Below are 112,108 nucleotides of genomic sequence, written 5' to 3'. Positions count from 1 at the left end.
CCGGTGACAGATGTCTTCCGGGATAAGCCCTGCTGGAATAAGGCGCGGCGGCGCATCGCGGCTCAGCACCTCTGCCTCGGAAAACCACAGTGAAGATCCGCCCGCCAGGGGCACCGCTCCTTCGGGGCGGAGGTCTCCGTGCTGCACCAGCGGGCGGTAATACATCACAGTGTGGTTTGCTCCATATCGACGGCGCGCAAGGGCACCTGCGGATCGGCCGGCAGGTCCGCACCGATCACGATCATCTCTCCTGCTTCGAATGTTGCCGCAAACCAGGAGGCAAGCGCAACCGCTTCGGCAGGGGCCGCGGAAGGACCATCGACGGCATCCAGAACGATCTTGGACGGGGCCCAGACGCAGATCTGGCCGTTTTTCATCGCCCAGTCCAATTCAGTCCGGGTCGCCACCACAACGCAGCGGTGATCCTTGGCCGCCAGGCGCCAGGCGTTCTGCTCGATCGCCAGCAGGTCGATCCGGCGCTGGGTCATCTTGTGGCCGGTCTGCGGCACCGCAAGGGGATGCGCGCCGACACAGAGGATCAGCGGCCGTTGGCGGCACTCCATCTGATCGATCCAGCCGGTCAGGTTGTCGCTGTCGATGGCCTCATTGGACAGGTACATCAGGCGCGGATGCGGGACTTCGCCTTCGTCCACCGTGTGCGTGACCTGATCCTTGGAGCGGACGATTTCCACCCCCAGCGCCCCCGGCCCACGGTCCAGTTTCTCCACCCGCACGAAACAGCGGATCGCCTGCGGTTCCAGCAGGACCCGTTCGGCCACGCGTTCGGCCAGAGTTTCAAGGAGGTTCAGCCGCTCGGCGGCCAGCTCATAGGCGATTGCCTCGGTCACCTTGTCATAGGACAGGATGCGGTCGACATCATCATCCAGATCCGCGGGCAGCGGCGCCACTTCGACCACCACATTGAAACAGATTCTCTGTGTAGTGCCGCGCTCGGCCTGAAAGGCGCCGATTTCCACTTCGACCAGGTGATCCCGCAGCGAGATCCGGTCCAGAGGACCACCGCTGGCGGTCGCAATCGACCGTTCCGAAGGGTGTTCAAATGCGAGACGGATTTCTGAGGGCATGGCTGCGGGCCTTTGTCTGGCGGTATCAAAACGTACGGTGTCCACCGTACATCTGTCTCCCCGTCCATAGCAGGCCCGCATGCGCCGTACCAGCGACCGAAACCGCCTTTACGGCGATCCGGTCGGTGCAATCACCCTTGCGGACCGATCACTCGCTGGAAGCGGTGCGGAACCGGTCGTCACGGTAGAACTGGTGTACGCCAATCCGTGCGGTTTTGGTGAAATGGCTGCTCCAGCGCGGGCGCACTGCGGTGGTGTGGTAATAGGTGGCGCCCTTGGTCAGGCCGGTATCAACACCGTCAAGCACCAGACGAGCCACCTTGGCCACGCGTTCAAAGGCGCGTTTTTCGCGAATGACCTCTTTGTGGCCATCGCAGGTATAGGTGAACTGGCACTGGTAGCGGCGGCCGGTTCCCTGATTGATCACGCCACAGAAACTGCCGGGGAATTGGCTGCTTTCGACCCGGTTGCGGATCACCTCGGCGACAGCGAACTGGCCTTTGACGGTTTCACCGCGCGCCTCGAAATATAGCGCCTCTGCGAGGCAAGCAAAGTTTTCGCCGCCAGTCGCCTTGGGTTGTTCGTCGAGCCATGCACGGGTGAACCGCAGGTCCTTTACATCCGGCTTGGATGGGGTACGCTTGAACCCGAAAAATCCGTTCAGGCGGCGTGTGGGCACGGCGTTCAGGGTGGACTGTTCGCGTTCGAACAGAGACTTCAGGCCAGTCTCGGCATGGGCCATGGGTGACGTGACCGTCAGGGCCGCCAGAGTGGCAGCCAGCGTCAGGAGTTTCATCTACAGATCCTCGTTTGTCAGCTCGCGCACGGCCTCCCCAGGTTGCGCGGTGGCAGGCTCTAAACGAATATCCGCAGATCGTCCACCTATACGAATGGTCAGGTCCCTGTGCGCCCAGTAGGGAACCGCCCAGATGGACCCAGCCAAAGCTGTCTGAAATCGAATTTTATTAAGTCTTTACGTAGGTTGGGGCGGCCTTGCCGATCTTCTCTCCAATCGCCAGCTGCGCCGCAGCCAGACGCACCACCGGAACGCGGAACGGAGAGCAAGACACGTAATCAAAGCCCGCCTCACGGCAAAAGGCAATCGATTCGGGGTTGCCGCCGTGTTCACCGCAGATTGACAGGGTGATATCTGCGCGCCCCGTGCGCCCCCGCTGCGCGCCAAGTTTCAGCAATTCTCCCACCCCGTCCACGTCCAGAACGTGGAACGGATCCTCTGGGAAGACGCCCTGCTGCACGTAGTTCGACATGAAACGGCCCGCATCATCGCGCGACAGACCATAGGCCATCTGCGTCAGGTCGTTGGTTCCGAAGCTGAGAAACGCCGTATGCGGCGCGATCTCTTCAGCGCGCAAGGCAGCGCGCGGCGTTTCGACCATGACGCCCAGACGGTAATCGAACTTCTGACCGCGCTCGGCGCTGACGGCCGAGGCCACCGCATCGATGCGCGCCTTGACCAGTTCCACCTCGCGCTTGGCCGAGACCAGCGGGATCATGATTTCCGGCACCACGGGCGCGCCGTCCTTGGAAGCCTCAAGCGTGGCCTCAAAAATGGCGCGGGCCTGCATATCGTAGATTTCCGGCACCGTGACCCCCAGCCGTACACCGCGCAGACCCAGCATCGGATTGTACTCGTGCAGTTCCTCCACCCGCCGGGTGACATCGCTGACGGGAATGCCCAGCGCCTCGGACAGCTCACGCTGACCGGACAGCGATGTGGGCAGGAATTCGTGCAAGGGCGGATCGAACAGCCGGATACAGACCGGCAGCCCCTCCATAATCCGGAACAGCTCGCGGAAATCGTCCCGCTGCATCGGCAGCAGTCGCGCCAGAACCGCCGCCCGCCCCGAAGAGGTCTCGGCAAAGATCATCTCGCGCATCACGGTCAGCCGACCGGGATCAAAGAACATATGCTCGGTCCGGCACAGCCCGATGCCTTCGGCCTTGAAGTTGCGCGCCGTCTGGGCGTCGGCAGGCGTATCCGCATTTGCGCGAATTCCCATGTCGCGCGCCTCGTCCGCCCAAGTCAGAAGGGTCTGGAAGGCATCGTCCTGCGCCGCTTCCAGCATTTCCGGCTCACCGGCCAAAACCTGACCGTTGCTACCATCGATGGTGACGGTGTCACCGGCCTTGAAGACCCGGCCGTCCGTGGCCACCAACTGTTTTTGCTTGGTCAGGAACTTCATGTTCGAGGCGCCAACGATACACGGCACCCCCAGCCCCCGGCCGATCACCGCTGCGTGGCTGGTCATGCCGCCCCGCTCGGTCAGCACTGCGACGGCCGCATGCATGCCGCGTACGTCCTCGGGCGAGGTTTCCCGCCGCACCAGAATACATGGCTCACCGCGGGCGGCACTGGCCTGTGCTTCGGCCGCCGTGAACACGAGCCTGCCTGTCGCAGCGCCTGGACTGGCCGCGATCCCGGCACCAATCACATCCCGTTCGGCCGTTGGCAGCACCTGCCGGTGCAAAAGCTCGTTCAGAGCATGGGCGTCGACCCGCATCACCGCCTCGTGCGGGGGAATAATACCATCCTGCGCCAGCGCTACCGCGATCCGCACCGCCGCCTGCGCCGAGCGTGCCACCCGCACCCCGTCCAGAATATGCACGTCGTCGTCCTGAATGACGAATTCCACCTGCATTTCTTCGCGCAGCCGACGCCGCATCAATCCGGCATAGGATTTCAGATCGGCAAAGGCCGTGGGCGCCAGTTCCTCAAGCGAGGGCCCCCGGGCGTCCTTTTCCAGGAACAGCGCGCGCGCCCCGGCGCCCAGCGCCTCGCGGCCCTGCGACTGGCTCAGGTAACGGCCGGTGAGCTGCGGCTTACCGGTGCGGCTGTCGACCAGCTGCAACACGCCAGAGCCGCATTCCCCCTGTCCCAGCCCCGGAATCATCTCCTGCACCACAAGACCCAGTCCGGCATCCGCCGGAGCGCCCTTGGCCTGACGCAACAGCCGTGCCGAGGTGCCTTCCCAGGCGCGCGCCATTGAGCGCAAAACGGCCGCCAGTTGCTCAGCCGGATCCTGCGGGAAGGGCTCATCCGTCTCCGCCTCATAGGCCATCAGCGTTTCGCGCAGCGCATCCGGGCCGCCGTCCTCGACATCGTCAAAGGCGTCCGGGTCCAGCCGCGCCACATGCACCGCATAGGATTGCACGAACCGCAAATACAGACCCGCTGCTGCCTCTTCTCCAAGCCGATTGCACAGCCCTTTGCAGCGGTCCTCGTTCATACCGATGTTGAGGATCGCCCCCGGCCCACCCCAATCCGGATCTTCGGATGAGGGCCGTACGCAGAGCAGCGCATCGGTTGGAAACTCCGACAGGATGGCGCTGATATCCGGCATATCTCCCGCGGCGATTTCGTGCACCGCATCAAAAGACAGGGCAACGGTGCGCGGCACCGGCAGATCCAGCCGGACCAAGCGCTGCAGACATTTGGCGCGCCCGCCATGGCTGGAGGTCGCAATTGGGGCTGTCTGGGTGATCAGCGTGGCCAGGGGCGCATCGGGCATTGTCTATCCTGAACTTTCTGCACTGCGGCACTCACAGTTTCCTAGCAGCATAAGCCGCCTTTGCGCTCCTGCAAGAGGAGAACAGAAGAGAAGCCCATGCAACGCCATATTTTCCTGACGTTATCCACGCCGAGCCGGGTGCCCTGCGAAGGCCCTGCCGCGTCCAACGAAAAACGCCGCGCAATCAGCGCGGCGTTTACTATGGTTTTATCCGGGCCTGAAGCTCGGGATGCCGTTCAGCCTTCCAGGCGGGTCAGGTCAGCCACCTGGCCACAGACCGCGCGGATCTGGTGCAGCAGGTTCAGCCGGTTACGGCGCACGATTTCCTTGTCCGAATTGACCTGCACCGCCTCGAAGAAGGCGTCGATCGGTGCCCGCAGCGCCGCCATGCCGCCCATGGCGGCCGCGAAATCTTCGGCCTCGATGGCCGAGGAGATCGCCCCCTCGCCCAGTTCAAGCGCATCAAACAAGGCAATCTCGCTGTCGTCCTCGGCGAATTTCTTGTCAGCGCCAAAGGAGTATTCGACCCCGTCCTTCTCTTCGGCCTGGGACAGGATGTTATTGGCGCGTTTGAAGCCCTGCAGCAGGTTCTCGCCATCCTCGGTCTTGAGGAAGGCTTCCAGCGCCCGGGCGCGTTTCACCAGCAGTGTCAGATCGTCGTTGCCGTCCATGGCAATACAGGCATCGATCACATCGTGGCGGATACCCTGATCGCGCAGGAACACCTTCAGCCGGTCATGGAAGAACGTCAGCAGATCGCGCGACACATCCGGAAGGCTGTCCTTCAGCTCTTCCATATGCTTGGGCAGATCGCCATCAAAGGCATCCAGAACCGTGCGCACCGCGGAGCCGAAGACGCCATGTTCGGCGATTTCCTTGATCATGTCGCGCATCAGCCCGGCCGATACAGCGTCATCGCCATTCTGTTCCAGCTCGTGGCGCAGCAGATGGGTGTCGATATGTTGGTCCAGCGGCGTGCGGATGTCATTTTCCAGCACCAGCCGGATGACGCCCAGCGCCGCGCGGCGCAAAGCGAAGGGGTCTTTTGACCCGGTAGGTTTTGCATCGATCGCCCAGAAACCGGTCAGCGTGTCCAGCTTGTCCGCCAGCGCGACCGCGACCGAGATCTTCTCACTCGGCACATCATCCGACGGGCCAAGCGGAGAATAGTGCTGTTCGCAGGCATTGGCCACTTCTTGCGGCAGACCCGCGGCCTCGGCGTAATAGCGGCCCATCAGGCCCTGAAGCTCAGGGAATTCATAGACCATTTCCGACGACAGATCCGCCTTGGCCACGCGAGCCGCCTGTTCGGCCAGATCCGCGTCGGCGCACAGCACCGGTGCCAGCTCGCGGGCAAGCGCGGCAATCCGCTCAATCCGCTCGGCCTGGGTGCCCAGCTTGTTGTGGAAGGTCACGTTCGACAGCGCCTCGGTCCAGGAGGACATACCCTCTTTGGCCACGCGCAGATCGTTCTCCCAGAAGAATTTCGCATCGGCCAGACGCGCCGACAGAACCTTCTGATTGCCCGCCAGAATAGTAGCGCCGTGATCGGCGGTTTCGCGGTTGGCAACGGTGACAAAGCCTTCGATCCGGCCCGTCTTTGGATTGCGGACCGAGAAGAACTTCTGGTGCTCCTTCATCGAGGTCTGCAGCACCTCGGGCGGCAGCTCCAGAAAATCGTCGTCGATCTTGCCCATCAGGACCACTGGCCATTCCACAAGACCCGCGACTTCGGTCAACAGCCCCTTGTCCTCGACCACCTCAAGACCACCAGCGAAGGCTTGGTTGGTAGCATCATGCCAGATCGCGGCCTCGCGTTCTGCCGGGTGCAAGATCACGTAAGCGCGCTTGAGCTTGGCGGAATAGTCCTCAAAACCGGTGACGGTAAAGCTGTCCGGCGCCATGAAGCGGTGGCCCCGGGTGCTGTCGCCCGCCTTCAGGCCTTCGATTTCAAACGGCACCACCTCGGCGCCGCCCTCATCCGACAGGATGCAGAGGATCGATTGCAGCGGACGCACCCAGCGCAAGGAACCAGCGCCCCAGCGCATGGATTTCGGCCAGGGGAAGTTGCGGATCGTCGTCTCCAGCACCTCGGCGATGATCTCTGCCGCCGGGCGACCGGGTTTTTCGATAGTGGCGAAATAGACGGCGCCCTTTGGCGTCTCGCGCTCTTCCAGCTGATCACGGGAAATTCCGGCGCCGCGCAGGAAGCCTTCGACGGCCTTGTCCGGCGCGCCGACCTTGGGGCCCTTGCGCTCTTCGCGCAGGGTGGGGCTTTCGGCCAGCAGACCATCGACAGCAAGGGTCAGACGGCGCGGTGTCGACAGGGCGTGGGCGGCGGCATAGGTCAGACCGGCCTCGACCAGACCGTCGGTCATCCGTTTTTTCAGATCCGCCGCCGCACGCGCCTGCATACGGGCCGGGATTTCTTCGGAAAACAGTTCAATCAGCAGATCGGGCATTCCAGGTCCTCGGGGGTAGATGCGCCGGTGGCGCGAAAAATCTTCAGTCAGTACAGCAGCCCCGGATGGGCTGACAGATGGTTTACTCGTCCCGCTCCGGGCAGGCGCCCTCCACCACAGAGGTGCCATCATAGGTCTGTTTGCCGCAATCGTTCATATCGTGCCAGACAAAGCCCTGTCCCTGATCGGTGATCGCCACGATGCGATCGACACCATAGGAAATGTTCTTCACTGAAACGAAAGCGGTGGCAGTACCTTCCTCAAGCGCGGTGCCCAGCGCTTCGGCGTCGAAACAGTCGAACCAGCCCGGCGCATTGCGCGGCACGGTCTGCTTGGAAGGGGTGAATTCCGCTGCCAGATCCTGCCGCGTCAAATCGGTCGTGAAGCAGGCCCGGTAGCGGATCGGAGAGCTGTCCGCGTCGATCGCCTGGAAATCATCATAGGCGATCGGGCGCGGCTCGCTGCCATCCAGTGGCAACAGCACCACGTCGCGGCCCGGTTGCGGCGCGACCTCTTCATAGAAGCCATAGACCTGAAGATAGTACATGGCGCCGCCCGCGACGAGCGCGGACAATCCAAGAATGATCGCAAGAACCTTGCCTAGCATGGCGTCTGTCCCCTTCAGGCGGCCTGTCCGCCAGCGGCTGTCTGCACAAAGGCATCGGCGCATTGCTTGGCCAGCGCCCGAACCCGGCCGATATAGGCCTGACGTTCGGTAACCGAAATCACCCCGCGCGCATCCAGCAGGTTAAAGATATGGCTCGCCTTGATGCATTGATCATAGGCCGGATGCGCCATGATGATGCGCTTGCCGGTCTTGGGGTCGTCATGCGCCTGCGACAGGATCGTGTTGCACTCCGCCTCGGCCTCTTCGAAATGGCGCAGCAGAACCTCGGTGTTGGCCACGTCGAAGTTCCAGCGGGCGTATTCCTCTTCGGTCTGCTTGAACACATCGCCATAGGTCAGCGGGATCGGCGCATTCGGATCATTGAAAGGCATGTCCATCACGTGGTCGATACCCAGAACATACATCGCCAGACGCTCCAGACCGTATGTCAGCTCACCCGACACCGGCGCGCAATCATGGCCGCCGACCTGCTGAAAATAGGTGAACTGGCTGACTTCCATGCCATCGCACCAAACTTCCCAGCCAAGTCCCCAGGCACCCAGGGTCGGGCTTTCCCAGTCGTCCTCGACGAAACGGATGTCGTGCAACTCCATGTCGATGCCGATCGCCTCAAGGCTGCCGAGATAGAGCTCCTGCAGGTTCGGCGGGCTGGGTTTGATCAGCACCTGATACTGGTAGTAATGCTGCAGACGGTTGGGGTTCTCACCATAGCGGCCATCGGTGGGACGACGTGAAGGCTGCACATAGGCCGCAGCCCAGGGCGCCGAGCCTAGCGAGCGCAGCGTCGTGGCCGGATGGAAGGTGCCGGCGCCGACCTCCATGTCATAGGGCTGCATGATGGCGCAGCCCTTGGATGCCCAGTAGGCCTGCAGCCGCAGGATGATTTCCTGAAACGAGCGCGGCGCGTCGGTGGAGGCAGTGGTGGCGGCGGCGCCGCTGGTGGTCTGGGTCATATCAGATCCCTCTCTGGGACATCTCAATAGGGCAGCAAATGCGGGGTTCTTCCTATGCAAGCCCCCGCCGGGGGTCAACGGCTAGTCGCCTTTGAACGGCAAGGTAAGGGATGCTTTGCGCCTCTGGCTGCGGCAAAGGTGATGGTTTGCTGCATCAAGGCACGAATTCCCCCTTCTGCAGGAGTTTTCTTTACCCCATCAAAATGCTTATCTGCGCAACAACAAATTGCCCCATCGGGATAGAGGTCCTGTAATGAAAAGAATAGTCACCGCCCTGCTGCTGGCGCTCAATATGTTTGCATTTGCTCTGGCTGGCCCAGCACAGGCGCAACAAGCCGGACAGGAGACCGTCTGGATCCAGATCGCGGCCCGCCCGTCTCTGGCTGATGCCCAGCAGGAAGCGCAAAGCTATGCCGCGCGACTGCCCGATGTGGCCGGTTTCACCCTTGGCGCAGGTTGGTACGGCATCGTTCTTGGCCCCTATACCCGCCAGGATGCCGAACGGGTCCTGCAGGTCTACCGCAGCGAGGGGCAGATCCCCCGCGACAGCTTCATCGCCTTCCAGGCCAACCTACGCAATCAGTTCTATCCGGTCGGCGCACAGGATCAGGCCACCGCGACGGCTCCGACCACGGCTCCGGCCGTGCCGCAGGTGTCCGAACCTGTTGTTGAATCGCAGCCGCAAATCACCCTGCCCGATGAAACCCCGGCCGAGGCCCGCCGCAGCGAACGCCTGCTGACCCGAGAAGAGCGCGAGGAGCTTCAGATCGCCCTGAAAGCCGCCGGTTTCTATGCTGCTGCGATCGACGGCGCCTTTGGCCGCGGCACGCGCCGGTCCATGTCGGACTGGCAGTCCTTCAAGGGTTTTGAGCCCACCGGCGTTCTGACCACCGCACAGCGTCAGGTTCTGCTGGATGATTACAACGCGCCGCTGATTTCCGTCGGCATGGCCAATGTCATCGATACCGGCGCCGGGATCTCGATGGATATTCCCGCTGGTGAAGTCGCCTTCTCCCGCTATGAATCGCCCTTTGCCCATTACGACAGCCGCGGCTCTTTGGGCGTGCGCGTGCTGATGATCAGCCAGCGCGGCGACAAGAACACGCTGTTCGGTCTTTATGACATCATGCAGACGCTTGAGATCGTCCCTCTGGACGGCCCCCGGCAGCGCGGCAACGACAGTTTCACCATCGAAGGCAGCAACGGGCAGATCGTCTCTCATACCGAGGCCAGACTGCAGAATGGTGAGATCAAGGGCTTCACCCTGATCTGGCCGACCGGGGATGAGGACCGCCGTGCCCGGGTGCTGGCCGCCATGCAGAACAGTTTCCAGCGGCTTGACGGGGTGCTGGACGCCGCCGCAGGCAGCGACGTGCGCCAGAGCGTCGATCTGGTGTCCGGTCTGGAAGTGCGCAAGCCCCGCCTGTCCCGGACCGGTTTCTTTGTCGACCAGAACGGCGCCGTGGTGACGACCTCAGATGTGGTTGCAGGCTGCAGCCGGATCACGCTGGACCATGGCTATCAGGCAACCGTCGCCGCGAACAATGCCGAGGATGGCCTCGCGATCCTGCAGCCTGTCCAGAACCTGGCCCCGATGGCCGTTGCTGGGTTCACCACCCAGACGCCGCGCCTGCAATCCGAAATCGCCGTGTCGGGTTTCTCCTACGAGGGCATTCTGGGCGCTCCCAGCCTGACCTTCGGCACCCTGGCCGATATCAAAAGCCTTGATGGCAACAACGGCGTGATACGCTTGGATCTCGCAGCCCAGCCCGGCGATGCGGGTGGTCCGGTGCTGGATGCCTCTGGTGCGGTTCTGGGCATGCTGCTGCCGCGCGAAATCAAGGGCCGCCAACTGCCCGAGGGCGTCAGCTTTGGTATCAATGCCACGGCGCTGCGCAATGCGATTACGGCTGCAGGGATCGCCAGCGCCGATCAATCCGCCGGTGCCGCGCCCCTGTCGAACGAGGCACTGGTACGCCACGCCAGCGGCATGACCGTTCTGGTCAGCTGCTGGGAGTAACGACGTAGAAAAGACCTGCACATAAAGCAAAACGCCAGAGCCTGCCGCTCTGGCGTTTTCATTTGGCGGCACGCGTTGGTTCGGCTCAGAAGGCGTGGATACGGCCATCCCAGGTGTGAAAGCAGCCCGTCGTCTGCAGTGTCAGCACGTCGAATTCATGCATCAACCCAGCCGCCGATTCCTGGACCGAGATATCCCCTTCGCTGCCGCCCATATCGGTGCGCACCCAGCCGGGATGATAGATCCCGACCGAAATACCTTCAGGTTTCAAATCCGTCGCCAGATTGCGCCCGATGTTCAGCGCCGCCGCCTTTGAGGCGCGATAGGCATAGCTGCCCCCCGGGGCGCGGGCATGGCTGGCCATCTGGGAAGAAATGATCGCGATTTTCGGGTTATCCGACAGGCGCAGGTTCGGCAGCAACGCCTGCACAGTCAGGAACACGCCGGTGACATTCACCGCCAGGGACTTGCTCCAGACCTCGGTGGTGTAATCCTCCAGCGCCATGCCCTTGTCGATATAGACACCAGCGTTGCAGACCAGAAGATCAACCGGTTTATCGCCCAGGTGGGCGGCAAATCGCGCCTGCTGGCCGGAATCGCAGACATCAAGCCGCACCCCCGAGGAATGATCCCGCGAGGTGCCTGTCACCTCGTGCCCGGCCTCTGTGAGCTGCTTTACCAGCTCCCGGCCAATGCCCCGGCTCGCCCCGGTCACAACTGCGTGCATATGCCTGTCCCTTTAATTCGTTTTTCGCGTCGGACCGAAAGGCAGCGGCAAAACCGGCACCCCGTCCTCAATCAATGCCTTTGCCTCGTCCAGCCGCGCCTCGCCGTGAATGGCCCGTTCGGGCGCATCGCCCAAATGCATGGCACGCGCTTCCGAAACGAAATCCTTTCCGACGTAGTCCGAGTTCTCCTCGACCTGGCGCCGCAGCTCGCGGAGGGCCTTTTCCTGCTCGCTGGCAGGAGCGCTGAGGGCACCTGGCGCCCCTTCCGGCACCTGGGCAGGAACAGAAGCCTGCGGCGAAGCTCCGCCTGCCTGCGCGGACGCGGTGGCGGTATCGGGGTCAGTTGAGGGGGAAACAGACTTGCGACCGGGACGCACATGCGGCGCCATAATGGCCTTCTCCACCTTTTGCGAACCGCAGATGGCGCAGGACACCATCCCGGCGGCGGCCAGTTTGTCAAAGGCAGCAGCCGACTGGAACCAGCTGTCAAAGCTGTGACCCTCGGCGCATTTCAGACTATACTGTATCATCTCGTTTCTCGCAGCGGATACTGCCCATTACGCGTTCCCCTCACCTCACTTCAAGAGTTGAAAAGTTCAGAGCCGATCCCATCAGGATCAAACCGGGTAAGAATTTTCTTCAGCGCCTTTTCCTGCACCAGCCCAGCAGCCTTGCGCGGGGATGTCCACGCCCGCTGGCGCTGATGCCGTTCGGGGAACTCATCCTGCAAGGCCGTCACGATGACGGGATAGACCCGCACGACACAGGGCACAGGTGATAATTCGCTGCGCCATTTGTCATAGGTAAACTCGCCCAGGCAGCTGTCCACCGGAACGCCCCGCACGCCCGCTTCCTCCCAGGCTTCAATAGCTGCGGATTCGGCCAGGCTGCGCCCCGGGATCGGCCAGCCTTTCGGCAGGATCCAGCGCCCGGTTCCTCGCGACGTGATCATCAGAATCCGCGGCTTGCCGGTCTTAGTGATGCGAAAACACAGCGCCGCGACCTGGGTTGCGGTCCCCGTCCCCGACTTTGAAATGGCAGACAGAGCGGATCTGTTCAATGTGGCACCACCTGGGCTTGCAGGGTTTCTGTGGATACAGCCCCTATCCTCCTTTCACGATAGCAGAGAAAAGGCCCCCAGTTGAAGCGGGATCGACCGCTTAATCCTGCGTGCGGGTCCAGCGGGTCACATCTCCGTCAACACCGTCCCAGGCATCCGCGATCAGCGCCAGCCCCAGCACCCGGTCGGGGTTGGTGGGCGGCGGCATCAACACGCCCTCAAGCTTCTCGAAGCCAAACCGGCGGTAATAGGGCGCATCGCCCACCAGCATGACGCGCGCCCAGCCAGAATCGGCGGCCCGCGCAAGGCTGTCCCGGATCAGAGACCCGCCCAGCCCCTCCCCCTGGTGGGTCGGGTGTACCGCCACCGGGCCCAGCAACAGCGCATCCGCCGTACCCACATGCACCGGCCAGAACCGGATCGCACCGGCCAGAATGCCCTGTTCATCCCGCGCCACTAGGCTGAGGCCCGAAACCGGCGGAATCCCGTCGCGCAACCGATAGGACGACAGCGCCTCACGCCCCGGCGCAAAGCACAGATCATAAAGCGCCTCCACTTCCCAGCGGTCGTCCGGCTGCTCCGGTTTCAGTTCGATCACGCCACTCACGCCTCCGCGAAATCACCCGTAAAGGGGTGGAATTCGCCCTAGCACGGGCCTAAGCATTGAGCAAACAATTGGAGATGCGCATGTTCTACCGCCCCGAAGACGGCCACGGCCTGCCCCATAACCCGTTCAACGCCGTGATCACGCCGCGCCCGATCGGCTGGATCTCGTCCCGCTCGGCTGACGGGGTCAACAACTTGGCGCCCTATTCCTTTTTCAACGGCGTCGCCTATACGCCGCCGCAGGTGATGTTTGCCTCCACCGGCAGCAAGGAAGACCAGGACAACACCAAGGACAGCATGGCCAATATCGAGGAGACCGGCGTCTTCTGCGTCAATATCGTCTCCTACGCCATGCGCGATGCGATGAATGCCAGCTCGCAGACCTTGGGCAAAGAGGTCGATGAATTCGCCCATGCGGGTCTTACCGCCGAGGACTGCCAGACCATCAATTGCGCCCGCATTGCCGGTGCCCCCGCCGCGCTGGAGTGCAAGCTGACCAAGATCGTGACGCTACCCGGAGTCTCCAACCGCGTCGCCTTTGGCGAAGTGACCGGCGTGCACCTGCGCGATGACTGCATGAAGGACGGCATGTTCGACGTCACCACATTTGAACCGCTGGCCCGCCTTGGTTACCGCGATTATTCCCGTGTGACCGAGGTCTTCTCGCTGGCCCGCCCCGACGACTGAGCCCCATCATGCCCCTTCCCGATCCCGGCCTGCGCCACCCGATCATCCTGCCAGACGGCACGCCCCATGCGGGCACCGTGATGCTGTCGCGCGCGGTGGACCATCCCAATTTCCAGGTTGGCGATTACAGCTATGCCTCGGATTTCGATCCGCCAAAGGACTGGGCGTCGCATCTGGCGCCCTACCTGTTCCCCGGTGCCCGCGAAAGGCTGGTGATCGGACGCTTTTGCCAGATCGCCCATGGCGCGCGTTTCATCACCGCCTCGGCCAACCACGGGCAGGACGGGCTCAGCTGCTACCCCTTCCCGGTCTTCGACCCCGCGCAGATGGCAGGTTTTCAGCCCGACACCCGCGATACCGTGATCGGTAATGACGTCTGGATCGGCTATGGCGCAATAATCCTGCCCGGTGCGCGCATCGGCGATGGCGCCATCATCGGCGCAGGCGCTGTGGTGCGCGGCTCGGTTCCGGCCTATGGCATCGTCACCGGCAATCCCGGACGCGCCGAGCGCTTTCGCTTTTCAAAACCCCAGATCGCGCGGCTTCTGGCCCTCAAATGGTGGGACTGGCCTGTCGATCTGATCCTGCGCGCCGAGCCTGCGCTGCTGTCCGGCGATCTCGATATGCTCGAAAGCCTCGCGCCCGACTGACACCTGCCCAAGCTGCTGCTTCGGAGCCGCCCTCGACGCAAGCCTGCGGGCACGAAGCCGGACCAAGTGCAAGCCAAATTGCCGAGGTTCCGCGCCCCAAACAGGGGCGTGGATACGGCCATTTTGCTTGTCGCGCGGGACAGGGTTCGTGACAGACAGGCCGCGCGTGGGCGGATCCGGGGCTGCTGCTTTGGTGAGCCCGAGACTTCTTCCTTAATACCCTACACACATCAAAAAGGGGCCTCCGCATCCGGAGGCCCCATTCAATTTTCCAGACTTAACCTAGACGGTCAGTGGCCGCCCAGAACCCCGGTCTTCACCGAGTAATCCACCGCCAGCGCGTATTCCGGGTCATCGTCGCTGTCGACCATCAAGTGGCCGGCCTTGGAAAGGAGCTGGTGGCAATCACGGCTGAGGTGACGCAGCACGATGGTCTTGCCCTCCTCCTCGTACTTTCCGGCCAGCGCCTCGATCGCCTGCAGAGCAGACTGGTCCACCACCCGGCTGTTGGCAAAATCGACGATCACACGCTCGGGATCGCCTGCCACGTCGAAGAGCTCGATGAAACCATCGGTGGAGCCAAAGAACAGCGGACCTTCGATTTCATAAACCTTGGCCCCCTTGTCGCTGGCGGATTCGCGGGTGCGGGCGTGAATGCGGCGCGCGTTGTTCCAGGCATAGGCCAGCGCCGAGACGATCACCCCGACCACCACGGCGATGGCAAGGTCGGTCATCACCGTCACCACCGTCACCAGCACGATCACAAAGGCATCCATCAGCGGCACCTTGGTCATGATCTTGAGACTGTTCCAGGCGAAGGTGCCGATCACCACCATGAACATCACCCCCACCAGCGCCGCCAGCGGGATCTGTTCGATCAGCGGCGAAGCCACGACGATAAAGGTCAACAGGAACAGCGCCGCCGCAATACCGGCGATCCGGGTGCGGCCACCCGACTTCACGTTAATCATCGACTGACCGATCATGGCGCAGCCGCCCATGCCGCCAAAGAAACCGGTGACGATATTCGAGGTGCCCTGTGCGATGCACTCCTGGCTGGCACCGCCGCGCTTGCCGGTGATTTCGCCCACCAAGTTCAGCGTCAGCAGGCTTTCGATCAGACCAATGGCGGCCAGGATCACCGCATAGGGCAGGATGATCTCAAGGGTTTCCAGATTGAACGGCGCCAGCGCAGTCCCATAAAGGCCAATGCCATCACCAAAGGGATTGTGAAAGGCCGGAAAGCCGCCTTCGATCGAGGCCAGATCGCCGACCCGCGGCACATCAAGGCCCAGTGCGATCACGAGGATTGCCACGATGCCAATGCCCGCCAGCGGCGCCGGGATCACCGAGGTGATCTTGGGCGTGCCCCAGATAATCGCCATGGTCAGGGCCACCAGCCCCAGCATCATATAAAGCGACAGGCCGGACAACCACTCGGTGCCACCGCTGCCGGGGACCTTGAACTGGGTGAGCTGCGCCAGGAAAATAACGATGGCCAGACCGTTCACAAAGCCCAGCATCACCGGATGCGGCACCAGACGGATGAATTTACCCCAATGCATCACCCCGGCGATCACCTGCAGGATGCCCATCAGCACCACGGTTGCAAAAAGATACTCGACGCCGTGTTCCGCCACCAGCGCCACCATGACCACCGCAAGCGCCCCCGTCGCCCCCGAGATCATGCCGGGCCGTCCGCCGATCAGCGCCGTGATCAACCCCACCATAAAGGCCGCATAAAGGCCCACCAGCGGGTGCACCCCGGCGACAAAGGCAAAAGCCACCGCCTCGGGGACCAGCGCCAACGCCACGGTCAGCCCCGACAACAGCTCAGTGCGCACGCGGCCCACGGACCAGCCCTCGTCCTGCATGATGGATAGGTTCGGCGGGGAAATACGATTGGCCAAAAGGGCCATGGCGGCGCGTTTCATCAAGAATACCTGCGGTTGGAGGAGGTCACGTTGTGGCCCGCCCCTAGCTGAAACTGGCCTTGGGGGCAAGGCTCGTGATCCGATCTGACCTCCTCTCGCCCTTTGGTTAGCGGGCTGAAATCACCTGCAATAGCGCACTGCCCAAAAACAGACCAAACCCAAAAAGACCATGCGTGATCAGACTGTTCAATCGAGCGCGCCACGGAAAGGCTGTCTTGCGGGCGGCAAATCCCAAACCCATTGCGGGCTGCAACAGGCAAAAGGGCAAGACCACCGTCAATACTCCGTAGCCAAGCGACAGGCCAAAGGCCGGTGCCTGAAGCCATCCTGCGCCAGCTATGCCCCACAGGCCGAAGGCTAGCGCGCCCCCAACCGCATAGTGAAACATCCAACCCAGCGCGGTTTCAAAACCCCTTGGGGGCATCTTCTTTTCGCCGGCGCCCAGCATCAGGCGTCTTTGGAAAAGACCCAACACCCAGCGTGCGACAAGTCCCCAGTTCGGCCCCGGCACGCCCATCCAGCGGCCTCGCGCCCATGCTGCGACATCAATCAGCGCAGTTGCAACGCTCCCAACGAAAGTGACCTGCCAGATCAGGCTCCAATGCATCTCCATAATTTGCTCCTGTTTCATAACTCAAACTGCTAGAGATCTGAGGTGTGCAAATTCAAGCCAGCTTGAGGTCAAGATGAAATCTCTGGATATCGCCGAGGTTGCCCGGTGCAGCGGCGTCAAACCCTCTGCCCTGCGATACTACGAAGATATCGGCCTGATCCGCGCCGACAGCCGGAAGGGCTTGCGACGTCAGTATGACGACAGCGTTCTGGACCGGCTCGCGCTCATTGCCATGGGACGGGCCGCCGGGTTCAACCTGCAAGAGATAGGCGCCATGCTGGGCAATGCAGACGGGTTCGATCTCGACCGCCAAAGACTGCACGCGCGCGCAGATGAGGTCGAGCAGCGCATCCGAGAGCTCCGTGTCCTGTCCCGTGCGCTGCGCCACGTGGCAGAATGCACTGCTCCGGACCACAGTCAGTGCCCCACCTTCCGGCGCATGATGGACAGCGCCTTGACCCGCGCATCGACACCAAAGCGCTGACCTCTCGCACGGGGTTACCTGCGCGCCCAGCCCATCCGGTTTCGGCATCGTGAGACAGCGGGGCTTGCCAAAAGGGCGCCGTCTTGCGCATACCCAAGAAGCAACATCAGCAGGAGAATAGGACGTGACCAAGGACACCATGATCGCCGTCATCGGCGGCTCCGGCATCTACGATATCGACGGGCTGGACGGGGCCGAGTGGGTCAGCGTTGAAACCCCCTGGGGTACGCCCTCGGATCAAATCCTGACCGGCACGCTGGACGGCGTGAAAATGGCCTTCTTGCCGCGGCATGGGCGTGGCCACGTGCATTCCCCGACCGAAGTGCCCTACCGCGCCAATATCGACGCGCTGAAACGGCTGGGCGTTACAGATGTGTTTTCCGTCTCTGCCTGCGGGTCTTTTCGCGAAAACATGGCGCCGGGCGATTTCGTCATCGTCGATCAGTTCATCGACCGCACCTTTGCACGGGAAAAATCCTTCTTCGGGACCGGCTGCGTCGCCCATGTCAGCGTCGCCCACCCCACTTGCGAGCGGCTCAGCGATGCGGCCGAGGCGGCAGCGCGCGATGCCGGGATCACCGTGCACCGCGGCGGCACCTATCTTTGCATGGAGGGGCCGCAGTTCTCCTCGGTGGCGGAATCGAAAATGTACCGCGAAAGCTGGGGCTGCGACGTGATCGGCATGACCAACATGCCCGAGGCCAAACTCGCCCGCGAAGCAGAGCTGTGCTACGCCTCCATCGCGATGGTGACCGATTATGACAGCTGGCACCCGGATCATGGCGCCGTTGATATCACCGAGATCCTGGCCACGCTGCAGGGCAACTCCAGCAACGGGCGTGAACTCGTGCGCCGCTTGCCGGGCATTCTGGGCGCCGACCGTGCGCCCTGCCCGCATGGCTGCGACCGGGCGCTGGAATACGCCATCATGACCGCCCCCGAAAAACGCGACCCTGCGGTTCTGGCCAAACTGGATGCGGTGGCAGGCCGCGTGCTCAGCGACTGATCGCCCTCCAATCGTCTTGGGCCCGCTCACCGCCGCTCTGCGGCACCGGGCGCCCCAGGATCGCAAGGTTTTCCTTGCATGGGCGGCGCGCTTCGGCCAAACCCCGTGGCGGCTCCGGTGCCCCTTTACCGGTCCGGGCCGCACCCATCCGCGCCATCCGTTCCCGCAAGCAGGAGCCTTCCATGCCCAAGAAAACCGCCGTCAAAGACTACATCCGCACCATCGTCGATTTCCCGCACGAAGGGATCATGTTCCGCGATGTCACCACCCTGTTCGCCGATCCGCGCGGGTTCCGTATGGCCATCGACCAGATGCTGCACCCCTACGCCGGTGAGCGGATCGACAAGGTCGTGGGTCTTGAGGCGCGCGGTTTCATCCTGGGTGGCGCCATCGCTCACCAGCTAAGCGTCGGCTTTGTGCCGATCCGCAAGAAAGGCAAGTTGCCCGGCACCACCATCAGCGAAGAATACCAATTGGAATACGGCGAAGCGATTGTCGAGATCCACGACGATGCCATCCAGCCCGGAGAAAAGGTGCTAGTGGTCGATGATCTGCTGGCCACCGGCGGAACCGCAGGCGCCGGGATCAAGCTGATCGAGCGGCTGGGGGGCGAGATCATCTCCTGTTCCTTCATTGTCGACCTGCCCGATCTGGGCGGCCGCAAGAAGCTTGAGGATCTCGGAATGGACGTCCACGTCCTGTGCGAATTCGAAGGCGACTGAACCGGCCCGCGCCGAAGGAGGGTCACGGATCAGTCACATCCTGATCACGTTTTGTTGATTGGAAATCATGACGCCGCCGGGCTTAGCTCCGGCGGTTTTCTTGTCAAACCCCTCCCGGCGAAAACCCGCTTCATCCGGACCGCCCCCTCTGCCGTAGGTCTCACGATGCCTGACGAAAGGTGTCGCACAACCGAAACACATGAGGAGACCAAGATGTTCCGCAAGATGATGACGACCACCGCAGCCACGCTGTTCATGGCCGGAGCGGCCTTCGCAGGCGGTCATTCAAAGGATATCGTCGACACCGCTGTCGGCGCCGGAGACTTCAACACCCTGGTCGCCGCCGTAAAGGCCGCCGGTCTGGTGGACACCCTGAAAGGCGAAGGTCCTTTCACCGTCTTCGCCCCGACCGATGCCGCCTTTGCCGCCCTGCCCGAAGGCACGGTCGAAGACCTGCTGAAGCCCGAGAACAAGGAAAAGCTGGTGTCGATCCTGACCTACCACGTGGTGCCGGGCAAGGTGATGTCCGGTGACCTTACTGACGACATGAGCGCCGCAACCGTGCAGGGCAGCGCGGTGATGATTGATCTCGACAAGGGTGTGATGGTCAACGATGCCAGCGTGGTCACCGCCGATATCGAGGCCGAGAACGGCGTGATCCACGTGATCGACAAGGTCATCCTCCCGAAGTAAGCGCAGACGCGAATTCGTGATGGCGAATTCAGTTGCAGCCCGCCGGCACGCGCCCTAGCGTGCCGGCATGAACACTGCCGCGATCCTTGACAGCCGCTATTCCTGGCTTCGACTTCTTATCACCCTGGCCATTGCAACCGTGGCCAATGTGGGCATGTGGGCGATCATTGTCATCATGCCCGCCGTCGAAGCCGAATTCGGCTCCGGACGCGCGGCCTCTTCCATGCCCTATACGCTCACCATGGTGGGTTTTGCCCTTGGCAACCTGCTGATCGGGCGGCTGGTGGACAGGTTTGGCATTACCCTCGCGCTGATTGGCGCCGTTGCTGCGACGGCTTCGGGTTATGTGCTCTCCACCTTTGCGCCGACGATGGCGGTTCTGTCTCTCACGCACCTGCTTCTGGGTCTCGGCACAGCAGCAGGTTTCGGCCCTCTGATCGCAGATATCTCGCACTGGTTCCTGCGCCGGCGCGGTATCGCCGTGGCGCTGGTGGCCAGCGGCAATTACCTCTCTGGTGCGATCTGGCCGACGCTGCTTGCCGGGCTGCTGGAGACTGGCGGCTGGCGCATGGTCTATTTCGCCCTGGCCGCGATCACCGTTGCCGTGGTGATCCCGCTTGCACTGCTGCTGCGCCGCCGAGTCCCGGCAGAGGCCTATGCGGCCTCTGATGCCGCCTCGGCGCTCAATGCGCGCAGCACCGGCATGTCCGCGCGCACCCTGCAATGGCTGCTGGGACTTGCCGGGATCGGCTGCTGCGTCGCCATGTCGATGCCCCAGGTGCATATCGTTGCCTATTGCGTCGGCCTTGGCTACGGGCCTGCAGTGGGGGCGGAGATGCTGTCGCTGATGCTGCTGGGCGGTGTGGTCAGCCGGATCCTTTCAGGCCTTGCGGCCGACCGGCTTGGCGGCGTGGCGATCCTGCTGATCGGTTCGGTCCTGCAATGCATCGCGCTGTTCTTCTACCTGCCCTTTGACGGCATGGTGCCGCTTTATCTGGTGAGCGCGCTGTTCGGCCTCGCGCAGGGGGGCATCGTGCCCAGCTATGCGCTGGTGGTGCGCGAATACATGCCCCCGAAAGAGGCCGGTGCGCGGGTCGGATTCGTGATGATGATGACCATCCTCGGCATGGCTCTGGGTGGCTGGATGTCCGGATGGATCTACGACGTGACCGGCAACTACCAGATGGCCTTCATCAACGGTATTGCCTGGAACGGGCTGAATATCCTGATTATCGGCTACCTGCTGATGCGCAGCCGCCCGCAGAAACCGTCGGCCACCCCCAGCATCGCCTGACCCTTCGCCCGCGCTCTGCCGAACCGTGCCCCCTGCGCACAGCGGGCTTTTCACGCTGCCGGGCCCAAGACTGTGAGGGGGCTGGCACAGCCCAATCCTGCGGGCGCGGGAGCGCCACGTTGTCAGGTACCTTGCCGCAGCACCGCGCCGGGGTTCATGATGCCATGGGGATCGAGCGCCGCCTTGATGGCGCGCATCGCTGCCAGTTTTACCGGATCGCCATAACGCTCCAAATCGCCTGTCTTCATACGCCCGATACCGTGCTCAGCGCTCATCGACCCGTCGAAATCAGCCACCAGATCATGCACCGTGCGTTTCACATCCTCGCGCAGGTGTTCGTATTCCTTGCGCGTCTTTCCCGCCGCCGGGAAGACGTTGTAATGCAGGTTGCCATCGCCCAGGTGGCCAAAGCAGTTTATCCGCATATCGCCCGATCCCAGTCGGGCGATGGCCTCTCCGCCGCGCGTGATGAAATCCGGAATTTCCGAGATCGGCACCGAGATATCGTGGCTGGAAATCGCGCCGATCAGACGGTTGGCCTCGGGGATCGTCTCGCGCACCGTCCACAGGGCCTCGCGCTGCGCCGCCGACTGGGCAATCACCCCGTCCTGCGCCAGATCGGCCTCCAGCGCCGCCTCGAACAGGTCCGCAAGCGCCTCTTCCGGGTCCAGCCCGCGCGCCAGCCCCAGCTCGATCAGCACGCACCATTCCGGCGCCTCGGCAAAGGGTTGGCGTACCTGCGGCATGGTTTCTGCCAGAAACGCCAGCCCCTGCCGGTGCATCAGTTCAAAGGCGCTGATCCCTTCGCCCAGCTGGTCACGCGCCAGCGACAACAGCGCAATCGCCGCCTGCGGCGAAGGCACCACAAAGACCGCGGTGCCCTGCATTGCCGGGATGGGTGACAGCTTCAGCGCCGCCGCGGTAATGACACCCAAGGAGCCTTCGGAGCCGACCAGAAGATTGCGCAAATCATATCCGGTATTGTCTTTCCTGAGGCGCGACAGCCCATGCCAGACCTCTCCATTGGGCAGCACGGCCTCCAGCCCCAGACACAGATCGCGGGCATTGCCATAGCGCAGCACATTGACCCCGCCTGCATTGGTCGCAAGGTTGCCGCCAATCCGGGCCGAGCCTTCGGCGGCCAGCGACAGCGGGAACAAGCGTCCGGCCTCAGTCGCGGCCGCCTGCACATCGGCAAGGATCGCGCCCGCTTCGGCAATCAGCACGTTTTCCTCGGGGTAGACGCCGCGGATCGCGGTCATCTTTTCCAGCGACAGCAGCAGGGGCGTCGGGCCTTCCGGCATCACCTGACCGCCGACCAGACCGGTACCGCCGCCATAGGGGACCACCGGCACCCGTGCCTCATGCGCAGCGCGCACCAGCGTTGCGACCTCTTCGGTGGAATGCGGCACGGCCAGCACCCCCGCCCGCCCCTGATACCTTCCACGCGGCTCTTCCAGATAGCGTGGGTCGGCGGGGCGCAAAACACCCTCTGGCAGTTGATCGGCAAGGCGGGCGACAAAGGCGGAATCGGCAGAATTCAGTGTCATGAAACCTGCATGTCCAATTGCGCCTCTCAAGGCAAGACTGCTTACTCGTCTTTGCGCAGATAGGAGGGGCGCAGGACATGGATCGTCGGCCTATCCGGCAGGCTGCGCAGCGACACGGTGATATCCGCCGCGCCATCCTGCACCACGTCGAACTCCGGCCCGATCTGCGACAGGAAACGCTCCAGCGAGTAATCGGTGAACCAATGCATCGGCAGGATTACCGAGGACCGCAGCCGGTTCAACACCTCGACCATTTCAGGCAGCGCCAGGGTCATGCCGCCATCCACGGCGGCCATCACCACGTCAAGTCGCCCCAGCGCCGCGAATTGCTCGGGCGTCGGCACGTGGTGCAGATGGCCCAGATGCCCGATGCACAGCCCGGCGACCTCAAACACAAAGATCGAATTCCCGGCCACCTCGACCCCATCGCTGTAGGCAGAGCGGATATCGGTGGGCACGTTGCGGATCAGCATTTCACCCAGGTCCAGATAGTGGCTGATCCCTTCACCAAAGGCACCCCAGCCTTCCAGCACATGCGGGATGGCCGGATCGGGGTGGGCGGTCCAATGGGTTTCATGAGCGTGGTTCATGGTGACCACATCCGGGATGAAATCGGCCGATCCGGTAAAGCCGGTGAAGTCGGTCACCACGTTCAGTCCACCTTCGGTCTGAATCAGGAAACTGGCGTGCGACAGATACCGGATCCGCACCGAATGTTCCGGCACCGGGTCCTGCCAGCTGGCCTTGTGCAGATAGGCGATCCCCGGGGCCGCCTCAGCGAGAGCAATGCAATGGCTGGCCCGGCGCTCCTGCGCGGCCAGCGGAGCGGCGAAGATTGCCGAGACTACGAGCGAAACCAGATACTGAACAAAAACACGCATGGCAGAAGTGTAGCGCACTCGCCCTTCCTGTCAGCCTGTTTTCCGCAAAATCAGCAAAAGTGAGCCTCAGCCCCCCAGACACTGCCCCGAGTTATGCGCCGCTGCGCTCTGATCGTGTCGGCAAACACTCCCGCCCGGCCCGCGGCATTCACAGAATGCCCCTGCCCCGTTGGGCCCGGCGCCGCGCTAGGCGCGGCGCTGCACCGTGCAACGCGCGGTGCCATGCCCAAGGCCGCTAGCGCGCATCGGCGCAGCCGGTGCACCTACGGGCGCGGAAGGGGTCGCCCTCATACTTCGAATAGGTATTTCTAAGCCTGACCAACCAGCGTCTTGCCGCGCCGGTCGTGGCGCAGCGAGGCATAGAGCACATGCGTGCGCCAGCGGCCATTGATCTGCAGATAGGATTGCGCCACGCCTTCGTATTTGAAACCTGAGCGTTCCAGCAAACCGCGCGAAGCCACGTTTTCCGGCAAGCAGGCTGCCTCGATTCGGCTGAGGTCCAGCTTGCCAAAGGCATGATGCACCACCGCGCCAATCGCCTCGGCCATGTAACCACGCCGCGCAAAGGGCTGCCCGGTCCAGTATCCAAGGGTGCCCGCCTGCGCCGGGCCGCGGCGGATATTGTCCAGCGTGATCGCCCCCACCAGCGTCTGATCCGAGCGCCGGATCAGGAACAGCGGCAGCGCCGAGCCGGAGGACACCGCCCGCTGCGCCCAGTAGACCCGGTTGGTAAAGGCCTTGCGGCTGAGGTGATCCGGCGCCCAGACCGGCTCCCAAGGGACAAGGTAGTCCTGGCTTTGCAGCCGCAACGCGGCCCAGCCGTGAAAATCGCCATGCACCGGCGGTCTGAGCGTCAGACGTTCTGTTTCAAGCCGGACTTTACGGCGGGACAGCAGCATCAGGCAGCGCGCCTCTCCTGCAGCCGCGCCAGACTGGGCGCATCTGCGACCGGACCATAAAGCGCCAACGCGGCCGGTGCCGCGACCGCAAGGCGTTCGGCCAAAGCCCGCACCCCGGCGACGGTCACCGCATCAATGCGGGCCACGGTATCCTCCAGAGGCGGTACCCGGTCCCAGATCTGCACCAGACGGGCCAGACGTTCGGCGCGGTTCGACGGGCTTTCCAGCCCCATCAGCATGCCGGCCTTCATCTGGGCGCGCGCGCGCGCAACTTCGTCTTCGCGCATATCTTCGGCGGCGCGCTTCATTTCGTCGATGGTGATATGCGCCAGATCGGCAAGCTGATCGCCCGAAGTCCCTGCATAAATCGTCGTCGACCCGGTATCCGCATAGGCGCCTGCCTGCGCAAAGATAGTATAGCAAAGACCCCGCTTTTCGCGGATTTCCTGGAACAGACGCGAGGACATGCCGCCGCCAAGGGCGCTGGCATAGATCTGCGCGGTGTAGATCTCATCATCGCGGTAGCCGGGGCTTTCAAGAGCCAGCGCAAAATGAGCCTGCTCCAGCTGCTTATCCCGCCGCGCCTCGCCGCCACCGGTAAAGCGCGCGGCATCCGGTTCCGGTACTGGCCGTGGCGCCATATGGCCGAACTGCGCCTCGGCCAGCCGCACCAGCGCTTCGTGATCCACCGCACCGGCCGCGGCCAGAATCATCTGTCCCGGTCCGTAGTGCTGATCGACAAAGCCTTGCAGGTCATTACGAGAAAAGCTGCGAATGCGTTCTGCCGGGCCCAGAATGGTGCGCCCCAGCGCCTGATCGCGATAGCTTTCTTCCTGCAACCAATCAAAGATCACATCGTCCGGCGTATCCAGCGCCTGACCGATCTCCTGCAGGATCACCCCGCGCTCGACCTCAATCTCACGCGGGTCGAACACCGGATTGAGCAGGATATCCCCGATCACATCCATCGCCAGCGGCACGTCATCCTTCAGCACCCGCGCGTAATAGGCTGTAACCTCGCGGCTGGTATAGGCGTTGATATAGCCTCCCACATCCTCGATCGCCTCGGCAATCTGCAGCGCCGAACGGGTCTTAGTCCCCTTGAAGGCCATATGCTCAAGAAAATGGGCAATCCCATTCTGTTCAGGCCGCTCGTGGCGGCCGCCTGCTGTCACCCAGATCCCGATAGAGGCGGATTCCAGCCCCGGCATGTTCTCCGAAACGATGCGGAACCCGTTGGCGAGTGTGTGTTGCTGGACTGTCAATTCGCGATGTTCTTTCTGATATGCGCCTCAAGGGCGGCCAGATCGTTGTCGATGCGGGTGACGCGCTCGTCGCGCTCATAAAGATCCGCCATGCGGGCGGGCAGCGGCGGGTGGATACCACTCGCCTCTTCCACCGCGGCTGGGAATTTCGCCGGGTGGGCCGTCGCCAGCGTCACCATGGGGATATCGGCAACGCGCAACTGGTTTGCAACCTTCACACCAACTGCGCCGTGGGGGCACAGCAGTTCGCCCGAGGCGGCCCATTCGGATTTGATCGCCGCCATGGTTTCTTCTTCCGAGGCGCGGCCCGAAACATAGGTCTCCTGCAGCGCCTGCATAGCGCCCTGGCTGACCTCAAAGCCGCCCGTCTTCAGCTCATCCATCAGCTGACCCACGGCAGCGCCATCCTGCCCGTAGGCGTAGAACAGGGCACGTTCAAAGTTGGAAGAGACCTGAATGTCCATCGACGGGCTGATCGAGGGAATGGTGTCCCCCTTGAAATAGCCCTGCCCCGAGAGGCAGCGGTGCAGGATGTCGTTCTGGTTGGTGGCGACCACCAGCTGGTCGATGGGCAGGCCCATCTGTTTGGCTATATAGCCGGCGAAGATGTCACCAAAGTTGCCCGTGGGCACGGTGTAGCTGATCTTGCGATGCGGCGCGCCAAGGCTGACAGCAGAGGAGAAGTAATAGACCACCTGCGCCAACACACGGGCAAAGTTGATCGAGTTCACCCCGGCAAGGCGTACGCTGTCACGGAACTCAAAATCGTTGAACATATCCTTGACCGCCGCCTGACAGTCATCGAAGTCGCCTTCGACCGCCAGCGCGTGCACGTTGCTGTCCGCAGGCGTGGTCATCTGGCGGCGCTGCACCTCGCTGACGCGGCCATGGGGGTAAAGGATGAAGACATTGACCGCATCCAGCCCCCGGAAAGCTTCAATCGCGGCAGAGCCGGTATCGCCAGAGGTGGCGCCGACGATGGTCACGCTTTCGCCGCGGCGTTTCAGGGCGACTTCGAAGAGCTGACCGATCAGCTGCATCGCGAAATCCTTGAACGCGAGGGTCGGGCCGTGGAACAGCTCCAACAAGAAATGATTGGGCGCCAACTGTTTCAGCGGCGCGCGGGCAGCGTGACCAAACCCGGCATAGGCCTTGGCGATGATCTCGCGGAATTCGTCATCGGTGAAGCAATCGCCGAGGAAGGGACGCATCACCCGGAAGGCCGTTTCCTCGTATGAGAGGCCGGACAGCGCGGCGATCTCATCATGGCTCATCTGCGGGATCTCGGCGGGCACATAAAGGCCGCCGTCGCGGGCCAGCCCGGTCAGCATCGCCTCTTCGAACGTCAGCTCGGGCGCCTGCCCGCGGGTGGAGATGTATTTCATCGCTTCAGCCTTCGGATTTGGCGCGGTTGCGCCACAGGAAATAGGCGGTCATCGCTGCCCAGATAAAGGCCAGCGAAAACCAGGTGAGTGCATATTGCAAGTGGTCATTGGCAATGCCCGATATGGTAACGGGCTGCGGCAAGGTCGCGCTGGGATCCACTACGTCCGAGCGCAGCTCGCGCAGGATCACCATTGCCGGTTCTGTGTCCAGCTCTGCCGCCATCGGGGCCACGTCGCGGGCATACCAGATGTTCTTTTCCGTGTCCGGCTCCGGTGTGAACCCGTCCACCTCGACCGGCCAGTGCAGGTTGCCGATCACGGTCGCGAGGCCGGTGGTGCGGGTCTCATCCTTGCGGCTGGCGATGATGAAGCCACGGTCCAGCAGCAGGCGACGACCGCCGTCGGTCACGAAAGGCGCGATAACGCGATAGCCCGCGCCGGTGCCCTGGATCGAGGTCAGAACGTGCAATTCACCCGGCAGGATCTCGCCCTCAAGACGCACAGGCAAGTATTTGTCACGCTCCGGCTCCAGCACCTCGGGCAAGGGGCCGGGGGCATCCGCAATGCGCGCTTCGATGGTGGCCAGGATGTCTTCCTTCCATGCCAGGCGCTGCATCTGCCAGATCCCAAGCGATAACAGCGCCAATAGGCCCAGCCCGCCAACAAGGGATAGAAAGATAAACCGCCGCATCGCGTCCTCATCGCCAATGGAAAAGCGCGCGGAGGAAGCCCCCGCGCGCTGCGTTTCTTACGGGCTGTCTGCGGATTTTGGAACCACAAACCTGTACCCGCTACAATTTCCGGTGTCGCCCGGGTCGGCTTAGTGCGCCAGACCTGCGGTGCCCCAGACGTAGACCGCTACGAAGAGGAACAGCCAGACAACGTCAACGAAGTGCCAGTACCAGGCAGCGGCCTCGAAACCGACGTGCTGCTCGGGGGTGAAGTCACCTTTCAGCGCACGGATAAGGCAGACCGTCAGGAAGATGGTGCCGATGATCACGTGGAAGCCGTGGAAACCGGTGGCCATGAAGAAGTTCGAGTAGAACTCATCAGCCCCGAATTCCCAGCCTTCGTGCAGCAGGTGCGCGTATTCATAGCCCTGCAGGAAGGTGAAGAAGAGGCCCAGAACGATACCGATGGACAGGCCCTGAACCAGCGCCTTGCGGTCGTTGTTGTGCACCAGTGCGTGGTGCGCCCAGGTCACGGCACAGCCGGACAGCAGCAGGACCAGGGTGTTGATCAGCGGCAGGTGGAAGGCATCGACCGGATAGATGTCGGGCTGCACATAGGAGGTGCCGACATAGGTTTCCATCGGGTAGATGGCGTGTTTGAAGAACGACCAGAACCAGGCGAAGAAGAACATCACCTCGGACATCACGAAGAGGATGAAGCCATAACGCAGGCCGATGCGGACCACCGGGGTGTGATCGCCCTGACGGCTTTCGGCCACCACTTCGGACCACCAGGCGAACATGACATAGAGCACCATCGCCAGGCCGCCCCAGAACAGCCATGCCGTGATGCCATGCATCCACAGCACTGCGCCGAACAGCATTGCAAACCCGCCTACGGAGCCCAGAAACGGCCAGATCGACGGCGGCAGAATATGAAAGTCGTGATTTTTAGCATGCGCCATTTAAGTGTCCCTCACCTAGCGGCCTAGTTCGTGGTTATGCCTGCCCCGGCTTTATCACCGGTGTCGAGAGCGGCATAGCCCTCGGGCAGATCGATTTCATAGAACGTGTACGAAAGCGTGATCGTATGCACGTATTTTGCGTCCCGGTCGTTGACGATTTCCGGATCCACAAAGAAGGTCACGGGCATCTGCACCCGCTCCCCCGGTTGCAGCACCTGCTCTGTGAAGCAGAAACAGGCGATTTTCTCAAAGTAGCCACCGGCCGAATAAGGCGTCACGTTATACGCTGCCTGCCCCGCGACGGGGTGGTCGGTTGGATTGTATGCTTCGTAGAAGGCCAGACCGGTCTCGCCGATCTTCAGCTCCATCTCGCGCTGCACCGGTTTGAACTCCCAGGGCATGTCGCGCTCCTTGGAACCGTCAAAGCGCACCGTGATGGTCTGATCCAGCACAGTATCCGCGCCTTGCTCTGCCACGCCGGTGACGCCGCCAAATCCGGTGACCCGGCAGAACCAGTCATAGAAGGGCACCGACGCCCAAGACAGCCCGCCCATCAGCGCGACCACGCCGACCAGTTGCAGAACCGTTTTCTGAGGTCCTTTGATCGCCATCAGCCCTGCCCCGCCTGTGATTGGGTCTGCGGGAATTTGAAGCCGTTCGAGGTGACCTTGACCATGGTCAGAGCCAGCACCAGCACCACAAAGGCGCCCAGCAGCAGGCCAACGCCCATGTTGCGCCCGAGGCGCCGTTTGTGCAGTTCATGTTCCTTGCGCAAAGCCATATTACCAGCCTCCCAGACCATAGGGTTTCAACAGGGCTTCAACGAGAATCGCGCCGAAGTGCAAAAAGAGGTAGAGCAGCGACAGCTTGAAGAAACTGCGCTCAGCCTTGAAATTGTCGGCCTCGCTGTCGTCCTCATCGCGGCGGAAGATCTTCCAGGCGCCGTGCAGGAACAGCGCGTTCAGTACCACGGCCACGGCCAGATAGACCGGACCACCGATGCCCGAGAACCCGGTGCCCACAGCCAGAACCGCCAGCAGGATGGTGTAGACGAGGATATGAACGCGGGTGGCGCGGCGACCGTGGGTCACGGTCAGCATCGGAACGCCCGCATCATCGTAATCCGAGCGCATGAACAGCGCCAGCGCCCAGAAGTGCGGCGGCGTCCACATGAAGGTCAGCGCGAACATCAGCCAGGGTTCAACCGACATGGTGCCGGTGGCGGCGATCCAGCCGATCACTGGCGGGAAGGCCCCGGCGGCACCGCCGATAACGATGTTCTGCGGCGTCGCCCGCTTCAGCCACATGGTGTAGATGACGACGTAAAAGAAGATGGTGAAGGCCAGAAACGCACCGGCAAAGAGGTTCGTCGCCAGTCCCAGCATGATGCAGGAAAGGCCCGAAAGCGCCAGGCCAAGGCTCAGCGCCTCGCCCTTGTCGACCTTGCCTGCGGGAATCGGGCGCGACTTGGTCCGTTTCATCACCTGATCGATATCCGCATCCCACCACATGTTGAGCGCGCCAGAGGCGCCACCACCGATGGCAATGAACAGAATTGCGGCAAATCCGATGACCGGATGCACACCAACCGGAGCAGCCAGCAGGCCGACGAGGGCCGTAAACACGACCAGTGACATCACGCGCGGCTTCAGCAAGGCGAAATAATCGCCAAAGCTGGGCTCGTCTTCGCGGATGGTGCTGGCATTGATGCTTGCGTCGCTCATGTCAGTCTCTTCGGCCACTGAAGGATGGCCGCGCGCGGCGCATCCTCGTTGCATTTAAGATGATGCTATGGGCGCTACCATCGCGGCGCGCCCATGTTCGGGGCCGGACGTTCCGGCCCCTGCGTTAGTCAGTTGGAGGCAACCTGATAGGACTGCGGCAGACCCGCATATTCCTCGATCGCGCCGTCCAGCCATGCGTCATAGGCTTCCTGGCTGACCACTTTTACAGTGATCGGCATATAGGCGTGGTCCTTGCCGCAGAGTTCAGAGCACTGACCGAAGTAGATGCCTTCTTTGGTGGGCTTGAACCACAGTTCAGCCAGACGGCCGGGAACCGCGTCCTGCTTCACGCCAAAGGCAGGCATCGCCCAGGAGTGTATCACGTCGGCGCCGGTCACCTGCATCACGATGGTCTTGCCAACCGGGACAACAACAGCGGTGTCGGTTGCCAGCAGGTACTCGTCCTCGGCATAGCCGTAATCGGCCAGTTCGTCCTTGGCGAGGAGGAAGCTTTCATAGCCAAACTCGTGGTCGACGTATTCATAGCCCCAGTACCACTGGTAACCGGTGACTTTGATGGTGACGTCGGCTTCGGGAATTTCCTGCTGGCGGAACAGTTCCGGCAGCGAGAAGGAGCCGATGAAAACCAGGATCAGGATCGGGATCACGGTCCATGCGATTTCGATCGGAGTGTGGTGGGTGAACTGCGCCGCGTTGGGGTTCGCGCGCTTGTTGAAGCGAACGATTGCGAACAGCAGCAAACCAGCCACAAAAACGCAGATGGCGGTGATGATCACCAGGATCAGCCCGTCCAGCATGTGAATGCCTTCCGCCAGTTCAGTTGCGGCCGGCTGGAAACCCAGACCGCCGTTGGTCGGCTTACCAATGGATTCAAGACCTTCTTGCGCTGTGGCTGGAAGGCTTGAGAGGCCAGCGAAAAGGCCCGAAAGCATCAAAGCATTCTTCATATCGTGTCCTGATCGTTTGATCGCGTTATTAGCTGCTACCGGTAACGTCGCTGGAAAGCTTGATTCCATAAAACGCACCGAACCCGTTGTCTTTGACGCTGCTTAAAATCATATTCCAACGTGCAGATAAAGAGGCAGGCGAGCGGCAAAGCGTCGCTTTCTTGATTTAGATCAAAAAAAACCGCCGTCGCGAAGAGGATTTGAGACATGGAAACCACGGCCTACCGCCCGTTTGAGACCAGCCTCCCCGAGGATGAGGCGCTTGGTGTGCTGCGCAGCGCCACTCAAGGGGCCGACGATGGCGAGATTTTTGCCGAGCGGCGCAAATCGGAGGCGCTCGTGTTTGATGACGGGCGGCTGCGCAGCGCCAGTTACGATGCCTCCGAAGGCTTTGGCTTGCGGGCGGTCAATGGCGATGTGGCGGGCTACGCCCATTCCACCGACGTGTCGATCAGCGCTCTGACCCGCGCCGCGGAAACGGCGCGCCTTGCGGTGGGCGATGGCGGCGGCACCTATGCCGAACCGCCCGCATCTACCAACAGACATCTTTACGCCGACACCGATCCGATCAGTGCCCTGCCCTTTCCGGTGAAGGTCGAGACCCTGCGCGAGATCGACGCATTCGCCCGCGATCTGGATCCCCGGGTGGTTCAGGTCTCGGCGACGCTGGCGGCCTCCTTGCAAGAGGTAGAGATCCTGCGCGCCGACGGGGTGCGGGTGCGCGACGTGCGCCCGATGACCCGGCTCAATGTCTCGGTGATCGTGGAACAGGACGGCCGCCGCGAAAGTGGCTCGGCCGGAGGCGGTGGTCGGGTTGGTCTGGACGGGTTGATTGATCCCGTTAGTTGGCAGGCCAAAGCCCGCGAAGCGCTGCGAATCGCGCTGGTCAATCTCAAAGCAGTGCCTGCACCCGCCGGGGAGATGGAAGTCGTGCTTGGGCCGGGCTGGCCGGGCATCCTCTTGCACGAGGCCATCGGTCACGGTCTTGAGGGCGATTTCAACCGCAAGGGCAGCTCGGCCTTTGCCGGGCTGATGGGGCAGCGGATCGCCTCCCCGGGAGTCACAGTGCTTGACGATGGCACCATCCCGGATCGGCGCGGCTCGATTACGGTCGACGATGAAGGTACCCCCAGCCAGAAAACCACCCTGATCGAAGACGGCATTCTGGTTGGCTTCATGCAGGACCGCCAGAACGCCCGCTTGATGGGGGTTGAGGCCACCGGCAACGGACGCAGGCAAAGCTATGCCCACGCCCCCATGCCGCGGATGACCAACACATATATGATGGGCGGTGATGCCGACCCGGCGGATCTGGTGGCCGGAATCAAGGACGGGATCTGGGCCGTGGGATTCGGCGGCGGGCAGGTGGATATCACCAACGGCAAGTTCGTGTTTTCCTGCACCGAGGCCTACCGCGTGCAGAACGGCAAGGTCGGCGCACCGGTGAAGGGCGCAACCCTGATCGGCGATGGTGCCACCGCGCTGCAGCAGATTCGCGCCCTCGGCAACGACATGGAACTGGATCCCGGCATGGGCAATTGCGGTAAAGCAGGCCAATGGGTACCCGTCGGAGTCGGCCAACCCTCTGTTCTAATGGGGGGACTCACCGTTGGCGGGGCAGCAATCTAAGTAAAGATTCCCCGACCAAACCCTTCGGAGTTGAGCACAAAACGGACCCAACGGTCCGTTTTTTTGCGTGACTGTATCAGAAACTGAATCAGTCTTGCCGCCGAGAAGAGGGCGCCATTCGCGATCGCGCCAACTTTTTTCTTTTAAAAACAAATAGCTATTCAAAGAATTCGAAAATCTTCGGAAAATTAAGGGTCATTCACCACCTGTTAACCCGTCAAGGTTAATTCTAATTGTGCAAACAGGCGGAGCAACGGATGACTGAAGAAGCATATTCTTCCACTCACCCCCCACTCCCACCCACCACGGAAGATCTCCGGCGTTCGTGGCTTCGCCTTTTGCGCTCCAGACGGGTAGGTCCGGCTACATTTTACCGGCTGCTGTCTGAACACGGTTCAGCGCAGAATGCGCTGGAAGCGTTGCCTAAAATGGCACGTTCCGCTGGGCTCAAAGGGTATGAAATATGCCCTTCCGATGCGGTAGACGCCGAAATAAATGTCGCAAAAGCCGCCAAAGCGCGGCTTTTGTGCTTTTCGGATCCTGAATATCCCGCTCCGCTTGCGCACCTGAAAGACGCACCGCCCGCGCTTTGGGCCATTGGCGACCTGTCCTTGCTGCAACGCCCCATGATTGCCATCGTCGGGGCCCGCAATGCCTCCTCCCTCGGGACGCGGATGGCGCGGGCACTGGCGCATGATCTCAGTGCCGTAGGATATGTGGTCGTCTCCGGGCTGGCGCGCGGCGTGGACACCGCCGCGCATCTTGCCGCCCTGCCCTCCGGCACCATTGCCGTCATGGCAGGCGGCGCGGATGTAATTTATCCTTGGGAAAACAACCGTCTGGGCAAGAGCATCGGCGAGCAGGGTCTGATCCTGTCAGAGCAACCCATGGGCCTAGCGCCCCAGGCCCGCCATTTCCCGAAACGCAACAGAATCATTGCCGGTCTGGCCCAGGCCGTTGTGGTGGTCGAGGCCGCAGCCAAATCCGGCAGCCTGATCACCGCCCGCGACGCACTGGATCTGGGCCGCGAGGTGCTGGCGGTTCCTGGCCATCCCTTCGATGCCCGCGCTTCGGGCTGCAACATGCTGATCCGCGACGGTGCGCAATTGGTGCGCAATGCCGCAGACGTGATCGCCGCGCTGCCGCCGGTGGAACAGCCTGCCCCTCTTTCAGGCTCTACCGATCAGCCTGACGCGCCACCTGCCAACGCAGGCCTCGCGGATCTGCCGCCGCCGCCTCCCGAACGGCGAAGCCTGCGCGAAACAGCCGCGCTGCATCAACAGGTTCTGGCTCGTCTTGGCCCCTCTCCCACGCCGGAGGATCAATTGCTGCAGGACCTCTCTGTCGCGCCAAAGGAGCTGTCGTCGGTCCTGACCGAACTGGAACTGGATGGCGCAGTCGACCGCCATCCCGGGGGCATGCTGTCCCGCCCGCCCGGAAGGGACGAGGGATGACGTGGGCCAGCCGATCCGGGCAAGCAACCCGGTCCTCGCAGCTTGCCCCACATGGCGCAAAACATGGTGCAAAGGCAGCGCAACGCATGCGTCCAAAGCCCACGGATTGACAATCTCCCCTTGCGCGCCACATGTTGCCCCGCCATAGAACGCGCAGTATCCGCCCCTCAAGAGGTCCTGAATTTACATGCCAGTTGTTGTCGTCGAATCCCCGGCCAAGGCCAAAACAATCAATAAATACCTGGGCTCTGACTACACTGTGCTGGCGTCTTACGGACACGTCCGTGACCTGCCGCCAAAGGATGGGTCGGTCGATACCGAGCATGAGTTTGACATGAAATGGGAGGTCGGAAACGACAGCCGCAAACACGTCAAGGCCATCGCCGACGCTCTGAAAGAAGACAACGCCCTGATTCTCGCGACTGACCCTGATCGCGAAGGAGAAGCGATCAGCTGGCACCTGCAGGAAGCGCTGACCAAGCGCCGTTCGATCAAGAAGGACACACCGGTGAGCCGCGTGACCTTCAACGCGATCACCAAGGAAGCCGTCGCCGAAGCGATGAAAAACCCGCGTCAGGTGGATATGCCGCTGGTCGAAGCCTATCTGGCCCGCCGCGCGCTGGATTACCTCGTGGGCTTCAACCTGTCGCCGGTGCTGTGGCGCAAACTGCCCGGCGCACGGTCCGCGGGCCGTGTGCAATCGGTCTGCCTGCGTCTGATCGTTGAACGCGAGATGGAGATCGAAGCCTTCAATCGGCGCGAATACTGGTCGGTGAAGGCGCAGCTTTCGACCCCGCGCGGGCAGGAATTCGAAGCGCGCCTGACGGTTCTGGGCGGCGACAAGCTGGATAAATACAGCCTCGCCAACTCCACTGCCGCAGACCTGGCAGTCAAAGCAGTTTCCAGCCGCGACCTGAAGGTGCAATCGGTGGAGGCAAAGCCTGCCTCCCGCAACCCTTCTGCACCCTTCATGACCTCCACCCTGCAGCAGGAAGCCAGCCGCAAGTTCGGCATGGGCGCGCGCCAGTGTATGAACGCGGCCCAGCGCCTTTATGAGGCAGGCTATATCACCTATATGCGGACCGACGGTATCGACATGGCGCCCGAGGCGGTACAGGCCGCCCGCGCCGAGATCGAAACCCGCTATGGCGCCGACTACGTGCCGTCCTCGCCACGCATCTACAAGAACAAGGCCAAGAACGCCCAGGAAGCGCACGAATGTATCCGCCCCACGGATATGAGCCGCGATGCCAAAAGCCTGAAGGTCAGCGAAGAAGAGCAGCGCAAGCTTTATGATCTGATTTGGAAGCGCACGATCGCCTGCCAGATGGAAGGCGCCCGGATGGAGCGCACCACCGTCGATATCGGATCAGGCGACGGTCAGGTGGTGCTGCGCGCCACTGGTCAAGTGGTGCTGTTCGACGGTTTCATGCGCGTCTACGAAGAAGGCCGCGACGATGTGGTGGACGAGGACGACAAGCGCCTGCCGCAAATCATGAACGGCGAAAACGTCAGCTTTGCCTCCTCGCTGGCAGCGCAGGCAGAAAAAGCAGGCAAGGACGCCGCGATCCTGTCGGAGAACGCCGCCGTTCTGGGCCTGCAGCACCACACCCAGCCGCCACCGCGCTATACCGAGGCGACGCTGGTCAAGAAGATGGAAGAACTGGGCATCGGCCGTCCGTCGACCTATGCCAGCGTGATCACCACGATCCAGGACCGCGAATACGTCCGCAAGGAAAAGAACCGCCTGTTCCCCGAGGACAAGGGCCGGATCGTCACCATCTTCCTACTGAACTTCTTCAAACGCTACGTGGAATACGATTTCACCGCAGCGCTGGAGGAACAGCTGGATGACGTCAGCGCCGGTGAGGCCGATTACAAGGACATCCTGAGCAATTTCTGGCGCGACTTCTCTGCTGCGATTGCCGAGACATCGGATCTGCGGATTTCCGAGGTGCTGGATGTGCTGGACGATGCGCTGGCGCCGCAGCTCTACCCGCCGCGCGAAGATGGCACCGACCCGCGCATCTGCCCCAAATGCGGCGCGGGCCAGCTGCATCTGAAAACCTCGCGCACCGGCGGTTTTGTCGGCTGCGGCAACTACCCGGAATGCAACTACACCCGCCCGATCTCTGGCGAAGGCGCCGAAGGCTATGAGCGGGTGCTGGGCGAGGATGACGGTGACGAGATCCACCTGAAATCCGGCCGCTTTGGCCCCTATGTCCAGCGCGGCGAGGCCACGCCGGAAAACAAGAAGCCGCCACGCTCATCCCTGCCAAAACAGGGCCGCGATTATCTGCCGGGCTGGGGCCCGAACGAGATCACTCTGGAGCAAGCCGTAACGCTGCTGACCCTGCCGCGCCAGATCGGGGAACACCCCGATGGCGGCACGATCGCCTCGAACCTTGGCCGGTTCGGCCCTTACATCATGCACCAGCGCCCGGATGAAGAAAAACCGGTTTACGTGAACCTGAAAGAGACGCTGGATGTCTTTGAAATCGGGATGAACCGGGCGGTGGAAATGCTGGCCGAGAAACGCGCCAACCCGGGCCGTGGCCGCCGCGCTGCTGCCAAGCCGCTGAAGGAATTGGGCGAACACCCCGAAAGCGGCGGCGCCATCAGCATCATGGACGGTCGTTATGGGCCTTACGTCAAATGGGAGAAGGTGAACGCCACCCTGCCCAAGGACGTAGAGCCCAAGGATGTTACCGTGGAAATGGCGGTGCAGCTGATCGCCGACAAAGCGGGCAAGACCAAGAAGAAAGCCCCGGCGAAAAAGGCCGCGCCCAAGAAGGCCGCTGCAAAGAAAACCACTGCCAAGAAACCTGCGGCGAAAAAGACAGCCAGCAGGAAGACCGCAGCCAAAGACGCAGGCGACAGCTAGGCTCGACCTTCGCCACACATGACCACCCTTGCCCGGCCAGAAACCGTTGGGCCCGGCGCCGCTGACGCGGCGCGGTCCGGGCTGGCCATCTTTGCACACCCCAAATTCAAGCTCGTCCAGGCGGTATTCTAGGTTCAGCGCCTAGGCGCGATCCCACAGCATGCCTGGCGAAGCCTCCCAAGCGGCTGGGTTCGCCAGAGGCGGCCGTTTGTTACGCCGGTGACGCCGGACGAGGTTCGCAGCCGCAGCGCCGGAAATGCAGGGTCTGGCGGCACTTGGCGCGGGCTGTCCCTGCATCAGAAACGGCAGGCGTTTTCGCAGGCTGGCGCGGTTTTCCGGCGACAGGCCTGCCAGTGCGATGGGGCCCGGTAGAAAACTCTCGACCGGCGCGCCTTCGGCGAAGAGGATTTCGTGCCGTTTGAGCATCAGGTGCCAGTAGTGATGCCTCGCTTGTACCACCGGCTGGGTGACGCCCGGCAGATCGATCATCTTCGTTGCCGGGACAAAGACCTGATCCGTTCCAAACATCCGGCCTGCAATGGGCGAGTCGAACAAAACCCGGTGCTGCGGCGACAGATAGAGATCGCGTTCCGGAAATCCCGCACCCAGCGCCTTTTCCCGAAGCCGGATCGGGGAGGTCCGCCGCCCCGCTGACACGGTTTCCTGCCCCAGCCAGATCAGGGGTTGAAACCCATGATCCAGCGTTTCCACGAGATCGCCGACCGACAGGCGCTCCACCGGGACCTCCCCGGCCGCTGCGCGTATCCGCGTTCCTTCAAGGAAGCAGACAACAAAAGCATCGGCTTCGCGGTCGACATAGGCATGGGTGCCCGCGTCATTAACGATGCCGGTGAACGTCATCGAGCGAATGCCGCCATCATTCAGCACATCGTTTTTGGCCGACCCCACCAGGAAGGGCGCCAGAAAGGTGCGCCCGGACATATCCTGCAGCAACAGAATCTCGGCCGCGGCTGTGGAGCCGTCATTGAAGACGAGATCGACTTGGTAATCGATGACACTGTCGAGCCCCGACGCGATGCCATCAAAGATCACATCTTCGGGAGACCAGCCGTAATCATTGCTGGAAACCGCACCGTCACCGCTTGGATCATCGAGAGTGAGATAGTCCAACTGCTGATACAAGGGAGATCCAGCAGAGCCGAAGGTCATGCCCACCAGCGCGGCCGCATTCTCGGCCACCGCATCCTGTTCGTCAGGATCCAGATCGGCCATAGCCCCCAGATTGATAACTTCGATTGTTTTCTGAGCCAATACAGGGCTCCTACACGCAACATATTCAACTATTCCAACATTAGCCCAACAACTCTTAACATTCCCCTTTCCGGAAACCCGTTTCGCTGAGCATCATTGACAGTAGGTCCTGGCACGGCCATGCCACGGGACACCGGTGGTCACGGCGTCGGTCATGGGAACCTGGCTCCGTAGAAATACGCGTTTTTCTCCGTATTATTGACTCTGCCGACGCCGAGGCGCAGAACCCTCTCCAATAGGCAGTTTAGGGAGAACTCCGTGAAAAAAGTCTACTCCAACGCCGCCGAAGCGCTTGACGGGCTGCTTCATGACGGCATGTTCATCGCCGCCGGGGGCTTTGGCCTCTGCGGTATTCCAGAGCTTCTGCTGGACGCGATCAAAGACGCCGGCACCAAGGATCTGACCTTCGCCTCCAACAACGCGGGCGTTGATGATTTTGGCATCGGCATCCTGCTGCAGACCAAGCAGGTGAAAAAGATGATCTCTTCCTACGTGGGTGAGAACGCCGAATTCATGCGCCAGTACCTGTCCGGAGAGCTGGAGCTGGAATTCAACCCGCAGGGCACCCTGGCCGAGCGCATGCGCGCAGGCGGCGCGGGCATCCCCGGCTTCTTCACCAAGACCGGCGTGGGCACCGTGATTGCCGAAGGCAAGTTCGAAAAGCAGTTCCCGACCGGACCGGATGGCGCCATGCAGGACTACATCATGGAAGAGGGCATCTTTGCCGATCTCGCCATCGTGAAAGCCTGGAAAGCGGACGAAACCGGCAACCTGGTGTTCCGCAAGACCGCGCGTAACTTCAACGTGCCCGCCGCCACCTGCGGCAAGGTCTGCGTTGTCGAGGTCGAGGAAATCGTGCCCACTGGCAGCCTTGACCCTGATCACATCCACCTGCCCGGTATCTATGTGCACCGCATCATCCAGGGCGAGCACGAAAAGCGCATCGAACAGCGCACCGTTCGTCAGAAGGAGACCGCATAATGGCTTGGGATCGCAATCAGATGGCCGCACGCGCGGCACAGGAGCTGCAGGACGGCTGGTATGTGAACCTCGGCATCGGTATCCCGACGCTGGTGTCGAACTACATCCCCGAAGGCGTCGAGGTGACGCTGCAATCCGAGAACGGCATGCTGGGCATGGGCCCCTTCCCCTACGAGGGTGACGAGGATCCCGACCTGATCAACGCCGGTAAACAGACCATCACCGAGCTGCCGCAGACCGCATTCTTCGACTCGGCACAATCCTTTGCCATGATCCGTGGCGGCAAGATCGCCATGGCGATCCTGGGCGCGATGGAAGTGGCGGAAAACGGCGATCTGGCCAACTGGATGATCCCCGGCAAGCTGGTCAAAGGCATGGGCGGCGCGATGGATCTGGTCGCAGGCGTTGGTCGCGTGGTCGTGGTCATGGACCACACCAACAAGCACGGCGACAGCAAGGTTCTGAAGGCCTGCACCCTGCCGCTGACCGGCAAGGGCGTCGTGGACCGCATTATCACCGGTCTGGGCGTTCTGGACGTGGTCGAAGGTGGCCTGAAGATCGTTGAGCTGGCCGAAGGCGTCACCGAAGAAGAACTGCGCGCCGCAACCGAGGCGACCATCGTCAACTGATTGTTTAGCGACAGCAGAAACAAAAAAGGCCCGCCTGATACATTAGGCGGGCCTTCTTTTTGGCCGAAGCGGGTGCAGGACCTCGAAATCACCCGCGCCGTGCCAGAGGCGTACATACTTACGCTGTGCCCACAGGAGATGACGGCCTGCAGCAGCGATGTAGCGCCCATGTCCTCGCCATGAACAATGTCGATGGCAAAGGCATTACGGCAGTGAAACAGGCGGAGGCTGATATCATCCCGGCCCCCACCCTGTCAGTTGTTGATACGATCGAGAAAGCTCAGCATCTTCCCGGCGATTTCGTGACCCTTTTCCTGCAGGGCGAAATGGCCGGTGTTCAGCAAGTGAAACTCCAGATCGGTAAGATCGCGTTTATAGGGGTGCGCCCCTTCCTCGGGGCAGATCTGATCATTGGCGCCCCAGACCAACAGCGCGGGGGGCTGGTGTTCGCGAAACAGTGCCTGCCACTTGGGGTACTCACTCAGGTTCGAGCCATAATCGAGGAACATTTCCAGCTGCACCTCCTGGTTGCCCGGGCGGTCCAGCAGATACTGGGCGTGCCAGAAATGGTCCGGGCTGACGCTGGCGGGGTTCTCTGCCCCATGGGTGAACTGCCATTTGGTGGCATCAAGGGTCAGAAAGCCGCGCAGCGCATCGCCGTTCTCCGGGCTGGGATCGGCCCAATAGGCGCGCATCGGCCCCCAGAATTCCCTTAGCCCCTCTTCATAGGCATTGGCGTTCTGGATGATGAAACCCGAGACCCGCGCCGGATCCTCGGCGAACATGCGAAACCCAACCGGCGCGCCATAATCGGTCATATAGACCGCGTAATTCTTCACGCCCTTCTGGTCCAGAAGCTGCGTCACCAGATCCGCCGTATTGGCAAAGCTGTAGTCATAGTCGGCAGCAAGCGGCATGTCCGAGGCGCCAAACCCGGGATAATCCGGCGCGATCACATGATACTCCTGCGCCAGCACCGGGATCAGGTCACGGAACATATAGGAAGAACTGGGGAACCCGTGCAGCAGCAACACCGTCGGGTTCCTGGGATCACCTGCCTCACGATAGGCAATCGTGAGGCCCTCGATCATTTGCGAGGAAAAGGCGGTCTCAGGCATCGTGGATGCCTGAGCCGACGGCGCCACCGCAGGAGAGAGCGTCAGCGCCGCCGTAACAAGGGCTGAATTCAGCATGTTCATCGGGTCGAATGTCATATCAATTTACCTCGTAACAGAACGTACTGCAGCCAGCAGAAACGGAATGGCTGCCTTCAGACCTTCTGGCCTGCTTTCAGTCTTTCATTCTCCGCTTTGAGCTGGGCCAGCTGGCTGCGCAGGGGGGCCAGGTGGGGCTCCAGCTCCTCCAGCGTCAGACGCTCGGGGATGTGGCTGGGGCAATTCCAGTCAAAGGCTTCCAGATGGATCAGGATGGCCCGCTCAGGCGCAGCGCGCGCGCCGGTCGGGAACAAGCCATCCGTGGCCTCTGCACCTTCGATGATTTCAACCGTGCCCCAGATCTTCAGCCGCCGCCGGTTCGGGTAATCCATCAGGATCATCGCGAGACGGGCGTTGTCGGTCAGGTTGCCAAGCGAGATATACTGCTTGTTGCCGCTGAAATCGGCATAGGCGATGGTCTTTTCGTCCACCACTTTCAGGAAACCGCGCGGTCCACCCCGGAACTGGACGTAGGGCCAGCCGGTTTCCGAAACGGTTGCCTGATAGAAGCCGTCGCGCTCGGCGATAAAGGCGGCTTCGGCGACGCCGATCCGATCGCCGGAGCGTTCCGGGGTTTCCAGCAGGCGCCCATAGGCACGGGCAGACCCCTGCCGCTTCTGATGCTCACGCACGGATTCGGTAAAGGCAATTTCTGCAAAGGCACGGGGCATGGTTGCTCTCGCTTTCTTAGGACTGAACGGGCAGATCAGAGACCGAGGTCAGACAGACCGGGGTGATCATCGGGGCGACGGCCCAGCGGCCAGTGGAATAGACGCTCGTCTTCGCTGATCGGCTTGTCATTGATCGAGGCGATGCGGCGCTGCATGCGGCCGTCTTCGGCGAATTCCCAGTTTTCGTTGCCATAGGCCCGGTACCACTGGCCGCTATCATCGCGCCATTCATAGGCAAACCGCACGGCAATGCGGTTGTCGGTATAGGCCCAGAGTTCCTTGATCAGGCGGTATTCCAGCTCACGCGACCACTTGCGGGTCAGCAGGGCGCGAATTTCATCGTGGCCGGTAACGAATTCGGCGCGGTTCCGCCAGGGGCAGTTATCGGTATAGGCCGGTGCAACGATCTGAGGATCGCGGGTGTTCCAGCCATCTTCGGCAAGGCGCACCTTCTTTTTGGCGCTGGCTTCGTCGAAAGGCGGCAAGGGGGGACGGGTCATTCGGCGTGTCCTTTGGTCTTCATTTGGTTCGGAGGAGGAGAAGGTAAGGAAACCCCGGCCAGGGGGAGGCTTGGCCGGGGTTTATTGAGGGCGGCACCAATCAGTCGGCGGCCACCTTCAAGGCGAAAGCCGGGGTGTTGGCCTTCGCCACATGGGCAGCCACCGGGGCAGCCACATGAACGGTAAAAAGGGTTGCGAGAGCGGCAGCGCGGCTCGGCGCCATGACGCCATTGGCGGGGTCAGACGGAAGGGAAAGAACGGTAGCTTCCGGCGGTGGGGGCGCTAGCATCGCCACGGCAATACCTGCGGTCAGAACAACGGGAGCCAAAGGGGATCGCATGGGGCTGAATAGTCGTTTCATCTGCGCCTCCACTGCTGCGCTTGCTTAACTGTACTGATCGGTAAATCTTGAACTCAAAGTGTACTGATCGGTACCCTTTTGCAATTCATTTTTTGTGATGTCCATTGAACGAATTCGTGAACACGATCTCAATCCTATGAAATTGTTCACTTTAATGTGTCGCAGTTGCCAACGCTGCACCTGCAAACTATGTACAGATCGGTACACAAAGAGACGAATCATGCGCCCAAACAAGCGAGACGAGCTGGTCCGAAAGGCCCTTGATGTATTTTACCGGAACGGGTTTCACGCCACCGGCATGGACAAGCTGGTGAGCGAAACCGGTGTGTCGAAGACATCGATGTACAAACACTTCCGCACCAAGGAGGATCTGATCCTCGCGGTGCTGCGCCTTCGGGATGAAAACTTCCGCCACTGGCTTTATCGCCGCATCGAAGAGCTGAGCGACACGCCGAAAGGACAGATGCTGGCGTTGTTCGACGCGCTTTCGGAATGGTTCACCAAGCCCGAGTTTCGTGGCTGCATGTTCATCAAGGCCAGCGCCGAGTTCCAGGAGATCAACCACCCGATCCACGCCCAGTCGGCCGCGCACAAGCAGATCCTGCAGGACCATTTTTCCGAAATCGCAGAGGCCGCCGACGCCAATGATCCCCGGCTGCTGGCCCGTCAGCTGCTGCTGCTGAAAGAAGGCGCAATCGTCTCGGCAGTGCTGGCGCGCGGCGGCGGGCTGGCCGGAGACCCCGCTGCGGACGCCAAAGAGGCCGCGCGCGGGCTGATTGATCTGCAGATCCCCTCAACCTGACACCTGCCCGGTTGTTCAACCGGTCATTCAAACCGGCGGAAAACGCAGCCGTCGGTGATCAACTCAGGCGGCGTCATGCACAGGCTGCGGGCCACCTGATAGGCCGCCAGCACCTTTGGCACGTAGTCCCGCGTTTCCGGAAAGGGCGGCACGCCCTGATGGCTGCGCACCGCGCCCTCGCCCGCGTTATATCCGGCCAGGGCCAGAACCGCGTCGTTTTCAAATTCCTGCATCAGCCAATCGAGGTATTTGACGCCCCCCGCGATATTCTGCGGCGCCTCGAAGGCATCGGTGACCCCAAATCGGATGGCGGTGTCCGGCATCAACTGCATCAGCCCCTGCGCCCCGGCCGAGCTTTGCGCATCTACCCGCCCCTCGCTTTCCACCGCGATCACCGCCAGAGCCAGCGCCGGAGAGACCCGTGTGCCCACACTGGACAAAAGGATCGGCGTGCCTTGCGCTACAACGATGTCCTGCAGCAGCTGCAGCCGCGGCGCAGCAACGCCACCTGTGCCCCCGGGTGAGGAAAGCGCGGCGATGGCAAGCTCCAGACGTGCAGCGCCGGTTGTCGCCCCCAGTTCCGGCGCAACCTGCTCCCAGAACCACTCATAGCGCCCCGGCTGGATCTCTCCGTCCGCTTCGCCGGTCGCCACCGCTTGCGCTGGGGGCGCCTCTGCATTTGGTTCGATTTGCACGGTGATGCGCGGCCCTGCCCCGGGTTGCGGCGGCTTGACCCGCTTTGCCTCGAAGTCAGGAAAAGGTTCAGGCGCCTGTTCCGCGCTTACGGGAAAGGCAAGCCAAAGGGAAAACCACACCGCAACAGCGGCACGAAAACGACGAATGGTCATGGGACTATTCAAAATCCTGTGAAGCGCTCAGCTTTTGGGTCTCAAGACTCGGTGAAATCCCCACCCGAATCCAGTCCACAGGTTCAGAATCTGGCATATTCGCCATATTTACAGGGGCCTGCCGCGCAAAAGCCACGCAGGTTTACACCTCATAAAGACTTAAATTCTTTAATTTCAGAGCTTTGCTAAATTTCTTTAAAAATCATTAAATTTTGACTGCCTTTCCGGTTTTCGGCCCAAATGCTGCCACGCTCACCCGGCTATATGTATTCATCCAAGCCGGACAGGGTCGGTGAGAGAGAGAGACAGACCCACACAACGGACGGCGGGATAGTGCAAATTCAGTGATCCTTTGGAGGGACATAACCATGATCAAGTTCATCAAAAACTTCCGTAAAGACGACTCTGGCGCCGTGACCGTTGACTGGGTTGTTCTGACCGCAGCCGTTGCCGCCCTGGCAGGCGCTGTCTACACGGCAATCGAAACCGGTTCGGGCAACCTGACCACCGCAACCAGCACCTTCCTGACCGAAAAAGGCACCACCGTTGGCACCGCAGGCCAGTAATTAGTCTTAGGACAATATTACGGAACAGTTTTGGGCCGCGCCTTTGCCACAAGGGCGCGGCCTTTTTCCCAGACGCTAAGCGGGAGCGGGACATCATGAAAAAGATCTGGTCTTTTCTAGCCCGAGACGAGGGTGCAGTGACTGTCGACTGGGTCGTTCTGACCGCAGCAATCATTGGTCTGACTGTGCTGATTTCCTCTGCAATGGAAGATGGTGCAATGGGACTGGCCAATGCGCTGATGGCCTATATGTCCAACTGGACGTTCGGCTGAACAAGGCACTCCCGATGGCTCTGACCGGCTGCCTCGCGCAGTAGATTTCAGAATCAAGCCCCCGACTCCACCAGGTGGACGCCGGAAGATAACAAATGAGAGGTACCACAATGCGTGCGGTTTTCGGACTCGTGCTGATTGTCGGTGTCGCCCTGGCCGGTGGCGCCGTTATGATGGCGAAGAACTACATCTCGGCCTATCAGAACGAACTGGCCCGCGAGCGGGCAAACCGGGCCGAAGTCGTCCCGGTCACAGATGTATACGTTGCAGACAAGGCGCTGAAATATGGCGAACGGCTGTCCGAGGATGCCGTCCGCAAGGTACGCTGGCCGGAAAATGCCGTTCCGGAAGGTGCATTTACCAGCCTTGAGGCGCTGTTCCCGCCCGAACGCGCCGATGAGCCGCGCGTCGTGCTGCGCACCATGGAAAAAGGCGAACCGCTGCTTGCGGTCAAGGTCACCGCACCGGGCGAAGATGCAGGTATTACCTCGCGCCTGGCTCGCGGCATGCGTGCCTTTGCCATCAAGGTTGATGTGGCATCCGGTGTGTCCGGCTTCCTGCGCCCCAGTGACCGCGTCGATGTCTACTGGACCGGCACCGTGCGGGGCACCAATTCCAATGTTCAGGGGGATGTCACCCGTCTGATCGAAACCAACGTCGAGTTGATCGCCGTCGATCAGAGCGCAGGCGGAGACATCAGCGGCGCCGTGATCGCGCGCACCGTCACCGTGGCCGCCCGGCCCGAGCAGGTCGCCGCCCTCGCCCAGGCCCAAAGCACCGGCAAACTGTCTCTCGCCCTTGTTGGCGCGCAGGACGATACCGTGGCTGCGCTTGTCGAAGTGGACCAGCGCAAACTGCTGGGGCTCAGCGCGGTGGAAGCACCGGTTATCGCCAAGGAAGAGCGGGTCTGCACAATCCGCACCCGCCGCGGAGCCGAGGTGGTCGAGATCCCGATCCCCTGCTCCGACTGAAGCAAAAACCGGCACCATATGCCGAAAAATGAAATAGTCCCAAAACCTTGGACCACGCGCCAGTTGCCCAGAATGGGTCGCTGGCGCGCTTTTTTGTTGCCCCGACCCCACACAGCCGCGCCGCCACAACAGCCCGTTTTCCTTTGATTCTTGCAATAATTCGGGAACTGCCGCACAGTGACCTGAAATATCGGGCAAAAAGACCCGGAGTTGAGGCGTGATCGGAAAGGCAGGTCACATGGCATTTCGTAGGTTTGTAGCGGCAGCCCTGACCGGGCTATCGTTGGTGTGTATGGCCGTCCCGGACGGGGCTTTGGCCAATGGATTGCGCGTGGTGAAGAAAGGGACTTCGGCATCGCTGAATGTGCCTATGAACCGCGCCGTGGTGGTCGAAAGCGACGAACCCTTTGCCGAACTGAGCATCGCCAATCCCAGCATCGCCGACATCTCTTCTCTTTCCGACCGCACGATCTACGTGCTTGGCAAATCGCCCGGCTTGACCACTCTGACGCTGCTGGATGCCTCGGGGCGACTGATCACCAATGTGGATGTGCGCGTCGCCGCCGATGTGACCGAGTTCAAGGAACGTCTGCGGCAGATCCTGCCCGGCGAGAAGATCGAAGTGCGCACTGCCAATGACGGCATTGTGCTCTCCGGCACCGCCTCCAGCTCGGCCCGCCTGCAGCGGGCGCTGGATCTTGCCGAACGCTATGCGCCTGACCGTGTCAGCAACCTGATGTCCGTCGGCGGTGTACAACAGGTCATGCTGAAAGTCCGCTTTGCCGAAATGCAGCGTTCCGTTTCCAAATCTCTCAGCTCTTCGCTGGGGATCAACGGCGGAAGCAGCTTTGGCGTTAATGGCGGTACCAACACGCTGAACAACCAGACCGGCCTGACCAATTCGCTGTCCGGAAATATCCCCGCCTCCAATAGCAATACCGGCGCGGTCCTCTTTGGCTTTAACGCCGGGTCGGTTCAGGTCGGGCTGCTGCTTGAGGCGCTGGAACAGAAGGGGGTCGTGCGCACCCTGGCCGAACCCAACCTTTCCGCCCTGTCCGGACAAGAGGCAAAATTCCTGGCCGGCGGTGAATATCCGGTTCCGGTGGCCCAGCAAGATGGGCTGATCACCGTCGAATTCAAACCCTTCGGGATCGAGTTGAACTTCATTCCCCGCGTGGTGGATGAGGACATCGTGAACCTGGAACTGAAGGCCGCCGTCTCGGCCATCGACCCGACCAATTCGCTGGAGCTGAACGGGCTGTCGATCAACGCGTTTTCACGCCGCGAAACCTCGACCACGGTTGAGATGCGTGATGGCGAAAGCTTTGCCATTGCCGGGCTTATCAAGGACGAATTCCTTGATAACTCGTCACAATTGCCCTGGCTTGGGGATGTACCGGTGCTCGGCGCCCTGTTCCGCAGCGCCGATTATCAACGCGCCCAGACCGAACTGGTCATCATCGTCAGCGCCCATCTGGTCACCCCGACCCGTGGCGAGGCTCTGACGCTTCCGACCGACCGCATCAAGCCGCCGAGCGAAGCGGACCTGTTCCTGTTCGGCCGCACCGCACGCAGCAGCTCCGGCCCCGCCAGTGAAGTGGCGAAACAGGACTTCAACGGCTCTTATGGCTATGTAATGGACTGACCACAGGAAAGATGGGGCCGATGATCAAGAAATCCGCTGTTCTGGCACTGCTTCTTGCCACTTCCGCCTGCGCAACGCGGGAAGCGGGCAAACCGCTGTCAGGTGACCTGTTTGGCCAATCCAATGCCAATAATACTGCCGTGATGAGCGGCGAGCGCGATTTCGCAATCCAGCTCGCGGGCCGGTTCGCCGAGGAAGTTCCGACCACCATCAACTTCGAATTCGACAGCGCCCAGCTTGACGGTGCCGCCCGCGCGACGCTGGACCAGCAGGCACACTGGATCAAACAGTTCCCCGAGGTCCGCTTCCGCGTTTACGGCCATACCGATGCCGTCGGCAGCAGCAGCTATAACAAACGCCTTGGTCGGCGCCGCGCACAGGCCGCCGTTAACTACCTGGTTTCACGCGGGATTAGCCGGGCCCGGCTGGAGGCAATGGTATCCTATGGCGAGACCCAGCCGCTCATCGTCACGCAGGACCGTGAACGGCGCAACCGCCGCACCGTGACCGAGGTCAGCGGCTTCCTGAAACGACATCCCACGGTGCTGGATGGCAAGTATGCGCAGATCATCTACCGCGAGTATGTTGCCAGTGCCGTTCCCGCCTCGACGCTGACGGCTGAGCAATCGCTGCAGAGCAATCTGGAATAAAATTCCGACTCAAAACCCCTTAACTTTTCCCTACAATTGGGGCTTTTTCGTCCAATTGTGGTCAAGATCTTAACGGACATTCTCTACAAGAGGTGAGGTGCGCCCCGCTCCGGGGCCCGGCTTCTTTTGACTATGAGGATGTTGGCGATGAGCAGCGGACTGCCGCAAACTGATACACCTGCAATTGTTGCCTGTACGATCAGTCGCGATGTTCAGAATTTCGACCTCTTGATCGAAGACATGGAGGCAGCTCTGGGTGAAGCCTGGGGCGATCTCGGGTTTTCCGAGGCGCTGGCGTTCTTCGCCCAGCCCGAGGCAGAAACCCTGCAATTCGTTGCCATGGCGATGGATGCCCAGGACGAGGATGATCTGACCCTGATGGGGGAAATCATCGCACAGGCCCATGCCAAGGAGATCAAGGTCATCCTCATCGCCGAAGACGTGACCCCGGCAGCGCTGCATTCGCTGCTGCGCCAGGGCGCCGATGAATTCATCCCCTACCCCTTGCCGGAACAGGAATTGCAGGCGGCCATCGACCGGCTCAGCGCCGAGGACAAGCCGCCGGAACCCGACACCAATCCGCACCAGCTGAAAAGCGGCAGTCGACGCGAAGGGGCCTTGATCGCCTGCCACGGCCTGGCCGGTGGCACCGGATCTACCACGCTGGCGGTGAACCTCGCCTGGGAGTTGGCCGAGCTGAGCAAGAGCAAGGAACCGCGCGTCTGCCTGCTGGATTTCGACATGCAATACGGTTCGGTTTCCACCTATCTGGACCTGCCCCGCCGCGAAGTCGTGATGGAAATGCTGAGCGAAACCGAAAGCCTGGACGAAGAGGTGTTTGGACAAGCGCTGCTCCCCTTCCAGGATAAGCTTCAGGTGCTGACCGCCCCGTCGGACATGATTCCGCTGGAGATCATCACCCCCGAGGACGTGGAGAGGGTCATCGAAATGGCCCGCAGCCATTTCGATTTCGTGGTGGTAGATCTGCCACATACGCTGGTGCAATGGTCCGAAACCATCCTGCACATGGCGCATGTCTATTTCGCGATGGTCGAGCTTGATATGCGCTCGGCCCAGAACACCCTGCGGCTGAAACGGGCGCTGCAATCCGAAGGCTTGCCGTTTGACAAGCTGCGCTTTGCGCTGAACCGGGCGCCGAAATTCACCGACCTCAGCGGCAAAAGTCGCGTCAAACGCATGGCAGACAGTCTCGGGATCTCGATTGAACTCTTGCTACCGGACGGCGGCAAACCTGTACTGCAAAGCTGCGACCACGGTCTGCCGCTGGCGCTGTCCAATCCAAAAAATCCACTGCGTAAGGAAATCGCGAAGCTCGCGCAATCCCTGCACGAGCTGGGCCAGGCGGAAGCCGACGCAGCCGCTTAGGCTGCGGCAAAACCGGGGGATAGAAGTTGTTTTCGAAATACAAAAAACCAGCCGCCAAGAAACGTCCGGCACCGGTTCAGGCATCTGCTGCGCCTGTCGCAGCTGCCCCAACGGCCGCCGAAGCTGCGCCCAAAGCGGCCGCCTCTCTACGTCGGCCCATGACGCGCGCCAAGGCCGAAGCGCCGCAGGCGGACAGGGACCGCAAGCGCAAAGAACGGCTGGGCGAAATCAAGGTGCAGCTGCACCGTGAACTTCTGGAAAACCTGAACCTCGCAGCCCTTGAAAAAGCCAGCGAAAAGGAATTGCGCACCGAAATCTCGCAGATCGCCGGCGAAATCCTTGAAGAAAAGGGTATCGCCCTCAACCGCGAAGATCGCATGACGCTCAACAAGGAGCTGTATGACGAAGTCACCGGTCTGGGGCCGCTGGAAACCCTGCTTCAGGACGAAACCGTCAGTGATATCCTGGTCAATGGGCCACAGCAGATCTTTGTCGAGCGCGACGGCAAGCTGCAGCTGTCAGATGTGACCTTCAAAGATGAAAAGCACCTGATGCGGATCATCGACAAGATCGTCTCGGCTGTGGGGCGGCGGGTCGATGAATCCAACCCTTATGTGGACGCCCGCCTTGCCGATGGCTCCCGTTTCAATGCCATGGTCCCGCCAGTTGCGGTTGACGGATCGCTGGTTTCGATCCGGAAATTCAAAAAAGACAAGCTCGGCATCGACGATCTGGTGAACTTCGGCGCCTTCACCGAGGAAATGGCCGCCTATCTTCAAGCTGCCGTGTCGACCCGGCTGAACGTGATCGTCTCGGGCGGTACCGGTTCGGGCAAGACCACCACGCTCAACGCGCTGTCCAGCTTTATCGACGATTCGGAACGCATCCTCACCATTGAGGATACCGCCGAACTCCAGTTGCAGCAGACCCACGTGGGCCGTATGGAAAGCCGCCCGCCAAACGTCGAAGGCAAAGGCGAGGTTTCCCCGCGCGACTGTTTGAAAAACGCCCTTCGGATGCGTCCGGACCGAATTATCGTCGGCGAAACACGCGGCGAAGAGGTCATCGACATGCTGCAGGCGATGAACACCGGCCACGACGGATCGATGACCACGATCCACGCCAACTCGGCCCGCGATGGGATTTCGCGGCTTGAGAACATGATCGCCATGGCCGGGATTGAAATGCCGATCAAGGCGGTGCGCAGCCAGATCGCCAGCGCGGTGAACGTGATCGTTCAGGCCTCACGCCTGCAGGATGGTTCGCGCCGGATGACCTCGATCACCGAAATCACCGGCATGGAAGGTGATGTGATTTCCATGCAGGAGATCTTCCGCTTCCAACGCGTCGGGCTGACCCCGGAAAACAAGATCATCGGCCATTTCACCGGCACCGGCGTACGCAGCCACTATTCCGAACGCTTCCGTTTGTGGGGCTATGACCTGCCGCCGTCGATCTATGAGCCCACGCGGATGGAGGTGATCTGATGCAAATCCCTATCGAACCGCTGATCTACGGGCTGATTTTTGTCGGCGTCATCGTGCTGGTCGAAGGCATCTATCTGGTCGTCTTTGGCAAGTCCATCCGGCTCAACAGCCGGGTCAGCCGTCGTCTGGAAATGATGGAGAAGGGCAATACCCGCGAACAGGTACTGGAACAGCTGCGTAAAGAGCTAAAACAGCACGGCAAATCGCAAACCATCCCACTTTATTCTTTGCTAGCGGAACGGGCTCAGAAGGCAGCGATCGCCTTTACCCCCAAGCAGTTGATCATGATCATGGGCGGGGTTGCCATCATCGCCTTTATCGGGCTCAGCGTGGGCACCGCTGCACCGTTCCCCGTGCGCATTTTGGGCTCCATCGTGATCGGCGTCGGCGGCGTCTTCTTCTGGGTCAACAAGAAGGCCACCAAACGTATGGCGATGATCGAGGAACAGCTGCCGGACGCGGTCGAACTGATGGTGCGTTCGCTGCGGGTCGGCCATCCTTTCACCTCGGCCATTCAGATCGTCTCGAACGAAATCGAAGACCCGCTTGCCTCAGAGTTCGGCATGATTGCCGATGAAGCCGCCTATGGCCGCGACGTGGGTGAATCGCTGAAAGAAATGGCCGAACGGCTGGACATGCAAGACATGCGTTTCTTGGCAGTCGCCGTTACCATCCAGCAGCAATCGGGCGGCAACCTGGCCGAGGTTCTGGCCGGGCTGGCCAAAGTGATCCGCGCCCGCTTCCGCCTGTTCCGCAAGGTGAAGGCGATCACCGCCGAAGCGCAGTGGTCGGGTAAGTTCCTCTCTGCCTTCCCGCTCCTGGCACTGGGGGGCATCCTTCTAAAGGATCCGAACTATTACGACAATGTTCTGGATCACCCGTGGTTCATACCTGCCTGTTTCCTTGTCGGGATCATGCTGACCGTGAACCTGTTCGTGATGAAAATGCTGACCAATATCGAGGTCTGAGGAGCGCGCAATGTCCATTCTGTCCGACATCAACGGCTTTCTGACCGATCAGTTCGGCGCCTTCGGTCCGCTGCTGGCGCTGGGTCTTCTGGGTCTGTTCATGATCCTGCTGGCGATCCCGCTGATCCTCAATCAGCCTGAGGATCCGCTGAAGAAGCTGCAAAAGAACATGGCGCCGGAAACGCAGGCAAAACCGCAAAAAGAACGCCTGCGCCAGGCCAACCGCAACGAACAGCTGCAGAAATTCGCCTCCTTCCTGGAGCCGCAGAACGCCGAGGAACTTTCGGCGATGGAGCTGAAGCTGCGTCAGGCCGGCTATGCCTCAAAGGACTCTGTGCGCCTGTTCCATTTTGCCCAGTTTGCCCTGGGTCTTCTGGGGCTTGGCGCGGGGCTGTTCTATGTCTTCGTGCTGAAGGGCGGCACTGAATTTGACAGCCAGCAGTTGGCACTGCGCATCATCGGCCCCGGCGGCGCGGGCTATATGCTGCCCAAATACTGGGTCACCCGCCGTATCGAAGAGCGCAAGAAACAGATCACCCAAGGCTTTCCCGATGCGCTCGACATGATGCTGGTCTGCGTGGAGGCAGGTCAGTCGCTGGACCAGTCCATCGTGCGCGTCGCCAAGGAACTGCACGCCTCTTACCCGGCGTTGGCCGAGGAGTTCGAAGTGGTGGCCTATGAGATGAAAGCGGGCAAGGAACGGGAAAAGGTGCTGCGCGACATGGGCACCCGCTGCGGGGTTCAGGATGTTTCCTCCTTCACCACCGTGATGATCCAATCGCAGGCCTTCGGCACCTCGATCGCCGATGCGCTGCGGGTCTATGCCGACGAAATGCGGGACAAACGCGTGATGCGTGCCGAAGAGGCTGCAAACAAGTTGCCAGTGAAAATGACTCTTGCCACAATGGGCCTCACGGTGCCGCCACTGCTGATCATTCTGGTCGGACCATCGGTGCAGGGCATCCTGAATATGGGCAACATGGGTAACTGATCATGGCCAATTCGCGGAGGGCAGTGCCCCACCGCCCATACGTTTCTGAAACCGCCATCCGTGCCGCCGCGCTGATGGCGGTGTTTGCTGTTGGGGCCTGCGATACGCAGATTATGCATCAGGATCCCGCCAGCCCCTGGGCACCCGGCGTGGATACCCGCAAACAGGCCGAGGACGGGCTGGTGGTCGGCCACCGGCTGATGGATGCCGGAGAGTACGAGCTGGCCCTTGACGCCTTTACCCGTGCCGGGCTGGAGCACGGGCTGACCGCCGAGGTGCTGTCCAGCATGGGATCGGCCAATCTGGGACTTGGCCGTCTGGGTCAGGCAGAAACCCTGCTGCGACGCGCAACAAAGGCCGCGCCAGACTGGCCCGAGGCCCTGAACAACCTTGGCGTCGTCCTGATGAAGCGCGGAAAAACTCCGGAAGCCACACAAATTCTGCGCCGTGCCTATGCGCTGGATAATGGCGAAAGTGACGCAATCCGGGATAATTTGCGCCGGGCTCTCGAAAATCTTGAAAATTCCGCGCATAGTGATCCGCAAAACGAAAGTCGAAACGACTACACTTTGATGCGGCAAGGCGGCGGCAGCTACCGGATTGGCAAGGTGCCCTGACTCCAAGACCGCAAAGGCAGAGCAGCAAAAGGACGCATAAAATGCGCCAGTCAATTCTTGTGACACCATGCCTGATCGGCGCACTGGCCCTGTCGGCCTGCGTAAAACCCGATGGCAAGGAAACCGTCGAACGGGCGTTTCAGGACGTGAACGTCGTCGATGAACACAACCTCAACGATGTGATGCTGACCGTGGCGGACCCGAATGAGGCGGTGAACTACTTCCAGAAATCGCTGAAATCCGCTCCGGACCGGATCGATTTCCAGCGCGGACTGGCCACTTCGATGATCCGCGCCAAACGCAATACCGAGGCCGCAAGCGCCTGGAAAAAAGTCGCGGCCCACCCCGAGGCGACCGTGGAAGACAAGGTCTCGCTGGCAGACGCCCTGATCCGCACCGGCGATTGGAAAGGCGCAAAGGCCGCGCTGGATTCAGTGCCACCAACACATGAAACCTATCGCCGGTATCGGCTTGAGGCGATGGTGGCGGATGCCAACAAGGAATGGAAACGCGCCGACAGTTTCTATGAAATCGCCACTGGCCTCACCACGCAGCCTGCCAAGGTGATGAACAACTGGGGTTACTCAAAACTCTCGCGCGGCAGCTATGCCCAGGCCGAGCGCCTGTTCAGCGACGCCATCCGTCAGGATCCCTCGCTGTTCACCGCCAAGAACAATCTGGTTCTGGCCCGCGGTGCCCAGCGCAATTACACCCTGCCGGTGATCCCGCTCGATCAGACAGAGCGCGCCCAACTGCTGCACACGTTGGCGCTGTCGGCGGTGAAGCAGGGCGACGTCAAGACAGGTGAGAACCTGCTGCGCGAAGCCATCACTACCCATCCCCAGCATTTTGAGGCCGCAGCCCGTTCGCTGGCAGCCCTCGAAAACGGCTGATCCATGGTCCATCTGGCCATCCCGGCCCAGGCCGCGCTGTGGTTCCTGCCCTTCGTGCTGCCGCTGTGCTATGCGGCGGCGCTGACCGACCTGCGCGGCATGCGCATTCCCAACTGGATCAATGACACGCTGGGTGCAGTCTATGTGGTGGTTGGGCTTTTCGTGATGCCGTCCTGGGCCGATTATGGCTGGCAGCTGCTGCATCTTCCCGTCGGGATCGGCCTTGGCTTTCTGTTCTATTCGGCCGGCATGATCGGCGCCGGGGATGCCAAATTCGCCGGGGCTGCCGCGCCGCTGGTGGCGCTCGCTGATCTGCCAGCGGTGATGATGATCTTTTCCGCCAATCTCCTTGCGGGCTTTGTCACCCATAGGCTGGTGAAATACACACCGCTGCGCAGGCTCGCGCCCGACTGGCGCAGCTGGAACGTCGGCAGCAAATTTCCCATGGGCCTATGCCTTGGCGGCACATTGGCCATCTACCTGATCCTTGGCGCCCTGTTTGGCAGCCTGCCTGCAGCCGCCTGATACCAAAGCTGAGACCTCCTGTCGGTCACTAAAATCCAGCTCAAATTGCAACGCCTTTCCCGGAAATGCACCAGCATTGCCGTTGTCTTGCCACAGTGGTGAATAGACTGTGAGGTCAGCAACGCAGCTCTTGTCCCCTGCCCCGCCAGGCAGAGGCGTAGCAGGGGCACAGGATGAACAGACAGGCCGTGACATGAACATGCAGACCAGCGCCGTGGTGGCGCCGCCCGCGCCCAAGGGGCTTGCCCAGATGCAGCTGCCCATCGTGATGATGCGCGATATCCTTCTAAAAACCATGTTCCGCAAGAACACGGATATGGTCAGCGATATCGCCGCCGCGCTGTGCCTGCCGATCCCGGTGACGCAGGAACTGGTCGACATGGCCCGCGAACAGAAACTGCTGGAGGCGACCGGCACGCTCAACGCCAACAGCGGTAGTGAAATGGGCTATCAGCTGACCGATGCGGGGCGCGCGCGCGCGCTCGATGCGCTCAGCCAGTCCGAATACTACGGCGCCATGCCTGTGCCTCTGGATGTCTACCGCGAACAGGTCGAACGCCAGTCGATCCGCAACATCATGGTCACCCGGCAGCAACTAACCGATGCGATGGGGCACCTGATCCTGCCCGACAGCCTGCTGGACCACCTCGGCCCTGCCGTCAGCGCTGGCCGGTCGATCCTGATGTATGGCCCGCCCGGCAACGGGAAATCCTCGATCTCGAACGGGATCCGCGATGCCCTGGGCGATTGTGTCTACGTGCCGCGCGCCATCGAATACGCCGGTCAGGTTATCACTGTCTATGACCCCATCGTGCACACCGCGGCCCCCGAAGAAGCCGAAGACCCCAATGCCCTGCGCCGCCCGCGCCGGTTCGACACGCGCTATGTGAAATGCGAACGGCCCACCGTGGTCACAGGCGGCGAATTGTCCCTGTCGATGCTGGATCTGGTCTACAACCCGACCGCGCGCACCTATCAGGCGCCGCTGCAGCTGAAATCCACCGGCGGCATCTTCATCGTCGACGACCTTGGCCGTCAGGCAGAACCGCCGCAGGCCCTGGTCAACCGCTGGATCGTGCCACTGGAAGAAGGGCGCGACATCCTGGCGCTGCAATCGGGCGAGAAATTTGAGGTCCCATTCGACACGCTGGTGATCTTCTCGACCAACTTCCACCCGAACGAGATCTTTGACCAGGCCGCGCTGCGCCGGATCTTCTTCAAGATCAAGATCGACGGTCCGGATCAGGAAAACTTCCTCAAGATCTTTGCGCTGGTGGCCCGCAAGAAAGGGATGCGCCTGGACGAAGCCACATTGGTGCATCTCCTGAAGACGAAATACCCCACCATCGACAACGTATACGCCAACTACCAGCCGGTGTTCCTGATCGACCAGATGATGGCGATCTGCGATTTCGAAGGCATCCCCTACGAGATGAGCCCCGATCTGATCGACCGGGCCTGGGCGAACATGTTTGTCGAGGACGAGGAAATCGTGAAGTAAGGCGCGGCAAACAGCACGCCCCGGATGAGGCTCTGTGCGGCCTGCCTTTTGGCGGCATCTAATCCGCTTCTGCCGTCCGGCTCATGCTACGCTCCTCCAGCGGGATTTCCGCCAGGAACAGCGACATCAGGCAAGCAAGGCAAGCCAGCACCGTTGCTGCCCAGAACACCGGGTGCAGCGCCTCGGCGATGCCGGTCACCACCGCCTCGCGCAGGCCGGGCTCCATCGCCATGATGGCATCCTTGCTGAGGCTACGCGGGTTCATACCGCCAAGGGCGCCGCCCAGTTCCCGCGTCAGACCGGCGGCAAACACCGCGCCAAATACCGCCGTGCCGACAGAGCCGCCGATCATCCGGAACATATTGGCGCTGGCGGTGCCGACGCCGACCATGGTCAGCGGCACCGCGTTCTGAATCGAAGTGACGCCAACCGCCATCACCGGCCCGATCCCCAGACCGGTCAGCACCATCGACACCGCAATCCACCATTCGGGTGTGCTGGTGCCCATCTGCGCAAGGGAGGCCATCGCCCCGGCCAAGATCAGCGTGGATACGGTGGGCATCCACCGATACCGCCCGGTCCGCACCATGATCCGCCCCGAGATGGAGGAACCAAGGATGATCCCGACCATCATCGGAAAGGTGAACATGCCCGACAGCGCCGGCGACATGCCCCGCACCACCTGCATGAAAAAGGGTACAAACACGATGGTGCCGAACATCGCCGAGCCAACGATCAGCCCAACTGCATTGGACACCAGGAAATTGTTGATCCGGAACAGGCGGAGCGGCAGGATCGGCTCCTTGGCTCGGCTTTCGATCATCACAAAGACGGCCAGTGCCGCCAGTGTCGCGATCAACAGCCCCTGCATCTCTGCGCTGCTCCAGGGCAGGGTAGAGCCGCCAAGGCTCGCTGAGATGACCGCAAGTGAAAGCAGCAGCGACAGGCTCAACCCGCCGGCATAGTCAATCGACGGTCGCCGCCCGGTCGGCACCGTGGCCAGCGAACGGGCCAACACCACAAAAGCCGCCAGCCCCAGCGGCAGGTTCAGCAGGAACAGCCACTCCCACGCGAAATGCTGCACGATAAAGCCCCCCGCCAGCGGGCCGACCACGGTTGAGGCAGCAAAGACGCTGCCCAGCATCCCCTGATAGCGGCCCCGCTCGCGGGCGGGGACAGCATCGGCGACAGTGGCCATAGAGACGACGATCAGCCCGCCGCCGCCAACGCCCTGTACAAACCGCCCCGCCACCAGCACCCAGAGGTTCGGCGCCAGCGCGCAGATAAGTGAGCCAACAAGAAACACCACGATGCCGCCCTGCATCACCGGCTTGCGCCCGAACAGGTCGCCCAGCTTGCCACAGACCGGCGCCCCGACGGTCGCCGCCATCAGATAGGCGGTAATGACCCAGGTGATCTGCGACAATCCGCCCAGCTCGCTCAGGATCGTGGGCAGCGCCGTCGTCACCACCGTCTGACCCAGCGAGGCAATGAACAAAACAGAGGCCACCGCGCCGATCATCAGCTTCAGCTCTCTGTCGTTCAGGGCTCCGGGGGTGCTTGGGATCGGTCCGCTCACGTGATAATCCTTGCTCTGGCTTGATTTGAAAGGTGGCCGCTCCGCAGTTGCATTGCGTTCGGCCCTGAAACAGGTCATCTGATAATAGCACATGTATGACGACGTCATTTACATGTCAACAGCATGTAATTTTGTCAGCCCCCCGGGCCGACGACCTCCTGGAGGATGGAACCATAGCCGGGCGCAACACCGAACTGACGAATTTCCTGGAACAGGCCGGGATTGACAGCCGCACCAGCACGGCAGCGCTGGAGATTGACGACGTGCTGCAACAGTGGCGGCGCCGGGTGAACAAGCGCGAGCTTGGCTCGGCGGCGCTGGCGGCCTTTGGGCTGGCCGAGGAGGTCGATCTGGCCCAGCTTGACGTGATGATGGCGATCTGGGCCCCGGCGAGTACCTTTGGCAGCGACGATGCCGAGGAAGAGGTCATGGTCTCCACCGTTGCCGCGCGCCTGCGCATCGACCCGTCGCGGGCCTCCCGCCTCACCAGCGACCTGATCGCTCGGGGGCTGGCCCGGCGCACCGTCAGCCAGCGCGACGCCCGCCGCACTCTGGTCGAGCTGACGGAACGGGGCACCGCCATCATCGAAGCCGTGCGCCAGTTCAAGTTCCTTGTTCTTGGCGAATTCCTGTCGGGCTGGAGCGAAGAGGAACTCGCCCTATTTGTCCCCCTGTTCGAACGGTTCGTCACCTGGACCGAAGAAGCCGGGGATATCGGCAACAACCGTTTCCCGGACGAGATCAACGCCATCAGCGCACGGCTGGCGCAGGTCCCCGGCGCCTCCTGACGCCCTGCCCACGCCGCCCCAAACGGAACCTTTATGGATAGCACCGCCGCCTTGCCGCCCCGGATCCTGGACTGGTTCAGCGCCCGGGGCTGGTCCATCCATCCGCATCAGCAGGACATGCTGGACCGTGCCACCGATCCCGCCACGCTGCTGATCGCCCCCACCGGCGGCGGCAAGACGATGGCCGGTTTCCTACCGACGCTAATCGAGCTGGCGGACGGCAGCCACGAAGGTCTGCACACGCTCTATGTCTCACCACTCAAGGCGCTGGCGGCGGATATCAAACGCAACCTGCGCACGCCGGTCGAGGAAATGGGACTGCCGATCCGGATTGACGACCGCACCGGCGACACCCCGCAATCGCGCCGCAAATGCCAGCGCGCCGACCCACCGCATATCCTGCTGACCACCCCCGAAAGCCTGGCGCTGATGGTCTCTTACGGGGATGCCGCCCGCACCTTTGGCGGGCTGCGGCGCATCGTCATCGACGAAATCCACGCTCTCGCCGAAAGCAAACGCGGTGATCAGCTGATGCTGGCGCTGGCGCGGCTGCAAAGCCTTTGCCCGGATCTGCGCCGGGTGGGCCTTTCGGCCACGGTGGATGATCCCGCCGCCATCGCCCGCTATCTGGCGCGCCATCCGGACCCCTGCGATATCGTGCTGGCTGATCCCGGCCCCGCCCCCGATATCGCCATGTTGCACACGAGTGAGGCACCGCCCTGGGCGGGGGGCGGCGCGGCCTATGCGATCCCTGCCGTGCTGGAACAGATCCGCGCCCATCAGACCACGCTGATCTTTCACAACACCCGGGCACAGGCGGAAATCTTCTTTCACAACCTGTGGCTTGCCAATGAAGACGCGTTGCCCATCGCCATTCATCACGGCTCGCTCGACCGGGCGCAGCGCGAGCGGGTCGAGGCCGCGATGGTCGCCGGAGAGCTGCGCGCCGTGGTCTGTACCGGCTCGCTGGATCTGGGCATCGACTGGGGCAACGTGGATCTGGTGATCCAGATCGGCGCCCCAAAGAACGTCAAACGGCTGGTGCAACGCATCGGGCGCGCCAACCACCGCTACAACGCCCCGTCCAAAGCGCTTCTGGTGCCCGCCAACCGGTTTGAAGTGATCGAATGCCACGCCGCGCTGGAGGCGGTGCAGGCAGGCAGGCTTGATGGCGATCCACGCCCACCGGGACCGCGCGATGTACTGTGCCAGCATATCCTGATCACCGCCTGCGCGGGGCCGTTTGATGCCGATGCGCTTTTCGCCGAGGTCATCAGCACAGGCGCCTATGCCGCCCTCAGCCGCGCGGAATTCGATGCCTGTCTCGATTTCTGCGCCACCGGTGGTTACGCCTTGCGCGCCTATGACCAATGGCAGCGCCTGCTGCAGCGCCCGGACGGCCTGTGGCAGCTGCGCGATCCGCGTGCGGCGGCCCGCATCCGCATGAATATCGGCACCATTCAGGACGCCGACCTTCTGAAGGTGCGGATGAAACACAGCCGCGGCGGCAAGCCGCTGGGCGAGATCGAAGAGGCCTTTGCCGCCACATTGACCCCCGGCGATACCTTCCTGATCGGTGGCCAGATCGTGCGCTATGAATCCTTGCGCGAAATGACAGTGGAAGTTAGCCGCGACCGGGGCCGCAAGCCGAAGATCGCCGTGTTCTCGGGCACCAAATTCGCCACCTCCACCCAATTGAGCCAGGGCATTCTGGACCTTCTGGCGCGCGGCCACTGGCCCGATCTGCCCGCCCACACCGCCGACTGGCTGGACCTGCAGCGCCAGGTATCCGAATTGCCGCGCGCCGGGCAGATGCTGATCGAAAGCTTTCCGCATCAGGGCCGGGAACATACCTGTCTCTATGGCTTTGCCGGACGCAACGCTCAGCAGACGCTGGGGCTGCTGGTGACCAAACGGATGGAGGAGCTGGGCCTTGATCCGCTGGGCTTTGTCGCCACAGATTACGCCACGCTGATCTGGGGCCTTGCCGAGCTAACCGACCCCGCGCCCTTGCTGGAGGCCGACGCCCTGCGCGACGGGCTGGAGCGCTGGCTGGCCGAAAATGCTGTGATGAAACGCGCCTTTCGCGGCGCGGCCACCATCGCCGGGCTGATCGAACGCAACAGCCCCGGCGCCCGCAAATCCGGGCGGCAGGCGACGTTTTCGTCCGATATCCTTTATGACACGCTGCGCAAATACGATCCCGGTCACCTGCTGCTGGATATCACCCGCGACGAAGCGCTAAGCGGGCTGGTGGATTGTGCCCGTATCGAGGAAATGGCCGACCGCATCCGGGGCCGCGTGACCCTGCGGCGGCTGAAACGGATCAGCCCGCTGGCCGCGCCCTTGCTGTTGGAAATGGGAAAGGTGCCGGTTCAGGGCGCTGGAGCACAGAAACTTCTGGAGCGCGAAGCCGAAGAACTGATGCGCACCTCGGGCCTCGCGGAGCTGGATCCATGAACGATCCGGCAGGATCTCAGGGCGCCTTGGTCGGCTATGATTTCACACTGGCAGGCGCACGGCTCACCGCGCTTGGCAGCGGCGCGCTCTGGTGGGCAGAGCGGCGACTGCTTTGTGTCTCGGACCTGCATATGGGCAAATCCGAACGTCACCTGCGGCGCGGTGGTGCGCCCCTGCCCCCGTATGAGACCCGCGATACACTGGCGCGGCTGGCGAAGCTGATCCGGCAGCTGCGGCCCGAGACAGTGCTGTGCCTAGGCGACAGTTTCGACGATCTGGCCGCCGCCCAGGCGCTGCCTCCAGAGGACGTGCAGGACCTGCGCAGCCTGATCGCCGCACAGGACTGGATCTGGGTGGAGGGCAACCACGATCCGGGCCCTACGGGATTTGGCGGTCGCTCCTGCACCGAGATGCGCCTTGGACCGCTCACCTTTCGCCATATTGCCGAGGGTGACGCCGAAGCAGGAGAGATCTCAGGCCATTACCACCCCAAGGCGCGGCTACGCCGGGGCAGTGCCCGCCCCGCCTTTCTGCTGGATCGCACCCGACTGATCCTGCCCGCCTTTGGCACCTATACCGGTGGGCTGCGCAGCAGTGATCCTGCCCTCGCGGGACTGATGGCTCCAGAAGCGATTGCGATCCTGACCGGACCAAAACCCCTGCCCTGCCCAATGCCTCGCTAGGTTGGCCCAGCTAGACCGGCCCCGCTAACGCAACGTCTTGTTCCCACCGGTCCCTGCAGGCCGTATGATCGCGGTATGAGCACAGATCGCATATCAGACAGTTTCGCCCGCCAAAGCATGATGCAAACCCTTGGCGCCACGCTGGATTCCGTAGCGCCGGGCAAGGTGGTGGTCTCCGCCCCCATCCTGCCCAGCAGCCTGCAACAGCATGGCGTCGCCCACGCGGCGTTGACCTTTGCCATCGGCGATACCGCAGCAGGATACGCGGCGCTGTCCCTGATGCCCGAGGATCAGGAAGTGATGACCGCAGAGATCAAGATCAACCTGCTGGCGCCCGGCGCTGGGGATCGCCTGCGGGCCACCGGCACCGTGGTGAAACCCGGACGGCGGCTGGTCGTGGCAACCTGCGAAGTCCATGCCATCACCGGTGAGGAAGAAAAGCTGGTGGCGATCCTGCAAGGCACCATGGTGCCGGTCGCCAAGTAAAATCCTGCCCCACCAGAGACCAAACAGCAAAACACCCGCCGAAACAGTCCGGCGGGTGCAGCTGACAAAAGCGTCAGAGTATCAAAGCAATCAGGCGGTCAGACCTTCCGGCTCTGCCAGACCGTTGGCCCGGCAGCAGGCGGTGACCGTGTTGGCCAACAAGCAAGCGATGGTCATCGGACCGACACCACCCGGCACCGGGGTGATGGCACCGGCGCGGGCCGCGGCGCTTTCGAAATGCACGTCACCCACGAGGCGGGTCTTGCCTTCGCCCTTTTCCGGGGCGTCGATGCGGTTGATGCCCACGTCGATCACAGTAGCGCCTTCCTTGATCCAGTCACCCGGCACCATTTCCGGGCGCCCGACGGCGGCCACCACGATATCGGCGCGGCGCACTACCTCGGGCAGATCCTTGGTGCGGCTATGCGCGATGGTCACGGTGCAGCTGTCCCCCAGCAGCAGCTGCGCCATGGGTTTGCCGACGATGTTGGAGCGGCCGATCACCACCGCATCCATGCCCGACAGGCTGCCGTGATAATCACGCAGCATCATCAGACAGCCCAGCGGCGTGCAGGGCACCATGGATTTCTGGCCGGTGCCCAAAAGACCCACGTTGGAAATATGGAAGCCGTCCACGTCCTTGGCCGGGTCGATGGCATTGATTACCAGATCCTCGTCCAGATGGCCGGGCAGCGGCAGCTGCACCAGAATACCATGCACGGCGGGATCATTGTTCAGCTGGTCGATCAGCGCCAGCAGGTCGGCCTCAGAGGTATCCGCCTCCAGCTTGTGCTCGTAGGAGTTCATGCCGACCTCGACGGTCTGCTTGCCCTTGGAGCGGACATAGACCTGGCTCGCCGGATCCTCGCCCACCAGCACAACCGCCAGACCGGGGGTGATACCGTGCTCTTCCTTCAGGCGCGCCACATGTTCGCCGACCTGACCGCGGACCTTGGCCGCAAAGGCCTTGCCGTCAATGATATTTGCTGCCATCGCTTCGTTCCTTCTCAGGGCTGCAAGACCAGATGCGGCCTCGCGCTCATGTCTCGGGGATCTCTCGCGCCTCGCGCGAAATCGACCAATCCACCATATCGCGCCAGATACCTTCGACCAGAGCAGGATCGAGCCCCTCGGCCTCGGCGGTGCGGCAGGCGTTGACCACAACCTCCTCAACACGGGCCGGGATCCGTGCGGGCCAGCCATTCACCTGCTTCAGCTCCACTGCCCGGTCGATATAATCCGCCCGCGCCCGCAGCATCCTGACCAGTGCCACATCGAGCGCATCAATCGCGGCGCGCAACTCTCCCATATCGGCGCAGTCCTGCGGTGGTTTCGGATTGGTCATCGTCACAAAAACTCCTACGGCCCGGGAATAGGTCCCCGGGCCGCAGATTGCGCAATTTGCGCCTTAGAACAAGCCTTCGATCTGCCCTTCGGCATTCAGATGGATGTTTTCCGCCGCAGGGGTGCGGGGCAGGCCCGGCATGGTCATGATCTCACCGCAGACAACCACGACAAACCCGGCGCCCGCAGAGAGGCGGACCTCACGCACCGGGACCGAGTGGCCGGTGGGCGCGCCGCGCAGGTTGGGATCGGTCGAGAAGCTGTACTGGGTCTTCGCCATGCAGACCGGCAGGTTGCCATAGCCCTGATCTTCCCAGAGTTTCAGCTGATCGCGGATCTTCTTGTCGGCCAGCACTTCGTCGGCGCGGTAGATGCCCTTGGCGATGCGCTCGATCTTCTCAAAAAGGGTCAGCTCATCGTTGTAGAGCGGTGCGAACTGGCTGACGCCGCTGTCGGCGATTTCCGCGACGCGGCGGGCCAGATCGGCAGAGCCTTCCGAACCCAGCTCCCAGTGACGCGACAGGATCGCTTCGGAGCCCTGGGTTTCCACGTAGTCCTTGACCGCCTGGATTTCCGCATCGGTGTCGGTGACAAAGTGGTTGATCGCGACGACAACCGGCACACCAAAGGATTTCAGGTTGCCGATGTGACGGCCGAGGTTGGCGCAGCCTTCCATCACCGCTTCGACGTTTTCGGCACCAAGATCTGCCTTGGCCACGCCACCGTTCATCTTCATCGCGCGCACAGTGGCCACCAGCACAACACAGTCGGGTGCGATACCGGCCTTGCGGCACTTGATGTTCATGAACTTCTCGGCGCCGAGGTCCGCACCAAATCCCGCTTCGGTCACCACGTAATCAGCAACTTTCATCGCGGTCTTGGTCGCGATGACAGAGTTACAGCCGTGCGCGATGTTGGCGAAGGGACCGCCATGAACAAAGGCCGGGTTGTTTTCCAGCGTCTGCACCAGGTTCGGCTGCATTGCGTCCTTCAGCAGCACCGCCATGGCACCTTCTGCCTTGATATCACGGCAATAAACCGGGCTGCGGTCGCGGCGATAGGCCACGATCATGGCGCCCAGACGCTTTTCCAGATCCTGCAGGTCGTTGGCCAGGCACAGGATCGCCATCACTTCGGAGGCCACGGTGATGTCGAAACCACCTTCGCGCGGGAACCCGTTGGCAACACCGCCGAGGGAGACGTTGATCTGGCGCAGGGCCCGGTCGTTCATGTCGACAACGCGGCGCCACTGGACGCGGCGGATGTCGATTTCCTGCTCGTTGCCCCAGTAGATGTGGTTGTCGATCATCGCGCTCAGCAGCGAGTGTGCCGAGGTGATCGCGTGGAAGTCACCGGTGAAGTGGAGGTTCATGTCCTCCATCGGCACGACCTGCGCGTAGCCACCACCAGCGGCGCCGCCCTTCATGCCGAAGTTCGGGCCAAGCGAGGCTTCGCGGATACAGACCATGGCGTTCTTGCCGATCTTGTTCAGACCATCGCCCAGGCCCACGGTGGTGGTGGTCTTGCCTTCGCCCGCCGGGGTTGGGTTGATCGCGGTCACCAGGATCAGCTTTCCATCGGGTTTATCCTGCACCGAGTTGATGAAGGACTGGCTCACCTTGGCCTTGTCGTGGCCGTAGGGCAGCAGATCGTCATGCGACATGCCCAGCTTGCTGCCGATGTCCTGAATGGGGAGCTTCTTCGCTTCGCGCGCGATTTCGATGTCACTCTTGTAGCTCATGGCCTGGTTCCTGACCTGTTTCTGTCCGTTGACCGGCTCGCGGGCCGGAGTTGACCAAGACTTAGCCAGACTGCGGCAAATGGCGCGCGTGATTTCCGACATTATCGTGTCTTGAAGCGGCGTAGGGCGAATTCGATCGGAACTTCGAGTGTCCGAAAGGAACGCATTGTTCCTTTCGGGCGCGGCTTCAGGGCGCCCAGGCGCGCTGATCCGGCACAAAAACCGTCAGAGCATCCCCGATTGAGAGCCGCCCCGGACGTTCTACCCAGGCGGTGATTCCCCGTCGGTTTTTCGCCGCAGGTTTGAATTTCGCGCCGTAACCGCCATGATCCTTTTCGATCTCGCGCCCCGGCAGCACGCAGGGGCGATTCTCCATATCCACGGTCAGGGTAGTGCCATCCGGCCCCTGCAGCCGGGAACTGGGCGGGATGAAGGTGAAATCGGGAATACCGCGCAGCACCAGGCTGGCACCCAGCCAGGCCGGGTCGATCTGCTCCAGCCCCATATCCGCGGCAATCAGGACCAGCTCTTCCTCAGAGAGAATGGTCAGCTGGCGCACGTTGCGGATTTCAGTGCCGGTGGGATAGAGGTTCTTCACCCGCACGCAGGAGGAACGCAAACTGCCCTCATGACGCTCCCCCGCAATGCCGTCAAAGCCGAGGTCCAGCGTCTGCTGTGGAATCGCTGCAAGCCCCTCTCCTGCCGGAACCTGTCCCATCCAGACAATCTCTCCGGTGAATTCGGTTTCGCGCAAGACTGGCATGTGAAGGCTCCCCTGTACTTCATCCGCTTTGCACTACCGCTTTCGCAGGGCACAGCGCTTGTGCCGAACCATACACGCTAAGCCCCGAACCGCCAGAGAGAACCATGGGCTTTACCCAGCGCCATCCCCACCCCAACTGGCCCAGTCCAAACAAATGCCCACTGCTGCAAAGAAAAAGACCCGGTCAAAGACCGGGCCTTTCAAATTCAGGAAGCGCCTCAGGAAGACGGTTCCGGCTCCATGCCGCCCTCGGGCGGGGTTTTCTTCGGCTTGGCCTTGGGCACTGCGGTGACCGAGGCACTACCCTGATCGGTATCGTCGCCTTCGTCCTCTCCAGAATGCGGCGGCTCGCCACCCATGACGCGCTTGATCTCATCGCCGGTCAGGGTTTCGTACTCGAGCAGACCCTGCGCCAGACGTTCCCATTCGTCGTGATGATCGGTCAGGATCTTGAAGGCGCGATCATAGCCCATCTGGATGAACTCGCGTACCTCTTCCTCGATCAGCTCCTTGGTATGGGCGGAAACAGAGAAGCCGGTGGTGTTGCCACTGTAACCTTCGTGCGCCTCGGCATAATCGATATTGCCGACCTTTTCGGACATGCCCCAGCGCATCACCATGGCGCGGGCCAGCTGGCTGGCCTGCTGGATGTCGCCGGCCGGGCCGTTCGAAACGTGGCCTTCACCGTATTTGATGATTTCGGCGGCCTTACCCGCCATGGTCATCGCCAGCTTCTGCTCGCACTCATCCTTGTGCCAGTTCAGGCGATCCATCTCGGGCAGGCTGACAACCATGCCCAGGGCACCGCCGCGCGGAATGATCGTCGCCTTATAGACCGGATCACACTCGGGCAGCTTCAGGCCGACAACAGCGTGGCCCGCCTCGTGATAGGCGGTCTTTTCCTTCTGATCCGCCGTCAGCACCATCGAGCGACGCTCGGCGCCCATCATCACCTTGTCCTTGGCGTTCTCAAAGTCTTCCATCGTGACAAAGCGGCGACCGACCCGGGCGGCCATCAGCGCAGCCTCGTTCACGAGGTTCGCCAGATCCGCACCAGAGAAGCCCGGGGTACCGCGCGCGATGATGCGCATATCCACATCGGGGCCCAGCGAGGTCTTGCGTGCGTGCACGCCGAGGATCTTTTCGCGGCCCTTGATGTCGGGGTTACCGACGGTGACGTTACGGTCAAAGCGGCCCGGACGCAGCAGCGCGGGGTCCAGAACGTCCTTTCGGTTGGTCGCCGCCAGGATGATCACGCCTTCGTTGGCTTCAAAACCGTCCATCTCGACCAGCAGCTGGTTCAGCGTCTGTTCGCGCTCGTCGTTACCGCCGCCATAGCCGGCGCCACGATGGCGGCCCACGGCGTCGATTTCGTCGATGAACACGATGCAAGGCGCGTTCTTTTTCGCCTGTTCGAACATGTCGCGCACACGGGATGCACCGACACCGACGAACATTTCAACAAAGTCCGAACCGGAGATGGTGAAGAAGGGAACGCCAGCCTCGCCCGCAATCGCGCGGGCCAGCAGCGTCTTACCAGTACCCGGAGGGCCCACCAGCAGCGCACCCTTGGGGATCTTGCCACCAAGACGCGAGAATTTCTGCGGGTTGCGCAGGAATTCCACGATCTCTTCCAGCTCTTCCTTGGCTTCATCGATACCGGCAACATCGTCAAAGGTGACGCGACCGTGTTTCTCGGTCAGCATCTTCGCCTTGGACTTGCCAAAGCCCATGGCGCCGCCTTTGCCTCCGCCCTGCATCCGGTTCATGAAATAGACCCAGACACCGATCAGCAGCAGGAAGGGCAGCAATGTGATCAGGAACGACTGGAAACCCGACTGCTGCTGTTTCTCAGCCCGCACCGGGATGTTGTTCTCGATCAGCATCGAGGTGACTTCCGCGTCCCCCGGCTTGATGGTGACATAGCTCTGGCCATCGGATGTGGTGAAACGAACCTGCTCCCCGTCAAGGGTGACGGTGCTGACCTGCCCGCCTTCGACAGCGGCGACAAAGTCGGAATAGGTGCGCTCACGGCTCTGCATGGTGCTGCCCGACCCGCTGAACAAATTGAACAGCGCGAGGATCAGCAGAAACAGAACGACCCAGAAGGCGATATTGCGTGCATTACCCAAGGAAAATCTCCCAATATTCGAGGCGACGCGTAGATCGCCCACGTTGCGCTTAAAATAGGGAACATTCGGTCAGGTTCAATGCGATAAAAAGGATGCAAAGAACTCTTCTTCGCTGCAGGTCAGCTCTGCCGTACATCCCGGCGCCGGTCTCACCAGCGGTGCGGCAACCAGATCGGCCCCGCGCCACAAAGCAGGGGTGACCTCCAGCACTGGTCCGGGCAGACCGGTTTCCCGCCAATCCGGACAGAGCTGCAGCCCCTCTGCCCCAAGGGCACGCACCTGACAATCATCTGATTTTACGCAATTAATTCCCCACCGCCCATCCCAGACCTCACCGGGTTCCGCGATCTGGCCACGTACGGCCTGCGCTTCGCGGCAGATCCAGACACGGCCCCGGCGGCACAGGATGCGCCCACCAGCAAGGGTAGCCGAACCGCCGGTACGGGCGGTTTCCAGCGCTGCCATCATCGGCGCGCGCCGCGGCGGATAGGTGCCGCCAGAAACCCATTGCAGCGCCGCCCGCAGCAACCGGTGAGCGATTTCATCCGGCAGTCCCGCAAAATACGCCCGCTCTACCGCCACAGCGCCCGCCTGAAACGAAAATCCCTCCTGCGCCGCCGATAGTGCATAGTGATCAAGCGTTTGCCGCGCCTGTTGCATATTTTTTGCAACAAGCGACAGCGCCTCGACGCTCAGACCCAACTCTTCCAGCATCGGCAGGGCCTGGCGCAACCGCACCCGGTCGAATCGCCTGTCCTCATTTGACGGATCGTCGACCCAAGGCACGCCTTCGGCGCGCAGGTAATCTCGCAGATCCGCCCGGCGCAATGACAAGAGCGGACGCAGCAGCGTCAGATCCTCAAGCTGCCGCACGGCGGACATTGCTGACAATCCATCCACGCCAGAGGCCCGCGTCAGCCGCATCAGCACGGTTTCCGCCTGATCGTCTGCCGTATGACCCAGCGCCAGTGCCGCGATGCCTTTGCTACGCGCCCACTCCCGCAGCAGACCATAGCGGGCCTGCCGGGCCTGATCCTGCAGATTGCCGACGCCGGGTCCCTCGGCCCAGTGCAGAATATCGTGTGAAAGTCCAAGGCCCGTGGCCAGCGCCGCAACGCCTTCAGCCTCGGCGGCCGAGGCCGCGCGCAATCCGTGGTCCACCGTGACCGCGTAGAGTTGCACCCCTTCGGGAGTCAAAGCGCGGTGTAAGATGTGAAGAAGCGCAACCGAGTCGCTCCCCCCGGAAACGGCAACCCCCAGCCGCTCTGGCAGGGGGTGTGGGATCTGGGCGCGAACGCCTGCAATGATATCCGCCGCGTCTTGCGTCAAGAACAGCCCAGCGTGGCCATCTCCGCCTCGGCACGGGCCACCGTATCATTGCCGGGGAACCGTGCGTTGACTTCAGAGAGGGTGATGCAGGCCTGATCGCGCTGGCCCAACCGGCCAAGAGCGGCACCCAGTTCGAACAACGCCTCGGGCGCCATCGGGCCAACCGCATCGCCGGTAAAGGACGCCAGATAGGCCCGCGCCGCCTCACGCGTGTCGCCCAGACCATCCATCGCCTTGCCGCGATGGAAATCGGCCTTTGCCGCCAACGGGCTACCCGGATAAGCGGCATTGAAGGCCGCGAATTTCTCGGCGGCGTCCTGATAGCTGCCTTCGTCCAGCGCCTGCTTGGCCGCATCGAAATCGGCGCGCTCGCCCACCGCCAACTCGCTGGCATCACCCGGCACAGGAACCGGCACAGAAGTCTCGATGCTTGCCGCTTCGGTGTCCCCGCCCAGCGTCGAGGTTTCACCCAGAGCGCTGATGTCACCGCCTTCCAGTTCGACCAGTCGGAACTCCAGATCGCCAATGCGGTTGGTGCCATCGGCAACGATCCGGTTGATGCGGTATTCCAGTTGTTCAGTCTGGGCGGTCAGGCGCTGCAGCTCGGTCTCGATCGCCTCGACCCGGTCCAGCACCGAACTGCCTGCCAGATTGGTGGCAGGTGCGCCGGTGGTGGACAATTCGCGCGTCAGACGCTGGATTTCCACGTGCAAGACGGTCAGCTCCTGCCGGATATCGGCAAGTGTCTGCTGGTCCTGCGCTGCTGCGGGCAGCGACCCGAACAGCGCTGCAACGGCGGCCGAGGCAATCAGGGTGGCGCGGATCCGGCGGGGCAGCTGCATCGCCTTACCCCGTCAGGCCGCTGGCCAGAACGGTCACGGCGCGGCGGTTCTTGGCATAGCAGCTTTCGGCCGAACAGATCTCAAGCGGGCGTTCCTTGCCATAGCTGACCACCTGGATCCGGTTGCCCGCAACCCCTTGGGAAATCAGGAACTCCCGCGCCGAATTGGCCCGGCGCGCACCAAGCGCAAGGTTGTACTCGCGGGTGCCCTGCTCATCCGCGTGGCCCTGGATCGTGACGTTGTAATCGGTATTGGTCAGCAGCCAACCCGCCTGCCCGCGCAGGACCTCTTCGGCGGCAGGCGACAGGCTGGACTGATCCACCGCGAACAGCACCCGGTCACCGATGGCCTGCTGGAAATAAGCCGGGCTGGTGGGATCTGAAACCGATCCCGCTGCACCGGCGCCCGCGCCGCTGCCATCCCCGAACCTGGTGTCGTCCCAGGAGGCGTTGCTACAGCCTGCAACCCCGAGGGCCGCGACCACCAGAAGTGCCTTTTTGAAACCGCTCATGCTCATTCCCTACCCCTTTACGTTTCTTGCTGGCAGCCTACCACATGTCGGATCAGGCAGCCATGCCGGTATTTATGCCCAGTTGACCATCGCGTTACGGTCCGGGCCTCAGTTCTGCAGCGGCGACCAGGCCGGATCCGATGCCCCGTCAGGGGTGCGGACCGGCTTCAGGTTGCGCCCGGTGATATCCACTGAATAGAGCAGCGCCCGGCCACTCGCCCCCTGGGTTTCGCGGGTGAACATGATCACCCGGCCATTGGGCGACCAGGTCGGCCCCTCATCCAGGAAGGATGCCGTCAGCAGGCGCTCCTCGCTGCCATCGGTGCGCATGACGCCGATATGGAAACGGCCCTTGCTTTGCTTGGTAAAGGCGATGAGATCGCCGCGCGGCGACCACACCGGCGTGCCATAGCGCCCGGTGCCAAAACTGATCCGCCGCGCCGCGCCGCCCGCGGCGGGCATCACGTAGAGCTGCGGCGCGCCAGAGCGGTCGCTTTCAAACACGATCTGGCTGCCATCCGGCGAATAGGAAGGCGCCGTTTCGATCGACGGTGCGTTGGTCAGGCGGGTGCGTTTTCCGCTGGCGATATCCATGGTGAAGATGTCGGTATTGCCGCCCTGGGACTGTGAATAGACCACCGTGCGCCCATCGGGGGCGAAACGCGGAGCAAAGCTCATGATGCCATCGTCCGCCGACAGGATGCGGCGCTGCACCTTACCCACGTCCAGCACGTGGATCTGCGGAAAGCCGGTCTCGTAACTGGTATAAAGCACCCGGTCGCCGGTAGGCGAAAACCGCGGCGCCAGCACGATGGCATCGCTGTTGGTCAGATACTGCACATTGGCGCCATCATAATCCATGATCGCCAGCCGTTTGCGGCGGTCGTTCTTGGGGCCGGTCTCAGACACAAATACCACCCGGCTGTCGAAATAGCCGCCTTCGCCCGTGATCCGGCTGTAGACGGCATCGGCCACCTTGTGCGCCATGCGCCGCCAGCCATCGGTGGTGCCGGAAAACTGCAACCCGCCGCCAAGCTCGCCTTCGGAAAAGACATCATAGGCGCGGAAGCGCACGGTCAGACGCTTTCCCTTGACGCTGACTGCGCCGGTGATCAGCGCCTGCGCATTGACGGCCTTCCAATCGGCGAACTTCACAGCGTCGTCAAAGGCGGCAACCTTGGAAATATGCGCCGAGGCCGGAACCTCGCGGAACAGGCCAGTGCCGCTCAGATCCGCAGCCACCACCCGGGCAATCTGCGCCGCGTATTCGCGCGCTGCCGGGTCGTCTGGAATGAAATCGGGCACCGCATAGGGCAAGGGCTCGATCACGCCCTGATCGATCTCGATCCGCAACGGCCCGTTTTGCGCCAAGGCAGACCCGTTCAGCGCCAGAACGGCGCCGCAGATTGTCAGGCCAATCAGAGCCAGGCGTGCCAGATAGGTCTTCATTTGATCCGCATCCTTTCGGGATTGAATGTCATCTCAATATCACGCCATTGCGCATATTTTTCAGGGGGAAGTTGAAATCCTCGTGAACCGCAGCGGATAATTGCCCGCCGGGCGGCCTCATATGCCTGTTTTGCCGCCGTTGCCGATCCGCCGGTGCTGGACAGCATCCGGATCGAGCCGCTGTCGGGTTTGCCATCCTGCGCGAGGGTGACACCCACGACCACGGTGGTCTTCAGCGCCTCAGTCGACAGCGAGCCGACATTCCAGCATTGCGACACCGCGACCCGCAGGGCGTCTTTTTCGCCCGAGGTCAGCGGCGGGCCAGAGGGTTCCGGCGCCTCAACATCCGCGCCGCCGGACAGCGCAGCGGCAAGCGCATCCTCCACAGCAGAAGGGTCCACCTGCGGCTGGGTGTCTTCGGTCTCAACCGGCGTCGACGCCGCTTCAGGCTCCGGCTCCGGCGCCGCCGCGCGGCGTATCGGGCGCCCACGGGGCCGCAGGGACTGCTCGGGCGCGGTCACGGTCTGCTCGTCGCTTTCGTTCTCTTCGGTCACGATACGGTCGCTGGCGGCCTCGGGGGCGGTGGCCTCCTGGACTTCCTGCTCTGTCTCGGCACCGACGTCGGGGGCGATTTCGGGCTGTTCGATCTCATCCACTGCCGTGTCCGGCTCGGGCGGGGCCACCGGCACCGGGGCGACCCGGTCCACCGGGCGCTGCTGCTGCACGTCGGGCTGCGGCGCCACCAACGCCGTTGTCTCCGGCGGCTCAGGCACGCCGGGCGCCGTGTCCGGCACCTCGGGTTCGGCAGGTTCCGGGGGCTGTTCGGGCGTTTCTGCCACCACCGGGTCGGGGATTGGCGGGGACAGGGGTTCGGGTGTGGGGGGCTCCGGCTCTGGCCGCTGCTGTGGCGGCAAGGACACCTCCGGCGCGGCACTTTCCTGCGGCGGCTGCAGCGTGCTGGCCTCGGGCGCCACCTGCGGCGCCTGCCGCGTCTGGCTGAGGCGCTCGAATTCCTCGGCACTGATCAGAGAGACCTCCTGCACCTCGAACGGCAACGGCTCGGACGGGAACCAGGCGCCAAATGCGACCCAGCTCAGCAGCAGCCCATGCCCCGCAAGAGAGATCTTGGTTCCGGTCTGCACGCGTCGTGCCCCCGCCTATTGATCCGGGCCGCTGCCCGACCCGCCATCTGCCGCACCCGCAGTTGCACCATCCAGCGCCGGACCACCCACGTCAGTCACCAGGCCCACGTTGGAAAAGCCGCCCGCATTGAGCGCCCCCATGATCTGCATGACATCGCTATAGGCAATCGCCCCATCGGCGCGCAGATAGACCCGGTCAGAGCTGCGCTCGGCCGCGATGGCGCGCAGTTTCACCACCAGGTCATCCCGCGCCACCGAGGTGGTCTGGATCTGGATATCGCCGCCTGCGGTCATGGTGACGGTCAGCGGCTCTTCCTCATCGCCAGGCAAGGCGCCGGCAGCGGTTTTCGGCAGATCCACCGGCACACCCACCGTCATCAGCGGCGCGGCCACCATGAAGATGATCAAGAGCACCAGCATCACATCTACAAAGGGCGTGACGTTGATTTCGGCCATCGGCTGCACCCGGCCGCGACGGCGGCCCCGGCGGCGCCCGCCCGATCCCGAAGACGACTGTTGAACAGCGGCGCCCATGGCTCAGGAATCCAGCTGACGGCTGAGAATGGTAGCGAATTCATCGGCAAAGGCTTCATAGCCGCCAAGGATCCGGTCACTGTCCGCGCTCAGCTTGTTGTAGAAGATCACCGCCGGGATGGCGGCCAGAAGGCCAAGGCCCGTTGCCATCAGCGCCTCGGCAATACCCGGCGCGACAACGGCAAGGTTGGTGTTCTGCTGTTCGGCGATTTCGATAAAGGCAGTCATGATACCCCAGACGGTGCCGAAAAGACCGATAAAGGGCGCCGTGGAACCGACGGTGGCCAGCACTGGCAACCCGCTTTGCAGGGTTTCTGCCTCCTTGGCGATGGCCACATCCATCGACCGGTCGATGCGCGCCTGCGCCCCGGGTATCAGCCCGCCATCGCTACGGTGGCTGCGGCGCCATTCCGCCATGCCAGCAGCAAAGATCCGCCCCGATGGCCCGGCCGGATCCGGCCCCAGCTGATCGAACAGCCCGTCCAGAGGCTCACCCGACCAAAAGGCCGCTTCAAAATCCGCCGCTTCGGCCCGTGCCTTGCGATAGTTGATGATCTTCTGGATGATGATGCCCCAGGACCATACCGAGGCGGCGATCAGCATCAGCATCACCAGTTTCACGGTGATCGTGGCCCGCGCGAATAGGCCCCACATAGAGAAATCAATCTCCTGCGCCAGCGCCAGAGTTTCTGCTTCCATTTGCCTGCTCTATCGTTTCCGGCCATCTGCCTGCGGCCTTGATTGAGGCAACGCTAGCGCAGTTCACACGGAAAAGCCAATGAAACAGGCGTGACAGAGGCCCCAGCCTAGAGCAATGCGCGAATCTCTGCCGGCAGGCGTGTGGGACGGCCATCCGCCGCGGTGACACAGACCGCCGTGACCACCGCCTTGAACAGGGGCGTGTCGCCGCGCCGCACCAGCTGCCGCATCGTAAGCCGCGCCCCGGTCAGTTTTTCCACCTCGGTTTCCACCACCAGCTCATCTTCGAACTTGGCAGGCGCCAGGTAATCGGCTTCGATCCGCTGCACCACCCAGATGAGACCCGCATCGCGCATGGCATTCTGGTCATTGCCAAGCTTGCGCACCCAGTCGCTGCGCGCCCGCTCGATATAGCGCAGGTAGTTGGCGTGATAGACGATCCCGCCCATGTCGGTGTCTTCATAGTAGACCTGTAACGGGAATTCATGCGTCATGATCTGCCCTTTCTCGCTCTTGCCCGCACCCTAGGGCGCCCCCCTCAGGCCAGCAAGCCCCCGGCCTTTATGACGGTGCGGGATCTTCCAAGGGGTAGTCCGCCAGCACCTCATAGCGCGCACCATCCGGCGTCAGGGTCGAGCGGAACAGCGCCATCCGGTCGATCTGCATCTCTGGCAGCGAGAAATCCCCCTGCGCCTGCAGGAAGGCGCCAAGGCGCTGCGCCCTGTGCTCCGGCATCTGGCGGGGAAACCGGGCAAGGGTGATATGCGGGCGGAACCTTTCGCGCGGCAGGTCGATCTCCGCCCGCTCTGCTGCCCGCCGCACCTGATCGCGCAACCGGGACAGGTCGGGATCCGGTGCAACCGCAGCAAAAAGGATACGCGGCACACGACCGCCAAACAGATCCAGCCCAGTGATCCGCAACCTCAAGGGCACCGCCGCAATCCGCGTCAGCTCTTCATGCAGCAGCTGCAGTGCGAAATCGGGCTGATCGTCCAGAAAGGCCAGCGTCAGATGCAAATTGTCCCCAGGCACCACGCGCCCCACCGGGATCTCCTCTTGCAGGGTCTCCAGCGCCAGAATGGCCTCCTCTGGCAGTGACAGCCCGACAAAGGACCGCATGGCGCTGACCTCCCCCGTTACTGAACCGGTGTGTGCGGCGGCGGCGCCTGAAGACGCGCAAACAGGCGCAGCGCGTGCGATGCATCATCCGCAGCCACCGGCATCATCCGGTCATAGGCGGCGGCGATCACCCCGGCGATCTCCGGACGCAGGATGGTCGCGCCGGTTTCCGGCAGCACCGCCAGCGGGGACCTATCGGCAAAGGCGCCCTCGCCCCACATCAGCATCACCTGCACCGCCTGCGTCAGCGCCAGGGTTTCCGCAGGCATCCGCGCCAGTTCGCCTTTCATCCGCAGGAAGACGAACCCGGCCTGGATGGCCCCCTGATCGTCAAACCGGAATGCGCGATACTGGCTGGCATTCGCCGCCTTGAGCCGCGCCACCAGAGGATCCAGATCCGGGATCAGACGGCCCAGATCCGGAACTTCCAGAAGCTCATCCCACTCGCGGAAGAAAAAGAACATCAGATTGGCGCCCAGTTCCGGGTCGGTTTCGGCCATCTGGTGCCCTGCCAGCGTTACCACAGCTTCCAGCGCGCCCTTTACGGTCTTCAGCGTCTCCTCTTCGACGCCAAAGACGATAGGTGCAATCGGTCGGCCCCAGCGGGCAAAGGCATAGCCGCCGCCGGGGCGGGAAAACAGCGCTTCGATCTGCTCCGGTGTCAGGTCCAGTGTCATGATGGCGGCTCCGTCGGTCATCCCAGTCTCGCATCGGGGCCGTCTATGCCTGCAAGAAAGCTGAACGGCAAGGGGCAGCTCCCGCGCCCGCAGGACCCCGGCTGCGCCGATGATCCTGACCGGCTTTGGGCCCGGCGCCGCTGTCGCGGCGCGGTTGCGCCATCCGCGCACGCCCCTTTTTCGGGTCAAGGGACGCGCCAGCGGCCACGCGGTACGCGTGGTTCACCCTTGAGGCGGAAAAGGGGAACACACAATAGAAAAGGTTCCTGAGGGACAGACCTGTCCTTCAGGAACCTCTCAGCAAGTTATTGCGCCGCCATAGCGGCGCCCCGCCCCTTCAAGAAAACAGATCACTCTGCGATTTCGGTGGCGCAATCCCCAGATGCGTCCAGGCCTTCTGCGCCAGCATCCGACCACGCGGCGTGCGCTGGATCAGCCCCTGCTGCAACAGGAAGGGCTCGATCACCTCTTCCAGCGCATCACGGCTTTCGCTCAACGCCGCCGACAGGGTTTCGATGCCCACCGGACCGCCCGAATAATTCTCGGCAATCAGCCGCAGGTAACGGCGATCGGCGCCATCTAGGCCCAGATTATCGACACCAAGCCGGGTCAGCGCGCCATCGGCCAGCTCCCGGGTGATCGTGCCATCGCCCTCGACCACCGCGAAGTCCACCACGCGGCGCAAGAGCCGCCCGGCGATCCTGGGGGTGCCGCGGGCGCGCCGCGCGATCTCCCGCGCGCCAGCCTCATCCGCCGGGGCGCCCAGCTTGCGGGCGTTGCGGGTGACGATCTCGTGCAGCTCCTCCACGGTATAAAACTGCAGCCGGGTAGGGATACCGAACCGGTCGCGCAGCGGTGTGGTCAGCAGGCCCATCCGGGTGGTGGCCCCAACCAGGGTAAAGGGCTGCAGCTCGATCCGCACGGTGCGGGCCGCCGGCCCTTCACCGATGACGAGATCCAGCTCGAAATCCTCCATCGCCGGGTAAAGCACCTCCTCCACCGCCGGGTTCAGCCGGTGGATCTCATCGATGAACAGGACGTCCCGCGCCTCCAGATTGGTGAGGATCGCGGCCAGATCGCCTGCCTTGGCCAGCACCGGGCCAGAGGTCATGCGAAAGTTGACGCCCAGCTCGCGCGCCACGATCTGCGCCAGCGTCGTCTTACCAAGGCCGGGAGGCCCGTGAAACAGCGTATGGTCCATCGCCTCGCCGCGGCGGCGGGCGCTTTCGATAAAGACGCGCAGGTTGGCACGCGCTTCGGCCTGACCGATAAACTCGCCCAGCCCCTGCGGGCGCAGGGCACGGTCGCCATCGCCTGCACCGTCTTCGGGCAATGGATCGGGGCGCAGAGTCGGATCGGCGTCAATCATTTCGGCCTCGCAGGCTATTATTCGCACGCTCCCGTCCGGCTGACAGGCCGGACAGTGCCCGGCCGCCCCTCCAGGCGGGCACTTCGTTTCCACCAGCGGCCGGGCACTGCGCTTTGTGCTTCACTGCCATTCTTCGTTCACCCTTTCGGCGCCAGCAGGCGCAGCGCGGCGCGGATCAGCTCCGCCTCTCCGGCTTCCGGCTCTGCTGCTGCGGCCTCGGCCACGGCAGCGGCGGCATCCGACGGCCCATAGCCAAGGTTCCCCAGCGCAGACAGCGCCCCGGCCGAGGCCGCAGCAGCTCCGCTGGGCTGTTTCTGCTGTTTCTTGCGCACGGGTTTTGCCGCGGGGGCGGGTTCGCCCGTTTCCACCACCGCGTCCAGCTCAGGCCCGTCCATTGCCTCGGTGACGGTCCCGCCCATGGCCATCACGCCGGGCGCCTTGTCCTTCAGATCGAGCACGATGCGCTGCGCGGTCTTGGGACCGACCCCCTTGGCGGCCTTGACCGCTGCCCAGTCGCCAAGCGCAATGGCGCGGCTAACCCCATCTGGCCCCAGCGCGCTGAGGATGGCCAGCGAGACCTTCGCCCCGACCCCCTGCACCGAGGTCAGCAGCCGATGCCATTCCTTTTCCACCAGCGAAGTAAACCCGAACAGCTGCATCAGGTCCTCGCGCACCAGGAGTTCGGTGTAAAGCGCAACCGCCTCTCCGACGCCGGGCAGCGCCGCCATGGTCCGATCCGAACAATAGACGATATAGCCAACGCCGCGCACGTCGATCAGCACGTGGTCCTGGGCGCGGTACTCCAACCGTCCGGTGAGTTTTCCAATCATGCCCGCACCTCCTTCAGGACCCGCTGCTGCGTGCCCCCGTAATAGGCGTGACAGATGGCAATCGCCAGCGCATCTGCGGCATCCGCGCCCTTGGGCGCGCAGCCGGGCAGTTGCAGTTTGACCATATGCAGGATCTGCCCCTTGTCCGCATGTCCGACGCCAACCACCGTCTTCTTCACCCGGTTGGGCGCATATTCCCCCACCGGCAGACCGGCCTTGGCCAGGGTCAACAGCGCAACGCCGCGCGCCTGCCCCAATTTCAGCGTCCCTGCACCGTCCTTGTTCACGAAGGTCTGTTCGATGGCCGCCTGATCTGGACGGTAGGCCGCGATCACCTCGCTGACCTGATTGTGGAGCGACAAGAGCCGCTCTCCCAGATCATCCCCATCTGACTGGCACAGCCCGTTCGCCACATGCGACAGGCGCGTGCCCTGCGATTCGATAACGCCCCAACCGAGGGTCCGCAGCCCCGGGTCGATTCCCAAAATCCGCATGCTGTGACCGGTCCCTGCTCATTGCTTCGAATTGTTTTGAAGATCCACTAGCACAAAAGGCGAACATATCCAAACGCTTTCGCCTTGGGCCACCCAGGGGCGCGAACACCGGAGACGGCGCAAATCGGTAAATTCGGGTTCGAAAACGCCCTCTCGATGTCGGGCTGCGACATCCGCTGGCGTAAACACTGCAAAACGGAGGAGAGCCCTTATTTACAAGGCCAAAAGCCATGCAAAATTTGCATGGGGCCATGCAAAAATCGACCTTGCTGCCGACGGATTTCGCCTCTACCTGCCGATTAACGTCACACGGCGCATCACAGTAACACATACCCAAGAGGACAAGGATATGGCTGCATTCGACACCACCCGCACCACCTATGGCTCCGTCGGCCTGTTTGGCCGTATCGGCGGCCTTCTGACCACCACTCTGGCCTCTGCCGTGGCCTGGAATGATGCGCGCGTGACCCGCAACGCGCTCTCCGCACTCAGCGACCGCGAGCTGTCCGACATCGGCATGTGCCGCGGCGACATCGACGACATTGCAGAGGGCAAACCGGTCTTCTGAAGACCCCATCTGATCTGGCTGGCGCTTTCATTTCCCTCAGGGCGCACAGCATCACGCCGCAGGCCACCCGGTCTGCGGCGTTTTTCATTTGTGTTCGGGGATATTTCGACTGCCTCCGCCACAACCCAAAAAGGCGGGCAGGGAAAATGCGCAACAATGCAGTTCAGTGCAGATAGGGACGGAGTTTTTCGCCGATCAACATGGACACAGGCTCGGCTTGCATCAGAAAGGCACCGGCCCGCTCGACCGCGACCCCTTTGGACAGGTCAGCCACCCGTGCGTCGTAGCTGGCGAACCCCAGCGCCGCCATCAGGAAACCCTTGAACAGGAAAAAGGCACAGAGGAAAAACACCACCGCTCGCGGTGTGATCCGCGAGCGTATCTGGCGCGGTGCCACCACGATCAGACCGTCCGAGCGCACCCGGGCGGAATAGCCAGCAGACATGTCGTTGTGCTTGCCTTCAAGGCGCCGCAGACGCGCCTGGAATTCTTGATGTTGCTTGCCCATAACACGAGCCCCCAAAACCTACTGGCCCCCACCAGCGATTGAGGCAGTATGCGCGCGAAATGTGGCAAGTTTTGGGCGGATACTTAAAATAAGAGGCAAACTTAGCTCAATCAGCTCTCTTTCTGCAGCAAGAGCGTCGTCCATTCACCGATTTCATCCCGCCGCCGCAGGGTCAGACCGTTCTCTGCGTAGACCGCGATCACATCGTCCGCCTGCTCGTTGAGGATGCCCGACAGGATGGCAAAGCCGTCCTTGCGCAGGTTCGCGGCGATATCCGGCGACAGCGCCACAAGCGGGCCTTTCAGGATATTGGCAAAAATCAGATCATAGGGCGCCACCGCCTTCAGATCCGGGTGATCAAAGCCTGCGGCCTCAAGACAGGTCACCTGCCCGCCCATGTCATTGGCCTTGAGGTTCGCCTCGGCGACCTCGACAGCGACCTGATCGATATCGCTGGCCATGAACTGCCCATCCCAGACCCGCGCCGCTGCCATGGCCAGAACCGCAGTGCCGCAGCCGATGTCGGCCACCTTGGCGCCAGTAAATCCGGTGTCGATCAGATGATCCAGCGCCCGAAGACAGCCCAACGTGGTGCCGTGGTGGCCGGTGCCGAATGCCATTGCCGCCTCAATCAGGAGCGGGATCTTGTCCCCCGGCACCTTATCCGCATCGTGGCTGCCGTAGACGAAGAACCGCCCGGCCTCGACCGGAGCGAGTTCCCGGCGCACATGGGCGACCCAGTCGGTTTCCGGCAGTTCAGAGACGGCAAAGGGTTTCGCCTCATGCATCGCTGCCAGCAGCGCAAGACCGGCCTCATCCGGGGCTTCGGTGAAATAGCCGCCAACCTCCCACAGGCCCGATCCATCCTCGACCTCGAAAACGCCGACACCGGTGGGTTCCGGGGTCAGACGTTCCATCGCATCGCCCAGCGCCTCGGCTTTGGCTTTTCCGGTGAGGGTGGTCAGGGCGGTGAAAGTGGGCATGGCGGGTCTCCAGGATGTGCTGTACAGCGCCTAGGCCCCGCAGACGGTCCCGTCAAGCGTAAGGCGCGCAGGCCGACCGGCCCGACCACGCACTGCGCACGGCCTTCCCCTCCAATGTCTCGCCTTTACTCGGCCGGGGCGGCAGCGGTGAACTTGCTGAACACCGTCTCGTTGCCCGGCTCGGGATGGCGCGGGATCAGGCAGGCCAGCGTCAGCGAGATCAACGCCATCGCCGCCGCCAGCGCAAAGACCGCGGCCGGAGAGATCACCCACAATAGACCAAGCAGGACCGGCAGGAAGACCGCCGCGATATGGTTGATGGTAAAGGCAACCGCTGCGGTGGGGGCGATATCGCCGGGATCAGCGATTTTCTGAAAATAGGTCTTCAGCGCCAGCGCCAGCGCAAACAGCACGTGATCGATGACATAAAGCGTCGCCGCCAGAACGACGCCCCAACCGAACCAGTAGATGCCGCCATACATGGCAAAGACCACGGCCAGCCCGGCGTATTCAAAGATCAGGGTTCGCCGTTCACCGAACTTAGCGACAAACCGGCCCAGCAGCGGCGCCACGGTCATGTTGATCACCAGGTTGATCAGGAACAGGGCGGTGACTTCATGCACCTCGAACCCAAATTTCTCGACCATCATGAAGCCGGCAAAGACGACAAAGATCTGCCGCCGCGCTCCGGCCATGAATTGCAGCGCATAATAGAGCCAGTAGCGGCGGCGCAGGATCAACTTTTTGACCTGCGGGTGCGGTGCCTCGAATTGCGGATAGACCATGAGGCAAACCAGCGCCAGCAGCGTCGTCACCCCGCCTGCGCTCATGAAAACGACGTTGTAGCTGAGGTTCAGCGGCTCCCACAACAGGACAATCAACCCATAGACAACCAGCGTCGCCGCCGATCCAGCGGCCAGAAGCCAGCCCAGGATCTGCGGCGCCCGTGCCTTTGGCAGCCATTGCAGCTGCAACGACTGGTTCACCGTCTCGTAGTAGTGAAACCCGATCGAGGACAGCATGGTGATGGTCAGGATCCCGCCCAGCGAGGGGAACCAGGCGGTCACCGCTGTCGCCGCACCGAGGAGCATCAGCGACACCAGCCCCAACACCTGTTCACGCACCAGCAGGATCACTGCGATCACCCCGATGGCCAGAAATCCTGGGATTTCCCGCACCGTGTGAAGCAGGCCGATATCGGCGCCGTCGAACTGAGCCACCTCGATGACAAAGTTGTTGAGCAGCGCATTCCAGGCATTGAAGGCAATCGGCATACATAGCGCCATGACGAACAACAGAGTGGTCGGGCGACGCCAGCGCGGCATGTTGCGCGCGGTCTCTATCGGGATGGGATTGAACATGGGTCAAGCATGTACGCCCCTTTGCCCGCTCTGGCGAGAGCAAAACCGCCCCTGCACATCTGATCTGCATCAATGCAGCCGGGTAATTTTATACATATTACGATGCGTGCATAGATCGGGAGGCGCGCAATGGATCTGGTTTCACTTGTAGAAGGCATCGGAGAGGCCCCGACGGCGGCCCTGTTCGGTTTGCTCACCGGGCTGACCTTTGGTGTTGCGGCGCAGCGCTCCCGCTTTTGCCTGCGCGCGGCCACGGTGGAATTCGCGCGCGGCCGGATGGAGGACAAGGTGGCGGTCTGGCTGCTGACCTTCTCTACCGCCGTGGTCTGGGTGCAGGCGGCGCAGCTACTGGGGCTGATGAATGCAGCGGATGCGCGGATGATGGCGGTGCCGGGCAGCTGGTCCGGCGCGGTGATCGGCGGTCTGATCTTTGGCGCTGGCATGGTGCTGGCGCGGGGCTGCTCGGGGCGACTTCTGGTGCTGGCGGCCACCGGCAACCTGCGCTCGGTCGTGTCCGGGCTGATCTTTGCCGTCGTGGCACAGATGAGCCTTTCGGGCGTGCTGTCACCGCTGCGCGACCGGCTGGCCGGGCTCTGGGTTACATCCGGCGGGCGCAACATGGATCTTCTTGCCACCTTTGGCCTACCGGAATGGGGCGGTCTGGCCCTTGGCGCGGCGATTGCTGTGCTGGCGCTCTGGCTGTCGCGTCGCAACCGTATCGGCGCGGCGCGGCTGATCTTTGCCTCGGGCGTGGGGTTTGCCGTCGCCATGGGCTGGGTGCTGACCTATGAGCTCAGCCTCGTCGCCTTTGACCCGGTGCAGATCGAAAGTGCCACCTTCACCGGCCCCTCGGCCCATACCCTGATGTTCTTCCTCGACCGCAACGCCATTCTTGAATTCGACGTGGGCCTGGTGCCGGGCGTCTTTATCGGCGCGATGCTGGCCGCTGCCCTGTCCGGAGAGATGAGGATCCAGGCCTTTGACGGCGCCGTCACCATGCGCAAGGCGATGATCGGCGCGGCGCTGATGGGGTTTGGGGGCATGCTGGCGGGTGGCTGCGCCATCGGCGCAGGCGTCACCGGCGGGTCGATCTTTGCCGGCACCGCCTGGCTGGCGCTGTTCTGCATGTGGATCGGAGCGATGCTGACCGATTTCCTTATCGATCAGCCGGGCCGGACGGTGACCGCATAAAAATTTGTAGGTCAGCGGGATTATTTCTCGCGCAGGCGCGTCTTATTATCTGCCGGTCGCAACGGACCGGTACGATCTTAGACGAAAGGACCAAAAGATGCGCTTCACCTTCCCTATCGCCGTTATCGCCGCAGCCATGATCGGCTCAGTCGTACAGGCTGCTACCGCGATCCAGAGCGGCGACAGCGCCAAGGGCGCGATCCTGACCGACGGCAGCGGCATGTCGCTTTATACCTTCGACAAGGACACAGCCGCCGTTTCCAACTGCTATGGCGATTGCGCCACGAAATGGCCGCCGCTGGAGGCCAGCAGCAAGGCCCGACCGCAGGGCGCCTTTGGCATCATCCTGCGCGCCGATGGCTCCCGCCAGTGGACCCACGAGGGCAAGCCGCTCTACACATGGTTCAAAGATGCCAAGTCCGGCGATATCACCGGTGACGGCGTCAAGGGCGTCTGGCACCTCGCCCGCCCGTAGGCGCGCCCCGGCCCGAAGGTCCCCCCCTCCCATGACCGACTTGGACAAGATCGAAGCCCAGATCCCGGCACTGCGCCGCTACGCCCATGCGCTGATGCGCGACGCCGAGGCGGGCGACGATCTTGTCCAGGATTGCCTCGAACGGGCCGTGGCCAAGCTGCATCAGCGCCGTCCCGATGGCGCGCTGCGAGCCTGGTTGTTCCGCATCCTGATCAACCGCCACCGCGACCTGATGCGCCGGGCCCCACGGCCTGGCCACCTGATCGCCGTCGACGAGCTGCCAAGCGAACCCTCGCGCCCGGCAGGACAGGAGGCCCATATGGCGCTGCGTGAAACCGAGGCTGCCATCGCCCGGCTGCCCGAGGACCAGCGCCGCGCTCTGTTGCTTGTGGCGCTTGATGGCGCCACATTCGACGAGGCCGCGACCATGCTCGACATTCCGCGCGGCACGCTGATGTCACGGCTGGCCCGGGCCCGCGCCAGCCTGCGCACCATGACCGGCCGCGGCGGCGCAACGTCCGCCGCACCGAAACCAACCGGAAGACCCAACCGATGACCACCCATCCCGACACCCCGCTGAGCGATGATGAGCTGCTCGCCTATCACCACGGCGAACTGGACGAGGCCGCGCGCGCCGCGCTTACCGAGCGGATCGCAGCCGACCCCACGGCACAGACACGGCTCGCCGACTGGGCGCAGCAGGACGAGGAATTGCGGATGCTCTTCCCCGAACCGGAGGAGCCCACGCCCGAGGCCCTGACCGATATTCTGCGCCGCCCCGCCCCTGCAACCGCGCCGCGCTCGCCCTTTCGCGCCCCGGCACGCGTGGCGGCAATGGTGGGTCTTCTGACACTTGGCGGGCTTGGCGGCTGGATCGGGCGCGGCGCGCTGGCTCCCATGACGTCTGGCAATGATCTGGCACAGGCCGCGCTCAAGGCTCATGACACCTATGTGGTCGAGGTGGTGCACCCGGTCGAAGTGCCCGCCAGTCAGCGCGACCATCTGGAAAGCTGGATCTCAAAACGCGTCGGCGCCCCGCTGGTTCCACCCGACCTCGCGGCCTCCGGTTTTGCGCTGATGGGCGGCCGGGTTCTACCGTCCGAGGACGGAACGGCCGGGCTTTTCATGTACGAAAACGACGCAGGCACCCGGATTACCCTTTATATTGCCCCCCAGCATTCCGGCGGCGACAGCGCCTTCCGTTACGCTGGTGAAGGAGCAACACAGGGCCTTTACTGGCAGGATGGCCCGCTGGGCTATGCGGTGGTCGGCCAGATGCCACGTGATCACCTGCGCACACTGGCCGAGAAGGCCTATGATCAGCTGCTCTGACTTTTCGTGACCATATCGGTCAGCGAAAAGCGGTGTACGCAAGGGAGCAAGAAGGCCCCGTGCCCTAAAAGAAACTCTGCGGGTCGATATCGACGCTGAGGCGCAGATCGCCTTTGGGGCGCACCGGCGCGATCCAGCGGGCGATGGCCTCTTGCAATGGCGCGCCCTTGGCCACCTTCACCAGAAGCCGCACCCGGTGGCGGCCCCGGACCCGGGCGATGGGCGCGGGGGCCGGGCCGAACAGCTGCGCGCCGATCTGGCGCAGGGCACCATCGTTGCGCGCCAGCGTTTCGCCAAGATCAAAGACCTGCGCCAGATCCGATCCCGACAGGATGATCCCCGCCATACGGCCAAAGGGCGGCACCCCGGCGGCCTGCCGTTCAGCCGCCTCAGCCTTCCAGAAGGCCTCCTCGTCCCCCGACAGGATCGCCCGGATCACCGGATGTTCGGGCTGAAAGGTCTGAAGCAGAGCCTCGCCTGGCTTTTCCGCCCGCCCGGCACGCCCCGCTACCTGCCGCATCAGCTGGAATGTCCGCTCTGCTGCGCGCAGGTCAGACCCCTGCAGACCCAGGTCCGCATCGATCACGCCCACCAGCGTCAGCAGCGGAAAGTTATGCCCCTTGGCCACCAATTGCGTGCCGAGGATAATATCCGCCTCCCCCGCCGCAATCTCCTCGATCCGCTGCTTCAGCGCGCGGGCCGACCCAAACAGATCCGAGCTGAGAACCGCGATGCGCGCTTCGGGAAACAGCGCCGCTGCCTCCTCTCCCAGCCGTTCGATCCCGGGGCCGACGGGGGCCATCTTGCCTTCGACCTGACACGATGGACAGACCTCGGGCACCGGTTTCGTCTCACCGCATTGGTGGCACATCAGCCGTTTCAGGAACCGGTGCTCGACCATGCGGCTGTCGCAGTGATCGCAGGCCACCTGTGCGCCGCAGGCCCGGCAGATGGTTACAGGCGCAAATCCCCGCCGGTTGAGGAACAACAGCGACTGTTCCCCCCGCTCCAGCCGCGCCTTCATGGCGTATTTCAGCGTCGGAGAGATCCAGGTCGAGGGCAGCAGATCCTCGGCCCGCATATCCACCGCGCGCATCTCCGGCAGCACCGAGGCGCCAAAGCGCGAGGTCAGATCCAGCCGCTTGTACTTGCCTGCGTCGGCGTTGGCCCAGGTTTCAAGGCTCGGCGTGGCCGAGGCCAATACCACCTGCGCCGAACACATGGCCGCGCGCAGCACCGCCATGTCGCGGGCATTGTAGAGAACGCCATCCTCCTGCTTGTAAGAGGTATCGTGTTCCTCATCGACGATGATCAGCCCTAGGTTCCGGTACGGCAGGAACAGCGCCGAGCGAGCGCCGATCACCAGCTGCGCCTTGCCCTGCCCCACCATGCGCCAGACCCGTCGGCGTTCGGTCATGGTGGCGCCGGAATGCCATTCCGCCGGGGTGGCGCCGAACCGCGCTTCGACCCGTTTCAGAAACTCCGCTGTCAGCGCGATCTCGGGCAACAGGACCAGCGCCTGCCGCCCGGCGCGCAAGGCCGCCGCCACCGCTTCCAGATAAACCTCGGTTTTGCCCGATCCGGTGACACCTTTCAGCAGCGTGGTGCCATAGGCGCCGCTTTTGACGCCCTCTTCCAGCGCCGCCGCTGCTGCCGCCTGATCGTCGGTCAGCGCCTTGCCCGGCAGATCGGGGTCCAGATTCGGATAGGGCAGATCGCGCGGGGTTTCCTCCTCGCGCAGGGCGCCCTGTTTTACGAGCCCCTTGACCACCGACGGGGTCACGCCCGCCATATCGGCCAGTTCCTTGGCGGTGAAAGCCAGCCCGCCAAATTCCTCCATCGCGTCCAAAACCCGGGCGCGGGCATCGGTCATCCGGTCCGGCTCTTGATCGCCGCGGCGCAGGATCTTGCGCATCGAGGGCGGATCGGACAGCCCCGGCGCCCGGCTCGCCAGCCGCAGCATCGCGGGCATCGGCGTCAGGGTGTAATCGGCGGCCTTTCCCAGAAAGGCGCGCATTTCGCTGCGCATCGGCGCCACATCCAGCACACGGGTCACGCTGCGCAGTTTCGACGAATCAAAATCGCCCGCGCCCGGCCCCCAGACCACGCCCAGCACCTTGCGCGGCCCCAGCGGCACCTCGACATAGGCACCGAGGAAACAACCGCCCTCGGGGGCGCGGTAATCCAGAAGCCGGTCAAGCGGCTGCGTGGTCAGCACCGCCACCCGCTCTCCTGCTTCGAAATGCTCCTGATCGCTCACCGCTACCTACCTTGTGCCCTTGCAAATTGTCCGTGCAAAGTGTCCCTGCAAAACCGCCGGGGCTTTTTAATGCCTCCCCCATGAGGTAAAGGCTAGCCCAATCAAGGCCAACCCACGCCAAAGGATTCCCGGATATGAAATTCTTCGTAGATACCGCCGAAATCGATGCCATTGCCGAACTCAATGACCTTGGCATGGTGGATGGCGTCACCACCAACCCCTCGCTGATCAAGAAATCCGGCCGTGACATCATCGAAGTCACCAAGGAAATCTGCGATCTGGTCGACGGCCCCGTTTCCGCCGAAGTCACCGCCACCGATGCCGAAACCATGATCGCCGAAGGCCGCAAGCTGGTCGAAATCGCCGAGAATATCGCCGTCAAGGTGCCGCTGACCTGGGATGGCCTCAAGGCCTGCAAGGTGCTCAGCGACGACGGAAATATGGTCAACGTAACGCTCTGCTTCTCCGCCAATCAGGCGCTTCTGGCGGCCAAGGCCGGTGCCAACTTCATCTCTCCCTTCATTGGACGTCTGGATGACATCAACCTCGATGGCATGGAGCTGATCGAGGATATCCGCACCATCTACGACAACTACGGGTTCGAGACCGAGATTCTCGCCGCCTCGATCCGCACCGTGAACCACGTGCTGGACTCTGCTCGCATCGGCGCCGACGTGATCACCGCCCCCCCTGCCGTGATCAAATCCATGGTGAACCACCCGCTCACCGACAAGGGCCTTGATGCCTTCCTCGCCGACATCAAGGACGCAGGCATCAAGATCCTCTGATCCGGGGCCAATATTCCAACGACCCAAAGGCGCCCCATCCCGGGGCGCTTTTTTCTTGGCGTTTCCTGATCCGGCGCAAACCGCCGGGTCAAGGGCCGCAGAGCGGTCGCGCTCCGCGCGATCCACCCTTGACGCGGTCCCTTCCAATACACAATCGACATGGCGCTTTGAGGGGGCAGAGCGCCCCCTCAAACGCTTCTCAGCACCCCTCAAGGTCCGTCAGGACCGCCACGCCGGGCAACAGCCCGGCGCCCGGCCCAACCAGCGAGGAGGCCGCCCGTGGCGGCCCCGCAGCGGGCGGGAGCTCCCCGATGCACCCGCTGCGGGAGCTTCGGCGTTTTCCCACCAGAGACAGATTTTTCACCCGCATCGCCCGAAACCCATGTTATAACCCTGTCAAAAGACCCCAAAGAGGTTCGAACATGAGCAGCAATACCGCCAAACTCGACGACGCCCTGCGCGCCGCGATTCTGGAAAAACCAGACGCGATCCTGGAGGATCAGAATCTGATGAACGCCCTCGTCAGCGCCAATGAACGCGCGATGGGCTCGAATATCGTGGATCTGCGCGGCATCGCCATGGAGCGGCTGGAGGCGCGACTGGATCGGCTGGAGGACACCCACCGTTCGGTCATCGCCGCGGCCTACGAAAACCTGTCCGGCACCAACCAGATCCACCGCGCGGTGCTGCGCCTGCTGGATCCCACCGATTTCACCGGTTTCCTGGCCAGCCTCAATCAGGAGATGGCCGAAATCCTGCGCGTCGATGCGCTGGCGCTGGTGCTGGAAACCCGGCAGGAGGACGGCAGCGCCGCCGCCGAACGTATCGGCGATGTGCTGAAAATCGTCTCGCCCGGCTATGTCGCCGACTATGCCGCCGCAGGCGGGCGCGGCGGGCCGGACCGTCAGGTCACCCTGCGCCAGCTGCAGACCGGCAGCGCCCGGATCTATGGCGGCAAGGCGGAGTGGATCCGCTCAGAAGCTTGCCTGAAGCTGGATCTGGGCAGCGGCCGCCTGCCCGGCATGCTGGTGCTCGGCTCTGAGGATCCGCATCAGTTCTCGCCGCAGCAGGGCACTGACCTTCTCGGCTTCTTCGCGGGCGTCTTTGAACGAACCATGCGCCGCTGGCTGTCATGAGCCTGATCTCCCCGGCCTGCCGCGACGCCCTGCAGCACTGGCTGGAGGGGCTTGCCGCGCTGGGGGGCGCCTCGGCCAATACGATCACCGCCTACCAGGGCGATGTCACCAGCTTCCTCGCCTTCATGACCAGCCATACCGGCGGCCCACAGGGGCTGGGGGCGCTGGCGCAGATCTCCACCGCCGACATGCGCGCCTGGATGGCCTCCGAGCGCAGCGCGGGCACCGGTTCACGCTCGCTGGCACGCAAACTCTCCTCGGTCAAAAGCTTCTATCGCTGGCTGGCGACACGCGAAGGGTTCGAGCCCACCGCGGTTCTTGCGGTGCGGGCACCGAAGTTCCAGAAAAAGCTGCCCCGCCCGCTGGCGCAGGACGCTGCCCGCGCCGTCATCGAGACGGTTGAGCTGCAATCCACCAGCGACTGGGTCGCCGCCCGCGATGTTGCGGTCGTGACTCTGCTTTACGGCTGCGGCTTGCGCATTTCCGAGTCGCTCAGCCTCACCGGCGGCGATGCGCCCCTGCCACAGGTCCTGCGGATCAAGGGCAAGGGCGAAAAGGAACGGGTGGTGCCGGTGATCGCCGCCGCCCGCGATGCGGTGGATCGCTATCTGGACCTTTGCCCGCATCCGCAGATGCAGGACGCACCGCTGTTTCGCGGCCAGCGCGGTGGTGCCCTCAACCCCCGCCAGATCCAGGGGGTCATGGCCAGAACCCGCGCCCAGCTGGGCCTGCCTGCCTCGGCCACGCCCCACGCGCTGCGGCACAGTTTTGCCACCCACCTGCTGGAGGCCGGAGGAGATCTGCGCGCCATTCAGGAGCTTCTGGGCCATGCCTCGCTTTCCACCACGCAGGCCTACACGGCGGTGGATACGGCGCATCTGATGGAAGTCTACAACCGCGCCCATCCCAAGGCCTGATCTCAGACCGAAAGGCCCCTCAGCGTCGCTGGAAGACAGCCCAGGTAAAGGGTTGCTCGGCGCCGCCCGGTGTCTGGTGTACTTCTCGCCAGTGGTGCAACAGGGTGAACGCGTCCCCCAGCTCCTGCGCCAGCCCTTCGGCGGAATATCTGCGCACCGGCAGGCCGCTGCATGTCTCCGGCCCGTCCGGCGCAAAGGTTGCAAGGATCACATGTCCATCGGGACGCACCCCAACCCGCAAAGCAGCCACATAGGCGGCACGGTCGGCCGCGTTGGTCAGAAAGTGGAACACCGCCCGATCGTGCCAGATCCCATAGGCGCGCGGCGGCACCCATTCAGTGATATTGGCCGCGATGCGCACGACCTCCTGCGCCCGGTCTCCCAGCCGCTGTGCCTGTACCGCCAAAGCAGCGTCGGAGATATCCAGAACCGTCAGATCCCGCCAGCCACGTTCCAGCAGAACCGCCGCCAGATCCGAAGCGCCACCCCCGACATCCAGAAACGGCTGATCCTGCGCGCCGATCAGATCAATAGCCTTCAGCGAAGCCTTGGGATACGCCTGATACCAGCTGACGCTCGTCGGCGCCTTGCTCTCATAGACAGCGTTCCAATGTGCGCTCTGGTCTGGCATCACGCTCCCCCTTCAGACGCTCCCCGTGCCGGAGCATATCTGGCCAGCACATTAGACATGCGATTATCAGAATGCAAAACGCTCAGGCGGCCCCCCACCGGATGAGACAGGCATCCAAGCGCGCGGAATAAATAAAATGCAATATATTCCGAAGCCTGCCGACAACCTCTCCTTAACCGCGTTCAGAGTTGATAGGGGCAAACCCGCTCCAGAAAGGATGCCCTATGTATCACGACCCCCATTTCTGTTTTGGCCAGGCTCCCGCTGCACCGGCGGCGCCCGTCTCTCAGATCCGCCTCCCCCGCTCCATTCCTGTTTCGCATTGGCCCTTCCCCGGCTCCATCCCCGGCGTCGTAAGGGAAATGCTGTATATGTCCGATGATGGTGCCGCCTTTGATGCGGCCGTGGAAAACGCGCCCCATATCAGCAAAACGCTGCACTGAACCCTTGCGGGCCGAGGGCAAATTCGCCATCACGGGTGGATGAAACCTCAGATCCGCGCCATTCTCGTTCATCTTCTGACCGCCACCGGCGCCGTCTTTGCCATTCTGGCAATGCTGGCGGCCGCCGATGCCAAGTGGAGCCTGATGTTCCTGTGGCTGGTGGTCGCCTTTGCGGTGGACGGTGTGGATGGCCCGCTGGCGCGGCATTATCACGTAAAACGCTACGCGCCGCAGTTTGACGGGGTCCTGCTGGATCTAATCATCGATTACCTGACCTATGTCTTCATCCCGGCTTTTGCCCTGTTTAAATCCGGGCTGATGGCAGGCTGGACTGGCTGGTTCGCCATTATCGTCATCACCTTTGCCAGCGCGATGTATTTTGCTGACACCCGGATGAAGACAAAGGACAACTCCTTTTCCGGCTTCCCCGGCTGCTGGAACATGCTGGTGCTGGTGATCTTTGCGCTGGAACCGAGCCACTGGACCAGCCTCGCGCTGGTGACGCTACTCTCCATCGCGATGTTCCTGCCGCTGAAGTTCATACATCCGGTGCGCACCCAGCGCTGGCGCCGCATTTCGCTGCCGGTGGCGCTGGTCTGGACCGCGCTGGCAGGCTATGCGGCCTGGATCGATTTCCATCCCGAAAGCTGGGCCCACTGGGGGCTGATCGTGACCTCGGTCTACCTGCTTTTCGTCGGGGTCGTGCAGCAGATCTTCCCGCCCAAACGCGCCTGAGCCTGCTGCCGACGCAACCACGTGCGACAAAACCGGCCTGAAACCAGTAGCTTCTGAATACGTCTCAAAGCCGTCTCAAATGCGAGGCACTATGGCCTCCCTCGGGTAAGCCTGCCTTAAATTCTGATCGTCAGGATCGATGGAGCATCCTTTGCACCGGGGGTGCGTTCCAATCGTTCAGGAGATCATACCATGAGTTCGATCCATGCCCCCGGCGGCCAGTCGTCCGCCCATCACGCCCACTCTGCGCCCCGGCAGTTCACCCCGCCCGGCCAGTCGGACCAGCCGGACCGCGTTGGTCCGCCCGATCATGCCAAGGCCTGGGGCTGGCGCGCCAAGCAGGCCGCTGAAACGCCCGCAGAGCCTCCGGCAGAAACCACACCGCCCAAGGGTGTCAATGCGGTGCTGAGCGGCAGCTTTGGCGAAATTTCCATCCGGATTGAAGACCTCGGCGGCGCATTCGACATCGAGGTCACCCGCGAGGACGGCGGGCTGAATGTCGCGACAGACAGCGGCACCGGCGGCGGCGAGATCAGGATTAACTTCGAGAACGGCGAACACGGCGGCCTTGTGGCCCTGTTTGAAACCAATGAAGCGGGCGAGATCACCGTTTCTGTGAGCAATGTCAGCGACAGCGATCCGGCGACCGAGGTCGCGGTCAGCCCGCTTGAGGTCCCCGAAGAGGCCGAGCCCGCGCAGGCGGACACCAGCCTGGCGGAGACCAGCGGCGCGGATATGGAAACCGTCGTTCTGGGTCTGGCCGCAGGCGATCCTGCCCCAACCGGCACCGGCGCCATGTCAGAGTATGACAAGGCGAAAGCATTATTTTCCTGAACAGCGTTTCACGCGTCTCGCCTGACGGACAAATCTTAGGATCTCAGATCAGCAACCCTGCCGCACCCTCATGGCGCAGCAGGGATACTTTTGTTTCGACCCCGCCCCGGCCTGAAAACCCGCCAAGCCCGCTTCCCCCCAGCACCCGGTGACAGGGAATAATGATCGGAATGGGATTAGCGCCGCAGGCATTGCCCACCGCCTGCGCCGAACTGCCAAGAGTCTGCGCCAGCTCGCCGTAGGTGCGCGTTTCGCCAAAGGGAATGGCGGCGATTTCCGCACAAACCGCCTGCTGATAGGCGGACCCTGCCACATCCAGCGGCAGGCTGAAGGTCTCTAACTCTCCCGCGAAATAGGCACGCAGCTGCGCCACTGCCCGGCTCAGCACCTCCTCCGTTGCGGCATCTCCGGCAGGCGCCTGCGTAGGTTCTGCGGGAGTTTCCTGCCAGCGCAGCCGGGTGATCGCCCCATCCTGCGCGGTCACGACCACCCGCCCGACCGGGGTTTTCAGATGCGCGCTCGGCTGCTGCATGCGTTCTGTCCTCTTGCGGTTGTTCACTTTGGGCATTCCCACCCTGCGGCGGGCCGAAGCGGGCCGCAAGCCCGGGCGAGCCGCTCAAGGTGCGAAATGCGCACTTTGGTATAGGTGCCTTATCCCTCTGCCGCTCTCCCCTGCCCAAGCGGGCAGGTGCCAAGCAGTTTAATTAATATGTATTAATGAAGGCACGCAGAGCGGGGTGCCTGCGTCGTGCTGCAATATCCCGGCCTCTGCCACGGACAGCCTTTCGGCCACCTGGAGGAGCAATGACAGGACAGACCAGCTGCACGTCTCGGTAAAGTAAAGGTGGGAACAAGGACATGATTCGACTGGATGCGGCCAACCTGGCCTGGAAACAAAGCTGGTCAGCCAATCAGCCGGTCATGGTCGGCCCAGTGCAGGCTGAAAAGGAGAACGCCAGCCTGTCCGAAAAGATGGGCCTCTCCGAACAATCGGCCTATCGCCTGAAAGCATTGCCCGAGAAGGAAAAGGTTCAAGCCGCGACCGAACAGGTCGATGGCAGCCAGCAGGGTCTGGCCTTCCGGCAGCAGCGCGAAGAGGCCCTGCAAAATTCGTCAAACATGCAGAATAGCAGTGTGAACTCGGTCTTCACTGGTCCAGCCAAGCCGTCCCTGGTGGTACGCGACGCGCAGCAGATGCCGGGGCAACCGGATGCATCACCCTGGGAAAAGGCGCAGGACGACATGCGCCGGGAACGTGTGACGGGCTCTGCCTACGGTGCCCAATCCGAGATTTCCGCCGCTGCCAAGGCACTGTGGCGGCAGTATATTGCGCTGCTGGCCGGCCACCCGGTTGGGCCGCTGCCGATGAACGTCATCAACGCCTGTGCCAATTACAAGGCCGCGCAAAAGGTCGTTGCTGCCTGATTCCCGCTCGCCTACCCCCTCTCCAAAGACCCGGATGTCCGACGAAAAAGCGCCGCCGTTACCCTCAGAAGGCAACGGCGGCGCAATCTGTTTTGGACCCACCCCCGCAAAAGGAGGCGGTACGTCTTAGCTCAGCGCGCTGTCGCAGCGACCGCAGACACCGGCATGGGCATGGGTGCCCACATCCGGCAGGATCTTCCAGCAGCGCTGGCACTTCTCGCCTTCGGCCTTTTCAAACACAACCGAGATGCCGTCGATCTCGGGCATGCGGAAGGCTTCGGCTGGGGCCGGATCGCCGGTCAGAACCACATCCGAAGTGATGCAGATATCGGCAAAATTCACCGATTTCAGCGCCTCCAGAACCTCCGGGTCGCGCAGATGCACCACCGGCGCTGCTTCAAGCGAGGCACCGATCACCTTGTCGGTGCGCTGGATTTCCAGCGCCGAGGTCACCACCCGGCGGGCCTGACGGATCGCGGCCCATTTCGCAGCCAGCGGCTCGTTCAGCCAGTCGGCCGGGGTTTCGGGGATGTCCACCAGATGGACCGAGCTGTCCTCGCCCGGGAAGCGTTCCAGCCAGACTTCTTCCATGGTGAAGACCAGGATCGGCGCCAGCCATGTGGTCAGCCGGTGGAACAAGATGTCCAGAACGGTGCGCGCGGCGCGGGCATTCAGCGTATCGCCATCACAATAGAGCGCATCCTTGCGCACGTCGAAATAGAAGGCCGACAGATCCACGGTGGCAAAGGTGAAGACCGCGGAGAACACGCCCTGGAAGTCGAAGGCGGCATAGCCGGAGCGCACCTTGTGATCCAGTTCCGCAAGACGGTGCAGCACCCATTGCTCCAGCTCGGGCATTTCGGCGGGATCAACGCGCTGGTCCTCGGTGAAATCGCCAAGGCTGCCCAGCATGTACCGCATGGTGTTGCGCAAACGGCGGTAGCTGTCGGCGGTGCCTTTCAGGATTTCCGGGCCGATCCGCTGGTCGGCGGTGTAGTCGGTCTGGGCCACCCACAGACGCAGGATATCGGCGCCGTATTGCTGTACGACCTTTTCCGGCACGATGGTGTTGCCCAGCGATTTGGACATCTTCATGCCCTTCTCATCCAGCGTGAAGCCGTGGGTCACCACGTTGCGGTAAGGCGCGCGGCCCAGGGTGCCACAGGCCTCCAGCAAGGAAGAGTGGAACCAGCCACGGTGCTGGTCGGTGCCTTCCATATAGACATCGGCGATACCATCCTCGGTGCCATCTTCGCGGTCACGCAGCACAAAGGCATGGGTGGAGCCGGAATCGAACCACACGTCGAGAACGTCAAAGACCTGATCATAGGCGTCGGGATCGACGATACCGTCCAGCACCTGCGCCTTGAAGCCGTCCTCGTACCAGACATCGGCGCCCTTTTCGTCAAAGGCGGCGACGATACGGGCGTTGACCTCATCGTTGCGCAGCAGGAAATCGTCATCGGTGGGCAGGGCGCCCTTCTTGGTAAAGCAGGTCAGCGGCACGCCCCAGGCGCGCTGGCGCGACAGCACCCAGTCAGGGCGCGCTTCGATCATCGAATAGAGACGATTGCGCCCGGTCTGCGGCGTCCATTTCACCAGCTGGTCGATCGAGGTCAGCGCCCGTTCGCGGATGGTCTTGCCATAGGTATCGAGCCCGTCGCCCAACTCCTTGTCCACGGCTGCAAACCATTGCGGCGTGTTGCGATAGATGATCGGCGCCTTGGAGCGCCAGGAATGCGGATAGCTGTGCTTAATCTTGCCGCGCGCCATCAGCCCGCCGACCTCGACCAGCTTGTCGATGACGGTCTTGTTGGCATCGCCCTCGCCGCCTTTGCGGTTGAGGATGTATTTGCCACCAAAGAACGGCAGGTCGGCACGGAAGGAACCGTCGTCCATCACGTTGTAGGTGATGACCTGCTTCAGCATGCCAAGGTCACGGTAGAGTTCGAATTCCTCCATCCCGTGGGACGGCGCGCAGTGCACGAAACCGGTGCCTTCGGTGTCGGTCACGAAATCGGCAGCGCGGAAATCGCGGATATCGTCCCATTCGCCATTGCCACCTTCGGCGCCAGCCAGCGGGTGGGTCAGGCCGATGCCAGCAAGATCGGACACCGGCACATCGGCGACGCGGGTGTACTGGTCTTCCTCCAGCCGCGCGCGCTTCATCACGTCAGCGGCCAGGTTATCGGCCAGAACGTATTTGTCGCCCACCTTGACCCAGGATTCCTCTGGCGTGCCGGTCACCTCATAAAGGCCATAGGCAATGTCCTCGCCGTAAACCACGGCCTTGTTCGAGGGCATGGTCCAGGGGGTGGTGGTCCAGATCACCACATAGGCACCTGCCAGTTTGTGATCCGCAGGCTCGGCTACCTTGAACTTCACCCAGATGGTGAAGCTTTCCTTGTCGTGGTATTCCACCTCGGCCTCGGCCAGTGCGGTTTTTTCCACCGGCGACCACATCACGGGTTTGGAGCCCTGATACAGCGTGCCGTTCATCAGGAACTTCTGGAATTCGCCCGCGATCACCGCCTCGGCATGGTAATCCATGGTGAGATACGGATTGGCCCAGTTGCCAGTGATGCCAAGACGCTTGAACTCTTCCCGCTGGATATCGACCCATTCATCGGCAAAGGCGCGGCATTCCTGGCGGAACTCGATGACTGGCACCGCGTCCTTGTTCTTACCCTTCTTGCGGTACTGTTCCTCAATCTTCCATTCGATCGGCAGACCGTGGCAGTCCCAGCCCGGCACGTAACGCGCATCATAGCCCATCATCTGGTGCGAGCGCACGATCATGTCCTTGATGGTCTTGTTCAGCGCGTGACCGATGTGCAGGTGGCCGTTGGCGTAGGGTGGGCCATCATGCAGCGTGAACGGCTCGCGGCCTTCGTTGTTTTCGCGCAGCCGGTCATAGACACCGATCTTTGCCCAGCGCTCAAGCCATGCGGGTTCCCGCTTGGGCAGGCCCGCGCGCATGGGGAAATCGGTCTTGGGCAGGTTCAGGGTGTCTTTATAGTCGGGGGTCTGAGGCGTGTCGGCGCACATCGGTGGCGTCCTTTGAATAGCTGGTCGTCGTCAGGATTATCTGTGGGATATTCGGTTCGGTGCGATGGCTCAAGCACCTTTGCCCGGCGGCTCTTAGGATTCCGTGTTCGGATCAGAGCGCCGGGTACGTAATTCGAATAATGATGGCCGCACGGTGGGACATGCGGGCCTTATAGGGCGCTGCATCAGGAGGGTAAAGCACACAACGTCGCGACACCCTGCGCTGCTGCGCAACATTCTTGCGCCTCAACAGTTGCCGGACACACCCATGCGCTGTATTTACGGAGGAATAATCAATTAAAAAAACACAACACAGGACCCTTTTTAGTGAAAACCTACATTCTACCCGCGCTACTTTCCGCCAGCGTCACGCTTTCGGCTTGCGACACAGCAGAATCCCCCAGCGAAACCTACGCCAGCAGGCTGCAAACCGCAGAACAGCTGCCTGTCTCAAAGAATATCTCGCTGACCGCGGCCGGGAAAAGGCTGCCATTGCAAACGGCGACACAGACCCGGATCAGCTTTGCGCAAAACGAGTTGAACGAAGCCAATCCTCCCATGACCCAAGCGGACTGTACACTGACCAGCTCCGCCTTTTCGGGCGCCCTGCGGGTTCCGGGCAAGGTGAACCTGCCCAGTTTTGGTCGCGCCACACCTCCGATGACCATTGCCTGCACGGATGGCAAAAAGACTGTCACTCAAACCGTCGAAGTAACCAACCTCACTAAGCTCAAGGCCCAGGAAAATGCCGCAGCGCAGGTTCTTTGGGGCGGCGGCCTACTGGGGGCGGCTGTGCTGGCCGGAATGTCCAGTGAACGCGACAAGTCTCTGGACCTCTACGGCTACCCTCCGAAAATCCAGGTCAAGTGACCCGCGTTGCGGATCCGTCAGAAGCAAAGGTTCTGCGGCCCCCGTTGCGGGGCCTCAGCGCGCCAAAAAAATGGAATGTCAGGATAACCTGACAAGGCCTTAAACCGTTTCGCACGCGAAACATTTTCCCCCGCCGGGCAGACACCGCGCCTCAAGCGTGGAACATCAGCCCCACGCCATAGGCCATGGCCGCCGCCGCGCCCCCGATCACCAGCGTTTCCCCGCCCGAGCGCCACCAGGGCGCCAGCGACCAGCGGCTTTTGAGGGCGCCAATGGCAAAGAAACAGCCCATGGTCATCCAGGAGGACACGGTAAAGGCGTTGGAAAGACCGAAGAGGAAGGGCAGCAGCGGCACCATCCCCGCCACCAAAAAGGCAGCAAAGGTAGCAATGGCGGCCTTCATCGGGTGCGGGTCCACCCCGGCCAGCCCGTATTCCCCCTCGATCATCAGATCGACCCAGGTTTCGCGGTTCTTGCAGATCTCGTCGGTGGCCTCGTCTAGCACGCGACCGCTTAAACCCTTGAGCCGCAAGATCTCTCGCACCTCCTCGCGCTCTCCATCCGGGTAGTGATCGATATGATGGTTCTCGACCTGGCGCAGTCTGCGGGCGTCGTCCAGTTCAGCCTTGGTGCCGGAATAGTTGCCTGCCGCCATGGAGAACCCATCGGCCAGCACATTGGCCAGCCCCAGCGCCACAATCACAAAGGGCGACAGCCCCGCGCCCGCCACCCCCGCCACGATGGCAAAGGTGGTGACGGATCCGTCGATGCCGCCATAAACCACATCGCGCAGCACCCCCCGCCCCGGCGGTGCGCCGATCCGGTCCTTGATCTCCTGCGGGCTGTGGCCGTGGTCTGTCATTGCGGGGTCTCCGGGCAGGGCATTTACGCTACCCTATCGCGCCGGATAAAGGGGCGCAGCCCTCAAAAAGAAGACCGCACCCCGTCGTTGTTCTGCCCTCAACAGCAGGGATCAGAAGATGAAATCGCTTTGGTCCAGCTGATCCGCCATGACGCCTTCGAGCAGGATCGAGGTATTGCCAAATTCCACCCGCGCACCGCGCCCCGCATCGCTGATGCTGAGATCGGCAAAATCCATGCCCAAGGTATTGAGGCTGATCAGGTCGATCCCGTCCTCAAAATCGGTGATCCGGTCGCGCCCCTCGCGCATATCGGCATAGACGAACTCATCCCAGCCCGCGCCACCGGTCAGCACGTCGCGGCCATTGCCGCCGGTCAGGACATCATCGCCGCTGTGCCCCTTCAGCATGTCGCGTCCGGCGCCGCCCTCCAGCATGTCATCGCCGCGGTGGCCTTTCAGCATGTCATTGCCAGAGCCGCCGTTCAGATCATCGCCGCCACCGTGGCCCTTCAGGTGGTCATCCCCCTCATCACCGAACAACCGGTCGCTGCCCTTGTTGCCGAAAAGATGATCGTCGCCACCGTCACCGCGCAGCACATCGTTCTGGCTACGTCCCCAGAGCCAGTCATCATCGGCGCCGCCATCGATCCGATCAGTGCCCTTGCCACCATAAATCCGATCATTGCCAAGGCCGCCGTCAAAGACATCGTCCCCCGCGCCCAGACGCACGGTTTCCGAAGCCCGCTGGAACTGGTCCTCAAGGATGTCGAGCGCCTGCGCCCGGTTGGTGCCTTCGATCTCACCCGCGGCCACGGGCAGCAGGCCCACATAGCCATCCTGCGATCCGTTGATCTCGCCGCCGGTCCCGGCGCCGAAGCCCGACCCCACATTTTGCCCATGAATAACGATTTCCCGGTTTTCCATCGGCATCAGATCCGCCGCGGTATAGTCATTGCCGCTGACCGGGCTGAAGAAGTTGCTGTCATCGCCCAGCTCATAGCTCTGGATGAAATTCATCGTGCCGTCCGACCGGGTCATCGGCAGCACCCCGTCGCCATCGGTCAGCGGCAACAGGATGTCGCCATAGGCGGCCAACCCTTCCAGCACTTCGACAAATCCGTCCTGATCCGCATCATCCGCAGTCACCGGCATGCGGGCATCCGAGGGGTTCCCTTCGTCATCAAAGGTGCCATGCACATGCTGGGCGTGGCGCACATCCGGGGTCAGCCCCGCCGCCGAGATCGAGATATTCAGATAGCGGGTACCGTCCTCTTCGGTATTGACCGACAGCAGCGCATCGCCGGTGACGCCCGAATTGTTCATCGCCCCCAGGTCTACCGACCAGAAGGCGTCGGCGCCGCGCAGGAACGTCTCGTAGGATGCATAGGATGAAGCCAGATGGGCCATAGGTATCTCTCCCTTTGTTTGAACCTCTGCCCACAGCCACGAAGCCCGCGCGCAAAAAGTTTCAGCCCCGATGCATTTTTTTTCAAAACGGCTTTGGCCAGCCTACGTCAGCCCCCTTTTCCCGCGCGCCCGGCCCGGCTATTGCTGTCCTTCGAAACCAAAGTCAGGAGCTCCCGTGACCTCCCCCGATCTGCCCACACCCCCCGCACAAGACGCCCCGCTGCGCCGCTTTGACGTCAGCGGCGCCGAGATCGACGAGGTCGTGCGTGTTTTTTATGGCAAGATACGGCAGCATCCCGTGCTGGGGCCGGTGTTCGGCGCCCATGTGACCGACTGGCCGGAACACGAGGAAAAGATCGCCCGGTTCTGGCGCAACGCGATCCTGCGCGAGAAGTGCTACAACGGCAATCCGATGCGGGTGCATGTCTCCCGCCCTGATATCAAGGCCGAGCATTTCCCACTCTGGCTTGATCTGTTTCACAGCGTTCTGAAGGCTGAGCTGCCCGCACAAACCGCGCAAAGCTGGGGCGCCCTTGCCGACCGGATCGGCGAAGGCTTCAGAACCGGCGTCACCGCCATGCGCCAGCCCAAGGATGCCCCGCCCAAACTGTTCTGAGGCGCGGGTCTAGCGGTCTGCGTCCGCCTTTGCCTTGGATCGGGAGAACAGACCGGACAGCGCCCGCTGCACGACCCTGCGGGTCGAAGGGCGGTGGCGCGGGGAAAACGGCATCGGGCGGCAGACCTCCATCGCGGCGATGCCAACCCGCGCCGACAGCGCCCCATTGACCACGCCTTCGCCAAACCGCCGCGACAATTTCGACAGGACCGATCCGCCCAGCACGGATTCCAGCAGATCGTCCCCCGCCGCAACCGCGCCGGTGGCCACCAGATGCGCCAGCACCGCCCGCGTCAGCCGCCAGGAGCCAAGCAGGCCCGAGCGTCCGCCGTAGATCTCGGCCACCCGCCGGATCATCCGCACCGAGGCAACAAGCGCCGTCACCACGTCGGCCAGCGCCAGCGGCACCAATGCCGTCACCGTCGCCACCTGCCGCGCGGCGCCTTCGACCTCCTGCAGTGCGCGCGCATCCAGCGGCGCCAGCAACTCGTCCTCGGCCAGCTGCAACAAGGCATCGGCATCCATCACCTCGGGGCTGCGCTCGGCCAGTCGCACGCGATGCCAGGCCAGATCCGCGCGATCTCCGTAAAACCGCTCCAGCCGCGCCACATAGGCGCGCGCCGCCGTGGGATCCTCCACCGCCGGGATCGCGGCCTGTCGCAGATCGTCAACCCGCTTCAGCCGCGCCAGCGCCAGCCCTTCGCGCAGCAGCATCAGCGCCGCCAGCACCAGCGCCAGCAGCAAAGCGGCAGAGATCGCCCAGCCCAGAACCGGCACCCGTGCAATCAGCCCGGTGGCAAAATCCCAGGCCGCAACGGACACCATCGCGCCGAGCAGTGCCAGAACCGTGCCCCAGAACCAGCGCGACAGCCGCGAGGGAGGCCGGGCCGCCAGCGCCGCAGCCCGCTGCATGGCAGCCGGAGGCGGCCCGCTCGGCACCTCCGGCCCAAGATCGGGAACCGGCGGCGCATCGCTGACAGCGGGGGCCGATTTCTGGTCTTCCTCCAGATCAAAGACGACGGGTCCCTGGCTCATCACGCGGCCTCCTGTTTCGCGGCCTGCCAGGCATAGGAAATATCCGGCAGCCCTTCGTCATTGCGCGCGCCATCGCTGCGCGCCGTCTCAGTAAACCCTTCGCGCAGGTAGAACCGCTGCGCCCTGGAATTGGCCTCAAAGGTCCAGAGGTGCAGATGCCCGCTGGTCCCCTTGGCCGCGTCCAGAAGGCGTTTGCCTATGCCCTGCCCGCGCGCCTCGGGCGCCAGATAGAGGGCGCAGATTTCCGCGCCATCACGGGCCAAAAATCCCAGCACCCTGGCGCCCTCCTCGGCCACGGTGACCCATCCCCGGTCGATCATCACCCCGCAAAAGGAAATCGCCTCGGCCCCGGAATACAGCTCTGGCATCCAGGGCGTTTCTGCCGCAAACCGGTGCAGGATATCGCCAATCGTGCCCGCATCCGTCGGGCGCGCCGGGCGCAATTCAAGGCTCATAGACGATCTCCGATCAGGAATTCGGCGGCCCGGTCCAGTCGGATATGCGGCAGGCCATCCCCGGGTCTGAGGCTCAGGGGCGCAGGCGCAAAGGCCATGCTCTGATAGTCTCCCTCCAGCCACCTCTCAGCACCCTGCCGCGCCGGGGTCAGCAGCTTGCCCGGATCCTCGGGCAAAGCGCCGGGGTAGAAGGCCGCTTGCCGCCCACCCTCCAGCAATGTGCCGCGCACGCAGGGCAGCTCCTGTCCCTGATGGGCGCGCATTTCCTCGGTCGTGGTCCGCAAAGAGGCCAGCGACAGAGCCGCCGTTTCCGCCCCGGCAAAGCGGGCGCGGTCCTGCGCCTCGCGTGTCAACGCCTCGATGATCGCGGTCAGCTGCGGATGCTGGACGTGGTGCAAATGGTCCGCCTTGGTGGCGGCGAACAGGATCTTCTCCACCCTTTTGCCGCCCAGGATCCGGGTCAGGAACCGGTTGCGCCCGGGCCGGAAGGCGCCAAGGATATCCGCCATCGACTGGCGTAGATCCTCGACCGCGGGCGGGCCGGAATGGATCGCCCCCAGCGCATCGACCAGCACCACCTGCCGGTCGATGCGGGAAAAGTGGTCGCGAAAGAAGGGTTTTACCACCCGCGCCTTATAGGCCTCGTAGCGGCGCGCCATTTCCCGCCGCAGACTGCCACGCGGCGGGCTGCCCTCCCGGGCGGCAAGCGGCGCAAAGGTCAGCACCGGTGAGCCTGCGAGATCACCCGGCAGCAGGAACCGGCCCGGCGTGCAGTCATAGAACCCGGCATTTCGCGCGGCGTTGAGGTATTCGGTGAAGGAGGCCGCCAGCGCCTGTGCCTGCCCCTCGTCATGGGCGGCATGCGCATCGGTGGCCCCTGCGGCCGCAAGGAACCCCTGCGCCTCTTCCCGCCCTGCGATCCGGGCCAGCACTTCGCCGGACCACTGATCAAAGCTCTTGTCCAGCAGCGCCAGATCCAGCAGCCATTCACCCGGATAATCCACGATATCCAAATGCAGCACCCGGGGGCCCTGCAACCCGGCAAGCAGCCCCGAGGGCCGCACCTTCAGGCTGAGGCGCAGTTCGGAAACGGCGCGGGTGCTGTCCGGCCAATGCGGATCAGCCCCGGTGAGGGCGGCCAAATGGGATTCATAGTCGAACCGCGGCACGGTGTCGTCGGGCTGGGGTTGCAGATAGGCAGTCTCGATCCGCCCATCCCGCGCCGCCGATAGCTGCACCATGCGGCCCCGGTTCATCAGATTGGCCACCAAAGAGGTGATAAAGACGGTCTTGCCCGCCCGCGCCAGCCCGGTGACGCCGAGCCTCAGGCTCGGTTCCAGAAAAGTCTCCGACAGGCTGCTGCCCAGGGCCTCGACCCGGCGGGCTGCGCTGTCGGCTAGGGATGTCAGTACCACGCGCCTGCCTTTGTCCTGTTCTGCTGTACTCTGCTCTGCTTGGTCGCTCCGACGGCCGGGCCGCTGCCCCCAAGATAGGCAGGCTCCGATCAGGATACCAGTGCCCGATGCAGCAGGCCAAGGCCCGCCGGGGCAAAGGACTTGCCTTGTGTCCCGCACCGCGCTACTGCCGCGCCATGCCGCGTTTTGCTCTCAAAGTCGAATATCATGGGGCGCCCTTTGCCGGCTGGCAAAGGCAGAAGGAACACCCGTCCGTGCAGGGGGCGATCGAGGCTGCGCTGGCGCGGCTGGAACCCGGGGATCACACCATCGCCGCCGCCGGGCGCACCGATGCCGGAGTGCACGGGCTGGGCCAGGTGGCGCATTGCGATCTGCAGAAAAACTGGGATCCCTTCCGCCTGTCAGAGGCGCTGAACTTCCACCTGAAGCCCAATCCGGTCGCCATCACCGCCTGCGCAAGGGTCGCCGATGACTGGCACGCGCGGTTCTCGGCGGTAGAGCGGCAATACCTCTTCCGCATCCTGATGCGCCGCGCCCCGGCCACCCATGAGGCAGGCCAGGTCTGGCAGGTGCCGCATGAACTTGATGCCGAGGCAATGCAGCAGGCCGCAGATCACCTGATTGGGCACCACGATTTCACCACCTTCCGCTCCACCATCTGCCAGGCCGCCAGCCCGGTCAAAACCCTGGATGAGCTGACGGTGGAACGGGTCGATGGCTTCACCGGACCGGAAATCCATTTCCACGTGCGCGCCCGCAGCTTTCTGCACAATCAGGTGCGCAGCTTCGTCGGCACGCTGGAACGGGTCGGCGCAGGCAGCTGGTCCGCCGCCGACGTAAAGGCAGCACTTGAAGCCCGCGATCGCGCCGCCTGTGGCCCGGTCTGCCCCGGACATGGCCTCTATCTGGCCCGCGTCGGTTACCCCGATCCGGTCTTTGCCGCCGAATAACCAAAACGCCCCACCAGGGCACGAGGGGACAGGCTCCCGCGCCTTTTCCCTGAAACACAGATGCCAAGCAAAGCCTTGGGCCGGGCGCCGCTGACGCGGCGCGGTTCCGAGCCTCACGCGCCGGGTCAAGGGCGGCTCTGCCGCCGCGCGGCACGCGCGGTTTACCCTTGAGGCGGCATTTCAAACTCACAATCGAAGGCGCGCGTTCAGGGCAGACCTGCCCCTGAACCGCTTCCCCAGCAGCCCTGCGCCGCGCCAGCGGCGCCACGCCCAACTGTGCGGAGCATTCGCAGAATGCTGCAAACAGGCGGGAGAGCCCCTGCCCCACCGCAACCTCAGGTGGGCGGGTGCAGCACCAAAGTCTGCAAGGCGGTTGCGACCGGCCCTTTGGTGTCCTGCAAGACCGACTGCGACATGCCGATGCCGGTGCCGTGCCAATGCGACACGGAATCGGAGGCCAGCCAGTCGCTTTCCGGGGCGCGGTGCACATGCAGGGTCAGGTCGGTGTTCATGAAGCCCATTTCGGCCGGACGCGCGTTCCAGGAAATGCCATTGCCGCAATCGGCAAGCGCGCAGAGCGACTGGATCGGCGACTGCTCCTCTCCCTCCAGAAGCGTCGTCGTGCGCATCCACATCGCCTTAGGGCCAGGGCCAAAGCCCGCCCCCGGTGGATAGGCAACATCCAGAAACTGCCCGAAATAGGGCCTGTCGTGCAGCCCGGCGCCGATGGTGAAATCGCCGGGCGTGGCCTCCTCCAGCAGCAGGGGCGTGACCGGCGCCGTCGGCACCTGACCCAGATCCTTCTCGACCAGATGCATCGAAGAAGCCCGCACGCAGAGCGTTCCGTCGTCATCGTGGACAGTCACCGAAGTGGTTGCCAGCGTCCGGGTGTGGCGGGTGGTTTCCGCCACCACCCAAAGCCCCGCCAGCGGCAGGGGGCGCAGGATGTCGAGGGTGAGCCGGGTCAGCATCTTGCCCGGCCCCACCGCCTGCTCTGCCGCCCGCGCCACCAACCCGGTGACCGGACCGGCGTGGCAATGATCCGGGGACCAGGGGCCCCGGGCCGGGTCATTGCCGACAAAGGCGCCATCGGCGCGCTGGGAAAAGAACGGCGCCGCCGACAGGGCGTTCGACGACTGCGCCTTTGACATCAGGTTCAGACCTTTTCCTGCGTGTATTTCTTCAGCTCGGTCCGTGCCACCTGACGGCGGTGCACCGCGTCCGGCCCATCGGCAAAGCGCAACGCCCGCTGCCAGGTCCAGCCCATGGCCAGCGGCGTGTCCTGAGAAATGCCCTGACCGCCGTGCATCTGCATCGCCTCGTCCAGCACCTTCAGCGCAACGCGCGGGGCAACCACCTTGATCTGCGAGATATGCGGCGCCGCGGCGCGTGCATCGCCCTGATCCATCATCCAGGCGGCCTTGAGGCACAGAAGCCGCGCCATCTCGATCTCCATGCGGCATTCGGCGATGATATCGTAGTTGGCCCCCAGCTGCGCCAGCTTCTTGCCAAAGGCTTCTTTCTCGAGCGAGCGGCGGCACATCAGCTCCAGCGCCGACTCGGCCTGACCAATCGAACGCATGCAGTGGTGAATGCGGCCCGGTCCAAGGCGCCCTTGGGCGATCTCGAAGCCACGTCCTTCGCCGACCAGCAGGTTCTCGGCCGGAACGCGCACGTTGGTGAAGCGCAGATGCATGTGGCCATGGGGTGCATCGTCGTGGCCAAAGACCTCCATCGGGCGCAGGATCTCGATGCCCGGCGCATCGGCAGGCACCACGATCATCGAATGGCGCCCGTGCTTGGGCAGATCATCACCGCCGGTTTTCACCATCACGATATAGACCTTGCAGCGCGGATCACCTGCCCCGGAGGCCCAGTATTTTTCACCATTCAGGACATAGTCATCGCCATCGCGCACGCAGGACATGTCGATATTGGTGGCATCGGACGAGGCGACTTCCGGCTCGGTCATCAGATAGGCGGAGCGGATTTCCCCCTCCAGCAGCGGCGCCAGCCACTCTTTCTTCATCTTCTCGGTGCCGTAGCGCTCGAAGACTTCCATATTGCCGGTATCGGGGGCTGAACAGTTGAACACTTCGGAGCCCAGCGGCGTCTTGCCCATTTCCTCGGCAAAATGGGCATATTCCACGGTGGTGAGGCCAAAGCCACGGTCGCTGTCGGTCAGCCAGAAGTTCCACAGACCGGCAGCTTTCGCCTTGGCCTTCAGCCCTTCAAGGATCTCGGCCTGACGCTCGGTATAGGTCCAGCGGTCGCCCTTGCCGATCTCAGCCTGATACTCGGCCTCCAGCGGCATGATCTCATCACGCACCATCGCCGCGACCCGGTCCAGCAGCTTGCGGTTCTCGTCCCGCATCCCAAAATTCATATCCATGACCTTCCTCCCTGCGCCTTTCGCTTTGGCTGAAATCATGGCTTAGTCGCGCGAACGCTGTCCAGCACTGTGACGGAACGTAACAGGCTGACGGTACGGAAGTAACGGAAGGAAACAGAGCGAATGGCACTACTTATCAGCATCGGACATGGCGGCTGGTTCACCGAAGAAGAGCTGGCAGAAGAGCTGCGCGCGCTCAGCCCCGGCGCGGATATCCGCCCGGCCTCAAACCCTGGCAACCTGGATGAGATCACCATGCTGGCCGTTTCTTCGCTGAAAACCGACATCGCCGCACAGCTGCCCAATCTGCAACTGGTACAGAAACTGGGCGCCGGGGTCGAAACCATCGTCAACCACCCCACCGTGGCGCCGCATGTGCGCGTGGCACGGCTGAAGCCGGAAGAACCCGCGCGCGAAATCGCGGAATACTGTCTCGCCTATATTTTGCGCGAACAGCGCAATCTCCTGCATCACGCGGCGGCGCAGGCCCGGGCTGAATGGGATTCGGTGGCCCCGAAACGCACCCATATGACAACGGTCGGCGTTCTTGGCCTTGGTCATATCGGCGGGCTGACCGCGCGACTGCTGGCGAGCCTTGGCTTTCAGGTTCACGGCTGGAGCCGCTCCCCCAAGGAGATCGAAGGCATCACCTGTCACCACGGCGTAGAGGCACTGCCGCAGATGCTGGGCCAATGCGATTACGTCTGCGCCATCCTGCCCTCGACCGCCGATACGCGCGAGCTGATGGATGCGGAGCTGCTGGCGGCGATGAAGCCCGGCGCGGTGCTGATCAACGCCGGGCGCGGCGATCTGATCGACGAGGCTGCGCTGATCGCAGCGCTGGATCGCGGCACGCCCGGTCATGCAGTGCTGGATGTCCTGTGCACGGAACCGCTGCCCCAAGATGATCCGCTGTGGCGCCACCCGCGTGTGACCATCACCCCGCATGTGTCGGGCTGGCATCTGGGGGATGCACTGGGGGATGTGGTGGAGAACCTGCGCCGCCTTGGCACCGGTCAGGCGCTGCTGCACGAGGTGGACCGGGCGCGCGGTTACTGACGCGCCCGGAAACCGGTCTTCAGATCGGGGCGAGGCACTGGAACCCCGACCGTTCATACAGCAGCGGCTCGCCATCGCCGTGGGCGATATCGGTGATCTCACCGATGAATACCGTATGGCTGCCCGCCTCGGTCGCTTCGCGTACCTCGCAGGAAAAACACAATAGCGCAGAGGCAAGGCGTGGCAGGCCGCGGGAGTCCTCCTGCCAATCGCCCTCGGCGAATTTCTCTTCGCCGGTGACCCCGCCCTGCCCCGCGAATTGCAAGGCCAGCAGGCCATCGGGTTTGGCCAGCAAGTTGACATTGAACCGCCCGGTGTCCCGGATCGCGGCGCCAGTGCCGGTGGCGCGGTTGACGCAGACCAGAAGGCTGGGCGGCTCGGCCGAAACCGAACAAACGGCGGTGGCGGTGATGCCCCGACGTTCCCGGCCCGCATCTGGCCCCGACAGGGCGGTGATCACCGTCACCGCCCCCGGGAACCGCGCCATCGCCGAACGGAAGCTGGCTGGATCGACGCTCATGCCCATGCCTCAGGCCGCCTGCAATTGCGACAGATAGGCCTCTGCCGCCTGCGGATCGGCAAACCACGGGAAGAAGTCGCGCGGATCGTCGAACCCGTTGGTGATCCGGTTGGCCAGACGCGGCTCGGCGCAGGCGGTGCCCATGATATTGAGCACATGCGGCGGCGGCGGCAGCAGCATCATGTTGGTCCAGTTCACCACCCATTGCGCATAGTCCCAATAGGCGTTGAAGGTGCCCTGCATCCAGGCCTCGTCAAAGGGCAGATCATCCCGCGCGAGGATCCGGTCCATATAGACCTTGGCCGCCTTGGAGGCGTTGTTGGAGCCCTGCCCGGTGATCGGATCGTTGAGGCAGACCGCATCGCCGATGCCCAGCACCTTGGCGCCCGAGGGCAGCGTCGCCACCGGTTTGCGCACCGTCGGCGGGAAGCGGCCCGCGAGGATGCCGTTGTCGTCGGTCAGCTCGATATTGGTGCACCGCTCGGCCTCCCAGGGCAGGAAGGTCGACAGGATTTCCTTGGATTTCGCCAGATGCTGCTCGGGGGATTTCACGTCGCCCCAGCAATCCATCGGACCACCCGGCACGCCTTCAAACACCATGATCTCGCAAGGGCCGGTGGTGGTCAGCGCCGGGAAGACGAAATATTCGCCAACGCCCGGGATCAGGTTGAAACAGACCGCCGAATGATCGGGGCGCGGGGTCATGCCGGTGACATAGGTCAGCGCCAGCGCGCGCATCGGCTTGTCATAGGGGGATTTTTCCGCGTCGCGTTCGAACAGCCGACCCACGTCGCCCTTACCCGAGGCGACCAGCACTAGATCGTCTTCACGCGCATAAAGCTCCAGATCGCTGATGCCGGCTTCCTTGATGACCAGCTGGCCGCCGAGGCGTTCGAACTCCTCCAGCCAGACCGGGATCTTGACCCGCTGGTCCACCGAATAGGCAAAGCGGTCCAGCCGCCCGGTCCAATCGATTGCCTTGGCGCCTGCCTCTTCGGGGTGCGGCACGGCAAAGGAAATGCCTTCGACCGGGGGGCACTGGTCCTCGGTCCAGAAATCGATACCGAGATCGCGCTCGTTCTGTACCGATTCGCCGAACATGCACTGGCTGGACATGACGCGGCCGGTCTTGATGTCTTCGGCGGTGCGGTTCTGCACGATGCGGACCTTGTAGCCCTGTTTCAACAGACCAAGCCCCAGTTGCAGTCCGGACTGGCCGCCACCGATGATGGTGATCTTTCTCATGGTTGTTACTCCCTGTCGGTTTGTTTTTGTGCGCAGGCTCAGGCCATCAGCTGGGCGATGGCTTCTTCGTCGCGTTCCGGCCCCATCGCGGTATAGCCCCCGTCGACGCGGATATCGGTGCCGGTGATGAAGCCCGCCTCGTCCGAGCAGAGGAACAGCACCGAATTGGCGACTTCCTCGGGGTTGCCGGTGCGCCCCAGCAGGTGGAACGGCTTGGCCACGCTGTCGGTTTTCTCCCGGTCGCCGCCGGTCAGCTCATCCATGATGTTGGACCAGGTCCAGCCGGGGCTGACCGCGTTGACGCGGATGCCATCGGGCGCCAGATCCATCGCCTGGTTGCGCGTCAGCTGCAGGATTGCCGCCTTGGAGACCGGATAGAGCCAGCGACCCTTTTGCGCGACGCGCGCCGAGATCGAGCCGAAATTGACAATGGCGCCGCGGTTCTTGGCCAGTTCTTCGCGCGCGGCCTGCATCAGCATGACCGAGCCGACGATGT

General features: G+C 62.7%; 113 protein-coding genes (2 of these 113 running past the window's edge). 47 read left to right on the top strand and 66 right to left on the bottom strand.

The annotated features are described in order from the left end of the window. The 7 genes from folP to SM765_RS07530 form a co-directional block, all read right to left on the bottom strand. Positions 1 to 168, bottom strand: partial view of a dihydropteroate synthase gene (gene folP / locus SM765_RS07560; RefSeq protein WP_274834480.1) — the beginning only. The gene continues 831 nt to the left of window position 1, outside the view; 168 of the gene's 999 nt are visible here — the first part of the coding sequence; its start codon is at positions 166 to 168; its stop codon lies off the left edge, out of view. Continuing rightward, positions 165 to 1,085, bottom strand: a complete 921-nt coding sequence (locus SM765_RS07555) for a dihydroneopterin aldolase (protein WP_065272728.1) — start codon at positions 1,083 to 1,085, stop codon at positions 165 to 167. Before SM765_RS07555 ends, folP begins: the two co-directional genes overlap by 4 nt. Before the next feature lie 148 nt (positions 1,086 to 1,233). Beyond that, on the bottom strand, positions 1,234 to 1,881 hold the full coding sequence (locus tag SM765_RS07550; RefSeq protein ID WP_065272727.1) for a cell wall hydrolase: 648 nt from the start codon (positions 1,879 to 1,881) through the stop codon (positions 1,234 to 1,236). 169 nt (positions 1,882 to 2,050) lie between these two features. Continuing rightward, entirely contained in the window at positions 2,051 to 4,615 is a 2,565-nt protein-coding gene (locus SM765_RS07545; protein WP_065272726.1) for a putative PEP-binding protein, read from the bottom strand. A gap of 236 nt (positions 4,616 to 4,851) precedes the next feature. Further along, on the bottom strand, positions 4,852 to 7,077 hold the full coding sequence (gene glyS / locus SM765_RS07540) for a glycine--tRNA ligase subunit beta (RefSeq protein ID WP_274837658.1): 2,226 nt from the start codon (positions 7,075 to 7,077) through the stop codon (positions 4,852 to 4,854). Positions 7,078 to 7,159: 82 nt separating this feature from the next. Beyond that, on the bottom strand, positions 7,160 to 7,684 hold the full coding sequence (locus SM765_RS07535; protein WP_274827776.1) for a DUF6446 family protein: 525 nt from the start codon (positions 7,682 to 7,684) through the stop codon (positions 7,160 to 7,162). 14 nt (positions 7,685 to 7,698) lie between these two features. Further along, positions 7,699 to 8,658, bottom strand: coding sequence for a glycine--tRNA ligase subunit alpha (locus SM765_RS07530; RefSeq protein WP_065272723.1), 960 nt, complete (start codon positions 8,656 to 8,658; stop codon positions 7,699 to 7,701). A 253-nt stretch (positions 8,659 to 8,911) separates the two neighbouring features. On the opposite strand from SM765_RS07530, the gene SM765_RS07525 reads away from it, so the two are divergent. Further along, entirely contained in the window at positions 8,912 to 10,678 is a 1,767-nt protein-coding gene (locus SM765_RS07525; protein ID WP_274827774.1) for a trypsin-like peptidase domain-containing protein, read from the top strand. An 85-nt stretch (positions 10,679 to 10,763) separates the two neighbouring features. Here SM765_RS07525 and SM765_RS07520 read toward each other — a convergent pair whose 3' ends face one another. The 4 genes from SM765_RS07520 to SM765_RS07505 form a co-directional block, all read right to left on the bottom strand. Further along, positions 10,764 to 11,405: an SDR family oxidoreductase gene (locus SM765_RS07520; RefSeq protein ID WP_274827773.1), complete on the bottom strand. Its 642-nt coding sequence runs from the start codon at positions 11,403 to 11,405 to the stop codon at positions 10,764 to 10,766. Positions 11,406 to 11,417: 12 nt separating this feature from the next. After that, positions 11,418 to 11,936: a DUF1178 family protein gene (locus SM765_RS07515; protein ID WP_274834482.1), complete on the bottom strand. Its 519-nt coding sequence runs from the start codon at positions 11,934 to 11,936 to the stop codon at positions 11,418 to 11,420. Positions 11,937 to 11,986: 50 nt separating this feature from the next. Continuing rightward, entirely contained in the window at positions 11,987 to 12,466 is a 480-nt protein-coding gene (locus tag SM765_RS07510) for an NUDIX hydrolase (protein WP_274827771.1), read from the bottom strand. A gap of 100 nt (positions 12,467 to 12,566) precedes the next feature. Continuing rightward, positions 12,567 to 13,064 (bottom strand): GNAT family N-acetyltransferase, encoded by a 498-nt coding sequence (locus SM765_RS07505; protein ID WP_274831280.1) that lies wholly within the window; start codon positions 13,062 to 13,064, stop codon positions 12,567 to 12,569. An 89-nt stretch (positions 13,065 to 13,153) separates the two neighbouring features. On the opposite strand from SM765_RS07505, the gene SM765_RS07500 reads away from it, so the two are divergent. Both SM765_RS07500 and SM765_RS07495 read left to right on the top strand, forming a co-directional pair. Beyond that, positions 13,154 to 13,759, top strand: a complete 606-nt coding sequence (locus SM765_RS07500) for a flavin reductase family protein (RefSeq protein WP_065273736.1) — start codon at positions 13,154 to 13,156, stop codon at positions 13,757 to 13,759. A gap of 8 nt (positions 13,760 to 13,767) precedes the next feature. Further along, positions 13,768 to 14,409: a CatB-related O-acetyltransferase gene (locus tag SM765_RS07495; protein ID WP_065272718.1), complete on the top strand. Its 642-nt coding sequence runs from the start codon at positions 13,768 to 13,770 to the stop codon at positions 14,407 to 14,409. Between the two features lie 290 nt (positions 14,410 to 14,699). Here the strand turns inward: SM765_RS07495 and SM765_RS07490 are convergent, their stop codons facing one another. Continuing rightward, positions 14,700 to 16,343 carry a SulP family inorganic anion transporter gene (locus SM765_RS07490; RefSeq protein WP_274827768.1) on the bottom strand — a complete coding sequence of 548 codons (1,644 nt, stop codon included), beginning with the start codon at positions 16,341 to 16,343 and terminating at the stop codon, positions 14,700 to 14,702. Between the two features lie 106 nt (positions 16,344 to 16,449). Continuing rightward, a complete protein-coding gene (locus SM765_RS07485; RefSeq protein WP_368981478.1) occupies positions 16,450 to 16,956 on the bottom strand; it encodes a DUF2938 family protein in 507 nt (168 codons plus the stop codon). 73 nt (positions 16,957 to 17,029) lie between these two features. On the opposite strand from SM765_RS07485, the gene SM765_RS07480 reads away from it, so the two are divergent. The 5 genes from SM765_RS07480 to SM765_RS07460 all read left to right on the top strand — a co-directional run bounded on the left by SM765_RS07480 (position 17,030) and on the right by SM765_RS07460 (position 21,155). Next, on the top strand, positions 17,030 to 17,440 hold the full coding sequence (locus SM765_RS07480) for a helix-turn-helix domain-containing protein (protein WP_274827766.1): 411 nt from the start codon (positions 17,030 to 17,032) through the stop codon (positions 17,438 to 17,440). 139 nt (positions 17,441 to 17,579) lie between these two features. Further along, positions 17,580 to 18,446, top strand: coding sequence for an S-methyl-5'-thioadenosine phosphorylase (locus SM765_RS07475; RefSeq protein WP_274837701.1), 867 nt, complete (start codon positions 17,580 to 17,582; stop codon positions 18,444 to 18,446). 182 nt (positions 18,447 to 18,628) lie between these two features. Beyond that, positions 18,629 to 19,168 carry an adenine phosphoribosyltransferase gene (locus tag SM765_RS07470; protein ID WP_065272715.1) on the top strand — a complete coding sequence of 180 codons (540 nt, stop codon included), beginning with the start codon at positions 18,629 to 18,631 and terminating at the stop codon, positions 19,166 to 19,168. A gap of 213 nt (positions 19,169 to 19,381) precedes the next feature. Next, positions 19,382 to 19,861: a fasciclin domain-containing protein gene (locus SM765_RS07465; RefSeq protein ID WP_274827765.1), complete on the top strand. Its 480-nt coding sequence runs from the start codon at positions 19,382 to 19,384 to the stop codon at positions 19,859 to 19,861. A 67-nt stretch (positions 19,862 to 19,928) separates the two neighbouring features. After that, positions 19,929 to 21,155 (top strand): MFS transporter, encoded by a 1,227-nt coding sequence (locus tag SM765_RS07460; RefSeq protein WP_274831285.1) that lies wholly within the window; start codon positions 19,929 to 19,931, stop codon positions 21,153 to 21,155. Between the two features lie 122 nt (positions 21,156 to 21,277). Here the strand turns inward: SM765_RS07460 and SM765_RS07455 are convergent, their stop codons facing one another. The 11 genes from SM765_RS07455 to coxB all read right to left on the bottom strand — a co-directional run bounded on the left by SM765_RS07455 (position 21,278) and on the right by coxB (position 31,463). After that, positions 21,278 to 22,705: an FAD-binding oxidoreductase gene (locus SM765_RS07455; protein ID WP_274837656.1), complete on the bottom strand. Its 1,428-nt coding sequence runs from the start codon at positions 22,703 to 22,705 to the stop codon at positions 21,278 to 21,280. A gap of 41 nt (positions 22,706 to 22,746) precedes the next feature. Further along, positions 22,747 to 23,586: an MBL fold metallo-hydrolase gene (locus SM765_RS07450; protein WP_274837655.1), complete on the bottom strand. Its 840-nt coding sequence runs from the start codon at positions 23,584 to 23,586 to the stop codon at positions 22,747 to 22,749. Positions 23,587 to 23,894: 308 nt separating this feature from the next. Next, positions 23,895 to 24,485: a GNAT family N-acetyltransferase gene (locus SM765_RS07445; RefSeq protein WP_274827761.1), complete on the bottom strand. Its 591-nt coding sequence runs from the start codon at positions 24,483 to 24,485 to the stop codon at positions 23,895 to 23,897. Continuing rightward, a complete protein-coding gene (locus tag SM765_RS07440) occupies positions 24,485 to 25,750 on the bottom strand; it encodes a M16 family metallopeptidase (protein WP_274837654.1) in 1,266 nt (421 codons plus the stop codon). Before SM765_RS07440 ends, SM765_RS07445 begins: the two co-directional genes overlap by 1 nt. Continuing rightward, a complete protein-coding gene (gene thrC / locus SM765_RS07435; protein ID WP_274837653.1) occupies positions 25,747 to 27,135 on the bottom strand; it encodes a threonine synthase in 1,389 nt (462 codons plus the stop codon). Before thrC ends, SM765_RS07440 begins: the two co-directional genes overlap by 4 nt. Before the next feature lie 4 nt (positions 27,136 to 27,139). Beyond that, complete coding sequence (locus SM765_RS07430) at positions 27,140 to 27,826, bottom strand: SURF1 family protein (protein WP_274827758.1); 687 nt, start codon at positions 27,824 to 27,826, stop codon at positions 27,140 to 27,142. Between the two features lie 129 nt (positions 27,827 to 27,955). Next, entirely contained in the window at positions 27,956 to 28,771 is an 816-nt protein-coding gene (locus SM765_RS07425; RefSeq protein ID WP_065272707.1) for a cytochrome c oxidase subunit 3, read from the bottom strand. Positions 28,772 to 28,794: 23 nt separating this feature from the next. Next, positions 28,795 to 29,382 carry a cytochrome c oxidase assembly protein gene (locus SM765_RS07420; protein ID WP_065272706.1) on the bottom strand — a complete coding sequence of 196 codons (588 nt, stop codon included), beginning with the start codon at positions 29,380 to 29,382 and terminating at the stop codon, positions 28,795 to 28,797. Next, entirely contained in the window at positions 29,382 to 29,552 is a 171-nt protein-coding gene (locus tag SM765_RS07415) for a cytochrome c oxidase system small membrane protein (protein WP_065272705.1), read from the bottom strand. Before SM765_RS07415 ends, SM765_RS07420 begins: the two co-directional genes overlap by 1 nt. Position 29,553: 1 nt before the next feature. Further along, positions 29,554 to 30,495 (bottom strand): heme o synthase, encoded by a 942-nt coding sequence (cyoE, locus tag SM765_RS07410; RefSeq protein WP_065273732.1) that lies wholly within the window; start codon positions 30,493 to 30,495, stop codon positions 29,554 to 29,556. Positions 30,496 to 30,623: 128 nt separating this feature from the next. After that, positions 30,624 to 31,463, bottom strand: a complete 840-nt coding sequence (coxB, locus tag SM765_RS07405; RefSeq protein ID WP_065272704.1) for a cytochrome c oxidase subunit II — start codon at positions 31,461 to 31,463, stop codon at positions 30,624 to 30,626. Between the two features lie 207 nt (positions 31,464 to 31,670). On the opposite strand from coxB, the gene tldD reads away from it, so the two are divergent. The 3 genes from tldD to topA all read left to right on the top strand — a co-directional run bounded on the left by tldD (position 31,671) and on the right by topA (position 37,430). Further along, a complete protein-coding gene (gene tldD / locus SM765_RS07400) occupies positions 31,671 to 33,092 on the top strand; it encodes a metalloprotease TldD (protein WP_274827757.1) in 1,422 nt (473 codons plus the stop codon). Positions 33,093 to 33,349: 257 nt separating this feature from the next. Continuing rightward, the gene (dprA, locus tag SM765_RS07395) at positions 33,350 to 34,546 is read left to right on the top strand and encodes a DNA-processing protein DprA (RefSeq protein WP_274837652.1); all 1,197 of its coding nucleotides are present in this window, start codon (positions 33,350 to 33,352) and stop codon (positions 34,544 to 34,546) included. A gap of 187 nt (positions 34,547 to 34,733) precedes the next feature. Continuing rightward, positions 34,734 to 37,430 (top strand): type I DNA topoisomerase, encoded by a 2,697-nt coding sequence (gene topA / locus SM765_RS07390; protein ID WP_274837651.1) that lies wholly within the window; start codon positions 34,734 to 34,736, stop codon positions 37,428 to 37,430. A 141-nt stretch (positions 37,431 to 37,571) separates the two neighbouring features. Here topA and SM765_RS07385 read toward each other — a convergent pair whose 3' ends face one another. Beyond that, positions 37,572 to 38,702 carry a Hint domain-containing protein gene (locus SM765_RS07385; RefSeq protein WP_274831294.1) on the bottom strand — a complete coding sequence of 377 codons (1,131 nt, stop codon included), beginning with the start codon at positions 38,700 to 38,702 and terminating at the stop codon, positions 37,572 to 37,574. A 258-nt stretch (positions 38,703 to 38,960) separates the two neighbouring features. Here SM765_RS07385 and SM765_RS07380 point away from each other — a divergent pair, with 258 nt between their 5' ends. Both SM765_RS07380 and SM765_RS07375 read left to right on the top strand, forming a co-directional pair. Further along, positions 38,961 to 39,683 (top strand): CoA transferase subunit A, encoded by a 723-nt coding sequence (locus SM765_RS07380; protein WP_065272699.1) that lies wholly within the window; start codon positions 38,961 to 38,963, stop codon positions 39,681 to 39,683. After that, positions 39,683 to 40,312 (top strand): 3-oxoacid CoA-transferase subunit B, encoded by a 630-nt coding sequence (locus tag SM765_RS07375; RefSeq protein ID WP_065272698.1) that lies wholly within the window; start codon positions 39,683 to 39,685, stop codon positions 40,310 to 40,312. The genes SM765_RS07380 and SM765_RS07375 overlap by 1 nt, the downstream gene beginning before the upstream one ends. Positions 40,313 to 40,566: 254 nt before the next feature. Here SM765_RS07375 and SM765_RS07370 read toward each other — a convergent pair whose 3' ends face one another. The 4 genes from SM765_RS07370 to SM765_RS07355 form a co-directional block, all read right to left on the bottom strand. Then, on the bottom strand, positions 40,567 to 41,526 hold the full coding sequence (locus SM765_RS07370) for an alpha/beta fold hydrolase (protein WP_274837650.1): 960 nt from the start codon (positions 41,524 to 41,526) through the stop codon (positions 40,567 to 40,569). A 56-nt stretch (positions 41,527 to 41,582) separates the two neighbouring features. After that, entirely contained in the window at positions 41,583 to 42,197 is a 615-nt protein-coding gene (locus tag SM765_RS07365; protein WP_065272697.1) for a pyridoxamine 5'-phosphate oxidase family protein, read from the bottom strand. 35 nt (positions 42,198 to 42,232) lie between these two features. Beyond that, positions 42,233 to 42,697, bottom strand: coding sequence for a nuclear transport factor 2 family protein (locus SM765_RS07360; protein ID WP_065272696.1), 465 nt, complete (start codon positions 42,695 to 42,697; stop codon positions 42,233 to 42,235). Between the two features lie 100 nt (positions 42,698 to 42,797). Next, positions 42,798 to 43,058, bottom strand: coding sequence for a hypothetical protein (locus tag SM765_RS07355; RefSeq protein ID WP_133245351.1), 261 nt, complete (start codon positions 43,056 to 43,058; stop codon positions 42,798 to 42,800). Between the two features lie 220 nt (positions 43,059 to 43,278). On the opposite strand from SM765_RS07355, the gene SM765_RS07350 reads away from it, so the two are divergent. After that, positions 43,279 to 43,860 (top strand): TetR/AcrR family transcriptional regulator, encoded by a 582-nt coding sequence (locus SM765_RS07350; protein ID WP_065272695.1) that lies wholly within the window; start codon positions 43,279 to 43,281, stop codon positions 43,858 to 43,860. 23 nt (positions 43,861 to 43,883) lie between these two features. Here the strand turns inward: SM765_RS07350 and SM765_RS07345 are convergent, their stop codons facing one another. Then, complete coding sequence (locus SM765_RS07345) at positions 43,884 to 44,708, bottom strand: lytic transglycosylase domain-containing protein (RefSeq protein WP_274837649.1); 825 nt, start codon at positions 44,706 to 44,708, stop codon at positions 43,884 to 43,886. 368 nt (positions 44,709 to 45,076) lie between these two features. On the opposite strand from SM765_RS07345, the gene SM765_RS07340 reads away from it, so the two are divergent. The 13 genes from SM765_RS07340 (at position 45,077) to SM765_RS07280 (ending at position 57,180) form a co-directional block, all read left to right on the top strand. Continuing rightward, complete coding sequence (locus tag SM765_RS07340) at positions 45,077 to 45,274, top strand: hypothetical protein (protein WP_274837648.1); 198 nt, start codon at positions 45,077 to 45,079, stop codon at positions 45,272 to 45,274. A 95-nt stretch (positions 45,275 to 45,369) separates the two neighbouring features. Beyond that, on the top strand, positions 45,370 to 45,546 hold the full coding sequence (locus SM765_RS07335; protein ID WP_274837647.1) for a hypothetical protein: 177 nt from the start codon (positions 45,370 to 45,372) through the stop codon (positions 45,544 to 45,546). Positions 45,547 to 45,656: 110 nt separating this feature from the next. Continuing rightward, positions 45,657 to 46,517: a Flp pilus assembly protein CpaB gene (gene cpaB / locus SM765_RS07330; RefSeq protein WP_274837646.1), complete on the top strand. Its 861-nt coding sequence runs from the start codon at positions 45,657 to 45,659 to the stop codon at positions 46,515 to 46,517. A gap of 238 nt (positions 46,518 to 46,755) precedes the next feature. Beyond that, positions 46,756 to 48,162, top strand: coding sequence for a type II and III secretion system protein family protein (locus SM765_RS07325; protein ID WP_274837645.1), 1,407 nt, complete (start codon positions 46,756 to 46,758; stop codon positions 48,160 to 48,162). 20 nt (positions 48,163 to 48,182) lie between these two features. Beyond that, positions 48,183 to 48,812: an OmpA family protein gene (locus tag SM765_RS07320; RefSeq protein ID WP_274834500.1), complete on the top strand. Its 630-nt coding sequence runs from the start codon at positions 48,183 to 48,185 to the stop codon at positions 48,810 to 48,812. Between the two features lie 147 nt (positions 48,813 to 48,959). Next, entirely contained in the window at positions 48,960 to 50,198 is a 1,239-nt protein-coding gene (locus tag SM765_RS07315) for a CpaE/TadZ family protein (RefSeq protein WP_274834501.1), read from the top strand. A 26-nt stretch (positions 50,199 to 50,224) separates the two neighbouring features. Next, positions 50,225 to 51,685: a TadA family conjugal transfer-associated ATPase gene (locus tag SM765_RS07310; RefSeq protein ID WP_065272689.1), complete on the top strand. Its 1,461-nt coding sequence runs from the start codon at positions 50,225 to 50,227 to the stop codon at positions 51,683 to 51,685. Further along, the gene (locus SM765_RS07305; RefSeq protein WP_065272688.1) at positions 51,685 to 52,653 is read left to right on the top strand and encodes a type II secretion system F family protein; all 969 of its coding nucleotides are present in this window, start codon (positions 51,685 to 51,687) and stop codon (positions 52,651 to 52,653) included. The genes SM765_RS07310 and SM765_RS07305 overlap by 1 nt, the downstream gene beginning before the upstream one ends. Before the next feature lie 10 nt (positions 52,654 to 52,663). Continuing rightward, positions 52,664 to 53,644 (top strand): type II secretion system F family protein, encoded by a 981-nt coding sequence (locus SM765_RS07300; RefSeq protein WP_274831302.1) that lies wholly within the window; start codon positions 52,664 to 52,666, stop codon positions 53,642 to 53,644. Positions 53,645 to 53,646: 2 nt separating this feature from the next. Further along, entirely contained in the window at positions 53,647 to 54,261 is a 615-nt protein-coding gene (locus tag SM765_RS07295; protein WP_490363102.1) for a tetratricopeptide repeat protein, read from the top strand. Positions 54,262 to 54,302: 41 nt separating this feature from the next. Beyond that, positions 54,303 to 55,154: a tetratricopeptide repeat protein gene (locus SM765_RS07290; protein ID WP_274837644.1), complete on the top strand. Its 852-nt coding sequence runs from the start codon at positions 54,303 to 54,305 to the stop codon at positions 55,152 to 55,154. Between the two features lie 3 nt (positions 55,155 to 55,157). After that, positions 55,158 to 55,679, top strand: a complete 522-nt coding sequence (locus tag SM765_RS07285) for a prepilin peptidase (RefSeq protein ID WP_274831303.1) — start codon at positions 55,158 to 55,160, stop codon at positions 55,677 to 55,679. 193 nt (positions 55,680 to 55,872) lie between these two features. Beyond that, positions 55,873 to 57,180 (top strand): DUF8689 domain-containing protein, encoded by a 1,308-nt coding sequence (locus SM765_RS07280; RefSeq protein WP_274834504.1) that lies wholly within the window; start codon positions 55,873 to 55,875, stop codon positions 57,178 to 57,180. A gap of 58 nt (positions 57,181 to 57,238) precedes the next feature. On the opposite strand, the gene SM765_RS07275 is transcribed toward SM765_RS07280, so the two are convergent. Continuing rightward, positions 57,239 to 58,759, bottom strand: coding sequence for an MFS transporter (locus tag SM765_RS07275; protein WP_274834505.1), 1,521 nt, complete (start codon positions 58,757 to 58,759; stop codon positions 57,239 to 57,241). 131 nt (positions 58,760 to 58,890) lie between these two features. Here SM765_RS07275 and SM765_RS07270 point away from each other — a divergent pair, with 131 nt between their 5' ends. The 4 genes from SM765_RS07270 to SM765_RS07255 all read left to right on the top strand — a co-directional run bounded on the left by SM765_RS07270 (position 58,891) and on the right by SM765_RS07255 (position 63,176). Beyond that, positions 58,891 to 59,547 (top strand): MarR family winged helix-turn-helix transcriptional regulator, encoded by a 657-nt coding sequence (locus SM765_RS07270; protein WP_274834506.1) that lies wholly within the window; start codon positions 58,891 to 58,893, stop codon positions 59,545 to 59,547. 33 nt (positions 59,548 to 59,580) lie between these two features. Continuing rightward, a complete protein-coding gene (locus tag SM765_RS07265) occupies positions 59,581 to 62,007 on the top strand; it encodes a ligase-associated DNA damage response DEXH box helicase (protein WP_274837643.1) in 2,427 nt (808 codons plus the stop codon). A gap of 26 nt (positions 62,008 to 62,033) precedes the next feature. Then, positions 62,034 to 62,690 carry a ligase-associated DNA damage response endonuclease PdeM gene (gene pdeM / locus SM765_RS07260; RefSeq protein ID WP_274837700.1) on the top strand — a complete coding sequence of 219 codons (657 nt, stop codon included), beginning with the start codon at positions 62,034 to 62,036 and terminating at the stop codon, positions 62,688 to 62,690. 75 nt (positions 62,691 to 62,765) lie between these two features. Next, the gene (locus SM765_RS07255; protein WP_274831308.1) at positions 62,766 to 63,176 is read left to right on the top strand and encodes a PaaI family thioesterase; all 411 of its coding nucleotides are present in this window, start codon (positions 62,766 to 62,768) and stop codon (positions 63,174 to 63,176) included. A 90-nt stretch (positions 63,177 to 63,266) separates the two neighbouring features. Here the strand turns inward: SM765_RS07255 and folD are convergent, their stop codons facing one another. The 18 genes from folD to ruvC all read right to left on the bottom strand — a co-directional run bounded on the left by folD (position 63,267) and on the right by ruvC (position 80,151). Next, a complete protein-coding gene (folD, locus tag SM765_RS07250; RefSeq protein WP_274837642.1) occupies positions 63,267 to 64,169 on the bottom strand; it encodes a bifunctional methylenetetrahydrofolate dehydrogenase/methenyltetrahydrofolate cyclohydrolase FolD in 903 nt (300 codons plus the stop codon). 46 nt (positions 64,170 to 64,215) lie between these two features. Continuing rightward, positions 64,216 to 64,521 (bottom strand): chorismate mutase, encoded by a 306-nt coding sequence (locus SM765_RS07245; RefSeq protein WP_065272680.1) that lies wholly within the window; start codon positions 64,519 to 64,521, stop codon positions 64,216 to 64,218. A 63-nt stretch (positions 64,522 to 64,584) separates the two neighbouring features. Next, positions 64,585 to 66,261, bottom strand: coding sequence for a formate--tetrahydrofolate ligase (locus SM765_RS07240; protein ID WP_274837641.1), 1,677 nt, complete (start codon positions 66,259 to 66,261; stop codon positions 64,585 to 64,587). Positions 66,262 to 66,448: 187 nt separating this feature from the next. Then, positions 66,449 to 67,024, bottom strand: a complete 576-nt coding sequence (locus tag SM765_RS07235) for an MOSC domain-containing protein (RefSeq protein WP_274834511.1) — start codon at positions 67,022 to 67,024, stop codon at positions 66,449 to 66,451. Between the two features lie 218 nt (positions 67,025 to 67,242). After that, a complete protein-coding gene (gene ftsH / locus SM765_RS07230; protein ID WP_065272678.1) occupies positions 67,243 to 69,156 on the bottom strand; it encodes an ATP-dependent zinc metalloprotease FtsH in 1,914 nt (637 codons plus the stop codon). A 75-nt stretch (positions 69,157 to 69,231) separates the two neighbouring features. Continuing rightward, on the bottom strand, positions 69,232 to 70,485 hold the full coding sequence (tilS, locus tag SM765_RS07225; RefSeq protein WP_274841269.1) for a tRNA lysidine(34) synthetase TilS: 1,254 nt from the start codon (positions 70,483 to 70,485) through the stop codon (positions 69,232 to 69,234). Further along, positions 70,482 to 71,327, bottom strand: a complete 846-nt coding sequence (ybgF, locus tag SM765_RS07220) for a tol-pal system protein YbgF (protein WP_274837640.1) — start codon at positions 71,325 to 71,327, stop codon at positions 70,482 to 70,484. Before ybgF ends, tilS begins: the two co-directional genes overlap by 4 nt. A gap of 4 nt (positions 71,328 to 71,331) precedes the next feature. Further along, a complete protein-coding gene (gene pal / locus SM765_RS07215) occupies positions 71,332 to 71,838 on the bottom strand; it encodes a peptidoglycan-associated lipoprotein Pal (RefSeq protein ID WP_065272677.1) in 507 nt (168 codons plus the stop codon). A gap of 108 nt (positions 71,839 to 71,946) precedes the next feature. Beyond that, positions 71,947 to 73,287: a Tol-Pal system beta propeller repeat protein TolB gene (gene tolB / locus SM765_RS07210; protein ID WP_274837639.1), complete on the bottom strand. Its 1,341-nt coding sequence runs from the start codon at positions 73,285 to 73,287 to the stop codon at positions 71,947 to 71,949. Further along, the gene (locus tag SM765_RS07205; RefSeq protein ID WP_274834515.1) at positions 73,284 to 74,429 is read right to left on the bottom strand and encodes an energy transducer TonB; all 1,146 of its coding nucleotides are present in this window, start codon (positions 74,427 to 74,429) and stop codon (positions 73,284 to 73,286) included. The genes tolB and SM765_RS07205 overlap by 4 nt, the downstream gene beginning before the upstream one ends. A 15-nt stretch (positions 74,430 to 74,444) precedes the next feature. Then, positions 74,445 to 74,963 (bottom strand): protein TolR, encoded by a 519-nt coding sequence (tolR, locus tag SM765_RS07200; RefSeq protein ID WP_274837638.1) that lies wholly within the window; start codon positions 74,961 to 74,963, stop codon positions 74,445 to 74,447. 3 nt (positions 74,964 to 74,966) lie between these two features. Then, positions 74,967 to 75,662 carry a protein TolQ gene (tolQ, locus tag SM765_RS07195; RefSeq protein WP_065272673.1) on the bottom strand — a complete coding sequence of 232 codons (696 nt, stop codon included), beginning with the start codon at positions 75,660 to 75,662 and terminating at the stop codon, positions 74,967 to 74,969. 107 nt (positions 75,663 to 75,769) lie between these two features. After that, positions 75,770 to 76,156, bottom strand: coding sequence for a tol-pal system-associated acyl-CoA thioesterase (gene ybgC, locus SM765_RS07190; protein WP_274834516.1), 387 nt, complete (start codon positions 76,154 to 76,156; stop codon positions 75,770 to 75,772). Between the two features lie 67 nt (positions 76,157 to 76,223). Then, positions 76,224 to 76,781 carry an RNA 2',3'-cyclic phosphodiesterase gene (gene thpR, locus SM765_RS07185; protein ID WP_274834517.1) on the bottom strand — a complete coding sequence of 186 codons (558 nt, stop codon included), beginning with the start codon at positions 76,779 to 76,781 and terminating at the stop codon, positions 76,224 to 76,226. Between the two features lie 17 nt (positions 76,782 to 76,798). Then, the gene (locus tag SM765_RS07180) at positions 76,799 to 77,458 is read right to left on the bottom strand and encodes a hypothetical protein (RefSeq protein WP_274834698.1); all 660 of its coding nucleotides are present in this window, start codon (positions 77,456 to 77,458) and stop codon (positions 76,799 to 76,801) included. A gap of 337 nt (positions 77,459 to 77,795) precedes the next feature. Next, the gene (gene ruvB / locus SM765_RS07175; RefSeq protein ID WP_274827841.1) at positions 77,796 to 78,827 is read right to left on the bottom strand and encodes a Holliday junction branch migration DNA helicase RuvB; all 1,032 of its coding nucleotides are present in this window, start codon (positions 78,825 to 78,827) and stop codon (positions 77,796 to 77,798) included. A gap of 137 nt (positions 78,828 to 78,964) precedes the next feature. Beyond that, on the bottom strand, positions 78,965 to 79,657 hold the full coding sequence (gene ruvA / locus SM765_RS07170) for a Holliday junction branch migration protein RuvA (RefSeq protein ID WP_274834518.1): 693 nt from the start codon (positions 79,655 to 79,657) through the stop codon (positions 78,965 to 78,967). Continuing rightward, positions 79,654 to 80,151, bottom strand: a complete 498-nt coding sequence (gene ruvC / locus SM765_RS07165) for a crossover junction endodeoxyribonuclease RuvC (RefSeq protein WP_065272667.1) — start codon at positions 80,149 to 80,151, stop codon at positions 79,654 to 79,656. The genes ruvA and ruvC overlap by 4 nt, the downstream gene beginning before the upstream one ends. Before the next feature lie 349 nt (positions 80,152 to 80,500). On the opposite strand from ruvC, the gene SM765_RS07160 reads away from it, so the two are divergent. Further along, entirely contained in the window at positions 80,501 to 80,719 is a 219-nt protein-coding gene (locus tag SM765_RS07160; RefSeq protein WP_274831317.1) for a DUF1127 domain-containing protein, read from the top strand. A gap of 163 nt (positions 80,720 to 80,882) precedes the next feature. On the opposite strand, the gene SM765_RS07155 is transcribed toward SM765_RS07160, so the two are convergent. The 3 genes from SM765_RS07155 to SM765_RS07145 all read right to left on the bottom strand — a co-directional run bounded on the left by SM765_RS07155 (position 80,883) and on the right by SM765_RS07145 (position 83,571). Beyond that, positions 80,883 to 81,227 carry a hypothetical protein gene (locus SM765_RS07155; RefSeq protein WP_274827725.1) on the bottom strand — a complete coding sequence of 115 codons (345 nt, stop codon included), beginning with the start codon at positions 81,225 to 81,227 and terminating at the stop codon, positions 80,883 to 80,885. 110 nt (positions 81,228 to 81,337) lie between these two features. Beyond that, on the bottom strand, positions 81,338 to 82,210 hold the full coding sequence (locus tag SM765_RS07150; RefSeq protein WP_065272664.1) for a 50S ribosomal protein L11 methyltransferase: 873 nt from the start codon (positions 82,208 to 82,210) through the stop codon (positions 81,338 to 81,340). Positions 82,211 to 82,335: 125 nt separating this feature from the next. Then, positions 82,336 to 83,571 carry an MFS transporter gene (locus SM765_RS07145; RefSeq protein WP_274837637.1) on the bottom strand — a complete coding sequence of 412 codons (1,236 nt, stop codon included), beginning with the start codon at positions 83,569 to 83,571 and terminating at the stop codon, positions 82,336 to 82,338. Between the two features lie 129 nt (positions 83,572 to 83,700). On the opposite strand from SM765_RS07145, the gene SM765_RS07140 reads away from it, so the two are divergent. The 4 genes from SM765_RS07140 (at position 83,701) to SM765_RS07125 (ending at position 86,569) form a co-directional block, all read left to right on the top strand. Then, the gene (locus tag SM765_RS07140; RefSeq protein ID WP_274827723.1) at positions 83,701 to 84,762 is read left to right on the top strand and encodes a YeeE/YedE family protein; all 1,062 of its coding nucleotides are present in this window, start codon (positions 83,701 to 83,703) and stop codon (positions 84,760 to 84,762) included. A gap of 97 nt (positions 84,763 to 84,859) precedes the next feature. Next, on the top strand, positions 84,860 to 85,237 hold the full coding sequence (locus SM765_RS07135; protein ID WP_274837636.1) for a COG4315 family predicted lipoprotein: 378 nt from the start codon (positions 84,860 to 84,862) through the stop codon (positions 85,235 to 85,237). Between the two features lie 31 nt (positions 85,238 to 85,268). After that, a complete protein-coding gene (locus tag SM765_RS07130; protein ID WP_274831320.1) occupies positions 85,269 to 85,793 on the top strand; it encodes a sigma-70 family RNA polymerase sigma factor in 525 nt (174 codons plus the stop codon). Beyond that, positions 85,790 to 86,569, top strand: coding sequence for an anti-sigma factor family protein (locus SM765_RS07125; RefSeq protein WP_065272659.1), 780 nt, complete (start codon positions 85,790 to 85,792; stop codon positions 86,567 to 86,569). The genes SM765_RS07130 and SM765_RS07125 overlap by 4 nt, the downstream gene beginning before the upstream one ends. A 64-nt stretch (positions 86,570 to 86,633) precedes the next feature. On the opposite strand, the gene SM765_RS07120 is transcribed toward SM765_RS07125, so the two are convergent. Further along, on the bottom strand, positions 86,634 to 88,829 hold the full coding sequence (locus SM765_RS07120) for a primosomal protein N' (RefSeq protein ID WP_274837635.1): 2,196 nt from the start codon (positions 88,827 to 88,829) through the stop codon (positions 86,634 to 86,636). A 134-nt stretch (positions 88,830 to 88,963) separates the two neighbouring features. On the opposite strand from SM765_RS07120, the gene fsa reads away from it, so the two are divergent. The 3 genes from fsa to SM765_RS07105 all read left to right on the top strand — a co-directional run bounded on the left by fsa (position 88,964) and on the right by SM765_RS07105 (position 91,670). Beyond that, the gene (gene fsa, locus SM765_RS07115; RefSeq protein WP_368981477.1) at positions 88,964 to 89,617 is read left to right on the top strand and encodes a fructose-6-phosphate aldolase; all 654 of its coding nucleotides are present in this window, start codon (positions 88,964 to 88,966) and stop codon (positions 89,615 to 89,617) included. Positions 89,618 to 90,039: 422 nt separating this feature from the next. Beyond that, the gene (locus SM765_RS07110; protein WP_274831324.1) at positions 90,040 to 90,753 is read left to right on the top strand and encodes a DUF484 family protein; all 714 of its coding nucleotides are present in this window, start codon (positions 90,040 to 90,042) and stop codon (positions 90,751 to 90,753) included. Next, positions 90,750 to 91,670 carry a tyrosine recombinase XerC gene (locus SM765_RS07105; RefSeq protein ID WP_274834524.1) on the top strand — a complete coding sequence of 307 codons (921 nt, stop codon included), beginning with the start codon at positions 90,750 to 90,752 and terminating at the stop codon, positions 91,668 to 91,670. The genes SM765_RS07110 and SM765_RS07105 overlap by 4 nt, the downstream gene beginning before the upstream one ends. 19 nt (positions 91,671 to 91,689) lie before the next feature. Here the strand turns inward: SM765_RS07105 and SM765_RS07100 are convergent, their stop codons facing one another. Further along, entirely contained in the window at positions 91,690 to 92,301 is a 612-nt protein-coding gene (locus SM765_RS07100) for a class I SAM-dependent methyltransferase (RefSeq protein WP_065272654.1), read from the bottom strand. Between the two features lie 224 nt (positions 92,302 to 92,525). On the opposite strand from SM765_RS07100, the gene SM765_RS07095 reads away from it, so the two are divergent. From SM765_RS07095 to SM765_RS07085, 3 genes are all read left to right on the top strand, one after another. Further along, positions 92,526 to 92,744, top strand: coding sequence for a hypothetical protein (locus SM765_RS07095; RefSeq protein ID WP_274827716.1), 219 nt, complete (start codon positions 92,526 to 92,528; stop codon positions 92,742 to 92,744). Positions 92,745 to 92,783: 39 nt separating this feature from the next. Continuing rightward, complete coding sequence (locus SM765_RS07090) at positions 92,784 to 93,479, top strand: CDP-alcohol phosphatidyltransferase family protein (protein WP_274837634.1); 696 nt, start codon at positions 92,784 to 92,786, stop codon at positions 93,477 to 93,479. A gap of 192 nt (positions 93,480 to 93,671) precedes the next feature. Next, a complete protein-coding gene (locus tag SM765_RS07085) occupies positions 93,672 to 94,313 on the top strand; it encodes a hypothetical protein (protein ID WP_274837633.1) in 642 nt (213 codons plus the stop codon). Positions 94,314 to 94,356: 43 nt separating this feature from the next. Here the strand turns inward: SM765_RS07085 and SM765_RS07080 are convergent, their stop codons facing one another. Continuing rightward, complete coding sequence (locus SM765_RS07080; protein ID WP_274837632.1) at positions 94,357 to 94,845, bottom strand: methylated-DNA--[protein]-cysteine S-methyltransferase; 489 nt, start codon at positions 94,843 to 94,845, stop codon at positions 94,357 to 94,359. 326 nt (positions 94,846 to 95,171) lie between these two features. Here SM765_RS07080 and SM765_RS07075 point away from each other — a divergent pair, with 326 nt between their 5' ends. Then, a complete protein-coding gene (locus tag SM765_RS07075) occupies positions 95,172 to 95,738 on the top strand; it encodes a hypothetical protein (protein ID WP_274837631.1) in 567 nt (188 codons plus the stop codon). A gap of 126 nt (positions 95,739 to 95,864) precedes the next feature. Here SM765_RS07075 and ileS read toward each other — a convergent pair whose 3' ends face one another. Continuing rightward, positions 95,865 to 98,786 carry an isoleucine--tRNA ligase gene (ileS, locus tag SM765_RS07070; protein ID WP_274837630.1) on the bottom strand — a complete coding sequence of 974 codons (2,922 nt, stop codon included), beginning with the start codon at positions 98,784 to 98,786 and terminating at the stop codon, positions 95,865 to 95,867. A gap of 327 nt (positions 98,787 to 99,113) precedes the next feature. Here ileS and SM765_RS07065 point away from each other — a divergent pair, with 327 nt between their 5' ends. Continuing rightward, positions 99,114 to 99,656: a hypothetical protein gene (locus SM765_RS07065; RefSeq protein WP_274839000.1), complete on the top strand. Its 543-nt coding sequence runs from the start codon at positions 99,114 to 99,116 to the stop codon at positions 99,654 to 99,656. A 151-nt stretch (positions 99,657 to 99,807) separates the two neighbouring features. On the opposite strand, the gene SM765_RS07060 is transcribed toward SM765_RS07065, so the two are convergent. Further along, positions 99,808 to 100,518, bottom strand: a complete 711-nt coding sequence (locus tag SM765_RS07060) for a VIT1/CCC1 transporter family protein (protein WP_274827710.1) — start codon at positions 100,516 to 100,518, stop codon at positions 99,808 to 99,810. Between the two features lie 111 nt (positions 100,519 to 100,629). Continuing rightward, positions 100,630 to 101,925, bottom strand: a complete 1,296-nt coding sequence (locus SM765_RS07055) for a calcium-binding protein (protein ID WP_274837628.1) — start codon at positions 101,923 to 101,925, stop codon at positions 100,630 to 100,632. A gap of 175 nt (positions 101,926 to 102,100) precedes the next feature. Here SM765_RS07055 and SM765_RS07050 point away from each other — a divergent pair, with 175 nt between their 5' ends. After that, complete coding sequence (locus tag SM765_RS07050) at positions 102,101 to 102,541, top strand: group III truncated hemoglobin (protein ID WP_274837627.1); 441 nt, start codon at positions 102,101 to 102,103, stop codon at positions 102,539 to 102,541. A 9-nt stretch (positions 102,542 to 102,550) separates the two neighbouring features. Here the strand turns inward: SM765_RS07050 and SM765_RS07045 are convergent, their stop codons facing one another. From SM765_RS07045 to SM765_RS07035, 3 genes are read right to left on the bottom strand one after another with little or no spacing between them, the layout of a single operon-like run. After that, entirely contained in the window at positions 102,551 to 103,576 is a 1,026-nt protein-coding gene (locus tag SM765_RS07045) for a YcjF family protein (RefSeq protein WP_274837626.1), read from the bottom strand. Then, a complete protein-coding gene (locus SM765_RS07040) occupies positions 103,576 to 104,031 on the bottom strand; it encodes a GNAT family N-acetyltransferase (RefSeq protein ID WP_274837625.1) in 456 nt (151 codons plus the stop codon). The genes SM765_RS07045 and SM765_RS07040 overlap by 1 nt, the downstream gene beginning before the upstream one ends. Beyond that, positions 104,028 to 105,446: a YcjX family GTP-binding protein gene (locus SM765_RS07035; protein WP_274837624.1), complete on the bottom strand. Its 1,419-nt coding sequence runs from the start codon at positions 105,444 to 105,446 to the stop codon at positions 104,028 to 104,030. Before SM765_RS07035 ends, SM765_RS07040 begins: the two co-directional genes overlap by 4 nt. A gap of 176 nt (positions 105,447 to 105,622) precedes the next feature. On the opposite strand from SM765_RS07035, the gene truA reads away from it, so the two are divergent. Beyond that, positions 105,623 to 106,396 (top strand): tRNA pseudouridine(38-40) synthase TruA, encoded by a 774-nt coding sequence (truA, locus tag SM765_RS07030; RefSeq protein WP_274837698.1) that lies wholly within the window; start codon positions 105,623 to 105,625, stop codon positions 106,394 to 106,396. Between the two features lie 335 nt (positions 106,397 to 106,731). Here truA and SM765_RS07025 read toward each other — a convergent pair whose 3' ends face one another. Then, positions 106,732 to 107,547: a thioesterase family protein gene (locus tag SM765_RS07025; RefSeq protein WP_274837623.1), complete on the bottom strand. Its 816-nt coding sequence runs from the start codon at positions 107,545 to 107,547 to the stop codon at positions 106,732 to 106,734. A gap of 5 nt (positions 107,548 to 107,552) precedes the next feature. Next, the gene (locus tag SM765_RS07020) at positions 107,553 to 108,788 is read right to left on the bottom strand and encodes an acyl-CoA dehydrogenase family protein (RefSeq protein WP_274837622.1); all 1,236 of its coding nucleotides are present in this window, start codon (positions 108,786 to 108,788) and stop codon (positions 107,553 to 107,555) included. A 123-nt stretch (positions 108,789 to 108,911) separates the two neighbouring features. Between SM765_RS07020 and SM765_RS07015 the strand changes: the two genes are divergently transcribed. Further along, positions 108,912 to 109,847: a 2-hydroxyacid dehydrogenase gene (locus SM765_RS07015; RefSeq protein WP_274837621.1), complete on the top strand. Its 936-nt coding sequence runs from the start codon at positions 108,912 to 108,914 to the stop codon at positions 109,845 to 109,847. A gap of 19 nt (positions 109,848 to 109,866) precedes the next feature. On the opposite strand, the gene SM765_RS07010 is transcribed toward SM765_RS07015, so the two are convergent. The 3 genes in view from SM765_RS07010 to SM765_RS07000 are tightly spaced (at most 38 nt apart) and all read right to left on the bottom strand, a layout consistent with a single transcriptional unit that may run on beyond the window. Next, a complete protein-coding gene (locus SM765_RS07010; protein ID WP_274827701.1) occupies positions 109,867 to 110,367 on the bottom strand; it encodes a flavin reductase family protein in 501 nt (166 codons plus the stop codon). 9 nt (positions 110,368 to 110,376) lie between these two features. Continuing rightward, positions 110,377 to 111,612: a styrene monooxygenase/indole monooxygenase family protein gene (locus SM765_RS07005; protein WP_274834537.1), complete on the bottom strand. Its 1,236-nt coding sequence runs from the start codon at positions 111,610 to 111,612 to the stop codon at positions 110,377 to 110,379. A 38-nt stretch (positions 111,613 to 111,650) separates the two neighbouring features. Beyond that, on the bottom strand, positions 111,651 to 112,108 hold the 3' portion of the coding sequence (locus tag SM765_RS07000) for an SDR family oxidoreductase (protein WP_274837620.1). The gene runs 319 nt beyond the window's last position; only the last 458 of its 777 coding nucleotides appear in the window; its start codon lies off the right edge, out of view; the stop codon is at positions 111,651 to 111,653.

Source organism: Pseudophaeobacter sp. 1A09344, assembly GCF_041008745.1.
GTDB classification, from domain to species: domain Bacteria; phylum Pseudomonadota; class Alphaproteobacteria; order Rhodobacterales; family Rhodobacteraceae; genus Phycobacter; species Phycobacter gallaeciensis_A.
Note: the sequence above shows the minus strand (reverse complement) of the source record. Positions and strands in the feature narration are given on the sequence as shown.

What these genes read in the sequence shown, in the direction of transcription:
- SM765_RS07555 (WP_065272728.1), bottom strand. Translation starts at nt 1,085, where the DNA reads ATGCCCTCAGAAATCCGTCTCGCATTTGAACACCCTTCGGAACGGTCG.
- SM765_RS07550 (WP_065272727.1), bottom strand. Translation starts at nt 1,881, where the DNA reads ATGAAACTCCTGACGCTGGCTGCCACTCTGGCGGCCCTGACGGTCACG.
- SM765_RS07545 (WP_065272726.1), bottom strand. Translation starts at nt 4,615, where the DNA reads ATGCCCGATGCGCCCCTGGCCACGCTGATCACCCAGACAGCCCCAATT.
- glyS (WP_274837658.1), bottom strand. Translation starts at nt 7,077, where the DNA reads ATGCCCGATCTGCTGATTGAACTGTTTTCCGAAGAAATCCCGGCCCGT.
- SM765_RS07535 (WP_274827776.1), bottom strand. Translation starts at nt 7,684, where the DNA reads ATGCTAGGCAAGGTTCTTGCGATCATTCTTGGATTGTCCGCGCTCGTC.
- SM765_RS07530 (WP_065272723.1), bottom strand. Translation starts at nt 8,658, where the DNA reads ATGACCCAGACCACCAGCGGCGCCGCCGCCACCACTGCCTCCACCGAC.
- SM765_RS07525 (WP_274827774.1), top strand. Translation starts at nt 8,912, where the DNA reads ATGAAAAGAATAGTCACCGCCCTGCTGCTGGCGCTCAATATGTTTGCA.
- SM765_RS07520 (WP_274827773.1), bottom strand. Translation starts at nt 11,405, where the DNA reads ATGCACGCAGTTGTGACCGGGGCGAGCCGGGGCATTGGCCGGGAGCTG.
- SM765_RS07515 (WP_274834482.1), bottom strand. Translation starts at nt 11,936, where the DNA reads ATGATACAGTATAGTCTGAAATGCGCCGAGGGTCACAGCTTTGACAGC.
- SM765_RS07500 (WP_065273736.1), top strand. Translation starts at nt 13,154, where the DNA reads ATGTTCTACCGCCCCGAAGACGGCCACGGCCTGCCCCATAACCCGTTC.
- SM765_RS07495 (WP_065272718.1), top strand. Translation starts at nt 13,768, where the DNA reads ATGCCCCTTCCCGATCCCGGCCTGCGCCACCCGATCATCCTGCCAGAC.
- SM765_RS07490 (WP_274827768.1), bottom strand. Translation starts at nt 16,343, where the DNA reads ATGAAACGCGCCGCCATGGCCCTTTTGGCCAATCGTATTTCCCCGCCG.
- SM765_RS07485 (WP_368981478.1), bottom strand. Translation starts at nt 16,956, where the DNA reads ATGGAGATGCATTGGAGCCTGATCTGGCAGGTCACTTTCGTTGGGAGC.
- SM765_RS07480 (WP_274827766.1), top strand. Translation starts at nt 17,030, where the DNA reads ATGAAATCTCTGGATATCGCCGAGGTTGCCCGGTGCAGCGGCGTCAAA.
- SM765_RS07475 (WP_274837701.1), top strand. Translation starts at nt 17,580, where the DNA reads ATGATCGCCGTCATCGGCGGCTCCGGCATCTACGATATCGACGGGCTG.
- SM765_RS07470 (WP_065272715.1), top strand. Translation starts at nt 18,629, where the DNA reads ATGCCCAAGAAAACCGCCGTCAAAGACTACATCCGCACCATCGTCGAT.
- SM765_RS07465 (WP_274827765.1), top strand. Translation starts at nt 19,382, where the DNA reads ATGTTCCGCAAGATGATGACGACCACCGCAGCCACGCTGTTCATGGCC.
- SM765_RS07460 (WP_274831285.1), top strand. Translation starts at nt 19,929, where the DNA reads ATGAACACTGCCGCGATCCTTGACAGCCGCTATTCCTGGCTTCGACTT.
- SM765_RS07455 (WP_274837656.1), bottom strand. Translation starts at nt 22,705, where the DNA reads ATGACACTGAATTCTGCCGATTCCGCCTTTGTCGCCCGCCTTGCCGAT.
- SM765_RS07450 (WP_274837655.1), bottom strand. Translation starts at nt 23,586, where the DNA reads ATGCGTGTTTTTGTTCAGTATCTGGTTTCGCTCGTAGTCTCGGCAATC.
- SM765_RS07445 (WP_274827761.1), bottom strand. Translation starts at nt 24,485, where the DNA reads ATGCTGCTGTCCCGCCGTAAAGTCCGGCTTGAAACAGAACGTCTGACG.
- thrC (WP_274837653.1), bottom strand. Translation starts at nt 27,135, where the DNA reads ATGAAATACATCTCCACCCGCGGGCAGGCGCCCGAGCTGACGTTCGAA.
- SM765_RS07430 (WP_274827758.1), bottom strand. Translation starts at nt 27,826, where the DNA reads ATGCGGCGGTTTATCTTTCTATCCCTTGTTGGCGGGCTGGGCCTATTG.
- SM765_RS07425 (WP_065272707.1), bottom strand. Translation starts at nt 28,771, where the DNA reads ATGGCGCATGCTAAAAATCACGACTTTCATATTCTGCCGCCGTCGATC.
- SM765_RS07420 (WP_065272706.1), bottom strand. Translation starts at nt 29,382, where the DNA reads ATGGCGATCAAAGGACCTCAGAAAACGGTTCTGCAACTGGTCGGCGTG.
- SM765_RS07415 (WP_065272705.1), bottom strand. Translation starts at nt 29,552, where the DNA reads ATGGCTTTGCGCAAGGAACATGAACTGCACAAACGGCGCCTCGGGCGC.
- cyoE (WP_065273732.1), bottom strand. Translation starts at nt 30,495, where the DNA reads ATGAGCGACGCAAGCATCAATGCCAGCACCATCCGCGAAGACGAGCCC.
- coxB (WP_065272704.1), bottom strand. Translation starts at nt 31,463, where the DNA reads ATGAAGAATGCTTTGATGCTTTCGGGCCTTTTCGCTGGCCTCTCAAGC.
- tldD (WP_274827757.1), top strand. Translation starts at nt 31,671, where the DNA reads ATGGAAACCACGGCCTACCGCCCGTTTGAGACCAGCCTCCCCGAGGAT.
- dprA (WP_274837652.1), top strand. Translation starts at nt 33,350, where the DNA reads ATGACTGAAGAAGCATATTCTTCCACTCACCCCCCACTCCCACCCACC.
- topA (WP_274837651.1), top strand. Translation starts at nt 34,734, where the DNA reads ATGCCAGTTGTTGTCGTCGAATCCCCGGCCAAGGCCAAAACAATCAAT.
- SM765_RS07375 (WP_065272698.1), top strand. Translation starts at nt 39,683, where the DNA reads ATGGCTTGGGATCGCAATCAGATGGCCGCACGCGCGGCACAGGAGCTG.
- SM765_RS07370 (WP_274837650.1), bottom strand. Translation starts at nt 41,526, where the DNA reads ATGACATTCGACCCGATGAACATGCTGAATTCAGCCCTTGTTACGGCG.
- SM765_RS07365 (WP_065272697.1), bottom strand. Translation starts at nt 42,197, where the DNA reads ATGCCCCGTGCCTTTGCAGAAATTGCCTTTACCGAATCCGTGCGTGAG.
- SM765_RS07360 (WP_065272696.1), bottom strand. Translation starts at nt 42,697, where the DNA reads ATGACCCGTCCCCCCTTGCCGCCTTTCGACGAAGCCAGCGCCAAAAAG.
- SM765_RS07355 (WP_133245351.1), bottom strand. Translation starts at nt 43,058, where the DNA reads ATGAAACGACTATTCAGCCCCATGCGATCCCCTTTGGCTCCCGTTGTT.
- SM765_RS07350 (WP_065272695.1), top strand. Translation starts at nt 43,279, where the DNA reads ATGCGCCCAAACAAGCGAGACGAGCTGGTCCGAAAGGCCCTTGATGTA.
- SM765_RS07345 (WP_274837649.1), bottom strand. Translation starts at nt 44,708, where the DNA reads ATGACCATTCGTCGTTTTCGTGCCGCTGTTGCGGTGTGGTTTTCCCTT.
- SM765_RS07340 (WP_274837648.1), top strand. Translation starts at nt 45,077, where the DNA reads ATGATCAAGTTCATCAAAAACTTCCGTAAAGACGACTCTGGCGCCGTG.
- SM765_RS07335 (WP_274837647.1), top strand. Translation starts at nt 45,370, where the DNA reads ATGAAAAAGATCTGGTCTTTTCTAGCCCGAGACGAGGGTGCAGTGACT.
- cpaB (WP_274837646.1), top strand. Translation starts at nt 45,657, where the DNA reads ATGCGTGCGGTTTTCGGACTCGTGCTGATTGTCGGTGTCGCCCTGGCC.
- SM765_RS07325 (WP_274837645.1), top strand. Translation starts at nt 46,756, where the DNA reads ATGGCATTTCGTAGGTTTGTAGCGGCAGCCCTGACCGGGCTATCGTTG.
- SM765_RS07320 (WP_274834500.1), top strand. Translation starts at nt 48,183, where the DNA reads ATGATCAAGAAATCCGCTGTTCTGGCACTGCTTCTTGCCACTTCCGCC.
- SM765_RS07315 (WP_274834501.1), top strand. Translation starts at nt 48,960, where the DNA reads ATGAGCAGCGGACTGCCGCAAACTGATACACCTGCAATTGTTGCCTGT.
- SM765_RS07305 (WP_065272688.1), top strand. Translation starts at nt 51,685, where the DNA reads ATGCAAATCCCTATCGAACCGCTGATCTACGGGCTGATTTTTGTCGGC.
- SM765_RS07300 (WP_274831302.1), top strand. Translation starts at nt 52,664, where the DNA reads ATGTCCATTCTGTCCGACATCAACGGCTTTCTGACCGATCAGTTCGGC.
- SM765_RS07295 (WP_490363102.1), top strand. Translation starts at nt 53,647, where the DNA reads ATGGCCAATTCGCGGAGGGCAGTGCCCCACCGCCCATACGTTTCTGAA.
- SM765_RS07290 (WP_274837644.1), top strand. Translation starts at nt 54,303, where the DNA reads ATGCGCCAGTCAATTCTTGTGACACCATGCCTGATCGGCGCACTGGCC.
- SM765_RS07285 (WP_274831303.1), top strand. Translation starts at nt 55,158, where the DNA reads ATGGTCCATCTGGCCATCCCGGCCCAGGCCGCGCTGTGGTTCCTGCCC.
- SM765_RS07280 (WP_274834504.1), top strand. Translation starts at nt 55,873, where the DNA reads ATGAACATGCAGACCAGCGCCGTGGTGGCGCCGCCCGCGCCCAAGGGG.
- SM765_RS07265 (WP_274837643.1), top strand. Translation starts at nt 59,581, where the DNA reads ATGGATAGCACCGCCGCCTTGCCGCCCCGGATCCTGGACTGGTTCAGC.
- SM765_RS07255 (WP_274831308.1), top strand. Translation starts at nt 62,766, where the DNA reads ATGAGCACAGATCGCATATCAGACAGTTTCGCCCGCCAAAGCATGATG.
- folD (WP_274837642.1), bottom strand. Translation starts at nt 64,169, where the DNA reads ATGGCAGCAAATATCATTGACGGCAAGGCCTTTGCGGCCAAGGTCCGC.
- SM765_RS07245 (WP_065272680.1), bottom strand. Translation starts at nt 64,521, where the DNA reads ATGACCAATCCGAAACCACCGCAGGACTGCGCCGATATGGGAGAGTTG.
- SM765_RS07240 (WP_274837641.1), bottom strand. Translation starts at nt 66,261, where the DNA reads ATGAGCTACAAGAGTGACATCGAAATCGCGCGCGAAGCGAAGAAGCTC.
- SM765_RS07235 (WP_274834511.1), bottom strand. Translation starts at nt 67,024, where the DNA reads ATGCCAGTCTTGCGCGAAACCGAATTCACCGGAGAGATTGTCTGGATG.
- ybgF (WP_274837640.1), bottom strand. Translation starts at nt 71,327, where the DNA reads ATGCAGCTGCCCCGCCGGATCCGCGCCACCCTGATTGCCTCGGCCGCC.
- pal (WP_065272677.1), bottom strand. Translation starts at nt 71,838, where the DNA reads ATGAGCGGTTTCAAAAAGGCACTTCTGGTGGTCGCGGCCCTCGGGGTT.
- tolB (WP_274837639.1), bottom strand. Translation starts at nt 73,287, where the DNA reads ATGAAGACCTATCTGGCACGCCTGGCTCTGATTGGCCTGACAATCTGC.
- tolR (WP_274837638.1), bottom strand. Translation starts at nt 74,963, where the DNA reads ATGGGCGCCGCTGTTCAACAGTCGTCTTCGGGATCGGGCGGGCGCCGC.
- tolQ (WP_065272673.1), bottom strand. Translation starts at nt 75,662, where the DNA reads ATGGAAGCAGAAACTCTGGCGCTGGCGCAGGAGATTGATTTCTCTATG.
- ybgC (WP_274834516.1), bottom strand. Translation starts at nt 76,156, where the DNA reads ATGACGCATGAATTCCCGTTACAGGTCTACTATGAAGACACCGACATG.
- thpR (WP_274834517.1), bottom strand. Translation starts at nt 76,781, where the DNA reads ATGCGGTCCTTTGTCGGGCTGTCACTGCCAGAGGAGGCCATTCTGGCG.
- SM765_RS07180 (WP_274834698.1), bottom strand. Translation starts at nt 77,458, where the DNA reads ATGACACTGGACCTGACACCGGAGCAGATCGAAGCGCTGTTTTCCCGC.
- ruvB (WP_274827841.1), bottom strand. Translation starts at nt 78,827, where the DNA reads ATGATTGACGCCGATCCGACTCTGCGCCCCGATCCATTGCCCGAAGAC.
- ruvA (WP_274834518.1), bottom strand. Translation starts at nt 79,657, where the DNA reads ATGATTGGAAAACTCACCGGACGGTTGGAGTACCGCGCCCAGGACCAC.
- ruvC (WP_065272667.1), bottom strand. Translation starts at nt 80,151, where the DNA reads ATGCGGATTTTGGGAATCGACCCGGGGCTGCGGACCCTCGGTTGGGGC.
- SM765_RS07160 (WP_274831317.1), top strand. Translation starts at nt 80,501, where the DNA reads ATGGCTGCATTCGACACCACCCGCACCACCTATGGCTCCGTCGGCCTG.
- SM765_RS07155 (WP_274827725.1), bottom strand. Translation starts at nt 81,227, where the DNA reads ATGGGCAAGCAACATCAAGAATTCCAGGCGCGTCTGCGGCGCCTTGAA.
- SM765_RS07150 (WP_065272664.1), bottom strand. Translation starts at nt 82,210, where the DNA reads ATGCCCACTTTCACCGCCCTGACCACCCTCACCGGAAAAGCCAAAGCC.
- SM765_RS07145 (WP_274837637.1), bottom strand. Translation starts at nt 83,571, where the DNA reads ATGTTCAATCCCATCCCGATAGAGACCGCGCGCAACATGCCGCGCTGG.
- SM765_RS07140 (WP_274827723.1), top strand. Translation starts at nt 83,701, where the DNA reads ATGGATCTGGTTTCACTTGTAGAAGGCATCGGAGAGGCCCCGACGGCG.
- SM765_RS07135 (WP_274837636.1), top strand. Translation starts at nt 84,860, where the DNA reads ATGCGCTTCACCTTCCCTATCGCCGTTATCGCCGCAGCCATGATCGGC.
- SM765_RS07130 (WP_274831320.1), top strand. Translation starts at nt 85,269, where the DNA reads ATGACCGACTTGGACAAGATCGAAGCCCAGATCCCGGCACTGCGCCGC.
- SM765_RS07125 (WP_065272659.1), top strand. Translation starts at nt 85,790, where the DNA reads ATGACCACCCATCCCGACACCCCGCTGAGCGATGATGAGCTGCTCGCC.
- fsa (WP_368981477.1), top strand. Translation starts at nt 88,964, where the DNA reads ATGAAATTCTTCGTAGATACCGCCGAAATCGATGCCATTGCCGAACTC.
- SM765_RS07110 (WP_274831324.1), top strand. Translation starts at nt 90,040, where the DNA reads ATGAGCAGCAATACCGCCAAACTCGACGACGCCCTGCGCGCCGCGATT.
- SM765_RS07105 (WP_274834524.1), top strand. Translation starts at nt 90,750, where the DNA reads ATGAGCCTGATCTCCCCGGCCTGCCGCGACGCCCTGCAGCACTGGCTG.
- SM765_RS07100 (WP_065272654.1), bottom strand. Translation starts at nt 92,301, where the DNA reads ATGCCAGACCAGAGCGCACATTGGAACGCTGTCTATGAGAGCAAGGCG.
- SM765_RS07095 (WP_274827716.1), top strand. Translation starts at nt 92,526, where the DNA reads ATGTATCACGACCCCCATTTCTGTTTTGGCCAGGCTCCCGCTGCACCG.
- SM765_RS07090 (WP_274837634.1), top strand. Translation starts at nt 92,784, where the DNA reads ATGAAACCTCAGATCCGCGCCATTCTCGTTCATCTTCTGACCGCCACC.
- SM765_RS07085 (WP_274837633.1), top strand. Translation starts at nt 93,672, where the DNA reads ATGAGTTCGATCCATGCCCCCGGCGGCCAGTCGTCCGCCCATCACGCC.
- SM765_RS07080 (WP_274837632.1), bottom strand. Translation starts at nt 94,845, where the DNA reads ATGCAGCAGCCGAGCGCGCATCTGAAAACCCCGGTCGGGCGGGTGGTC.
- SM765_RS07075 (WP_274837631.1), top strand. Translation starts at nt 95,172, where the DNA reads ATGATTCGACTGGATGCGGCCAACCTGGCCTGGAAACAAAGCTGGTCA.
- ileS (WP_274837630.1), bottom strand. Translation starts at nt 98,786, where the DNA reads ATGTGCGCCGACACGCCTCAGACCCCCGACTATAAAGACACCCTGAAC.
- SM765_RS07060 (WP_274827710.1), bottom strand. Translation starts at nt 100,518, where the DNA reads ATGACAGACCACGGCCACAGCCCGCAGGAGATCAAGGACCGGATCGGC.
- SM765_RS07055 (WP_274837628.1), bottom strand. Translation starts at nt 101,925, where the DNA reads ATGGCCCATCTGGCTTCATCCTATGCATCCTACGAGACGTTCCTGCGC.
- SM765_RS07045 (WP_274837626.1), bottom strand. Translation starts at nt 103,576, where the DNA reads ATGAGCCAGGGACCCGTCGTCTTTGATCTGGAGGAAGACCAGAAATCG.
- SM765_RS07040 (WP_274837625.1), bottom strand. Translation starts at nt 104,031, where the DNA reads ATGAGCCTTGAATTGCGCCCGGCGCGCCCGACGGATGCGGGCACGATT.
- truA (WP_274837698.1), top strand. Translation starts at nt 105,623, where the DNA reads ATGCCGCGTTTTGCTCTCAAAGTCGAATATCATGGGGCGCCCTTTGCC.
- SM765_RS07025 (WP_274837623.1), bottom strand. Translation starts at nt 107,547, where the DNA reads ATGTCAAAGGCGCAGTCGTCGAACGCCCTGTCGGCGGCGCCGTTCTTT.
- SM765_RS07020 (WP_274837622.1), bottom strand. Translation starts at nt 108,788, where the DNA reads ATGGATATGAATTTTGGGATGCGGGACGAGAACCGCAAGCTGCTGGAC.
- SM765_RS07015 (WP_274837621.1), top strand. Translation starts at nt 108,912, where the DNA reads ATGGCACTACTTATCAGCATCGGACATGGCGGCTGGTTCACCGAAGAA.
- SM765_RS07010 (WP_274827701.1), bottom strand. Translation starts at nt 110,367, where the DNA reads ATGAGCGTCGATCCAGCCAGCTTCCGTTCGGCGATGGCGCGGTTCCCG.
- SM765_RS07005 (WP_274834537.1), bottom strand. Translation starts at nt 111,612, where the DNA reads ATGAGAAAGATCACCATCATCGGTGGCGGCCAGTCCGGACTGCAACTG.